We start from the raw sequence: 115343 nt of genomic DNA on the forward strand, positions 1-115343 counted from the left end.
TCCTCGCCCTTGCGCACGTGCCCGCCGTGCACGATCAGGCCCTTCGCGCCCACCTCGGCGGAACCGGCGGCGTGCTGCGCGACGCCCTTGCGGGACGGGATCCGGATGCGGTTGTTCAGCGAAGCGACGTTGATGAGGTACGGCGAATGGATGAAGACCTCGATCTCGTCCGCCACGAGCGCGTCGGCGCTGGGGTGGCGCTTCGGCGCCTTCCAGCCCTGCGGATCCGAGAGGAAGAACTGCACGACCTCGGCGCCCCGCTCTCTGGCCGCGGGCAACGGGTCGTCGTCACGAACGTGGGCACCGATCTGCATGGGAGCACGCTACAGGCGGAAAACTTCCCACTCGAAGCACCGCCGATCACGTTCATGAGCTACCTTGGGCGCGGTGCGTGAACAGGGGAGGCGACGCATGGGCAAGCACGCGAACCGGATCGGCACGGTCGGCTTCATGGTGGCGGTTTCCGCCGCGTACGCCTCGATGGCCCTGCCCGGCACGGCGGGTGCGGCCGAAGGCGCCGACCCGGTGATCGTCGGCAAGTGCGCCGCCACGCTCAAGGGCGAGAACGGCAAGCCGCTCACCGTCGACCTCGGCGCCCTCGCGAACGCACCCGGCCTGCTCGACCTCGGCCTCGGCTCGAAGGCGCCCGGTGGCAACGGCAAGCCCAAGCCGCTGCTCTCGCTCCCGGTGAAGGAAGCACTCGACGGACTGGGCATCAGCAAGACCGGCCTGGTGGTGGACAGCGTCGGCGCCATCTGCGCCACCGTCAAGACCACGATCAACACCGTCGGCGCGACCACGCAGAGCCTGCTCGGCGCGGACGAGACCGAGCCGGACGATCCGACCCCGCCGGGCAACCCCCCTGGCAATCCGCCGGGTGGTGAGGACCCGAACCCGCCGGGCACCACGCCGCCGGAGGACGAAGCGCCGCCGGCCGAAGAAGGCCCGATCCAGACCGATCCCGGTGGTGGTGACGCCATCGGTGGCGACGCCAGCAGCGAGATCGACTCCAGCTTCCTGCCACTCGGCCAGGCGCTGATCGGCCCGGCCGCGATGATCGGCCCGGTCATCCCGCCGGGGGTCACCCCGCCGGCCGCGCCGGATCTCGGCGCGCCGATCCCGCCGCAGGTGCTCGCGGAGAACTCCGGCACCGCCGAAGCCCTGCCAGGGGCCACCCCGCCGCAGCGTGTGCCGCTGTTGATCGCGGTGCTCTCCGTGGTCGTCGTGGCCGCGCTGCTGGCCCGCACCTGGCTCCGCCGCCGCGTCGTCTGACCCTCCGTAACCGCAGGTCCACCCGATCGCGCGGTCTTTTCGGCGCGCGCGCCGTCACCCGTCCCGGTTACCGTCGTTACTCCGGTAAGCAGGGATGAGCAGGGTGAGAGGGCTCGCGATGCAAAGGCGTATCCAGAGAACAGCCGCGGTGGGAGCGGCGAGCTTCCTCCTGGCGGGTTCCGCCGCGATCGCCACACCGGCCACCGCGTCGGCGGCCGACACCAAGAAGGTGCCGTGCGGTAGTTCGATCACCGCCAAGCCCGGTGACACCATCCTCGCCACCACCCCGCTGCTGGGCATCCCGCTGAACCTGGGCGTGGTCGGCCAGGCCACCAAGGTGCTCACCGGTGTGGTCGACGGCCTGCTCGGCGGCTTGTGCAAGGTCACCGTGCAGGTGATCGACACCGTGGTCGCCCCGGTGCCCGGCGTCGGCGCGCCACTGGCGGACGCCACGAAGGGCGTGGTCGACGGCGTGCACAGCGGTACCGTCGGCGCGCTCGGCGGCAGCAGGCAGGACAGCCCGGAGAGCAAACCCGGCAGCCCGCAGACCCCGCCGGGCAGCAGCCCCGGCACCGGTGGCGCCCCGCAGACCGGCCCCGGCGGTGCGGTCACGCCGATCCCGCAGTCGAACAGCGAAGTGCTCGGCGGCAGCGTGCCCGCCTTCGCGAACCTCCCGACGAACTTTTCCACCGGATTCGCGCCGATGCGCGACTACAGCACCATTCCGCTGGCGAGCCCCGGTATTTACCGCCCTTCACCGGGCGTTCGTTACGGCGGGCAAATCCCGGGTTACGCACCGGAATTCGGCATTCTCGGCGCGGACGGCCTGCCGCAGTCGCCGGACGGGGTGCACAACGCCGGTGGCGCGGAGGCATTGGCCAGTGACAGCGGCGGTTTCAGCGAGGGCACCGGTTTGCCGGTGTTGATCGCGGTGCTCGCGCTGTCCGGCGTCACCGCCGCACTGGTGCGGACTTGGGTACTTCGCAAGGTCACCGCGTAAAACACCCGTCGGGGTCAACGCAATTAACCCGGTCGAGTATCTTTTGTGTGCCCGGCTCGTTATCTTGAGTGACTTCTTCACCTGTTTCATTCCCCCGACCCGGAGGACAGCGCTCGTGCAGCACCGACTGACCAGGACCTTCCGCTCGGTACTGACGGCCACCGCCATCGCCGCACTGACCACCGGCGGCCTCGCCCTGTCCACGGGCACGGCGGCCGCGACCACGCTGCAGGCGAACAGCTGCACCGCGGGCGTCACCGGGGTGACCGGCGACGCCGTGGCGATCAGCGGCGCCGCCGTCAAGGAACTGGTCAAGGCGGGCGCGCAGGAAGCGGGCACGCTGGCCGTGGGCGACTGGGCCGGGAACGACATCGCGAAGGTCAGCTCGATCAAGGTCGGCCAGGTGGGCCAGGGCGCCAGCACGCAGGTCTCCGGCTCGGTCATCGGCACCGCGGTGGCGAAGGCGCTGGAGGAGACCGGGTCGTGGGGCCTGGGCATCGACCGCAAGAAGACGCTCGCCAGCGTGGAGAAGAAGGTCGCGGGCAACTGCGGCCTGACCGCCTACGCCAGCGACCACCGCGAGCCCACCAGCGACCAGCAGCCCGCACCCCAGCCCGGTGGGTCCACCGGCAGCCAGCCCGGCGGCACCAACCAGGGCCAGGCGCCCGGCACGCTGCCGCTCGGCACCGGCGGGGCGATGGCGCCGCCGCCGGACTACAGCAACATCCCGGCCGCCACGCCGGGTGTCGCGCTGCCCCCTGGCGCGCGCTACGGCTCCGCCGCCCCCGGCCCGACCTCACCCGAGTTCGGCATCCTCGGCGCGGACCCGGGTGCCACCCAGGCACCCCAGGTGCAGAACGCAGGCAACGCGGACTCGCTGGCCGCCGGGCAGCCCGAGAACGGCGTGCAGCTGCCGATGCTGCTGGCCGTGGTCGCGCTCGCCGGGGTGACCGCCGCGCTGGTCCGGACCTGGGTGCTGCGTAAAGCGTCGTAGCGGCCCGCCCGTCTCCCGCCACCACCCTCAACGAAGCGCCGCACTGCTCTGCCGGTACGCTTCCTCCTGACAAAGCCCTCCTGCCATGGAAATTCCATGGCCGTGAGCCCACAGGAGGTGAGTGGTTGTGTCACGCCATTACGAGGTAATGGTCATCCTGGATCCCACCCTTGACGAGCGCACCGTCGCTCCGACGCTGGACACGTTCCTCAACGTGATCCGCACGTCGGGCGGGGCCGTCGAGAAGGTCGACGTCTGGGGTCGCCGCCGGCTCTCGTTCGAGATCAACAAGCACGCCGAGGGCATCTACGCCATCCTCGACCTGAACTCGACGCCGGAAGCGGTCAAGGAGCTCGACCGGCAGCTGTCGCTGCAGGAGACCGTGCTGCGGACGAAGGTCATGCGCCGCGAGATCAAGCGCGCCGCCAAGCCGGCCGTCAAGGCCTGACGGGGGTAGCGAGCCCATGGCTGGAGACACCGTCATCACGGTGATCGGCAACCTGACCTCCGACCCGGAGCTGCGGTTCACCCCGTCCGGTGCGGCCGTCGCGAACTTCACCGTCGCGTCGACCCCGCGCACCTTCGACCGCCAGAGCGGCGAGTGGAAGGACGGCGAGGCCCTGTTCCTGCGCTGCAACGTCTGGCGCCAGGCGGCGGAGAACGTCGCCGAGTCGCTGACCCGCGGTGCCCGCGTGGTCGTGCAGGGCAGGCTCAAGCAGCGGTCCTTCGAGACCAAAGAGGGCGAGAAGCGCACGGTCGTGGAGCTCGAGGTCGACGAGATCGGCCCCTCGCTGCGCTATGCCACCGCCAAGGTGAACAAGGTCAGCCGCGGTAGCGGCGGCCAGGGCGGCGGTGGCGGCTTCGGCGGTGGCCAGGGCGGCGGGAGCGCCCCGGCCGACGACCCGTGGGGCTCGGCCCCGCCCGCCGGTGGCGGCGGCGGGGGCGGCTTCAACGACGAGCCCCCCTTCTGATCAATCCCTTTCGTTAGCTATTCCAGGAGTCGACAGTGGCCAAGCCACCCATTCGTAAGCCGAAGAAGAAGGTCTGCGTTTTCTGCAAGGCCGAGAAGAAGGGTCGCCCCGAGGCGATCGACTACAAGGACACCAACCTGCTGCGCAAGTACATCTCCGACCGCGGCAAGATCCGTGCCCGCCGGGTGACCGGCAACTGCAGCCAGCACCAGCGTGACGTCGCCATCGCGGTCAAGAACTCCCGCGAGATGGCGCTGCTGCCCTACACCTCGACCGCCCGCTAAGGAGGTTCACACTCATGGCGAAGATCATCCTCACCACTGACGTGGCGAACCTGGGCGGTCCCGGCGACCTCGTGGAGGTCAAGGACGGCTACGCGCGCAACTACCTGCTGCCGCGTGGGTACGCCATTCCCGCCACCAAGGGCGCGGAGAAGAACGTGAGCACGATCCGCCGGGCCCAGGAGTCCCGCCGGATCCGCGACCTCGACCACGCCAAGGAGGTGCGGACCGCGCTGGAGGGCCTCGGCCACATCCAGCTGTCCGCCAAGGCGGCCGAGGGCTCGAAGAAGCTGTTCGGCTCGGTGACCACCGGCGACATCGTCGCCGCGGTCAAGTCGGCCGGTGGCCCGCTGCTGGACAAGCGCGTCATCGAGCTGCGCGAGCACATCAAGACCGTCGGCAAGCACCAGGTCACCGCCCGGCTGCACCCCGACGTGAAGGCCGACCTCCGCCTCGAGGTCGTCGCCAAGTAACGACGCGTCAGCGAAAGGGCCGCCCTCCACCAGGAGCGCGGCCCTTTTGGCGTATACCTGGAACGGCTCCGGCCGCGGGCACGTCAGAGTGTTGACGGTCGGGACCGCACTGTGGGGTACTCGGGGATGGCGAAAGGGGACGAACCGGAATGACTGGCCCAGTCAGCATGTCCGCGCCGGGGGGCGCCGGCGGTGGCTTCACCTTCCAGGCTGACCAGATCGACGCGGTCATCAAGAAGTGGCAGGACCTGCTGGACGACCTGCAGACCGATGCCGAGGACGCCAGGAACATGGCGGCGGTCAAGGCACCCGGCAAGGAGTTCGCCAGCGGTGACTTCGCCAACCTCGCCATCCCGTCGGTCAAGGCCTTCATCGACCAGAACGTGAAGATGCGCGAGTACGTGGAGAATTACATCGAGGCGCTCGAAGCGGCGAAGAAGAGCATGACCACCAACGAGGCCGACACGAAGGCCGCGCTGCAGAAGACGGGTGAGCAGAGCTGATGGGGACCCAGCGTTTTCTCGGCCTCACCGCTGCCGCGCTCGCGGCGGGCGCTCTGCTCGCCGGGTGTGGCGGCGGCAAGGAAGGCAGTGCCGGGAACATCCCGACCGCCACCGTGCCGGGCGGTCAGCCGCCCGCCGAAGCCTCCGACCCGCCCGCTTCCGAAGGCACCGGCGGCTCCGCCGGTTCGGCACCCCAGGTGTCCAGCCCGGTCGACACGGAGAAGGTCACCGGCGACGTGTGCGCCACCCTCTCCTCGGCGAAGGTCTCCGAACTGGGGCTGACCGACCCCACGCCGCGCGATTCCTCGACCGGCCCCACCTGCAACTGGAACTTCACCGAGGGCGCCACCAACCGCCTCGACATCTCCGCCCAGGCCAAGAACCCGAACGGGCTGAGCGACATCTACGACCAGAAGGACGAGTTCGCCTACTTCGAGGAGCTCGAGGTCGGCGGATATCCGGCGGTCTACGCCGACATCACCGACGCGCGCAGCACCGGGGACTGCTCGCTCTACGTCGGGCTGAACGACCAGTTCGCGGTCCGGGTCAGCTCGACGCTGTCCAGCGGGCCGGACGAGTCGCGGCCCTGCCCGGTGGTCGAGAAGGCCGCCGAAGCGATGATCGACACCGTGAAGGGCGGTTGAGCCATGGTTTTGTTCTTAGTCCCGATCGTCGCGGGCGCCGCCGCCTACGGTGCGGCCACGCAGGACGAGTCCGGCAGCTACAGCGCGGGCTCGGGTGATCGCAAGATCGACTGCTACCAGATCTGGCAGCAGATCACCACCGGCGAGGGCCCGCAGTCCCTGGCCGAGGGCCAGGCCGCGGCCGGTCGGCTCAAGGGCAACTACGAGTCCCGCATCACCACCATCAACCAGCTCACCGCCGAGATGGACGCCGCGTGGACCGGCACCTCCGGCGCGGCGGCGAAGTCCGGCGGCCACCCGCTCAAGGTGTGGATGCAGGACTCGAAGGACAAGCTCAACGACAGCGACAAGTACCTCGGTGAGCAGTACAACGCGTTCACCACCGTGCACTCGAAGGTGCAGGAGGTGCCGAAGGAGCCGCCGGACAGCGGGTTCGTCAACGACATCACGCCGTGGGAGACCGACACCGACCGCGCGATCGAGGAGTACAACACCAGGGGCCAGGCGAACGTCGACGCGTTCAACGCCTACTACAAGTCCAGCGGTGACAACGGCCAGGGCATGCCGACGTACAACGCGATCTCGGGCCAGGTGCAGGCGGTCGACGTGAACGGCGACGGCAGCGACGGTGACGGCAAGGACAAGGACGGCAACGGCAGCGCCGACCAGAACGGCCAGGGCAACGACAAGGGCGGGTACACGCCCGGCAACATCCCCGGCGCGAACATGCCCGGGGGTGGCAGCACGCCCGGTGGCGGGTACCAGGCTGGCAACATCCCCGGCGCGGGCACCCCGGGCGGCGGCTACAACCCGGGCAACATCCCCGGGTACAACCCCGGCGACATCCCCGGTGGGCCCGGTGGGTCCGGCGGTCCGGGCAGCCCCGGCTACAAGCCACCGTCCTGGGACAACGGCACCGGCGCGGCCGGGTACACGCCGGGCAAGATCCCGTCGGCCGGTGGCTTCGGCCCCGGTGGGTCCGGCGGGTTCGGGCCGGGCAGCGGGGGCGACATCCCCGGCGCCGACGGCTTCGGGCCCGGTGGCGGCGGCGGCGGCTTCGGCCCGGGCAGCGGCGGGAACATCGGCGTCGGCGGCATCGGTGCCGGTGGCGCGGGTTCCGGCTCCGGGGCCGGTGGTATCGGCGCCGGTGGCCAGTCCGGTGCGGGCGCGGGAGCCGGGGCAGGCAAGGGCATGGGCGGCGCGATGGGCGGTGCGGCGGCGGCCGGTGCCGCGGGCGCCGGTCGTGGCATGGGCGGCGGCATGGGCATGGGCGGCATGGGTGCCGGCGGTGGCCGTGGCGGCCAGGGCGCCGAGGACGAGGAGCGGCAGTCGCGCTTCCTGCTCGGCGACGACCCCAACGAGGTGTTCGGCACCGACGAACTGACCGCTCCGCCGGTGATCGGCGAGTAATATCCCAATCGGATTTTCGCCCGGCCCGCTTCCGGCGGGCCGGGCGACCTTTTCTCGACTACAGGGGGATGGCGAAGTTGCTGGAGAAGCAGGTCACGCTGACCACGGGCACCCTGCTCAACCTGATCCGCCGCCGGGACGGCGAGCCGCACACGGTGCTCTCCAGCACGCCCACCTGGCTCAGCGAGGAAGCGCAGCGCGCGGAGGACGAGAAGACCAACGCCGAGCTGGCCAGGTACGGCCTGGCCGGGCGGCGCGGGCTCGATCCCGGCTTCGTCGCGGTCATCGAGGCGATCGCGCGGCCGCAGCTGGAGTACTTCGCCTGGATCGACGGCGGGTTCGAGGGCAAGCCCCTGAAGTACACCCTGCTCGCCGGTTCGGCGGGCGGTGAGGCCTTCGTGCTCGCGCGGAACCCGGCGGCCGAGGGCACCGTGCTGGCCTCGGTCCGGCCGGACGAGGTGCTGCCCGAATTCCTCGCCCAGATCCCGAACCTGGCCCCCGGCAAGGGCAACCGCCTGGTGGTGCCGAAGAGTGAAGCCACCGGCAAGCGCCGCGGCGGGTTGTCGGACGACGGCTTCTCGGTGATGCGTGACGCGCGGCCGAGCGCGGGCGCGGTCGAGGCCGAGGAACTGCGCCGGGTGCTGAGCCTGCGCCGGCTCGGCGGCGGCAGCCTGTACGTGGCGATGCGTAACCGGGCGGGCCGCAGGCAGCGGATCGACCGGCCGGTGAACTACATCGACACGGTCGAGGGCCGCTGGCTGACCGAGGAGGTGCCGGGCGCGGGTGAGCCCGCGATCGCCTTCACCCCGGCCACCCCGCAGGAGCTGGCGGGCCGGTTGCGGGCCGCCCAGGCGCGGCTGAGTTGACTTCGCTGGGCCTCTGACCTGCGGTTCACCCACATAGCGCAGCCGGTTATCCACAGGGTTTGTCCCCAGTCGGCGGGTGCCCGTGCTCGCGACACGCCGAACGACCGGTTCACCGCGACACGCCGGACGAGTTTTTCCACACTGTGCACACATGCTTTGACCTGCGGTTTTCGCTGAGCGATTCGCAGTTGCCCCCAACCTGTCCACAGCCAGGAGCGCACCTGTGATTGGTTGGCGGCAGCCATCCCCAAGCTGTCCACAGGTTGTCCACGGGGCGATTTGGCTACGGCCATCCGAGCGATCTAGCGTGCGGGGAAACTTGACGTACACTCGAACACGCGTTCGAACGGGGAGGAGGCTTCGGCGGTGGCCATGACCGATGACCGCGGGGCAGGGTACGAGCCGGAAGACCCCGGCCCGCCGGATCACGGTGGCGGCGGCCGCTCGGGGGACTTCGACCGCCAGCCCCCGCAGGACGTGGCGGCCGAACAGTCGGTGCTCGGCGGCATGCTGCTGTCCAAGGACGCCATCGCCGACGTGGTCGAGGCGCTGCGGCCGAACGACTTCTACCGGCCCGCGCACCAGGCGGTCTACGAGGTCATCCTCGACCTCTACGGCCGGGGTGAACCCGCCGACCCGATCACCGTCTCGGCGGAGCTGGAGCGCCGCGGCGAACTCGGCCGGATCGGCGGCGCGCCGTACCTGCACACGCTGATCGCCACCGTGCCCACCGCGGCGAACGCCGGTTACTACGCGGAGATCGTCGCCGAGAAGGCGGTGCTGCGGCGGCTGGTCGAGGCGGGCACCCGGATCGTCCAGTACGGCTACGGCGCCAACCAGGACAACACCGGCGGCGACATCGACGCGGTCGTCGACCGCGCGCAGGCCGCCATCTACGAGGTGACCGAGCGGCGCACCAGCGAGGACTACGTGGCGCTGGAGGAACTGCTCCAGCCGACCATGGACGAGATCGACGCGATCGCCTCGCGCGGTGGTTCGGCGCGGGGCATCCCGACCGGCTTCGCCGACCTCGACGAGGTGACCAACGGCCTGCACCCGGGCCAGATGATCATCGTCGCGGCCCGTCCCGGTGTCGGGAAGTCCACGCTGGGGCTGGACTTCGCCCGGTCCTGCTCGATCAAGCACGGCATGAGCAGCGTCATCTTCTCGCTGGAAATGAGCCGGACCGAGATCGTCATGCGCATGCTCTCGGCCGAGGCCAAGATCCGCCTGGCCGACATGCGTGGTGGCCGCATGTCCGACGACGACTGGACCCGCCTGGCGCGGCGGATGAGCGAGATCAGCGAAGCGCCGCTGTTCATCGACGACTCGCCGAACATGACGATGATGGAGATCCGCGCCAAGGCCCGGCGGCTCAAGCAGCGCAACGACCTCAAGCTCGTGGTGCTGGACTACATGCAGCTGATGAGCTCGGGCAAGCGCGTGGAGTCGCGGCAGCAGGAGGTCTCGGAGTTCTCGCGGCAGCTGAAGCTGCTGGCCAAGGAGATCGAGGTGCCGCTGGTCGCGATCAGCCAGCTGAACCGTGGTCCCGAACAGCGGACCGACAAGCGCCCGATGCTCTCGGACCTGCGTGAGTCGGGCTCACTGGAGCAGGACGCGGACATCGTGCTGCTGATCAACCGCCCCGACGCCTGGGAACGCGACGACCCGCGCGCCGGGGAGGCCGACCTGATCCTGGCCAAGCACCGCGCCGGCCCGACCAGCACCGTGGTGGTCGCCCACCAGCTGCACTACAGCCGCTTCTCCGACCTGGCCCAGAGTTAGGTCGGATTCAGCGGTCCGCGAGGCGGCGCCGGAACCAGTCGGTGAGGCCGGCGTCCACTTCGCGGGTGCGCGGCAGTTGCGGGGCGGGCTCGATGCCGGGCTCCTCGGCCAGTGGGTGGGCCAAGCCGGGGATGGACAGCAGTTCACCGCGCTCGCCCAGTGCGTCGGCGAAGGTGAGCGCGTCCTGCCGCAGGTCGGGGTGGTCCAGTTCGCCGCTCACCACCAGCACCGGCGCGCGTTCGGCCACGACACCCGCCTTGGGCAGGAAGTCCAGGCTGTCGACGGCCTTCTCGGACTCGGCGTCGTACGGGTAGCCGGGGAACAGGGCGACGACGGACCGCATCCGGATGGCGGCGTTCACCAGTGCCCCGGCGAAGATCGGGGTGTCGGTCTCGGCCAGCACCCGCAGCGCGACCGCCCCGCCCAATGACGCGCCGAGCACGCCGACCGGGCCGTCGTCCACCGGCAACTGCTCGCGCAGCGACGCCAGCGCGGCGGGGAATTCCGCGAACGCCTGCCGGGCGAACGGGTACAGGAAGGACATCAGGGGGTCCTTCCGGATCAGCTCCACCACGGCGTCGGGGCGGCCGTCGACCATGCGTGCCCCGCACATCGGCATGCCGAGGTGCACGCGCCACGCGGGCAGGCCGTGCATCGGCAACGCGGCGGCGAACGCGGGATCCGAGCGCGGGGCGTCGAGCATGTGCCAGGTGACGATCAGCGGTGCGGGACCTTCGCCGCCGGAGGGCGGCAACGCGGTGAAGGGCACGCCGGCGGCCGTGCCCGTGATCGGTGAGTTCATGCGGCCACGGTAGGTCCGCGCGCGTGCGCCGTGGCTCGTTTACGCCACCAGCGGAACCCGCGCGGTGGAGCCTGCACCACCACGGGTCCGGGTGCGGACGTCCTGGGCGGGCGTGCCCGGGATTCCTAGCCTCATGGACACGGGTGATCGAGCGGCGGTCGCCGGGTTCGGAGGAGGAAATCCTTTGCGTGCAAGCACTTTGGGGCGGACAGTGCTGGTGGCCGGGGTGGCCGCCGCACTGGCGGGCACGGTGGTGGCCAACCCGGCACCGGCGAGCGCCGGCGGCGGGCTGGAGCGGTTCCACCACCAGCGCGTGGACTGGAAAGCCTGCGACCACAAGGCTTTGGACGAAGCGGGCGCGCAGTGCGCCGACGTCAGGGTGCCGTTGAGCTACGCCGAACCACGCGGGCGCACCATCACCGTGGCGATTTCCCGGTTGAAGGCCACGGATCCCGGGCAGCGGCGCGGGATCATGCTGTCCAATCCCGGTGGGCCCGGCGGTCCCGGGCTGGATCTGATGCTCGTCGTGCGGCAGGCGATGACGCCCGAGGTGACCGCCCGCTACGACCTGATCGGCATGGACCCGCGCGGCATCGGCCGGTCGGCGCCGGTCGACTGCGGCTGGCCGGTGGGCACCATGCTCCGGTCGGCCGGCGTGGATCGTCCCGCGTTCGACCGGTCCGCGAAGTTCGCCGCCGACCTCGCCCGGCAGTGCGAAGGAGGTCCGCGCGCTGACCGAGGGCCTGGTCCAGAAGGCCGCGCGGAAGCCGATCCAGCTCGGTGAGTACCAGGTCGACCAGCACGTGCTGCCGGTCCTGCTGTTCGTCCCGCTGGCCGACGCACGCCGCGATGCCGACGCCGCGAGCACCGTGCGGCAGCTGGCCGACGCCGCCGACGGCAAGCCGGTGCAGCCGAGTCCCGCGCTGGAGGCCGACCTGCGCTTCCTCTTCAAGCCCGACGCGACCACGCAGAACTCCGGGCAGGCGGCGGTGATCTGCGGTGACCAGGCGATGCCGCGCGATCCGGAGTCGTACTGGCGCGACATCCAGCGCAGCCGCGCCGAGCAGCCGTTGTTCGGTGCCTTCGCCAGCAACATCCTGCCGTGCGCGTTCTGGGGTCCGCCCGCCGAACGCCCGACCGAGGTGCACAACTCGGTGCCCGCGCTGATCGTCCAGGCCACCGGGGACACCCGCACCCCGTACGCCAGCGGCGTCGGCCTGCACCGGGTGATGACCGGTTCGAAGCTGGTCACCCTGCAGGACGTCCGGGTGCACGCGGTCTTCGGCAACTACCCGAACACCTGCGCGCAGAACGCCGTCAACACCTACTTCCGCGACGGCACCCTGCCCGCCGAGGACACGACCTGCCGAGCCGATTGAAACGCGGAAGGAAAACCGCCTGGTGCGCCTACCCGGCGGGCTGAGGCAGCGGGCCCAGGAAGAGGCCGCCGCTGACGTCGAGCCAGGTGCCGGTGACCCAGCCGGCGTCCGGTGACGCGAGGAAGGCGACGGCGGCGGCGATGTCCGGTGTCCGGCCGATCCGGCCGAGCGCGGTCATCGCCGCCAACGCGTCACCGGCACCGGGGCTTTCCCGCAGCCAGCTGTTCATGTCGGTGTCGGTGACGCCCGGCGCGACGGTGTTCACCGTGATGCCGCGGTCGCCGAGCTGGTTGGCCAGGTTCCGGCCGAGCGCGTCCAGCGCGCCCTTGCTCATCGCGTAGGCGGTTTCCGGCAGTGCGATCCGGGTGGCGCCGGAGGACACGTTGATCACCCGGCCGTGGTCCGCGAGCAGCGACCGCGCGCGCTGGACGATGAAGTACGGCGCCCGCACGTTCACCGCGAACAGCCGGTCGAACTCGGCGGGCGACACCTCGTCCAGCTTCCCGGAGAAGATCGCCGCGTTGTTCACCAGGATGTCGAGCGGCCGCCCGGCGAGGCCGCGCTCGAGACCGGCGAAGAGCGTGTCGACGTCACCGTCCACCCCCAGTTCAGCTCGGAGGGCGAAGGCCTGCCCACCGGCTTGCTCGATCCCCGCGACCGTCTCCTTGGCCGCTGTTTCGTTGCTCCCGTAGTGCACCGCGACGAGCGCGCCGTCAGCCGCGAGCCGTTCGGCGATGGCCCGGCCGATGCCCCTCGAAGCCCCGGTCACCACTGCGGTTTTCCCGGTGAGTGTCATGCTTCCGATCCTGGGCGCCACCCGGCCACCTGTCCAAGACCTGCGGTGATAGCCATCGGTTATCCGGCTTGGCCGAGGAAGTAGAGGGCCGTGACGGAAGCCGCGCCGACCAAACCCCAGCGCAGCGCCACTCGGGGCGCCGGCCGCGGGAACTCGCGGAAACCCAGCGGGACCAGGGCCACGCACAGCCCGGCCGCCGCGACCACCGAGAGCCATTCGGTGCCCTTCAGCACGCCGACCGGCATCGCGGCCATCAAGCCGAGCGCCACCGCCCCGGGTCGCCCGAGCGCGCGGGACCGCCAGGCGCCGATCGCCAGTACCACCCAGCCGAAGATCATCGGCACGGTGAACACCCGCATCACGTGGTAGGCGCCGTAGGAATCAGCCACCACCTGCGTCGCGGTGTCCAGGCCGAGCACCCGCACCAACTGGAACGCCAGGTGGTCGATCCCGGCGTGGAAGGCACGGGCCACCAGTCCGCAGATGACCAGGATGCCGCCCCACAGCCCGAAACCACCACCGATCCGGCGGGCCAGCAGCAGGATCCCCGGCCACAGCAGGACCGTGCCGAGGAGAAAACAGCTGTACGCGGCGAAGATCCGCGACGGCGACTGTTCGTACGCGGCGAGCTGAGCCGGGAAGAACAGGTCGTGCGGCAGGCGCAGCAGCACCCCGGCCAGCAGCAACGGCGGGGCGAGCAACAGGGAGACCGCCCCGGGCACCAGAGTTCTCATGCCCGGAACCCTCCGGCAACCGGCTCCGGTCCACATCGGACCGAGGTGTCTCAGACCTGGGTCGGAGTCCAGGTGCCCGGCATGCCGAACCCGGACGGGTCCTCACCGGCCATCGTGTGCGCGCCCGCCTTCAGCCGCTCGATCAGGCCGCGCGTCCAGTCCACCCCGCTGCTCGCGTTGTGCACCCACAGGTCGAACAGCTCCTGCACGTGGCCGGGATCGGCCCAGGCGCTGGTCTGTTCGATGATGTCGGCACGCCCGCTTTCCAAGGCGTGCAGCCGTTTTTCCAGCAGCTCGATCGCCTCGGCCCGCGACAGCGCGGGCAGCAGGGCGAGTCCGGCGGTCAGCAGGTCCTGGCGGATTTCGGGCTGACCCACCGCGTCGCGCAGGAGGCGGAAGAACTCGGTGTCCCCGGTTTCGGTGATCTCGTAGTCGACCCGGCCGCCGGAGTCCGGGACCTCGATCGCGCGCAGCAGTCCGTCCTTCGCCAGCTGACGCAGCGCGTGGTAGAGCGAGCCCCATTTGACGTTGGCCCATTCGTCCGCGCCCCAGGTGAGCAGTTCGGTCCGGACCAGGTATCCGTGGGCCCGGCCGAAGCCGCGGACCGCGCCGAGCACCAGCAGCCGCGTCGCCGACATGCACCCTCCCGCGTGATGGTCGGCTCCAGCGTAGAGGCCCCGCCCCGTTCCGCTGGGTGGACCGTCTCAGCCACACCTCCACCGGACCAGGCGTATAGTTGAATTTTCAACGAAGTCTCTCGGGGAGGCCGCCATGTCCGCCGCACCAGTGCTCTACCTCAGTCACGGAGCGCCGCCGCTCGCCGACGACGCCACCTGGACCCGGCAGCTCGCGGACTGGTCGGCCGGGCTGGCGCGGCCGTCGGCGATCCTGATCGTTTCGGCGCACTGGGAGGAGGCGCCGCTGACCATCGGCGCCACCACGACCGTCCCGCTGATCTACGACTTCTGGGGCTTCCCGCAGCGCTACTACCAGGTGGAATACCGGGCACCCGGGGCTCCGGCGCTGGCCGAGAAGGTGCGGAAACTGCTGCGCTCCGTGGAGACCCCGGTGCACGAGGACCCGGCGCGGGGACTCGACCACGGCGCCTACGTGCCGCTGGTGGAGATGTTCCCCGACGCCGATGTGCCCGTGCTGCAGATCTCCATGCCGTCGCTGGACCCGCAGCAGCTGTTCGACCTGGGCCGCCGCCTCGCACCCCTGCGCGACGAGGGCGTGCTGATCATCGGCAGCGGCTTCTTCACGCACAACCTGAGCGGACTGGACATGCACCGCGACGCCGATCACGCGCCGCCGTCGTGGTCCGCCGAATTCGACGACTGGGGTGCCGAGTCGCTGGCGAAGAACGACGTGGACGCGATCCTCGACTTCGCAGGCAAGGCACCGGCGCCCGGCCTCGCGCACCCGCGGATCGAGCACTTCGCGCCGCTGTTCGTCTCGCTCGGCGCCGGGGGCGAAACGCCGAAAACGGTGATCGACGGGTTCTGGTACGGGCTGGCGAAACGGTCCGTGCAACTGGGCTGAACGCGAAAAACCGGGCCCCCGGAGCTGGCTGCTCCGAGGGCCCGGTTTTCGTTCAGGCGTCAGTTCACTTCAGGCCGGTGAACCCGGTCAGGATCCGCTGGAACACGCTCAGCGGGCCGTCGGCCTGGACCAGCGCCGGAATGACCGAGGCACCCGGCACCAGCTCGTCCGACAACGGCAGGGTGGAGACGTTGTTCATCGGCGCGGTGGTGGCCGCGGCCGGGTCGACCGGCAGGCCGCTGCCGAGCAGGCCGGTGGTCAGCGAGTCGGTCGGCAGCACGCCGCCGGTCAGCTCACCGGTGGGCAGGCCGCCCTGGAGCAGCTGCCGGGTCGGCAGGCCACCCTGGAGCAGCTGCTGGGTCGGCAAGCCGTCCTCGGTCAGCTGCTGGGTCGGCAGTCCGCCCTCGGTCAGCGCTTCGGTCGGCAGGCCGCCGCCGAGCAGCGCGTCGGTGGGCAGGCCCAGCTCCAGGTTGTCGGTCGGCAGGTTGCGGTTGGTCGCCGAACCGGTCGGCAGCACGCCACCCAGCGCGCCCGTCGACAGGCCACTGCCGCCGATCAGCCCGTCCGTCAGGCCACCGCCGAGCAGCCCGTCCGTCGGCAGGCCACCACCGAGCAGCGCGTCCGTCGGCAGGCCGCCGCCGAGCAGCGCGTCCGTCGGCAGGCCCAGCTCCAGGTTGTCGACCGGCCCGGTGCGCTCGGCCACCGCACCCGTCGGCAGCACGCCACCCAGCGCGTCCGTCGACAGGCCGCTGCCGCCGAGCAGTACGTCGGTGGGCAGGCCACCGTCCAGCGCGTCGCTGGAGATCCCGCCCGAAGCCGGCAGGCTCCGGCTGTCCGCGGCACCCGCCGCACCCATGATCACGCCGGCGAGCAGCGCGTCCGTCGGCAGCACGTCGGTCGGCAGGATGCCACCGTCGAGCACGTCGGTGGAGATGCCACCCGAAGCCGGCGAGCCGACCGGCAGGTTGCGGCTCTCCTCCGCGTCACCCGCGAGCAGCGCGTCGGTCGGCAGGCCGCCGGCCAGCAGCCCGGTCACCGCGTCGGTGGGCAGGCCGCCACCGAGCACGTCCACCGAAGCCAGGTCCTGGCTCGACAGTTCGAGCGGCAGGTCACCGGTCGAGGGCAGGTCGGTCACCGAACCCCCCGGCACGTACGGCACCGGAGTGTCGGAGCGCTGCTGGGCACCCGCACCCGGCAGGCCCGGCAGCCCGGGGACCGAGGACAGGCCCGGCACCGGCAGGCCGGAGGTGGGCAGGTCCAGGCCGCGGCCGAGACCCGGCGTGCCCGGCAGGGCGGGCAGCGACGGCCAGCTCAGCTTGGGCAGCGCGTCGACCGGCAGTTCCTTGCCGTCGAAGCTGTGGATGAACTGCGCCTCGTTCTCGCCGGCCAGGACGTCGGTGGCGTTGGTGGCCTGGGCGTAGGCCGCGCCGAGCACCGCCACCGGGATGTCGTAGACCTGGCCCACGACGCCGACCGGCAGCTGCCCGTCGAGGCCGGACACCTTGTCCATGACGCCCGCGGTGGTGGTCTCGCCACCGACCTTGCCGTTGGTCACGTTCTCCGCGGTGGCGTCGGCCGCCCCGGCGACCGCGACCGCGTCGCCGAAGCCCTGCGCGACCGCGGCGGCGGGCACGTCGAGGATGTTGCCCGAGAAGGCACCGTCGACACCCGAGGTGGTGATGTCACCGCCCGAGGTGGCGTCGGTGCTGTTCACCGCCTCGCCCGAGGACTTGGCGACCACGGCCACGGCGTCCCCGAAGACCTGCGCGACGGGCAGGCCCTGCGCGCTGACCACGTTGCCGGCGAAGGCAGCCGCGTCACCGTTGGTCTCGGAGTCGCCCCCGGCCTCGGCGACCACGTCGTTCTCGGCGGTGTCCCCGCCGACCAGCGCGGCCAGCCCGGCCGAGGAGCCGAACACGGTGGCGGCACCGGCGAACGGCGCCTGGACGATGTTGCCCGCGAGCGCGCCTTCTTCACCGCCGGTGGTGGCGTCGCCGCCCGCGGTCGCGTCGGTCTGGTTCTCGCTGGTGCCGAAGCCGGACCCGATCACGGACCCGCCGAGCCCGTGCGCCTGCACCGGCAGGGCGACCGGCACGAAGCCGATGTTGCCCGAAGCGGCCGCCTTGTCCCCGGTCGCCTTGACCGCGTGACCCGCGGTGACCTGCGTGTCGGTGGTGGCTTCCCCGGTGCCGCGGCCGAGGTGCGATGCACCGATGCCGAACACCTGCGCCGGCACGGCCAGCGGGGTGGAGACCAGGTTCGAGCTGCCGAACCCGTTGTCGTCGTCGGTGTTGCCACCACCGGCGCCGTTGATCTTCTTGACCTCGGACGCGGTGCCTTCGCCCTGCCCGATGTAGGAGGCGCCGATGCCGAAGACCTCGGCCGGGATGGCCAGCGGCACCTGCACGACGTTGCCCGAGGCCGAGCTGTCGTTGCCGGTGCTGCCGTTGTACCCACCGGCCTGCACGGACTTGGTCTCGTGCGAGGTGCCCGAGGCGTTGCCGATGTGCGAGGCGCCGACGCCGAACACCTCGCCGGTCAGCGCGGGCTGCCCGGTGACCGTGTTGGCGCCGAGGAACGAGCCGTCCCCGGTGGTGAAGGTGCCTTCGCCCGCCTTGGCGCCGGTCTCGTTGTCGTGCGCGGCGTGCGCGTTGCCGATGTAGGTGCCGCCGATGCCGAACGCCTCGACCGGCACCGCGACCGGCAGGTCGACGATGTTGCCGTTGGCCGAGCCGTCCAGGCCCGAGGTGCTGGAGAAGCCACCGGCCTCGACCTCGCTGGAGGACGAGCCGCCGTCGGCGTGGTCGTCGTCCAGCGCGTTGCCGGTGGTGGCGTTGCCGATCCACGAAGCCGCGTTGCCCGCGACGTTGGCGATGAGCGCGCCCTGCGGCTGGACCACGGTCCCGGCCAGGAACGCGTCGTCGCCTTCGGTGGTGATGTACGCGGGAATGTTGTTCAGCCCCGGCGTGGTGTCACCGGCGGTGGCGTCGGCTTCGGAGTACGACACCGAGTCCGCGTCGGAGAGCCAGGCACCCGCGGCGTTGCCGTTGACCTTCGTCGGGAGCGCGATCGGCACGCCGACCACGTTGCCGGTGCCCGCACCGCCGTCGCCGTTGCTCTTGATCCAGCCGCCCGACTCGGCCTCGGTCTCGGCGTCGAACTCGCTGTAGGCGTTGCCGAGGATCCACGAGGCCGCGTTGCCGGTGACCTGCACCGGGGTGGCGAACTGGCCGGCCACCACGTTGCCGGAGGCGCCGGAGCCGGTGCCGTCCGTGCTGATGTCGCCGGTCTCGGCGACCTCCTGCCCGGCGCTGCCTGAGGTGTAGCCGGAACCGCCGGCGAAACCGCCCGCGTTGCCCGCGACCTGGACGGGCAGCGCCCAGTCCAGCACGACCGCGTTCCCGGCGATGCCGGAGTGCTTGCCGTCGGTGGTGGTGTCCTGGTCGTTCTCATACGACTGCGTGCCGCAGTCCGCGTCGTCGATGGCGGCGTCGCCGACGACCCCGACCGCGTTGCCGCAGATCTGGATCGGCGCCGTCACATCGAGGTCGACCTTGTTGCCCTTGACCGGGTCCGCGGTGGGCTCGAAGCCGACACCGGAGACCTCCTGGCGCTCGGCGCCGGCCGCGGAGAGCGCGCTGGTGGCCTTGTCCGTCACGCCCGCGAGCGGGGCGGTCGCCTTACCGGCGGGAGCGGAAGCCTTCTGCAGCGCGGGGACGTTCTTCACCGGCGAGGTGACCGTGTCGGTGCTGATGTCGCCCCGGTAACCCGGGAAGTTGACCTGACCGCCCGGGGTGCCGAGTGCGTTCTTCTCGAACTGGACGGGGATGTTCAGGTTCGCGTCGAGCGGACCGGCGGGGCTGTCGGGGTTGACGTTCTCGTCGGCAGAAGCGATGCCGGTGCCCAGCATCAGCAAACCACCCGTGACCAACGCGGTCTGGAATCCGCGCTTCGCCCAGGTCTGCATGGGGTGTTCTCCTTTTTCCTTGGGTTCCCTTGCGGGCTCGTGGCTCCCTGGCAACCTGCGTTCTGCAGCGTGCGTTCGGGAGGAGGGCAGCGATCGATCGAGCGATCGCGGGAAGCCGCGGGGTGGAATCAGGAGGGAACGCGCATTACCGGCACGAACGGTGACCGGCGGGGGACGCGATCGTCCTGCCCCGCGCGGTGATCAGTCAGGCGTGACGCCGGGCTGCGCGCCCGGGTCCACCATGAGGTGGCGCACACCGGATCGGACCGAGCCGATCGTCGCGGTGTCGAAAGCGGCGGCCGCACCGGCGGGAACGCCGGCCAGCAGTCCGTCGAAGTGCCCACCGGCGGAGTTGCCGCCGCCGGGCAGGGTGGGTGCCGTGAGCGGCGCCAGCGGCGCGCGCACGGGAGAAGGCAGCTCGCGGTCGCCCGCGTCGCCTTCGTCAGAGGGGCCGTCGGCGCGCGCGGCGCCGAAGCCGTCGAACCAGGAGCCGGAGTCGTCCATCGCCCCGGCGGGCACGGCCACGGTGTACACCTCGGCGGTGCGGGCGTCCGGCGCGACGGTCAGCGGCTGCTCGGGGATTTCCGGGTCGCCGTTGCCGACCGGCAGCGGGCTGTCGGCCGTCGGCTGCAGGAGGACCCAGAAGTCCCGGCCGAAGTCGACTCCGTGCTGGGCCGGGGTCAGCGTCTGCTCGATGACCTTCGGCGCGTCCTGGGGCTGGCGCACGATGTGCTCGAAGGCACCGAGGGTGCGCTCGACCGGGCGGACGACCGCGTCGCCGGTGAACTCGTTCACCGCGGCGGCGACGTCCTCGTCGATCTCGTCCGCGGATTGCTGCTGCCGCGGGAAAGTCGGCACCGAGGTGGCGTGCGCTGCCGCGCCGGCGACGTCGCCGGTCAGCTCGGACACCCCGCCGGTGGTGTCGTTCAGGCCCGCGACGGTCGCGTCGGTGACCGGGGTGAGGTCGGCGGTGCCGGGTTCGGTGGCGTCCGGGACCTCGGTGGCCGAAGCGCCGGTGGCGAAGGCCCACGCGGCGGCGGTGCCGGCGAGCACGCCACCGGCGACCACGAGGGCGCGCGAAGCCCAGCGACCGGCGCGCTGCGCGCCTCGCTGGTCCGCCGCCACTTCCGCCACTACTGCGTGCTCCTCGCCTGAGTTCGATCTGTACTGGGGCGCCGGGTATCCCATCTCGGATACGCAGGGTGTGAATCGCTCACGTTCTGTCGGCGCGATCCCGAGACTGTCCTACCGGGACCCGCCGACGCGACTTCGACGCGACTTGATGGCCCGATCGTGTGAAGTGCACAGGGTGTCGCGAGCCGTCACCACACGTGGTCGACGGGCGTGTTTCTGCCCGTCGACCTGCTGGCGCTACCCGGCGCCGACTAGGTTGTCGGATGTGCCGGAGCAGGAGAACAAGCCCGTCCACGTGCCCGCCCCCGATTACCCCGGACTGCCGGTCGAGCTCGACGTGACCACCGTCGTGCCGCGCGGTCTGCGGATCGGCGCCGCGCTCGCCTGGCGGTTCCTCGTGGTGATCGCCGCGTTGTACGTGATCGTCTGGCTGGTCGGCTACATGTCGGTGGTGGTCATCCCGCTGTCCATCGCGCTGCTGCTGGCCGCGCTGATGGCGCCGGGCGTGGCCTCGCTGGTCAAGGTGGGCGTGCCTCGGGGACTGGCCGCGGGCATCGTGCTGATCGGCGGCCTCGGCCTGCTCGGCGGCCTGCTCACCTTCGTCGTGGTGCAGTTCACCAGCGGCCTGCCCGCCTTGCAGCAGCAGCTCACCGAGAGCTTGGACCAGATCGAGAACTGGCTGGTCAACGGCCCGATACACCTGCGCCAGACGCAGATCCAGGACTTCATCAACCAGGCCATCGAGTTCCTCAAGAAGAACCAGGCGACCATCACCGACAGCGCGCTGACCACCGCGACCACGGTCGGCGAGGTGCTCACCGGGTTCGTGCTGACGCTGTTCATCCTGATCTTCTTCCTGGCAGGCGGCGAGCAGATCTGGACCTTCCTCACCCGCGGCGTGCCGCGCCAGGTGCGCACCCGGGTGGACGTGGCCGGGCGCCGCGGCTTCGCCTCGCTGGTCAGCTACGTGCGCGCGACCGCGGCGGTGGCCGTGGTGGACGCCGTCGGCATCGGCATCGGGCTGTGGATCCTCGGGGTGCCGCTGGTGATCCCGCTGTCCACGCTGGTGTTCCTCAGCGCGTTCGTGCCGATCATCGGCGCGGTGCTGGCCGGTGCGGTGGCGGTGCTGGTGGCGCTGGTGACCAACGGGATCGTCACCGCGTTGATCGTGCTCGGCGTGGTGGTGCTGGTGATGCAGCTGGAAAGCCACATCCTGCAGCCGCTGCTGCTGGGCCGGGCGGTCAAGCTGCACCCGCTGGCCGTGGTGCTGGCGATCACCGCCGGTCTGGTCGCCGCGGGCATCGCCGGCGCGCTGCTCGCGGTCCCGCTGCTGGCCGTGCTCAACTCCGGCATCAAGTCGCTGCTGCACGAACGCGACCCCGATCCGGCCGACGTGGACGTGCTGCACGACCAGAGCGCCGAGCCGAACACGACGGTCCAGGACGACAGCGTCGAATCCGGGGATCCCGGGAAGAAGTGAGCACGCGCTTCGGGCCCACCGCACGCGATCTCGCCTCGCCGCTGTGGTGGGGCGCGATCGGGCTGCGCGTGCTGACCCTGGTGTTCGCCGCGGGCATCGTGGTGGTGCACCAGGACGAGTACCGCCGTGCCTGGCTCGCCTGGGCGGTCCTCGGCGTGATGACCGTCTGGACCGGCCTGACCAGCGTGGTCTACGCCCGTGAGGCGCAGCGGTGGCACTGGCGCTGGCTGGTGGTCGCCGACGTGGTGGTCACCGCCGGGCTGATGCTCACCTCGCCCTGGATCCTCGCCGACGCGCAGTTCGACGCGGCCGATCCGCTGATCACCACCGTCTGGGCGGCGGTGCCGCAACTGGTGGCGGGGGCGCGGTTCGGCGCGACCGGCGGCCTGCTCGGCGGCCTGGTGATCGCGCTGGCCACCGGGTTCGCCCGCGGGGAGTTCACCGTCGATGTGGCGCGTGACGGGGTGTTGCTGCTGGCCAGCGGCCTGTTGATCGGCATGACCGCGACCACCGCGCGCCGGTCCGGTTCGGCGCTGGCGCAGGCGTTGCGCACCGAGGCGGCGACCACCGAACGCGAGCGGCTGGCGCGGTCGATCCACGACAGCGTGCTGCAGGTGCTCGCCCGCGTCCGCAAACGCGGTGCCGAACTGGGCGGGGAAGCCGCCGAACTCGCGGAACTGGCCGGTGAGCAGGAGATCGCCCTGCGCGCGCTGGTCACCACCGAGCCGACGCGGCCGACCGACGAGACCACCGACCTGCGCGCGGCCCTGCAGTTGCTGGGCACGCCGACCGTGCACATCTCCGCTCCGGCCGGGCCGGTGTCGCTGCCCGCGGCGGTCACCGCCGAACTGGTCGACGCGGTGCGCGAAGCACTGGCCAACGTGGCGAAGCACGCCGAAGGCGCCCAGGCGTGGGTGCTGCTGGAGGACCTCGGCAGCGAGGTCATCGTGTCCGTTCGCGACGACGGTCCCGGAATTCCCGCGGGACGACTGGAACGGGCACGGGCCGAGGGACGTCTAGGGGTGGCCAACTCCATTCGGGGCCGGGTGGCCGGGCTGGGTGGCACGATCAGCCTGGACACCGCGCCCGGAGCGGGGACGGAATGGGAGATCCGCGTGCCGAAGGGAGCCTCGGGATGAGCGCGATTTCGGTGATGGTGGTCGACGACCACCCGATCTGGCGTGACGGCGTGGCCAGGGATCTCGGCGTGCACGGGTTCGAGGTGCTCGCCACCGCGCCCGACGGCGACGCGGCGATCCGGATCGCCAAGACCGTGCGCCCGGACGTGGTGCTGATGGACATGAACCTCGGCGAGACCTCCGGGGTGACCGCGACCAGGGCGATCACCGGCGCGCTGCCGGAGACCAAGGTGCTCGTGCTGTCCGCGAGCGGGGAGCACGAGGACGTGCTGGAAGCGGTGAAGGCGGGCGCCTCCGGTTACCTGGTGAAGTCGGCGTCGTCGACCGAACTGGCCGAGGCCGTGCGCCGGACCGCGGCGGGCGACACGGTGTTCACCGCCGGACTCGCGGGCCTGGTGCTCGGGGAGTACCGGCGGATGGCCGATTCGCCGACGGTCGCCGGAGAACCGCCGCGGCTGACCGAGCGCGAGACCGACGTGCTGCGGCAGGTCGCGAAAGGACTGACCGCGCGGCAGATCGCCGAGAAGCTGGTGATCTCCCACCGCACAGTGGAAAACCACGTGCAGTCCACGCTGCGGAAGCTTCAGCTGCACAACCGCGTCGAACTGGCCAGGTACGCCATCGAGCACGGCCTGGACACGGACTAGACCCCGGGGGTCCAGTCAGGGAAAATCCCGGATCCGCTGCGCCCGTCCCCGATTTAGCATGGTTCGCATGGGTGAGCCGCAGACCGACCAGCTTCCGGTACCGGCCGAGTCGAACGACGAGGGGGAGGCCGAGAAGGCCGCCCCCGAGCAGCCGAAGGAATTCAGCCCGCGCGACCTGCGCGTCTCCGACGCGGAACGCGAGCACGTGGTGGGGGTGCTGCAGAAGGCGATCGGCCGGGGAATGCTCGATCTCGACGAGTTCACCGAACGCACCGACAAGGCGCTGGCGTCCCGCACCCGCGGTGAGCTCAACTCCGTGCTCGCGGACCTGCCGGGGCTGGTGCACCGGGACGCCGCTCCGGTCTTGGCCACCGGAGCGGCCCCGGCGCCGTCGGCCGCCCACAGCTACCCGTACACGCCGCCGTCCGGCAAGCCGCTCGAACTGCGGGCGCACGCCTCGAACCTCAAGCGCAGCGGGCAGTGGCAGGTGCCGTCGCACCTGCGGGTCCGCAACAAGTACGCGAGCACCAAGCTCGACTTCACCGAGGCGGTGCTCACCTCGCCGGTGGTCTACATCGAGCTGGACACCAAGTGGGGCGGGGTCGAACTGGTCGTCCCGGACGAGGCCGGGGTGGACCTCAACGCCATCACCGAGATCAAGTGGGGCTCGGTGGAGGACAAGCGCAAGCGGCAGCCCGCCTCCGGCTCGCCGACCATCATCGTGACCGGCCGGGTGCACGGCGGCCCGCTGGTGATCCGCAACGGTCGTCGCCACCGCTGGTGAGCGATCGCGAACTGCGCGTCTCCGACGCCGAACGGGACCACGTCGCGGTGCTGCTGCAGAAGGCGGTCGGGCAGGGCCTGCTCGACCTGGAGGAGTTCACCGCACGCACCGACCTGGCGCTGGCCGCGCGCACCCGCGGTGAGCTGAACCGCGTGCTCACCGATCTGCCGGGGCTGGTCCACCACGGCGCGAACGGCACGGTGCCCGCCCGGCGCGACCGGCTGGTGCTCAAGACCACGCTGGGCAGCTCGAAGCGGTCGGGGCAGTGGCGGGTGCCGCACGAAATCCTGGTGCAGAACCAGATGGGTTCGACCGAACTGGACTTCAGCGAAGCGGCGATCAGCCACACCGAGGTGCGGATCGAACTGAACGTGGCGGCCGGTTCGGTGGAACTGCTGCTGCCGCCGCACGCCTCACTGTCCACATCGGACGTCCGGGTGCGGGCGGGCAGCCTGACCGACCGGACCGAGTTCGACCGCGCGTCCGGCCGCCCGCGCTTCGTGCTGAGCGGTTCGGTGTACGCGGGATCCGTACAGATCCGGACCCCGCGCTACTACCGGTTCGGGCGGCTCCAGGTGCGCACGCCGTGGCGGGTCACCTGGACTTGACGGCCTGACGGGCTTGGGCCGGATCGGCGGCCGCGAGTGCCGCCGCTGCCGCGGATTCGCATTCTTCGCGGGTGACCGCCGCCAGGCTCGCGCCGACCGCGCGCACCGCCGCGGCGTTCATCGACAAGCTGGTCAGCCCGAGTCCGGTGAGCACGCGCGCCAGGTGCGGATCGGCCGCCGCTTCGCCGCAGACGCCGGCGGGCTTACCGGTTTCCGCGGCCGCCTTGCCGATCAACGCGATCAGCCGCAGCAACGCGGGCTGCCACGGGTCGTTGAGCGCGGCGACCGCGCCGAGCTGGCGATCGGCGGCGAAGGTGTACTGGGCGAGGTCGTTGGTGCCGATCGACACGAAGTCGACGGCGTCGAGGATTTCACGCGCGGCCAGTGCGGCGGCGGGGATCTCGATCATCACGCCCGCCCTGGCGATCCCGGCGGCGTGCACGCGCTCGGCGAACCAGGCGGCCTCGGCCGCGGTGGCCACCATCGGCGCCATCACCGACACCTCGGCACCGGAATCCCGCGCGGCGAGCGCGATGGCTTCCAGCTGGCGGTCGAGGATTTCGGGCCGGTCGAAGGCGATGCGCAAGCCGCGCACGCCCAGCGCCGGGTTCGGCTCGGTGTCGGGGGAGAGGAAGGCGAGTGGCTTGTCAGCACCGGCGTCGAGGGTGCGGACGATGACCGGCTTGCCCTCGAACGGGGCGAGCACCGCGGTGTAGGCCGCGCGCTGGGCTTCGACCGTGGGCTCGGTGCTGGCGTCGAGGTAGCAGAACTCGGTGCGGAACAGGCCGACTCCCTCGGCGCCCGCGTCCGCCGCGGCCTGGGCGTCGGCCGCGGAACCGACGTTGCCGAGCACCTTCACCCGGTGCCCGTCGGCGGTGACGCCGGTGCCGTTCCACTCGGCCGGACCGCCGGTGGTCGCCGCGAGGATCGGCGCGTCGGCGTCGGCCAGGCCGACCTCGCCGGTGTCACCGTCGACGACCAGCGCTTCGGCGTCGAAGGCCAGCAAGCCGCGGACGGCGACCACGGCGGGAATGCCGAGCGCGCGAGCCAGGATCGCGGTGTGACTGGTGGGGCCGCCCTCCTCGGTGACCAGGGCGAGCACCTTTGCCGGATCGAGTCCGGCGGTGTCGGCGGGCGCGAGGTCGCGGGCGACCAGCACGCTCGGCCCGGCCAGCTCGGGCACGCCGGGCGGGGCGAGGCCGAGCAGCTCGGCGATGATTCGGTCCCGGATGTCGTGGATGTCGCGGACGCGCTCAGCCATGTAGCCACCGGCCGCGGCGAGCATCTCGGCGAAGCCCTCGGCGGCCTGGTGCACCGCGCGGGCGGCGGGCAGGCGCTCGGTCCTGACCAGGTTCTCGGCCTGGCTGACCAGCGTCGGGTCGGCGGCCATCGCGGCGGTCGTCTGCAGGATCGTCGCGGCCTCACCGGTCACGGCCTCGGCCTGCTTCTCCAGGCGGGCGGCGACCAGCTGGGCGGCGGGCTCGATGCGCGCGGCCTCAGCGGCCGGATCCGGCGGGGCGGGCGTGCTCGGCGGCGCCCCGAGCGGCTCGGCCACCCGCACCACCGGACCGCTCGCGCGCCCCGGACTCACCGCCACCCCGGAAAGCGGACCCTGCTCCTGCGTCACCTGCGACATGGTCTAGACCATACCGTGCCACGGCGGACCAGTGTAGTCCCCGATCAGTCGCTGTCGGATGTTCGCGACCAGCACCTCGTCGAAGCACTCCGCGCCCAGCATCTCCTTCTCGCGCAGCGCCCGGTGGTAGGCGCGGACGTCGTACGGCTCGATGCCGCGCAACGCGAGCCCGGCGACCACCGGACGGACCTCCTGGTCCCACCATGCCTCGGCGAGGCGGACGCGGTCACGCAGGCAGTGGCGGAAACCCCAGGCCTCGGCGGACTCGGCGAGGCGCAGCCAGTCGGCGGGGTGGTCGAGCCACAACCCCCAGCGCACGTCGTCAGGCAGGGGCACGCGCTCGAGGAACACCCGCTCGGCCGCCTTGACCGGCAGATCGGCGACGGTCAGGCAGCGGGTGGCGCAGGAGATCGTGCAGATCTTGCGGACCGCCGCGTCGAGGTGGCGGACCCCGCGGGCCCTGGCGATCGCGACGCGGTGGTGACCGTCCTCGACGAAGTACATCTGTCCCAGGCGCACCAACCGGACCGGCTCGGTGTTCGTGGCGTCGGCCAGCGAATCCCACCGCGGGCGAAGCGCCCGATTACGAGGACGGAACAGCCGATCGAAGTCACCCGCCCGCGCGATCGTGCCGACGATGTCCGCCACCGGCACCCGCTGCCGCCCGAGATCGGTCTCGCCCTGGTGCCCGAGCGCCGACAACGTGTCCGCGAGCGGCATCAGCTCCAACTCCCCAGGCCGCCGCGCCGCCACCACAGCCCTCAACCGGGCCACATACCCACGACGCCACACCACGTCGAACCGATCCGACCCCACCCCGACGCCAACACCGAACGCCCCACCCGAATTCCTTACCCGACCCCCACCGCTCCCTGGGGGCGTCCCCACGAACATCATATCCGCTGGTGGCGGGGGTGATAGGGGGTCAGCGGAGCTGTCCACAGACCGGCTGGATTGGGGACAGCGTCAGTCGATTTCGCCGGCTCGCGGGTAAGATGGCTGGGCTCCGGAGCGGGTCACCGAGATGGCCGCGACCTTCACCGCCAGGCGGGCCGCGTCGACCAGCGTGGCGCCTTCGGCCAGCGAGGCGGCGAGCGCACCGGTGAAGGCGTCGCCCGCGCCGGTGGTGTCCACGGCCTCGACCTCCGGCGACGGCACCTCGGTCGTCCCGTCCTCGGTGATCACCAGTGCGCCTCGCGCGCCTCGGGTGAGGACCGCCGAGAACGGCCCCAGCTCGAGCAAGCCCCGCGGATCGGCGTCGGCGTCGCCGAGCAGCCAGGCCGCCTCGTGCTCGTTGACCAGCAGCACGTCCACCGCGGCCAGCGCCCGCTCGCTCACCTTCGCCACCGGCGACAGGTTCAGCAGCACCCGCACCCCGGCCTCCGAAGCGGCGATCACCGCGTGCTCCACGGTCGGCAGCGGGATCTCCATCGACACCGCGAGCACCCGCGCGTCGTCGAAGGCGCCATCCAGGGCCGACGGCTCCAGCGCGCTGTTCGCACCAGGCGAGACCAGGATCGAGTTCTCCCCGTCGGGGGTCACCACGATGTAGGCGGCGCCGGTCGGCCGGTCCGCCGTCCGCACCAGGTCCACCCGCACCCCGGCTTCGCGCAGCGCGCCGAGCAGCAGCCTGCCGTTCGCGTCGTCACCGATGGCGCCGACCATCGCGACCTGGGCCCCGAGCAGCGACGCGGCCACCGCCGTGTTCGCGCCCTTGCCCCCGGGCAGCAACTCGGTGTCGCCCCCGAGCACGGTCTCGCCCGCACCCGGCCGTCGATCGGCGGGAACCACCAGGTCGGCGTTGATCGACCCGGCGACCAGAACTTCAGCGGTCATGCCCCCAGCCTGCCAGGACCGCCCGTCACCCAATCGTCACGGTGGTTTGAGTAGAGCTACGGATCCGCCCGCGCGTCCGTTCGCCGACCCTGTACGCATGGGCAACCCAAGCGGCACCATCGACACCCTGCCGCGGATCGCCGACGCACTCGGCGAGATCGCCGGCCGACTCACGACCCTGGGCGCCGAACTGCGCGCCCTGCCATCGACGCAGGTCAGCCCGGCGGAGGCGCCCGCAGCGCTGGCAGCCACGCCGCCACCCGCGCAGACGGGCACGGCGCAGCACACGGAGGCGGCCCCTCCATCACAGGCGACGGAGCCCGACGCAGGCACCTCGCCGCACACCGGAACTTCGCCGAAGGCAGGCACCTCGGCGCAGACGGATGCGGCGCAGCAAGGAGGCATGTCGCCGCAGGCAGGCACGCGGGCGCAGGAAGGCATGGCGCAGCAGGCGGGAGCGCAGTCGCAGGGAGGCGGCTTGGCGCTGGGGGCGACGCCGCTTGGTGGGCAGGTGCCGCCGCAGGGGCAGCAGGCCTCGGGACAAGGGCCGCAGGGGCTGGAGCAGCAGGCCTCTGAGCTGGGGCAGCACGGGCCGGGCACACCGGGGCAGCAGGGGCTGGAGCCGGAGGCACCGGAACTTGGGGTGCCGGGGCAGCAGGGGCCAGGAACCCAGGCGCCGGGGCTGGGGCTGGGGCTGGGGGCGCAGGCACCGGGGCAGCCGGGGCTGGGGGTGCAGGCATCGGCGCCGGCGCCGGGGCAGCCGGGGCTGGGGGCGCGGGGCCAGCAAGGGCAGGCGCCGGGGGCGGGGGCGTATGGGTGGCAGCCGTATGGGGCGGTGCCGCCGTTTCCCCGGGGGCCTTGGCAGCCTCCGGCGCCCAAGCCTTCTTTGGCGGAGAAGTTGGCCAGGGACGGGGCCGGGAGCAAGGTGCTGGCCTGGATCGGTGGGGCGGTCACGTTGCTCGGCGTCGTGTTGTTGCTGGTGTTGGCGATCCAGCGCGGCTGGGTGGGGCCGGTGCCGCGGGTGGTGCTCGGCGCCGTGCTCGGGGGGACGTTGGCTGGGCTCGGGAGCTGGCTGCACCGCAACCCCACGGCTCGGACCGGGGCCGTCGCGTTGGCGGCGACCGGCGTCGCGGTGCTTTATGCGGACATCGTCGCGGCGACCACGCTGCTCGGGTTGATCCCGTCCTGGGCCGGGATGGTGCTGGGACTGCTCGTCGCCGGGGGTGGGCTGGCGCTGGCCGGGTATTGGAAGGCGCAGGGCTTCGCCGTGTTCGTGCTGCTCGGGTGCGCGGTCTGCGCGCCGGTGCTCACCGCGGGCTTCACCGCGTTGCTGATGACCTTCCTGCTCCTGCTGTCGGTCGCCGCCGCGCCGATCCAGTTGACCCGCCAGTGGCCGGGCGTGGTGCTGGCCGCCGGGCTGCCGCCGATCGCGGGTGGCGCGCTGACCGTTTCCTTCGCCAGCGGCTCGTGGTTCGACACCGGCAGTGATGTGGCCGTCGCCGTGCTCACGGTGCTCACCTCGCTGCTCGTCCTCGCCACGTCCACCGCGACGGTCGCCGTGCACCGCGAGGACGTCACCCCGATCGCGCTGCTCGCGGTCGCGCCGCTGCCGGTCATGCTGCTCCCGTTCCTACTGGACCGGCTGCCTGCCGCGGCGATCACCGGTGGCCTCACCGCGGTTCTCATCGGCCTCTGGGTGGTGGGTCGCAAGCGTTTGCCTTCAGGCGTTTCGATGGTCGCCGGGGTGCTGGCGTCGATGCTGGCCTTCGAGACGACGGCGGTCGCGCTGACCGGCCAGTCGCGGGTGCTCGTGGTGCTCGCCGAGGCGATCGCGCTGGCCGCGGTGGCGATCCGGCTCAGGAGCAAGGGCATGGTCGCCGCCGGTGCCGCGTTCGGCGTGGCCGGGCTGCTGGCCGCGATGGGCGGCGTCGCGTCGCCGGTCATGTTGCTGCGCGCACCCCGCACCGGCCCGGCCACCGACGTGCTGCTCACCGCGGCCGTGGTGTCTCCGCTCATCGCGCTCGCCGGCGTGCTGCTGGCCATCGCCGCCTTCCGCACGGAAGCCGCCAAGTCCGTGACGCCGCTGGTGGCGGTCGCCGCCGGGATGGCGGTGCTCTACGGCGCGGCCGGCACCGTGCTCTACCCGGCACAACTGCTGGTCAAGGGCGAACTCGGCTTCGTGACCGGCCACGCGCTGATCACCGTCTCGTGGACGGTCGCCGCGCTGGTCCTGCTGCTGCGCGGTATCCGGCGCAAGGCGTTCCGGCTCACCGGGCTGGTGCTGGTGGCCGCCGCGCTGGCGAAGCTGGTGCTCTTCGACCTCGCCTCGCTCGACGGCATGGCGCGCGTCGGCGCCTTCCTCGGTGCCGGATTGGTGCTGCTGGCGGCGGGTGCGCGGTACGCGAGGCTGGTCAGCGCGACCCGTTCAGCCGAAGACACCGAACCTGCTCCTATGCGAATGTGAAGGACTTTGTAACTTATTCGCTCCGGAATGCGACAATCAGGCGAGTACTAGCCGAGCGTCACCCGTTCGGAGTGATTTCCGCTCGCGGGCGTCACTTCGGGGTGGGGTTCAGCTCTACAGACACGCCAGCGCATTTCGTGCGGTGGCGTTGCCCGACCAGCGGCCTCGGCCGGCGGAACGGCATCGGGTCGCCGGCACCGATCACGTAGCCCCCCGAGTGATCGGTGCCGGCGGCGCCCCGGGTTTTCCCCCGCCGAAGCCGGGGGCCCACCGGGTTCTCGCGGGTCATCCCCGTGCATAGCGTGAAGAACGCCAGCACGAGGGAAGGGGATCCCATGACCGCCGCGACCAGCGCCCGCCATCCGCTCAAACTTCTGCTCGCCGGGCTGTGCACCGTGCTCCAGGTGCTCCTGCTCGGCCTGACCGGCTACCTGATCGTCCGCGTCACGACCTACGGCGTGTTCTGGGACCCCGACGCCGACCACAGCGGCGCCTGGGGTGGTCCGTCGCTGTTCGGCGCCTGGGTGGTGCACGCGCTGATCGGGCTGCCCGGTGCCGCGCTGACCGCCTGGCTGGCCAACCGGCTCAGTCGCGCCTCGGCGTGGCTGCGGCGGCAATGAGGCGGACCGGGGGGCGCGGGTTCCTAGAATGCCGGGGACGCGTAGTCACCCCGACCCATCGGAGCCAGCCGTATGAGCAACCCCAACCGGCGGGGCCGTGCACGCTCGGCGACGGATCACGAGATCCGGCAGGCCGCGCGCGCCCTTCTGGTGGCGGACGGCCCCGAAGCGGTGACGCTGCGGGCCATCGCCAGGGAGCTGGGCATCACCGCGCCCGCGCTCTACCGGTACTACGGCTCCCGTGACGACCTGCTCGCGCACCTGCGCCTGGACATCGTCGGCGATCTGGGTGACGAACTGGCGGCCGAGGTCGCCGAACTCGCCGAGAACGACGGCGCGGTGCAGCTCTTCGCCTTGTGCCGCGGCTTCCGGCACTGGGCACTGACGCACACCCGCGAGTTCACGCTGGTCTTCGCGTCGCCGACCGGCCAGGTCGGTTCGGCGCCGAGCAGCGCCGCCACGCTGAGCCGCGCGGACGAGCCGTTCGGCCGCATCTTCCTGACCACGGCCGGGCACCTGCTCGCCACCCACGAGCTGGACACGCCCGCCGACGAGCTCGTGCCCGCGGAACTGCGTGACGACCTGGCGGCCTACCGCGGCGACCTGCTCTGCGTGCTGGGCGAGTCGGGTCTCGACTTCCCCGCCGACAAGCTGGACCTCGGCACCACGTACCTGATGATCCAGTTCTGGGCGCGGATCTACGGCCACGTCACGCTCGAGGTGTTCGGCAACTACCCGATCCCGGTGAGCAAACCGGACGTGCTGTTCGACGCCATGCTCGCCGACCTGGCCAGGGAGATCGGGCTGCTGCCCCGGTGACCGGCCGGTCACCGGGGCGGGTGCTCAAGCCGCGTGGCCGCCGTCGACCGAGACCGCCGTGCCGGTGACGTACCGACTGTCGTCCCCGGCCAGGAAGGCGACCGTCGCGGCCACCTCGCCGGCTGTGCCGTAACGGCCGAGCGCGGTGAGCGCGCGCTGGTCGGCGGCGTACGGGCCGTCGGCCGGGTTCATGTCGGTGTCGGTCGGGCCCGGCTGCACCAGGTTGACCGTCACGCCGTTCGCGCCCAGTTCACGGGCCAGCGCCTTGGTCAGCCCGACCATCGCCGTCTTGCTCAGCGCGTACAGCGACATGCCCGGCCCTGGCACGCGTTCGCTGACGCAGCTGCCGATGGTGATCAGCCGTCCGCCTTCGCCCAGGTGCGAGGCCGCCGCCTTCGCCGCGAGGAACGGCCCGCGCACGTTGACCGCGAGCACGCGGTCAACGTCCTCGAGCGCGATCTCACCGATCGGCGCGACCATGCCGACCCCGGCGTTGTTGACCAGGACGTCGAGCCTGCCGAACTCGGCGACGGTCTCCTCGACCGCGCGGACGCAGTCGGCGGCGTCCGCGCTGTCCGCGCGGATCACCAGCGCCCGGCGCCCGGCCGCCTTGACCTGCTCGGCCACCTCGGTCGCGGCATCGGCGTTGTCGCGGTAGGTCAGCGCCACGTCGGCGCCGTCGGCCGCGAGCCGCAGCGCGACCGCCGCGCCGATCCCGCGGCTGCCGCCGGTCACCAGTGCCACCTTGCCGTCGAGCGACATTCTGTTCTCCTCCGGTACTTCGATGGGTGTTCGTACGACACCCATCGAACCGGCGGAAGCCCGGTGGAGCTGGCGGCTTTCCGTCGCGGCGCTAGACGACCACGTTGACCAGGCGGCCCGGCACCACGATCACCTTGCGCGGCTCGCCACCGGCCAGCAGCGCGACCACCTTTTCGTCGGCCAGCGCGGCTTCCTGCACCGCGTCCTTGCCCGCGTCGGCGGCCACCGTGATCCGGGTGCGCACCTTGCCGTTGACCTGCACCGGGTATTCGACGGTGTCGTCGACCAGGTACTTCTCGTCGACCGCGGGGAACGGGCCGTGCGCCAGCGAACCGGTGTGCCCCAGGCGCTGCCACAGCTCCTCGGCCACGTGCGGGCACAGCGGCGCCAGCATCAGCACCAGCGGCTCGGCCAGCTCGCGCGGCGTGGCCTCGGCCGCGCCGTAGGCCTTGGTCAGGTGGTTGTTCAGCTCGATCAGCTTGGCGCCGGCGGTGTTGAACCGCATCTGCGCGTAGTCCTCGCGGACCCCGGCGATGGTCTTGTGCAGCTGCCGCCGGTCGGCCTCGGTCGCGTCCACATCGGACACCCGGGGGGTGCCGGTGGTCTCGTCCACCACCAGGCGCCACAGCCGCTGCAGGAAGCGCTGGGAACCGACCACGTCCTTGGTCGCCCACGGCCGCGACAGCTCCAGCGGGCCCATGGACATCTCGTAGAACCGGAAGGTGTCGGCGCCGTAGTCGGCCGACATCTGGTCGGGCGTGACCACGTTCTTCAGGCTCTTGCCCATCTTCCCGTACTCCTGCTTGACCTCTTGGTCGCCGAAGAAGTACTTGCCGTCCCGCTCGACGACCTGCTCGGCCTCGACCGGAACACCCCGCGCGTCACGGTAGGCGTAGGCCTGGATGTAGCCCTGGTTGAACAGCTTCCGGTACGGCTCGTCCGAGGACACGTGGCCCAGGTCGAACAGCACCTTCTGCCAGAACCGCGAGTACAGCAGGTGCAGCACGGCGTGCTCGACGCCGCCGATGTACAGGTCGACCCCGCCCGGGTCACCGACGCCGTGCTCGGCCTGGCGCGGCCCGGTCCAATAGCGCTCGTTCTCCGGGTCGACGAAGGCGTCGTGGTTCTCCGGGTCGATGTAGCGCAGCTGGTACCAGCACGAACCGGCCCAGTTGGGCATGGTGTTGGTGTCGCGGCGGTAGGTCTTCACGCCATCGCCCAGGTCCAGCTCGACGCTCACCCAGTCCTCCGCGCGCGACAGCGGCGGCGAAGGCTCGGTGTTCGGGTCGTCCGGCTCGAAGGTCCGCGGCGAGTAGTCGTCGACCTCGGGCAGCTCGACCGGCAGCATGCTCTCCGGCAGCGCGTGCACGCGGCCGTCCTCGTCGTAGACCACCGGGAACGGTTCGCCCCAGTACCGCTGGCGCGAGAACAGCCAGTCGCGCAGCTTGTACTGCACGGTGCCGCGGCCGTGGCCGTGCTCTTCCAGCCAGGTGATGGTGGTCTTCTTGGCTTCGTCGACGCCCAGACCATCCAAGAAGCCAGAGTTGACAGCCGGGCCGTCGCCGGTGAACGCCTTGCCGTCGAAGCCGTCGGACGGCTGCACGGTCCGGATGATCTCCAGGCCGAACTTCTCCGCGAAGTCCCAGTCGCGCTGGTCCTGGCCGGGCACGGCCATGATGGCGCCGGTGCCGTAGCCCATCAGCACGTAGTCGGCGACGAAGATCGGGATCCGCTTGTCGTTGACCGGGTTCACCGCGTACGTGCCGGTGAACACGCCGGTCTTGTCCTTGTTCTCCTGCCGGTCCAGCTCGGACTTGCGGGAGGCGGCCAGCCGGTAGGCGGCCACCGCCTCGGCCGGGGTGGCGGCGTCGGCGGTCCAGGACTTGTCCACGCCCTCGGGCCACGCCTCGGTGGTCAGCTCGTCGACCAGCGGGTGCTCGGGGGCCAGCACCAGGTAGGTGGCGCCGAACAGGGTGTCGGGGCGGGTGGTGAAGACCTCGATCTTGGCCTCACCCGCGGCGAAGGCGACCCTGGCGCCGTTCGACCGGCCGATCCAGTTGCGCTGCATGGCCTTGACCTTGTCCGGCCAGTCCAGCCGGTCCAGGTCGTCGACCAGGCGGTCGGCGTAGGCGGTGATGCGCATCATCCACTGGCGCAGGTTGCGGCGGAAAACCGGGAAGTTGCCGCGTTCGCTGCGGCCGTCCGGCGTGACCTCTTCGTTCGACAGCACCGTGCCCAGGCCGGGGCACCAGTTCACCGGCGCCTCGGAGATGTAGACCAGCCGGTGCGAATCGATGATGTCGCGCTGCTCGGCACGGGTCAGCTCGCACCAGCCGCGGCCGTCGGGCGTCCGGCGCTTGTCCTGCGCGTACTCGGTTTCCAGCTCGACGATCGGGCGGGCCTTGCCCAGCTTCTCGTCGTAGAAGGAGTTGAAGATCTGCAGGAAGATCCACTGGGTCCAGCGGTAGTACTCCGGGTCGATGGTCGACACCCGGCGGCGCTCGTCGTGGCCAAGGCCCAGCCTGCGGATCTGGCGCAGGTAGGTCTCGATGTTCTCTTCGGTGGTCTTGCGCGGGTGCGCGCCGGTCTGCACGGCGTACTGCTCGGCGGGCAGCCCGAAGGCGTCGAAGCCCATCGTGTGCAGCACGTTCCGGCCGATCATCCGGTGGTACCGGGCGAAGACGTCGGTGGCGATGAAGCCCAGCGGGTGGCCGACGTGCAGGCCCGCGCCGGACGGGTAGGGGAACATGTCCTGCACGAACAGCTTGTCCGAGGGCAGGTCGGACTCCGGATCGGCGAGCGCCCCGACCGGGTTCGGCGCGTGGTAGGTGCCGTGGTCGGCCCAGTAGTCCTGCCAGCGCTGCTCGATCTTCCCGGCCAGCGCCGCGGTGTAGCGGTGCTGGGGGGTGTCCGGGGTCGCCTCGGTCATGGCCGTTGTCCTCCGTGTCGAACTCCAGAAACAACTCGACCCCTCCGCCAAAGGCGTGAGGGGTCGCCGCGCTCAACCGTCCGTCGGTTCAGCGCGGCAGGCCAAGAAGCAGCCGAGCCGTGTTCATGCCCTCCATGATAGCCGCCATGGCCAGGCGGTTTTCGCCCGCCCGTCAGCGCACGGCGAGCGCGATCACCTGGGTGACCTGGGTCGCGGCGAAGTTGTTGTCGCTGACCAGCAGCAGGGTGCGCTCGCCGGAGGGCAGCCGCGGTCCCCAGGTCATCCCCTCGACGTTGTCCACTGTGGACAGGCCGAGCGTGGACAGGTCCGTGACGAGCTTCTTCTTGCCCGGCTTGGTCAGATCGATCTCGAAGACGCGCACCTTGTTGCCGACACCGGTGACGAACGAGCGCTCCATGATCAGGAAGCGGTTGTGCTCGGCGTGCAGGATCGAGGTCACGCCGTTGTTGGCGAAGGCGCCCGGCGGATTGGCCTCCGCGAAGATCGGCTCCTGCTGGTAGCGGTACTGCGCGAACACCGGCCCGACACGCCCCTGCACCAGGATGCGCGAAACCGCGCCGCGCTCGGTGGTGGCCTCGGGGCCGTCCTGCAGCAGCGGGCCTTCGAACGCGGTCACCACCAGGGCGCCGTGCGCGGCGAAGGTCATGCCCTCCGGACCGTAGTTCTGCCGCGGCCCGGACTCCGGGCGCATCTTCACGTCCTGCGGCAACGGCAGGTCGCGGACGTAACCGCCGTCGCGCCGCGCTTCGCGGACCGACGGGTCCAGCAACACGGTCGGCGTGCGATCGCCTTCCTGCGACCAGTAGTAACCGCCCAGCCACGGGTCGACGCGCAGTTCTTCCGGGTCGACGCCCTGCGGCGGGTAGTTCGTGCCGTCGGGCTGCTTGAGGTGGTGGACGCCGGTGAACCGGATCGCGCCGGTGAGGTCGATGTCGGCGGTGTAGAAGCGGGCGTTCGTGCGGTCGTCGCTGATCAGCACGTACTGCCCGGTGCGCGGATCGCGGTCGATGCCGGACAACCCGCCGACGGTGGTGCCGCCGAAGGTCAGGCCGTGCGGCACGATCTGCTCGCCGAGCAGGCGAACGTGCTGGCCGGCGTGCGCGGCCGGGGTGAGCAGGGCGAGCGAGACCACCGCGGTCAGCGCGGTGCCGAACAGGCGCTTGAGCATGGCGTGCAGCACAGCGGATCAGGGTGTCCAGCAGGTTGCCGCACCATCACGCTTATGCTCGGTGGTGTGCTGGTAGTCGCGCTGATCCCCATCGTCTTCGGTGTCCTGGTCGGCTGGGGCGGAGTCCTCGGCTGGCGTGAGCGGCTGCCCAGGGAGCGCGGCGCCGGCGTGCGCACCGCCGCGACCCAGCGCAGTGACGAGGCCTTCCGCGTCGGCAACAAGGTCGCCGGCCTGCCGACCATGGTCGGCGGCGCGATCGGCGTGCTCTCGGGCGTGGCCGCGCTGGTCATGCCGACCGTCGGTGGCGTGATCATCGCCGCGGTGGTCGGGGTGCTCGGCACGCTCGTCCTGCTCGCCGCGGGCGGTGTGCTCGGCAACCGGGCGGCGCTGGCCGTGCCGGAACCGGCGCCCGCGCCGTCGGGCTGCTCGGGCTGCGCCTGCGGTGCCGGTGGTTGCGGAGCGTTCAGTTCCGCTGCAAGTCCCCAGGGTGCGTAGCCAGTAGCGCCGTCGGCACCCCCTGGCGCCGCAGCACCTGACCCCACAGGTCCCGGTTCGGCGTGGCCAGCACGTCGCTGGGCAGCGCGGGCACGATGAGCCAGTCACCGCGGCCGATCTCGCCCGCCAGCTGACCGGAATCCCAGCCCGCGTACCCGGCGAACACCCGCAGCCCTCGCACCTTCGGCACCAGCGTGTCCGGATCGGCGTCCAGATCGACCAGCGCCACCGGCCCGCGCACCGCGATCACGCCCGGCACGCTCGCCGCGTCCTGACCGGTCCGCAGCGCGGCCAGGCACAACGCGGTCTTCTTCTCCACCGGCCCGCCCACGAAGACCGACTGCGGCTCGACCACGTGCCTGCCCCAGACCGGCAGCACGTCGTCCACCGGGACCTCGCTCGGCCGGTTCAGCACCACGCCCAGCGTGCCCTCGTCGCGGTGGTCGATGACGAACACCACGGTCCGCCGGAAATTGGGGTCGAACATGGTGGGGGCAGCGACCAGCAACGATCCCGGTTCCACCTCGGCGTCCGCTCGCACGCCGTCCATGATCCCACTCCCGCTCCGGAGAAGGTGGGCCGACGCGGGAACAAGAGCGGCCGCTGACCCGTTGAGCCCAGTGGTCGGCGCACTTCCGTGTCCCCCGGGCTCACTGAAGAACCGCCTTTGTGGAATACCGTCCGGCTGGAGCCACACTGCGCCTAGCCGCCGAGAGGCGACCAAAGTGCGCCGGCCACCTAATTCCTGGCTCCACTGTATTCCTGGCTCCACTGTGGACCCGCATTCGCACAAGCGAATGATCGGTCTCCGTTGGCTGGAACCCCCCGTGCCCCTCCAGTGCAACCACTAGGGTGGCGCCAGCACAACTTTTCGCTTGATTTCGGGGGCACTGTGACCACGCCAGGGGACGATCGAGCCCGGCTCGAGGCGCGAAACGCCGCCATGAAGGACCGGGTCGACGGCCTACTGGAGCAGTTCAACCGGCAGACCGAACAGCTGCGGGACGCGCAGGCCGCCGCCGCCGAGGCCTCGGCCACGGTCACCTCCAAGGACGGCCTGGTCCGCGCCACCATCGACGCCAACGGCGTGCTCAGCAAACTCGACTTCGCGCCGACCGCCTTCGAGCGCAGCGGCGGGCCCGCCGCGCTCGCCGCCTCGGTGCTGGAAGTGGTCCGCACCGGCGGGTTGCAGGTCAAGCAGCAGGTCGCGGAGCTGATGTCGCCGCTGACCGAGGGCATGCCGGACCTGACCGAGCTGTTCGAGGACGCGCCTTCGCTGGCCGGGCTGGTGCCGTCCATCCCGGACTTCACACCGCCGGAGCCGGAACCGCCGAAGCGGGCGGAGTCCTTCGAAGAAGAGGGCTCGATCCTCGCGCACCGCCGCCAGCCGCCACCGCCCGCCGCGACACCCCCGCCACCACCACCTCCGCCGCCACCGCCACCGTCGGCCATGCCGCAGCCGAAGCCGACCACGCGCCGGGCACGGCCCACGCCGGTCGAGGATGAGGAAGAGCCGCCGGACAGCTGGCTCACCCGAGGGAACCGCTGATGTCCGCCGGGGGTGCGGGAGGTCAGGGCTTCACGCTCGACCCGGACGCCGCGACCACCGCCGCGTCCAAGCTGAACATCGCCGCCGACCAGCTCGAGGACGCCGGCAAGGCGCTCGCCGACGCGCTGGCCGCCGAGGGCGCCTGCTGGGGTGACGACGAGTCGGGGCAGGAGTTCGCCAAGGACTACGTGCCCGGTGCCGAGGGCGCGGTGAAAGCGTTCACATCCATCGTCGAAGGGATCCGCGCGCTGCGGACCAACGTCGAAACGGCCGTGCAGAGCATGGAAGGCGCCGACGAGACGGTGCGTGGGGTGCTGAAAGAGGGCGGAGGCGTCTGACCCGTGGGGATGGAGATGCCCGACGAGGTCAAGTGGCTGTTGCCCATCGTCGTCGGCGAGAGCTGGCCGGAAGGCGACGAGGACAAGCTGCGGAACCTCCGGGACGCCTGGCACACCGCCGCGAAGGCGATCAACCCGGCAGCCGACATCGGCACCAAGGGCGCCGACGAGGTGCTCAGCGCGTGGACCGGTGAAGGCGCCGACAAGTTCGCCGAGGCGTGGAAGAAGTTCGTCGAGGGCGACGAAGCCTACTTCAAGTCGCTGGCCGAGGCCTGCCAGGCGCTCGGCGACTCGGCGGACGCGACGGCGCTGGACGTCGAGTACACGAAGTACATGATCATCGCCTCGCTGATCATGCTGGCGATCTCCATTGCGGCCATGATCGCGGCGGCGGCGGTCACCTTCGGCGGGTCGACCGCGGGCATCGTGCCCGCGCAGATCGCCACCCGGATGACCGTGCAGATGATCTTCCGGCAGCTGCTGCAGAAGCTGATGCAGCAGGGGTTCAAGAAGATCGCGCAGGAAGTGCTGAAGCGGGTCCTCAAAGAGGTCCTGATCAATGTGGCCACCGGGGTGGCGCTGGACGCCGGGATCCAGGGGATCCAGATGGCCAGCGGGGACCGGAAGTCGTGGGACTGGGGCAAGACCTCGGACGCGGCGATCGGCGGTGCCGTCGAAGGCGTGGTCGGCGCGGCGAGCGAGGCGATCCCGAAGGGGGCCACGCGCGGGGTCTCGGACAGCGTCGGCGGCCAGATCGCCGACGGCGCCATCCGCGGCGCGGCGCGGGGGGCGGCCGAAGGCGTCGCCACCACCGTCGGCGAGGCGGCGGTCACCGGGGAACTGGGGAACCTGAGCGCTTCGGACGTCCTGATGGGCGCCTCGGGCGGGGCGACCGAGGGTGCCACGGGCGGGGCGAAGGGGAACATCGACGGGATCCGGGGTGCGAACGCTCCGAATGTGAACACCCCGGACGTAGACACCTCAGGCTCAGGCGGCTCCTCCGGCGGCTCGTCGTCCTCTTCGGGCGGCTCATCGGGAAGCTCCTCACCGGGCGGCTCTTCCTCCTCTTCCGGCGGCTCGTCACCGGGGAACTCCTCATCGGGCGGTTCTTCCGGCGGTTCTGCGTCAGGCGGCTCTTCGGGAGACTCTTCCTCGGGCGGTTCTTCCGGAAGCTCCACGTCGGGCGGCTCCTCCGGCAGCTCTTCATCGGGGAATTCCTCAGGAGGCTCTTCCGGCGGCTCATCCTCGGAGGGTTCTTCGGGGGGCAGCTCCGCCGGTAGCCAGTCTTCGGGCGGCTCCTCTTCGGGCGGGCCCGCTGGTGGCTCCTCCGGCGGTTCTTCGCCGGGCTCGACTTCCGGCGATTCATCCTCGGGTGGCTCGCCATCCGATGGCTCGCCATCGGCTTACTCGTCTTCCAGCGGCTCGCCTTCCGACGGCCCATCCTCCAGCGGCGCGCCTTCGGGAGGCTCTCCCTCGAATGGTTCGTCCTCGGGCGGCCCATCCTCCGGCGATTCATCCCCAGGCGGCTCATCTTCGAGTGGCTCGTCACCGGGTGGCTCGCCCTCGGCTTCCTCGTCTTCCGGCGATTCATCCCCGGGCGGCAACTCCTCGGGCGGCTCCCCGTCGAGCAGCCCTTCCCCTGCCGGCTCAAGCCATGTCGGCCAGTCCTCCGCCGCGACGATGGAACGCTCCGACTCCGGCGCGGGCCAGCAGTCCTCCTCACCCGCCCCCGCCGCGGCGCAGCACACGCCATCCACCGCCAACGACGGTGGCGCCCAACAGCAACAGTCATCCGGCTCGCAGCAGCAAGCCCCCCAACAAGCCGCCCCCGCAGGCGGCTCACCCGGCGGCTCCCCGTCCCCGGGCGGCGGCTCCCCATCTTCCTCGGGTGGTTCCCCGTCTCCCTCGGGCGGCTCCCCAGCCACCTCAGGTGGTTCCCCATCTCCCTCGGGCGGTTCGCCGTCCTCCTCGGGCGGTTCACCAGCGTCTTCAGGCGGTTTTTCGTCATCAGGCGGATCGCCGTCTTCATCCGGTGGTTCGTCGGGTGGCGGCTATGGCATGGCGCCGCAGCAGGGCGGCAACTCCGGCGGCGGTGGCTACGGCATGGCCCCGCAGCAAGGCGGGGGCAACAACCCGCCTTCTCAGCAGGGTGGCGGATTCGGCCCGCAGCGCCCGCAGGACTCGGTAGCCGCCGCGGGCTTCACCGGTGGCGGCTTTCCGCCGCCGGGTGGGCCTCGCCAGGACGGACCGCCGCAGGGTGGTCCCGGCATGGCGCCACCTCCGCCGATGTCACCGCAGCAACAGGGCGGAGGCGGCTTCCCGCCGCCGATGCAGCAGGGCGGCGGCCAACCGGGCGGCAACCGTCCGAACGGCCAGAGCCCGCGGCAAGGCCCGCCGCCCCCAGGTCCCGGCGTGCCCCAGGGCTCGCGGCCGGGACCCCGACCAGGACAGCAGGCGCCCGGCCAACCAGGCCCGGGACCGCGAGGTCCAGGCCAGCACGCGCCCGGTCAACGCCCAGGCCCGCAGGGACCCGGACAGCCGACCTCAGGACAGCAAGGCCCCGGCCCGAAGGCACCCGGGCAGCAAGGCCCAGGGCCACAGGGTCCGGGCCAGCAGAGTCCGGGCCAGCAGGGCCCTATGCAGCAGGGACCCGGACAGCAAGGTTCAGGCCAGCAAGCACCGGGTCCGCATGGGTCTGGCCCACAGGGGCCTGGGCAGCAGAGTCCTGGGCAGCAGAGTCCTGGGCAGCAAGGGCCAGGGCAACAGGGCTCGGGACAACAGAGCCTTGGACAGCAGGGGCCTGGTCCGCAGGGTTCGGGCCAGCAGGCACCGGGTCCGCAAGGTCCTGGTCCGCAGGGGCCTGGGCAGCAAGGCCCGGGACAGCAGGGGCTGGGTCCGCAGGGGGCTGGACAGCAGGGTCCTGGGCAGCAGGGACCCGGTCAGCAAAGGCCTGGGCAGCAGGGTCCCGGGCAGCAAGGGCCCGGGTCGCCGGGTCCGGCGCGGCAGGGGCCGCCGCCGGGGCAGCGGCCGTTTCAGCCGATGCGTGGCAATTTGGACCAGCCGCCGCCTGGGCGGAGTGGACCGCCTCGGCCGCCGGGGTATCCGCCGCAGGGGCCTCGGCCGCCGCAGGCTGGGTATCAGCAGGGGCCGCCGCAGCGTGGGCCGCAGCAGCCGGGGCCGGGTGGGCGTCCGCCGATGCCGCCGCCGGGGCCGCGACCGCAGGGTGGGATCCCGCAGCAGGGTCCGCCGCCTGGGCGGCAGGGGCCGCCGCAGCCGTTCAACGCGTGGCAGAAGCCGCCGCTTGATCCGAATCCGACGGCCACGCGGCCGGACATCCCGCAGCAGCCGGGGGCTCCGCGCACGCCTGAACAGCGAGCACCGGAGCGCCAGGCTCCCGCCCAGCGCACGCCTGAGCAGACAACACCGGAACGGCAGGGGACGACCGAACAACCCACGCCGGAGCGGAAGGCGGCTGAGCAAGGGGCGCCGGAGCAGGGCAAGGCTGAGCAAGGCACGCCGGAACAGGGCAGGCCTGACCAGGGTGCGCCGGAGAAGGACGCGCTGGAGCCGTCCGACGAGAAGGCGGCTGAGCGCGACGGCTCGGAGCAGAAGGAGAAGGACGGGCAGAAGGCGGACGACGAGGCGTCGGATCGGGACGGGCGTGAGGAAGAGGCGTCCAGGCGTGACGACGGGGATCGTGTCGCTGAGGACTATGTGACGGACCCGGGGTTCCGGACCGATCGACCCGAGGACTTCCGGGCGTTGGCCGACGCCCAGATGGACACGTTCCGTTCCGACGGGGTCGACAACAACGCCGAGTTGCCCCACGAGTTGTCCCGCCGGGACGCGTATGCGCGTCGCGCCGAGAATCCGCGGTTCCAGGACATGTCGGACGACGGGGTGTACGCGGTCCACACCTACACCCGGCCTGACGTGTTCGAGCAGTTGAACCAGTCGCTGCGCACGCAGGACGAGAACTTCGCGAACTCCGTGCAGCAGGCCAGGGCCATCTCCTCCGGGCTCAACGAGCTCCCGCCGCACGAGGGGCTGGTGTCCCGCCGGGTCGGGGTGATGGGGCGCGCCGCGGAGTTGCTGGCGGCGCAGTACAGGGTCGGCGAGATCGCGGTCGAGACGCAGTTCAACAGCTCGAGCAAGGTCACCGAGAAGAATCCGTCGAGCAAGTTCGGCGGCCAGGTCGAGTTGCGCATCACCTCGAAGACCGGGCGCGACATCGATCAGCTCGGCATGAAGCGCGAGGGCGAGGTGCTGTTCAAGCCCGGCACCCAGCTGCTCGTCACCCGCAACGAGAAGGTCGGCGACACCTGGATCATCGAGGCCGAGGAGATCGGCCCCGACGACCCGCGTTACCTCAAAGACGACGCCGTGCGCGACAAGATGGACGAGCGGCGGCAGCTCAGTGCCGAGCAGGCTCGTGAACTGGCCGAAGCGCCTGCCAGGGACCAGAGCATCGCCGACAAGCTCGGCGGCGGGCAGCCCCAACCCGACACGACGCCCCCGGCACCCGAACCCGAACCCGCGCCGCTCGAGCACCGCGGCGAGCCCGCCGACGGCTGGGGCAGCCTCGCCCAGGCGACCAACCCGCCGAGCGAGCCCGCCATCCACGCGGGTACGGCGAACTCGCCGGAGCAGCAGGTCCGCTTCCTGATGGACAACCTGCCCGAGACGCAGGCGGTCAACGCGCACAACTTCCACGGCTGGGACGCGCTCGAAGAGGGCTACCGCACCAACTCCAGCCGTTCGGTGGTCGCGTTCGAAGAGCGCATGCAGGGCCAGGACAGCACCGCGGACCCGGTGCCGCCGGACCAGGTCAGCCACGACGCGAACCTCGACTACGTCCAGGACAAGCTGGGCGGCGACTGGCAGCAACACGGCGACTTCGACACCGCACTGCGCGACCTGGCCGAGCGCCCGGTCGGCTCGCGGTCGGTGCTGGCCTTCGAGTCCGAGGTGCCGAGCGATCCCGCCGACCCGAGTTCGCCGAAGCGCGTGGTCAGCCACCTGGTCACCGCGGTCAACACCGAGCACGGCCTCGCGCTGGTGGACCTGCAGAACAACCGCCTCGCGGACCTGCCGGACCAGCCGTCGAGCGTGGCCACGCTGCCCTACCACCAGGGCGACGGGCCGGTGCTGGACCACGACACCAGCCACGACACCGGCCAAAACCCAGACCCAGACACAGACACGCCGCAGCCGGAGAGTCCGCTCGGCGACCTGGTGGAGCCGGACAACGGGCGGCCCGACGAGGGTTACCTCTTCGACGACGGTTTCCAGGCCACACCCGAGGACCACCGCGCCGTCGCCGACGCGTTCCAGGGTGAGGGCAGGCACGAAGCCGTCACCGCCGACGCGGTCAAGGCCCGCGACGCGGACCCGCGCTACGCCAGGCTGTCCGACGAGGACGCCACGGTCATCCGCGGCTACACCGGCCACGACTTCTACTCGACCGCCAACGCCGCGCACCGCGAAGGACCGGGCCACCCGGACTTCGACCGGTCGCAGCAGCAGGTCCGGGCGCTGGTCGGCGCGCTGAACAAGATCGAGCCGACGCCGGGCGAGCTGCTCCGCGGGTTGAACTTCGGCGGCGACCCGGTCCGGATCCAGCAGTTCCGCGACCAGTACCCGGTCGGCCGGACCGCGGTCGAGACGACGCCGGTGAGCGCGAGCAAGAAGCTCTCGCCGGACCAGGACAGCAAGTTCGGCCCTGACGTCGAGATGCACATCGACTCGAAGACGTTCCGCGACGTGGAGAAGCTGTCGCAGAACCACAGCGAGGGCGAGTCGCTCGGCAAGCCGGCCACCCAGCTCTTCGTCCACGAGAACGAAATGGTCGTGGACCCGGTGACCGGCCGGGAGAAGCTGGTCATCCGGGCCGAGGAGATCGTCGAGGGCGATCCGCGCTGGGTCGACAAGGACGCCGCCGAGCAGCAGATGGCGGAGCGGCGCGAGCAGACCGCGGCGAACGAGCGGGAGAACGCGGCCAGGGCGAAGACGGCCCCGTCGCCGTTCGACAGCCTCACCACGCTCAACCCGGCACCCGAAGGCACCGCGACCCCGCAACCGCAGCGGGACATCGCCGACGCGCTCGGCGGCAACGACAACGGCGGGTACGCGGGCGCCGACCAGGGGCCCGACGGTCCGGCGATGGACGCCGGCCAGGTCGGCGACCACGACTGGTCCCCGCTGGCGAGGGCGACCAACCCGCCGAGCGAGCCGGCGATCCACGCCGACACCGCGAACCCGAACCAGCAGGCGAAGTACCTCGCCGAGCGGCACCCGGAGATGGCCGGGGTCAACCCGAACTTCCATTCGCCGGACGCCTTCGCCAACGGTTACCAGACCAACTGCACGCGCGGCATGGTGGCGCACGCGCTGCGCCTGAACGGGATCGACGCGGAAGCCGGGCGGCTGCTGCCCGAGGACATGGCGTCCATGGGCACGCTCGACTACGTCCGCGAGAACCTCGGCGGCGGCGACTGGCAGGGGCACAGCGACTACGACGACGTCATCCGCACCATGCGCGACCAGCCGATCGGCTCGCGCGCGGTGATCGCGGTGCAGTACGTCGGCGACGACGGGAACACCTACGGGCACGTGGCGGAAGTGGTGCACACCAAGGAGGGTGTGGCCTTCATCGACCCGCAGAGCAACTCGCTGATGAGCCTGCCGCATCCGCCGGTGGACCTGAAGACGATGCCGTTCGACCCCGCGAAGGCGGCCGAGCTGCACAACGAGAAGCAGCAGGCAAAACCCGACACCGACAGCACAGACAGCACAGACACCACCGACACCGCGGCCAGTGCGGAGACCACCCAGCCGGTGCCCAAGCCGGACGCGCCGGTGGACCCGCGCATCGCGTTCCAGAAGCCGGACGCTCCGGTGGACCCGCGGATCGCGTGGCAGCAGAACAACCCGCCCGCGGGTTCGGGACTGCCGCCGCGCTCGGGGTACGAGGTGCGGCCGTCGCGGATCGGGCCGGATGGGCGGCCGGTGCCGTCGGTGTCGCACACCGTGCCGGACCGAACCCCGGCGGCCGACCGTGGTGGCTACGGCATGTCCGAGCCGCCGCGCCAGGACCCGACGCCGGAGCCGGACGACCGGCAAAGCCAGGACCAGAACCAGAACGAAAACCAGAACCGGGACCAGGACTCGCCGACGCCGGACGAGCGGCCGCTGCCGACCCGCGAGGAGATCGAGGCGTACCTGGACAGCGACCGGGTGCGCGACGCGATCCGGGAAGGCAACGAGATCACCGCGCGCGACCCGGAAGCCACCGTCAAGGTCGGCGACCAGCGCCTGCCGATCGGTGACGCGATCCGGGCGATGATGCTCGACTCGGACACCGGACCCGCCGTGGCCCGGGTCCTGCGCGACACCCCGTTCCTGGAGAACTCGCTGCTCGCCCGGCCGCAGACGCTCTGCAACGTGCTGAAGTACCCGGGCGCGGTCGACGTGCTGGAGTCCTGCGTGCGGGAGGTCCGCGACTACGGCGGCGGTCCCGGCGACCTCGCCGATTCGTACAAGGCGGACCCGAAGCCCGCGCCCAGCGACCTCACCCCGGAGCAGGCCGAGCTTTCGGCGGCAGCCTTCCGGGAGATCGAGCGGGCCGAGCCCGAGGACCTGCGGCAGCCGGGCTTCGACAAGGACCGCAAGGACGACCTCGACTACCGGCGCGAGTACCTCGAGTACCTGTACCAGGACTGGGACGCGAAGAACGCCATGCTGCGTGACTTCGCCCAGCTGATCGCCGGGGACGCCGAGGGCGTCAAGGTCAAGTCGCGGGAAGTGCCCAAGAGCAAGGTGCGCGCCGCGGACAAGATCGACGGGTACAAGGGCCACGCCGACAAGCTGAACGACCTGGTCGGCTCGATCGTCCAGTACCGGACGGTGGACCAGGCGTACCAGGGGCTGGCCAAGGTGCTCGAAGAAAGCCGCCGCCCGGGGTCGAAGATCCAGGTGGTCGACTTCTCCGACCGGTTCCTCGACCCGCAGAAGAGCGGTTACCGGGACCTGCAGATGAACGTCAAGCTGGACCTGGGTGACGGGCAGTACCACGTCGCCGAGCTGCGGCTGCACGTCAAGTCCATCGACGACGTGGCCGACTACGAGCACGCGCTCTACGAGGTCCGGCGGGACTTCCAGGCGGTGGCGAACGAGGACGAGAGCCGGCCGAAGGGCGAGGACGGCGACCGGCCGCTGACCGCCCAGGAGCGGGCGATGATCGGCTCGATCCTCAACGAGGAGCGGATCCGGTTCGGCGAAGCCTTCCGGCTCGCGGGTGGCCGGGAGACCGAGCCGCGGGACTACACCAGAAGGACAGAGCGATGACCATCGAAACTCCGTCGTACTTCCTGTACTTCGGGCGCACCTTCGTCATCGACTCCACCCCGGACGGCGGGCTCGCCGGGTCCCTGCTCAACTGGGACACCGGCGAGTTCGAGCCGGACCACGAGCCCATCCAGAAGGTGCTCTTCGCGACCTCCGACAGCGACATCAGCGCACTGAGCCGGGAGCGGTTCGTCCAGCGGACCGAGCGGATCCGCCGGGGGCTGACCGGTGACGGGCCGATCTTCGCGCTCTACGAGACGATCGACTCGATCCACGCGCAGGCGAAGGCGGAGAACCGGCGGGTCACCGACGAGGAACTCGACCTCATCGAGTCGATCCAGCGGCGGACCTTCGCCATGTGGGAGGACGAGCTCGCTCGGCGGGCGGCGGGTGAGCCGCCCAGTTTCACGGTCCGACGCAAGGACTGAGGACCGCCCATGACCCAGCCACACGAGTTGCACCAGGGCCTGGCGGGCCGGTCCTGGCTGCAGGCGTTCGCCACCTACAAGGACGAGGAGTTCCAGGTGGCGGGCTACACCGCCCCGCACTTCCTGCTGTCGTGGAGCAAGGACGACGCCGAGCGCGCGGCGGAACTGGGCATCCCGGAGGGCGAGTCGGGTGGATACGTCGACAAGGCGACCCCGGACCAGCTGACCGCGCTCTGGCAGGTACGGATCGACGTCAACCTCGCGCCGCCGGCGCAGCCGCTGTCCGAAGAGGAACGCGCCAAGCTGCTGATCGGCATCGGCCGCGCGCTGGTGCCGTTGCGGCCGGAGAACGGCTCGGTGACCGTCGACTTCCGCCAGCTCGGCGGGTACACCGAGGTCGAGGTCAGCTCGACCGGCGCGAACGGCACGCTCTTCTGGTCCGCGCCGCCCGAGGTGGGCGAGCTGCTGACCGAGTTGCGCGCGGGCATGTACGAAAAGGGCGTCGGCGCGTGGCTCCAGGCGCGCTACACCCTGCGCGGCAGCCAGTTCGACTTCGACTTCGACCTGCTCGACCCGCCGGACTGGAAGCGCCCGCCGGACCGGCCGGGGCTGCCCACGCGCCTGGCCTTCGCCAGGGAGATCGAGGAGTTCCCGCGCGACGACAAGCACATTCCCCAGTGGCTGCGTGAGAAAGCGGGCCTGCCGCTCGCCGTGTCCTTCAAGCACGCGCGGATCGTCGACGCCTACACCCCGGGTGAGCTGCCGGTGGTCGACCGGCCGAAGGTGCCCGAGGACGAGGTGCCCGCGCTGCTGCACTACCTCGAGCGCTCGCCGGTGGTGCTGATCGGCGACCAGCCGGGCCCGGACATCTTCGCCCCGGAGGACGCGCCGGACGTGCCGGAGCGCTACCACACCGACGGCGTCTGGATCTGGCACGCGTCGGCCGCCCACTACCTGCGCAAGCACGGCACCCCACCGGATCAGGAGCTGGCCGCGCACATCCGCGCGCAGCGGTACCAGCCCCCGCACGTGGATCGGCTGCACCGGCTGACCGCGGCCGCCGACCTGCTCGGCGAACCGCGGCCGAAACCGGATCCCGAGCAGTTCGAGCCGAGCACCGGCGATCTCGCCGCCGAGCTGGAGACCCAGGTCGGACCGGAGCTGGACGGCGCGGAAACGCTGGCCACGCTGCGGGCCCGGCTCGACGAGGCCGGCGTGTGGCCGAACGCCTACCGCCTGGGTGGGTCCGCGGACAACGCGTGGAGCCTGCTGCACACCGAGCGCGGCTGGGAAGTCGCGCGCTACCAGGACGGCGAGCCGGTCGACCCGTGTTACTTCACCCGGGTGGAAGACGCCGCGCAACAGCTGCTCGGCGCGGTCCTGCTGCACCCGGCCCGCATCACCGCGGGCGCGGAGAGCCCGCTGGAGACCGCCCGCGAACTCGCCGACTGGCCCATCCAGCCGGTCGACGGCGAGCCGCCGCTGACGTTGTTGCGGAACAAGCGCCTGATCCGGCTCACCGCCGGTACGGTGGTCGTGCGCTTCGGGGACGACCACGGCAACCTGGTCCACCACACCGGGGTGCGCTTTCCCACCACCTCCCTGCCGCTGGAGCGGGAAAGCGCCGAGCGCCGGTACCGGCTGGCCCGCCCGCTGTACGTGATCACCGGGATCACCGTGCCCTGGGCGAACCTGCCCGGGGGAGCGATCGCCTACGTTCTCCCCAGGACGATCACCGAGCACACCAGTGACGGAAGTCTGGAAGGAACGGTCTGAGCGTGGAAGCGGCTGAAGCGGTAGCCAGGGTCGAAGACTGGCTGCGTGCCGTGCACGGGCCGGACCAGCGCACGGTCCGGGTGGACACGGCCAAGGTGCGCCGGGTGCCCGAGGGCTGGTCGGTGCCCTACAACGCGGTGGCCTTCCTGGACGGCGGTGACGCGGGCAAGGAGATCTTCCCGCCGCCGAACATGGTGGTGCGCGAGCCGGACGGGCAGCTGCGCCAGGCGGCGCCGCACCCCGGCGGGCTGAGCATCCCGGCGCGGTACCCGGGCCGGGAGCACTGGAAGGAAATCGTCGACCAGGAGTTCCGCGAGTCCGGGCTCGGCCACCTCGGCGTGCCCGAGGCGGCGATCGGCGGCTGGCAGAAGATCCTGCCCGACGGCAGCGACACCGACGAGGAACGCGAGAACCCGGACTACCGGCCGGGCCCGATCCGGCTGGGCCGCGACCGCCCGCGCAACGCGCTCGAGTACCTGCTCGCCTTCCACGACGCCGGCTGGCTGGACCGCGAGCGCTTCCTGATCGGCCTGGTCAGCACCGAGGTCTACATCCCGATCGCGGACAACGACCGGGTGCCGCGCACGGCCTACGACCAGCAGGCGCACCGGCTGCTCACCTACAGCGACCCCCGCCACCTGCCGGAGCACACGCACCGCTGGTGGCACGTCGACCTGGCCACCCTGATGAAGCTGGACCCGCCGCCGAACCTGAACCTCGACGGCGGCCCGCAGTACCGCCAGCAGGTCAGCGGGACCGAGCTGACCGGGATCCTGGGCCGCTTCCCGCGCTTCAAGCAGACCGTGGACAAGAAGATCACCGGACTGGCCGCCGGCGAGGAGATCAAGACCTTCGCCGAGGAAGCCGCCGCGAAGATCGTGCTGCCGACACCGGTCTCGCCGCCGACGCACGCGGTCGACTGGGCCCGGCACAACGGTTTCGAGCTGACCGACGAGGAAATCCGGCTGACCGTGCTCGGGCGCACCTGGCGTGAGCGGGTCCGGCTCGACGACGGTGGCCGCTGGCCGGTGGACCTCGCGTCGAACGGGCTGCAGCCCGGCTACGGCGACAACGGCGAGGCCGTGCCGCGGCTGAACACCTTCGGCAAGTACTTCGAGCAGGGCAATCCGGGGTTCAAGCACGGCTGGCACCGGGTGACCGGCGCGTACCTCGGCTTCGCGCTCGGTGAGGCGCTGGGCATCCACGGCAAGCTGGACCGCGAGGTGCCGCTGGGGCCGCTGACCCAGCAGCTGCTGTTCCTGACCGAAGGCACCATCCGCAGCCCGCACCGCGAGGACTCCGCGCAGGTCGGCCTGCTCCCGGCCACGGCGGCACGCGGCCTGCTGCGCTGGCTGCACACCCAGGGCGAGCAGGTGCCGGGTGCGGTCGACGGCTGGCTGGTCCAGGTGCCCGAGTTGCGGGAGCGGGCCGATCCGGACCCCGGTGAGCTGGCCGCGATCCGCGAACTCGCCCAGGAACGGCCGGGCACCGCCAGCGGTCCCGGCGCGTTGCTGACCGCGCTGCCTGCCGCGCTCACCAACGGTTACGCGGGCTCCGGCGGCGTCGACCAGATCGCGCGCGTGCTCGCCGGGCTGACCCACGGTGGCGAAGAGGACGCCGAGGCGGCCGCGTTCCTGGCGTCGCTGTTCGACCTGCTGCTGACCAGCGGCGAGGACACCGTGTGCCCGCCGATCGCCACCGCGCGCTCCTTCTTCCGCGACGGCTCCTGGCCCGGCCTGCAGGACACGGTCGACCAGTCGCTCATGCGGATGAGCCCCGATTCGAAGATCCCGGTGCTGCCGCGCCCGTCCGACTTCGGGGCCGGGCACGACACCAAGACCGTGCTGGCCCAGGTGCTCAGCGCGGTCAGCGGCTACGAGAACTACCCGGAGATGGCGCTGCGGCGCTCGGTCACCCACGACGGCAGGCGCCCGCTCACCGGTGCGCTCGCCGGTGCCCTGCTCGGCGCGCGGCTCGGCGTCCCCGGGCTGCCGTGGACCACCCGGGTGCGCTCGCGGTACCTCGTGCAGCAGCTGGCGAGCGACGCGTTCTGGCACTTCGACCAGTACAGCCCGGTTTTCGAGAGCACTTCAGGATGGGCGAGGCGGTACCCGCGATCGTGAGCACCAACGAGATCACCGAGAACTCCCGGGAGCAGGCGATCGGGCGCGTCGAGGCGTGGCTGCGCGAGCACCCCGCCGAGACCGACCTCCGAGTGCGTACGGAGTTCGTCGCCCGCAACGGTGACGGCTGGAACGTGCCGTACAACGCGGCCGCCTTCCTCGACGGCACGGACATCGGCAAGGGCCTGTTCCCGACCCCGGTGTTGTTCGTGCCCGACAACGGGGACGAGCCCCGGCACCTGGCCGCCGCGATGGCCGTGCCGAACCCGCCGACGCCGGTGGCCGCGGAAAGCGACGCCACCTGGCCCGCCGTGGTCGACTCGGATTTCGACGCCACCGCCTTCCCGAAGCTCGCCCCGCCCGAGCGCGCGATCCTGCGCTGGGAGTCCGCCGACGGCGCGGTCAAGCCGAACCCGAAGTACACGCGCGGCCCGCTGAAGATGGGCTACCCCTTCCCGCGGTCCGACGCGGAGAAGCTGTGGCAGTACCGCTCGATCGGCTGGATCGACGACCGGACCTACTTCCGGCACCTCACCGAGTGCGAGGTGCTCGACGTCGGGAACCAGACCACCTACACCTCCCCGGACCGCGTGCCGGCTTCGGTGCGGTCGTGGACGCGCACCACGATCCGGCGGTTGTTCCAAGAGCAGGGCGGCGGCTCGATCCTGCTCGACCCCGAGTCGTACAGCGCCGAGGTGGTGCGCAGCCACGTGCTGCCGGACCTGGGTGACGACTTCGGCCCCGAGCCCGTTCCGGGTACGCCCGCGGAGTACAGCGAGCTCGTGCTCAAGACGGTCGACGCGCTGGTCGAGGAGTTCGGCATCGATCCGCCGCGCTACCTGACCGGGCACCTGCCGTTCGCCGCCGAGCAGGCCAAGCGGTACGGCTACGTGCTCACCGAGCAGGAATGCCTCCAGTACGCGCGGGCGTACGCGCTGTGGTTCCGCAACCTCCGCGCGCCCGCCACCGGGGCGACCGTGAGCTGGCCGGAAGACCTGTGGGCGGCCGGGTTCGTGGAGCACCGCCGGACCGACGGCACCTCGTTCCCGTCCCCGTGGCACTTCGGCAAGTTCTTCAGGAAGCTCACCACTCAGCAGGGCAGCAACTTCCGCTGGAACCGCGTGGCCGGGGCCTACATCGGCTTCGCGCTGGGTGATTCGATCGGCGCACAGGCCGAAAAGCACGGCAGCTGGGACGGCGGCACGCTGGATCGCGGCGGGCTCACCCGGCAGCTGCTGTTCCAGACCGAAGCCGTGATCCGCGGGCTGCCGCCGGTGAACGACACCGCCGAGGTCCCGGCGTCGCTGCCGCGCGTGGGCAGGCCCGAGAGCTGGCTGAACAACGCGACCGCGGGCACCGGACCGGCACCGGCCGAGTTCTCCGCCCTGCTCGCGCCCGCGCTGGCGGCGACCATCGCGGGCGGAACCCCGATCGACGGCATCGACGTCGCTTATTCGCAGGCCATCGCGCACGAGCTGATCGGCGCGGCGGCGGGCCCGGAGCTCACCGAAAGCGCCGATCTGCTGGTCCGCGTGTTGTGGGGCCTGCTCAGCCCGGCCGACGGCCTGCCGGACCAGATGGCCATGCCGGTCTACAACCACCTCGTCTCGGTCCGGCAGTCGCTGGACGCGGAGGACCCGCTGCGGGCGGAGCTCAGCCAGGTGATCGAGCTGCGCGACGACTGGAACGGGGACGCGGCCGCGCAGATCGAGCGGATCGGCGACGGCCGGTCGCCGCGTTCGGTGCTGCTGCGCGCGTTGTTCGCCGCGGCCAAGCGCGGGGACGACCCGAGCGGCGCGATCCTGCTGGCAGCGCACCAGTCCGGCAGCTCGGTGGTCACCGCGGCGCTGACCGGGGCGCTGGTCGGCGCGCAACGCGGCATTCCCGGGCTGCCCCAGGACTGGGTGGCGCGGCTGCCGCAGCTGGGCCTGATCGACAACGTCGCCGGGGACGCCTTCTACCACTTCCACCGCTTCGGCGTGGCCCGCGAGCCGTCGGAGCAGGCGGCGTGGGAAGCCAGATATCCGCGGGGGTAGTGCATGGACGAGCTCAGCGAAGACGAGTTGGCGGTGCTGGCGCGCCTGGTGCGACGCCAGCGCGCGGCGAAGGCCACCCCGGACGCGGTCCGCGTCGAACGGGTGGAGCTGTTCCTCGGCACCGACGCCGGCGGCCGCCGCTTCCTGACCGCCGATCCGGTGGCGGACTTCGAGCCCCGGGATCAGCCGGTGCTGTCCAGGGAGGAACGGTTCCGCGGCAGCATCCTCGCCGGAGCCGTCGGTGACGCACTGGGCGCGGCCCGCGAATTCGACCCGATGGAGCGCATCCGCGAACTGCACGGTCCCGCCGGGATCACCGACCTGGTGCCCGCGTTCGGCGGCCCCGGGCGGATCACCGACGACACGCAGATGACCCTGTTCACCCTCGAAGGCCTGATCCGGGCGCACGCGCACCAGCGCGCGGGCGGGCAGCGCGGCCGCGAGCACTTCCTGCAGGACGCCTACCAGCGCTGGCTGCACACCCAGGGCGTCTCGTGGGTCAAAGCCCGCGGGCCGGAGGACCGGACGGACGGGCCGGACGGCTGGCTCATCACCCACCAGGACTTGTTCGACCGCCGGGCCCCGGGCGCGACCTGCTTCACCGCGTTGAAGGAGTTCGGCACCACCGGGCAGATGGGCACGCTGTCCCACACCCTGAACGACTCGAAGGGCTGCGGCGGCGTGATGCGCGCGGCCCCGGCGGCGCTGTGGCCGGACGTCTTCGAGACCGGCGTGTTCAGCGCGATGCTCACCCACAGCCATCCCACCGGCTACTACTCGGCGGGCGCGCTGGCGGTGATCGTGGCGCACCTCCTCGACGGCGGCTCGCTGCCGGACGCGGTGGACCAGGCGATCCAGCACCTCCGGCGCACCGACGACCGTGAGACCCAGGCCGCGCTGGACGTGGCGATCCAGCTTTCCCGGCAGGGACCGGTGACGCCGGAGAAGATCGCCACCATCGACGGCGGCGGCTGGATCGGCGAAAGCGCGCTGGCGATCGCCGTCTACGTCGCCCTGGCCACCGACAACCTCGACGACGCCCTGCTCGCGGCGGTCAACCACGACGGCGACAGCGACTCGACGGGCGCGGTCTGCGGCAACATCGCCGGGGCGATGTACGGCCCGGACGCGCTCCGCGCGAGCTGGCTGGAGCAGCTGGAACTACGGGACGCGATCGAGGAACTCATCGCCGACGCACTCGCCGAATTCGGGCCCGAGCCGCCCGAGTGGGGCGATCGCTACCCGACCGGCCTGCGCCCGGCCGCGACCGTCGGCCGGCCTCGCGCGTTGCCCGACCGGGACGAGCGGTTCCGCGGCAGCATCCTCGCCGGGGCGATCGGGGACGCGCTGGGCGCGGCCGACGAGTTCGAGCCGATCGACGTCATCCGGCACCTGCGCGGCCCGGCCGGGATCACCGACCTGGTGCCCGCGTTCGGCGGCCTCGGCAAGATCACCGACGACACGCAGATGACGCTGTTCACCCTCGAAGGCCTGATCCGCGGGCACGCCCAGCTCCGGCGCGGCGGGCAGACCGGGCTGGAGCACTTCGTCCAGAGCGCCTACCAGCGCTGGCTGCACACCCAGGACCTCGCGTGGGAGGACTGCCGCGGGCCGCGCAACCCCAGCACCGAACCCGACGGCTGGCTGATCTCGCACCGCGAGCTGTTCAGCAGGCGCGCCCCCGGCAAGACCTGCCTGACCGCGTTGATGTCCTACGGCCACAACGGGCAGATGGGCACGTTCCACCACCGGCTCAACACGTCGAAGGGCTGCGGTGGCGTGATGCGGACGGCACCGGCCGCGCTGTGGCCGGGTGACGCGCGGGCGGTGTTCAGCGTGGGCGCGATGAGCGCGGCGCTGACCCACAGCCACCCCACCGGCTACCTGTCCGCGGGCGCGCTGTCGGTGATCGTGCGGCACCTGATCGACGGCGGCGCGCTGCCGTCCGCGATCGAGGAGGCGTTCCGGCAGCTGTCGCACTGGCAGCACCACGAGGAGACCACCGCCGCGCTGCGGGCCGGGGTGCAACTCGCCGAGCAGGGACCGCCGACGCCGGAGAAGATCGCCACCATCGACGGCGGCGGCTGGATCGGCGAAAGCGCGCTGGCGATCGCCGTCTACGTCGCCCTGGCCACCGACAACCTCGACGACGCCCTGCTCGCAGCGGTCAACCACAGCGGGGACAGCGATTCGACCGGGGCGATCTGCGGCAACATCGCCGGCGCGATGTACGGCGCCGGGGCGTTGCGCCCGAGCTGGCTGGAGCGACTGGAACTACGGGATGCGATCGAGGAACTCATCGCCGACGCACTCGCCGAGTTCGGCCAGGAGCCGCCGTCGCACTCGCTCTGGGAGCTGAAGTACCCGAACTCCTGATCATGGTTCCACGTGGAACACCGATCGGCCGGGCGACTAGATTTGACTCGGATCTCACCGAGGGGCATACAAGGGGGACAGAGGCGTGCGCTACCGGATAGACGCGGCTGAGCGACCGGATTCGCTCTACGCGGCCTGGCAGGGTGAGGTGTTCCGCGCCCAGCGCTCGACCGCCGACGGCACCGTGCTGCTGGTGGCGCTTCCGGGGGAGGAAGCGCCCGCCGACTTCGACACCGAGTGGAACGGCAGCCCCGCGAAGGTGGTGCCCGAGGCCGAGGCCGCGAGCACCTTCAGCGTGCAGACGCACTGCCTGTTCGCCGACGAGATCTACCGCGTCGCCCCGCAGAACGGCGAGGCGCTGACGCTGCGGTGGACCGGGCAGGACGAGGTCCGCGCCCGCGAACTCGGCCTGACCGACTTCACCACCACCGCGGAACCCGAGGAGATCGAGGCGCTCTGGCAGGAGCGGCACGACTTCATCCCGGCGGACGCCCCCCGGGCCGAACGCGGCACCGGTGACGCGAACGCGCTGCTGCGCGCGATCGGCCGCACCATGCTCAAAGTGCTGCCGGACGGCTGGGAACGGGTCGGCGCGCAGCTGCGGCAGGTCGGCGGGTACTCCGAGCTGGAGGTCCGCGCGATCGCCGGTGACCTGGTGGTCTCGCTGTCGCCGCCGGCGCAGCTGGGGCAGTTGTTCAGCCAGCTGCGCGCGGCGATGTACGAGCCGTCCACCGGCACCTGGTTCGAGGGCACCTTCACGCTGGACTCCGGCTCGAACTTCGATTTCGACTTCGACGTGGACGCCGAGCCGCACTGGCGCTTGTCACCGGGGGAGGGCGGGCGCCCGACCGCGAAGGCCTACGAAGCCGAACTGCAGCTGTACCCGCGCGACCGCAAGCACGTGCCGAACTGGCTCGCGGCGAAGGCGGGCCTGCCGCTGGACGTGACCTTCCGGCACGCGAAGGTGGTGGACAGCCACGCCGAGGGTGAGCAGCCGGTGGTGAACCGGCCGCCGCTGCCGCCGGACGAGGTGCGCCGCGTGCTGGACTACCTGTACCGCTCGCCGGTGGCCTCGGGCCGCCCGGTGCCGCTGCCCGACCTGTTCTCCCCGCACGGCCGCCCCGACGTGCCGGACGCCTTCCACACCGACGGCCGGTGGATCTGGCCCGCCGCCGTGCCGCACTACCTGCGCAAGTACGGGGTGCCGCCGGAGCCGGAGCTGGTCGACCACATCCGGGCGAGCCTGCACCGGCCGCCGTACGTGCCGGACAAGCTGCGGCACACCGCCGAAGCCGAGGTGCTGGGCAAGCCGTACCCGCCGCAGTCCGAAGAGGACCTGCCGGGGCCGGACAAGCACACCCGCGGTGAGCGCGACGGCGACGGCCTGCCGAAACTGCGGGCCGCCGAGGTGTTCGAGGTGCTGCACCGCAGGCTGGCCGAACTGGGCGTGGCGCCTTCGCTCTACCGGGTCGGCGAGCCCGCCGACGGCGCCTGGTGCCTGCGCCGGGTGGGCGGGCACTGGGAGGTCGCGCGGTTCGAGAACGGCGAGCCGGTGGACCCGGTGCCCTTCGACCACGTGCAGGACGCGGCCCGGCACCTGATCGGCACGATGGTGCTGTACCCGGCGCTGGCCCGCGAGCCGGAGGAGGCCGAGGCCGGGCACCCGACGGACTGGCCGATCCTGCCGCTGCGGGGTGAGCCGCCGCTGAACTTCTTCCGCGCCAAGCGGATGATCGTGCTGCCCGCGGGCACCGTGGTGCAGCGCTTCGGCGGTGAGGGCGGCAACCTGGTGCACCCGGAACACGTGCGGTTCCCGGAGACCTCGCTCGCCTTCGAACGCGAGCGCGAGCAGCACACCTACGTGCTGCACCGGCCGTTGCGCGTGCTCACCGGCATCACCGTGCCGTGGGGCGCGCTGCCCGGCGGCGCGGTCGCGTACCTGCTGCCGCGGCCACTCGGCCAGCACGTGGAGACCGGCGCGATGGAGAAGGTCAGCGCGTAGTCGCGCGGATCAACACGGCGGGGGACCACCAGTAGTCGGCCAGCGACGTCACCTCGACGTCGTCGAACCCGGCTTCGGTCAGCTGTTTCACCCAGTCCCCGGCGGGCTGCTCCCAGTTGTTGCGGACGCCGCCCGGAGACACCAGGCCGAGCAGCATCGGCATCAGGAAACCCTGCGCGACCAGGTCGTCGTCGTATTCGGCGACCCCGCGCTCGTACCGGGCGGCGAGCGACGCCAGGTGTTCCGGGCTGCCCTCGGTGACGTCCGGGACGTCGAACTCGGCGAGCACCAGTTCACCGGTGCGTCCGTGCAGCGCGCGGAACACCTCCAGCCGGTCGTCCGGCTCCAGCGACTGCAGCGCGAACGTCGACTGCACGAGGTCCCAGTCCGCTCCGGTGCCGGCCAGGAACTCCTGGGCGGTGGTCTGCTCGGCGTGCACCCCGTCGCCGGTGACCCGCTCGCGCGCGGTCTCCAGCAACGCGGCCGACGGCTCCACCAGGTCGATCCGCGACGGCCGGTGGGCCGCCAGGTCCAGCGCGGGCACCAGGGCGAGCCCGTCACCGCAGCCGAGGTCGAGCAGCGAAGCCGGGCGGCGGTCGTCGTACACCGCGGCGAGCCGCCGCGCGAGCTGGTCGTAGAGGTGGACGTTGCCGCCGCCGCGGATGAACGCGGTGAACGCGGCGGGCTGGTCGTAGACGTGACCGCCGGTGGCCGAACCGAGGTGGCGGGCCAGTGCGGCACCCAGCCGTGAACCGGAACCCGCGGCTTGCCCGGCCAGCACGGCGGCTTTCGGCCGGTCCTCGTCACGCAACGCGGTCAGGCAGGCGACCAAGGTCTCGAAGGTGGAGTCCGTCAGCACGGCACCCACAATGTCACGCGGGTGCCGTTGCCCGGCGTGGATTCGACGGTCGCCTTCCCGCCGACCTCGGCCAGCCTCGCGGTGATCGACTCGCTGATGCCGAACCCGGGCGGGCGGGTGTCCGAACTGAAGCCGGTGCCGTGGTCGCGGGTGATCACCGCGATGCCGCCGTCGCGCTCCTCGACCCGCACCAGCACCTTGTCCGTGCCGGAGTGCTTCATCGTGTTGCGCATGGCCTCGCGCACGGCGTCCCGGATGGCGATCTGACGCACCTCGGACAGCGTGTCCTCGTCCAGCTCGGCGATCACCACCTGCGCGCGCAGCCCGTCACGCGCCATCTCCGCGGCGAGCGACGCGAGCTTTTCCCCGAGTGGGCGGGCACCTTCGTTCGCCGCCGCCTCGATGTACTCGCGCACCTCGACGGCCTCCGCGCGCGCCAGCCGGCGCACCTCCGCGAGCTGCTCTTCGGCCGTGCCCTGTCCCGGCAGTGCCAGCGCCTCCAGGGTCTGGAGCACGGTGTCGTGCATCAGCCGGTGCTGCCGCGCGCGTTCGGCCTGGCGGCCGTTGCGGATGCCGTAGGCCAGCGCGAGCCGGGTGCCGAGGCCGATCAGCACCAGCGCACCCGACGCGGTGAGCAGCACCCCGGCCATCGTGCCCAGCCCGGCGAACGCCCGGCCGGGGCTGAAGGTGCCGGTGTTCGCCCAGCTCATCAGCAGGTGCAGGGGAATGCTGCCGGCCAGCAGGCCGATCCCGTACGGCAGCCCGAGCGCGAGGGTGAACAACGCGACCGTGCCGAGCAGGTGCTTGCCCGGCACGGCGATCGCGTCGACGAAGACCTCCGGCGGCACCAGCGCGGCGACCACCAGGTTCGCCAGCGCGGTGAACACCGCGTCGGCGGTCAGCAGCACCGCGGCCCGGTCGCTGCGGAACGGCGCCGAGCGCAGCATCCACCGCACGCCGTACGCGTTGAGCAGCACCGACAGGATCGCCACGGTGAGCACCGGTGCCGCACCGGTGCCGCCGTGCCTGCCGAGGTAGGCGATGAGCGCACCCGGCACCGCGATCAGCCGGTAGACCATCGGCACGAAGGCGACATAGCGACCCGCGCGCAGGAGCAGCCCGTCGCTGGCGCGCGGGTCCACCGGCGCGGCCATCGCCGAGATCCGGCGCAGCGCTCTGACCGGGGTCGGGTCCGCGACCTCGTCCGACAGCTCGCTGCTGGCGGTCGCGATCGCCGGCGCACCCCGCCGGAGCAGGGTGACGAGGAAGCTGGCCTGCTGGGGCGGTCCCTGGCGGCGCATGACTCTCCATCTCACCTGTGGGGGAAGTGAGTATCGTTCATCCGATCGGCATTCGGATCAACAGTCGGAGAAGATCGGCCGAACGTTCTAGTTATCCCGGCGTGGTCTGGTCCGGTCCGGTGAGCCCCTGTTCGGCCGCCCAGCGGCGCAGCTCGGCGACGGCTTCGTCGTGCTCCAGCGGACCGCGGTCCAGCCGCAGCTCCTTGAGGAACTTCCACGCCTGGCCGACCAGTGGCCCCGGCGGCAGGCCGAGCAGCTTCATGATCTCGTTGCCGTCGAGGTCGGGGCGCACCTTGGCGAGGTCCTCGGCGGCGGCGATCCGGGCGATCCTGGCTTCCAGGTCGTCGTAGGTGCGCTGCAACGCGGCGGCCTTGCGCTTGTTGCGCGTGGTGCAGTCGGCGCGGACCAGCTTGTGCAGCCGGGACAGCAGGGGACCGGCGTCGGTGACGTACCGGCGCACCGCCGAGTCGGTCCACTCGCCCTTGCCGTAGCCGTGGAACCGCAGGTGCAGGAAGACCAGCTGGGAGACCTGCTCGACGATCTCCTTGCTGTACTTCAGCTCGCGCAAACGTTTGCGCGTCATCTTCGCGCCGACCACCTCGTGGTGGTGGAAGCTGACCCCGCCGCCGTCTTCGAACTTGCGCGTGGCCGGCTTGCCGATGTCGTGCAGCAGCGCGGCCAGGCGCAGCACCAGGTCCGGCTCGGCGTCCGGGTCCTCCTGGCGCTCCAGCCCGATCGCCTGGTCCAGCACGGTCAGCGAGTGCTGGTAGACGTCCTTGTGCTGGTGGTGCTCGTCGATGGCCAGGCGCATGCCGGGCACCTCGGGCAGCACGTGGTCGGCCAGCCCGGTGTCCACCAGCAGTTCCAGGCCGAGGCGGGGGTGCGCGCCGGTGAGCAGCTTCGACAGCTCGGCCTGCACCCGCTCGGCGGTGATCCGCCTGATCTCCCCCGCCATCGAGGTCATCGCCTCGACCACGCGCGGCGCGGGCTCGAAGCCGAGCTGCGAGACGAACCGCGCGGCCCGCAGCATGCGCAGCGGGTCGTCGGAGAACGACTCCTGCGGGGTGGCGGGGGTGTCGAGCACCTTCATCCGGACCGCGTCCAGGCCGCCGTGGGGGTCGACGAAGGACTTCGACGGCAACTCGATCGCCATCGCGTTGCAGGTGAAGTCACGCCGGAGCAGGTCACCGTCGATGCTGTCGCCGAAGGTGACCTCCGGGTTGCGGCTGACCTGGTCGTAGCTGTCCGCCCGGAAGGTGGTGATCTCCAGCTGCGAGCCGTCCTTGGTCACCCCCACCGTGCCGAAGGCGATGCCGACGTCCCACACCGCGTCGGCCCACCCCGCGACCACGGCCAGTACCTGGTCCGGCCGGGCGTCGGTGGTGAAGTCGAGGTCGGGCGACAGCCTGCCGAGCAGGGCGTCGCGGACGCTGCCACCCACCAGGTACAGGCGGTGGCCGGCGGCGGCGAAGCGGGCGGCGAGCTGATCGGCCACCGGTGAGATGCGCATCAGCTCGATCACCGCGTTCCGCTGGACGGCGAGTTCGTTCACTGGGATCCCACCACGTAGGCGGTGCACTTACTACACACACAGATCAACACGGACACGAGAAGCCAGCGTACCGGCGCACGCTGTTGCTCTAGCATCGCAGCATGCCTGGATCGGCCGGTCGCTCCGGTGGCGCCAAACCGGGACGCCGATCCCGGCGCCGCCGCGGGAGAAGGCTGACCACGGTGGACGAGACCTCGGCCGGTGGGCTGGTGGTCGACGCCGAGCGGGAGAACGCGGTGCTGATCGGCAGGCTCGACCGGCGCGGGAAACTGCTCTGGTCGCTCCCCAAAGGGCATATCGAAGACGGTGAGACCACCGAGCAGACCGCGGTGCGCGAGGTGAAGGAGGAGACCGGCATTTCCGCGCACGTGCTCCAGCCACTGGGCACCATCGACTACTGGTTCGTCGCCGAGCGGCGGCGGGTGCACAAGACCGTGCACCACTTCCTGCTCGAAGCCTTCGGCGGCGAGCTGTCCGACGAGGACGTCGAGGTGACCGAGGTCGCGTGGGTGCCGGTGGCCGAACTGGAGGCCAAGCTCGCCTACGCCGACGAGCGCACCCTGGTCCGCAAGGCCCGCGAACTGTTCGCGGAACAAGCTTCCCGCTCCTCCGCAGAGGGAGTCCCCGAGTGAAAAGGCTGGCCTCGGCCACGCTGACCGCGTTCCTCCTGGTGGTGCAGGCGTTCATCGGTGTTCCGGCGAACGCTGCCCAGGCCCAGCCGGTGCCGGAGGCGCCGAGCAGGCTCCGGCTGGACATCGACGAGATGAACCCGCGCCTGCTGGTGTCGACCTCGTCCACGCTGACCGTGTCCGGCACGGTGACCAACACCGGTGACCGCCGGATCACCGGTGTGCGGGTGCGCCTGCAGCTCGGCGAGCGCCAGACCACCTCCCGCCAGCTCGGCGAGGCACTGGCCGAAGCGCCGCCGACGGACGCCTCGATCACCGACTACACCGACGTCGCACGCGTGGTGGAGCCCGGTCAGACGGTTCCGCTCCAGATCACCGTGCCCCTCGGCGGGGACGCGAAGGCGCTGGTCAGCAAGCCGGGTGTGTACCCGCTGCTGGTCAACGTGAACGGCACGCCCGACCGCGGCGGCCAGGCCAGGCTGGCCGCGTTCAGCATGCTGCTGCCGGTGCTCGGCGTGCCGGGGCAGAGCGCGCCGCCGCGGCCGGAGCGCCCCACCGAGCTGTCCGTGCTGTGGCCGATCGCGGACACCCGCCCGCGCGTGGTGGCCGCGCCGTTCGGCGGCACGCTGGTGCTCTCCGACGACCAGCTCGCCATCGACCTGGCTCCCGGTGGCCGCCTCGACAACCTGATCACCGCGGCGAAGAACGTCCAGAGCGACTCTCGCCTGTTCGACTCGCTGTGCTTCGCGATCGACCCCGACCTGCTCGAAACCGTCGAGAAGATGACCGGCGGCTACCTGGTGCGCACCACCGACGGCGGGCAGGCGCCCGGCCGCGGCAACGAGACCGCGACCCGCTGGCTCGGCGCCCTGCGTCAGCTGCTCCAGGGCGCGTGCGTGCTGCAACTGCCCTACGCCGATGCCGACCTCCCCGCGCTGGGCCAGGTCACCGACGGCGACTCCGCGCTGACCAAGACCGCGGTCGACAACACCTCCCTCTACGAGCGCCTGCTCGGGGTCAAACCGCTGCCCGGCGTGCTGTGGCCGAACGGCGGGCTCGACTCGGCCACCCTCGGCACGCTCGCCGACGCCAGGGTGACCACGGTGATCGCCGAGTCCGACCAGCTGGTCTCCACCCGGCCGCTGACCGCGCCCGCCACCATCGAAGGCACCAACCTGCGCGGGGTGGCCATCGACCCGCTGCTCACCCGGTCGATGGCGGTGACCCGCCCGGCCGACGGCACCGCGGCCAACCTGACCCCGGCCGACGACCCGGACGTCACCGCGCAGAACGCGCTCGCCGTGCTCGCCTTCCAGACCGGCGCGCAGTCCGACACCAGCGGCGCGCCGCTGCTGCTGGCCCCGCCGCGCCGCTGGACCGCGCCGGTCGACGAGCTGACCCTGCTGCTGCGCACCGTCGGCGACTACGCCGGCCTCGGCATGGTCTCGCCGAAACCGGTGCTGGAGGAGCTGGCGGCGCCGGTCAAGGGCACCGCGAAGATGGACTACTCGGCCAAGGACGCCCCCGCCGAGCTGCCGCAGCCGGTGATCAACTCCCTGCACGAGACCGAGCAGGACACCGCCGACTTCGGCGGCTCGCTGACCGAGGACCCGACCACCCAGGTGGAGCCGGAGGACCTGGTCAAGCCGGTGCGCGCCGGGCTGATGCGGGCTTCCTCGACGGCCTGGCGCGCCGACACCGCGGGCGCGCTGGCCGCCGCCGGGGACGCGCGCAGCCAGCTCGACGGGCTCCGCGGCCAGATCACCGTCGAGACCCCGCGCCAGCAGATCTCGCTGGCTTCGGACACCTCGCCGCTGCCGGTGACGCTGAAGAACTCGCTGCCGGTCGGCGTGACCGTGCGGGTGAACCTGAGCAACTTCACCGGCCTGCGGCCCGAGCAGATCCCGGACCGCCCGCTGCCCGCCCGCGGCTCGGTGCCGCACCTGATCCAGGCGGAGGCGCTGCGCACCGGGCACTTCAGCGTGGACGTCTCGCTGAGCACCCCCGGGGGCACGCCGCTGGGCGCACCGGCGCGGATGGAGCTGAACTCCACCCAGTTCGGGTTGATCACGCTGATCGTGACGATCGTGGCTGGCGCGGCCCTGCTGCTGCTGTCCGGTCGCCGGATCTACCGGCGGATCCGCGGGAAGGACCAGGCCCAGGCCTCCTGAGCCGGTGTGTTCGTAATTTACCCTCAGTAACTCCTTGACGCCGATGGGTGGACTGGACCATTCTTCGGTCCATTCCCACTAAACCGTGAATCGGTTTCATGAATGGTGAGGGGCTACGCGAACCATGGCAGCGTCAAGAACCCGCAGGATGCTCGTGCTCACCTGCGCCATCGCCACCCTGAGCACGGCGGCCGCCTGCTCTTCCGAACCCGGCGCGCTGCCGGGTGCACCCGGCTCGACCGGCCAGGGGATCATCGACCGCGCGCCGGTCGCGACCGCGGAGGCCATCGCCGCCAGCCCGACCGCCATGGCGATCAAGCAGCGCGGTCAGCTGCTCATCGGCGGCTCGCTGGACGCGCCCCTGCTCTCGCAGCAGAACCCCGCCACCGGGGAGACCGAGGGCTTCGACGCCACCCTGGGCAAGCTGCTGGCCAAGTACATCATCGGCTCGCCCGACGCGAAGGTCGTCAACTCCAGTTCCGAAACGCGTGAGGCGCTGCTGCAGAACAGCACCGTCGACGTGGTCTTCCAGACCTACACGATCACCCCGCAGCGCGCGCAGAAGGTGGCCTTCGCCGGCCCGTACCTGATGTCCGGCCAGGCGATCGCCACGATGAAGGACAAGACGGCGATCAAGAAGCCGTCCGACCTCAACGGCAAGAAGGTCATCGCGGGCGCGAACACCCCCGGCATCGAGGCGATCAAGCAGCAGGCCCCGAACGCGGACATCGTCAGCTTCGCCACCGACCCGGAGTGCGTGCAGGCGCTGGAGCAGAACCGCGGTGAGGCCTACGTGCAGGACCTGACCCTGCTCGCGGCTTCGGCCAGGCTCAACGACAAGCTCCAGATCGTCGGCGAGCCGTTCACCAGCGACCCGTACGGCATCGGCCTCAAGCTCGGCGACGACGCGTTCAAGCGGTTCGTCAACGACTGGCTGGTCCAGTTGCAGCAGGCGGGCATCTGGCAGCAGGTGTGGAAGGACTCGCTGGGCACCGTGGTGTCCGGTGAAGCGCCGGCGCCCCCCGCCATCGGTTCCGTGCCGGGCTCCTGACGTTGGACGTACTGCTCGACAACCTCGGCACCTTCGCCGAGGGGGTGGCGACGACGGTTGAGCTGACAACGCTGTCATTCCTCGGTGCCCTCGCCATCTCGCTGGTCATCGTCACGTTCCGGGTTTCGCCGGTGCGGCCGCTGCGCCTGTTCGGCACGGCCTACGTCGAGGTCTTCCAGAACGTGCCGCTGCTGCTCTGGATCCTGTTCTTCGTCTTCGGCCTGCCGAAGCTGGGGATCCGGTTCGAGCTGTTCACCACCGCGGTGCTGGCCGTGGCGATGTACTCGGCGGCCTACTACGCCGAGGCGCTGCGGACCGGCATCAACACCGTGGCGGCCGGTCAGGCCGAGGCCGCGCGAGCGCTCGGCCTCGGCTTCGGCCAGTCGCTGCGGTGGGTGGTGCTGCCGCAGGCGCTGCGCTCGGTGGTGCAGCCGCTCGGCAACCTCACGGTGATGCTGCTGATGAACACCGCGCTGGCCGCCGGGGCCGGGCTGGTCGAACTGAGCACCGCGGCCAACCGCGTCAACCTGGTCGAGGCCGAGCCGATCCTGATCTTCTCCGGCGCGGCGGTGGTCTACGCCCTGCTCGCGCTGCTGATCACCACCGCCACCCGGTTGCTCGAGCGGAGGCTGGTGATCCACCGGTGAACGTGCTGTTCGACGAGCCGGGCCCGCGGGCCCGGCGCCGGATCCGGGTCGCCACCGCGGTCAGCGTGCTGGCGGGCGCGCTGCTGTTCGCGCTGGCCGTCCGGCAGTTCGCGATCAACGGCGAGCTGGACTGGAAGAAGTGGGCGCCCTACACGCAGTGGCCGAACTGGCGCTACCTGCTGACCGCGCTCGGCCAGACCCTGCTCGCCGCCGGGTTGTCCGCGGGCCTCGGCGGCCTGGCGGGACTGCTGCTCGCCGTCGCCCGGGTGTCACGGAACGTGGTCGTCAGCGGATTCGCGCGGGCGTACATGGAGACGGTCCGGGTCATCCCCGCGGTACTGCTCATCTACGTCGTGCTGTTCGTGCTGCCGAGCCTCGGACTGGACCTGCCGCTGCTGTGGAAGCTCGTGGTGCCGCTGGCGGTGTCGAGTTCGGCGCAGTTCGGCGAGATCTTCCGGGCGGGCATCCTCTCGCTGGACCGGGGGCAGGGCGAGGCCGCGGCCGCGCTCGGGTTGAACAACGGTCAGGCGATGCGGCTGGTCATCCTGCCGCAAGCGCTGCGACGAGTGGTGCCGTCGCTGGTCAGCCAGACCGGCGGCGTGCTGAAGGACACCTCGCTGGGCTTCTTCGTCAGCTACGCCGAGCTGCTCTTCAGCGGCAAGGTGCTGATCGGCTACTACCAGAACCAGCTGCTCATCCAGACCTACCTCGTCATCGGGGCCATCTACTTCACCGCCAACTACGCTCTGTCGCGCTTCGCCCGATGGCTCGAACGACGCGGTAATTCGAACCGCCCACCCCGCGGCCATTACCCTGGGCATCGTTGAGTAGGCAGCCGATGGATTGGGCACGTGTTGGACAGAGAGCCGGGCTCGCCACCGGAGCGACCCGGGCGACAGCGGTCTGACCGGCCACCCCAGGCCACGCCGCCTCGACCCGAACGCTCGGAGCGACAGCAACCGCCCGACCGGACCCCGCCGGCCAGGGCGCAACGGCCCACGCCCGCGGACGGCCGCCCCCGCCAGGTACCCGTGCGGAAAACTCCGCCCCCCACCCGCGCGATGCCGGTCCCTCCACCCCCACCCCGCCCGGACGGCCGCCCGATCCCGGATGGCCGCCCAATTCCGGACGGTCGGCCAGGCCCCGACGGTCGCCCCCCGCTGGATGGCCGTCCTGGTCCCGACGGCCGTGGCCCCGATGGTCGCCCGGCCCCCGACAGCCGCCTGGGCACCGATGGGCGCCCGGGCACCGGCGGCTGGCCGGGAATCGACGGCTGGCCCGATGCCCGCCCGGGCCCGGATGGCCGCCCGGCCCCCGATCGCTTCGACGGCCCTCCGGTTCGCGACGGCCGCCCGGCGCCGGACGGCCGGTCCGGTCGCGACGGCCGCCCCGGTCCGGACGGTCGTCCCGGTCCGCCCGTGGATCGCCGTCCCGGACCGCCACCGCCGCCGCCGAACAGCAGGCCGGGGGCACCGCCGGTGCATCCCGATCAGCCCGGCCGCCCGCAGGTCAGCGGCCCCCACGCCCAACCGGGCCAGCCCCGCGGCCCGCTGCGCCCGCCGCCGCCGATCCCGCAGCGGCCCCCGCGACCCGAGCCGCCGGTCCGCCCGTGGAACCGCGATCGCCCCGACGGTCCGCCACCCCAGCGGCCCCGGGTCGAATACACCCAGCTCATCCCGGTCGACCGCGGCCTGCCGCCCGGCGCGCGCTGGCCCACCGCCGACCCGGACATGCACCGGCCGTACGACGAGTACGCCACCCGCTTCATCCCGCGCATCTCCGACGGCGTCACGCCGACCGAGGCCCAGCCCAGCGGTGGCGCGAGCGGCACCCCGTCGCTGGCCAAGTCCAGCGGCCGGATGGCGATCGCCACGCTGACCAGCCGGATCACCGGGTTCGCCTGGAAGGTGATGCTCGGCGCGGTGGCCTCGCTCGGGGTGATCTACGACTCCTTCACGGTGGCCAACACGCTGCCGCTGATCATCAACGAACTGCTGCTCGGCGGCGTGCTGACCAGTGTCGTGGTGCCGTTGCTCGTCCGCTCGCAGGACGACGAGGACGGCGGCGAGGCCTACACCCAGCGCTTGCTCACCATGGCGACCACGGTGCTGCTGCTCGGCACCGTGCTCTCGGTCGCCTTCGCCCCCCAGGTCACCGGCCTGCTGATGGCCGAGGGCGGCGGGGGCAACTCGGAGGTGGCCACCTGGTTCGCCTACCTGCTGCTGCCCGGCCTGCTGTTCTACGGGTTGTTCGCGGTGCTCTCGGCGATCCTGAACGCCAAACAGATCTTCGGGCCCGCCCAGTGGGCCCCGGTGATCAACAACCTGGTCATCTTCGTGACCATCGGCCTCTACGCCATCCTGCCCGGTGACCCGACGCTGGTGCCGTCGAAGATGAGCGAGCCGAAGGTGCTGGTACTCGGCCTCGGCGTGCTGACCGCGATGACCGTGCAGGCACTGTTCCTGCTGCCCGCCCTCAAGCGGTCCGGCTTCAAGTTCAAGTGGCGCTGGGGCCTGGACTCGCGGCTGAAGGAGTTCGGCGGCCTGGCGATGTGGATCTTCGCCTACGTGGCGATCAGCCAGATCGGCATGATCATCAACACCAACGTGCTGACCAGCGGGCAGGCCGGTGGTGTGTCGATCTACTCGAACGCCTGGCTGCTGTTCCAACTGCCGTACGGGATCATCGGCGTCTCGCTGCTGACCGCGATCATGCCGCGGATGAGCCGTGCGGCCGCCGACGGCGAGACCAAGAAGCTCGTCGCCGACATGTCCTACGCCTCGCGCATCTCCACGGTGATGCTGGTGCCGATCTCCGCGGTGATGACCGTGGCGGGCACGTCGATCGGCGTCGCGCTGTTCGCCTGGGGCAAGGGCGAACTGGCCGACGCCGAGCGACTGGGCCAGGCGCTGGCCGTGTCGGCCTTCGGCCTGCTGCCGTACGCGCTGGTCATGCTGCAGATGCGGGTGTTCTACGCGATGAAGGACTCCCGCACGCCGACGCTGATCATGGTGGTGATGACCGGGGTCAAGATCCCGCTGCTCTACCTGTCCTCGGCGCTGCTCGCGCCGCAGCACATCGTGCTCGGCGTGATGATGGTGAACTCGCTCGTCTTCGTCATCGGCGCGATGCTCGGGCAGGTTTGGCTCTGGGTCCGCCTGGGCAACCTGCGCAGCAAACGGGTACTGGGGGTGATCCTGTTCACCATCGTCGCCAGCGCCGCCGGAGTCGGTGCCGCGCTGGTCGTCGGCATGATCGTGCCCGACGCGCTGGGCGCCACCCTGCAGGCCTGGGTGCGGCTCGTGCTCCAGGGCGTGGTCGGGATCGGGGTCTCCTTCGGTGTGCTGATGGCTTTGAAGGTCGAGGAGCTGAAACCGGCGACCTCGAGAATCACCCGGTTGATCAAGCGGGGGTAACGATTTCGGCGTGGAACGGCATAGTGCTCGTGTCACATTCACGTACCCTCGGTTGGAGAAATGCAGGAGAGTGCGGTGGACACGAGCCGAAAAGAAGGGGGTGCGGGGAAGGTGGGAGCCCGTGCCCGGAGTGGACCGCTGGCGCCCGGGGCCGTGGTCGGCGACGGCCGCTACCGCCTGCTGGCGCAGTTCGGCATCGACGAACGCGCCGACGCGCACCTCTGGCGCGCTCGTGACGGCCAGCTCCGGCGCGATGTCGCACTGACCCTGCTCGTCGGCGACCCGGCCGACGCGGACGCCGCCCGCTCGGCCCGCCGCACCCTCGAACGCGCCGCGCACGCCGCCAAGTTCAACCATGACGGGGTAGCCCGCGTCCTCGATGTGCTGAACCTCGGCAACGGCATCACCTCCAGTGAGGGCCTGCTCGGCATCGTGGTCGCCGAATGGACCAAGGGCAGCGACCTGGTCGACCTGGTCGCGGACAAGCCGGTCGAGCCCGCCGCCGCCGCACGCATGGTCGGCGCGCTGGCGCAGGCCGTGGAGCAGGCCCACCAGTCCGGTCTGGTGCTCGGCCTCGACCACCCGCAGCGCCTGCGCCTCACCCCGGACGGCGCGCTGCGCCTCGCCTTCCCCGGTCCGCTGCCCGACGCCACCCTGCGCGACGACGTCAAGGCCATCGGCGGCGTGCTGTACCTCCTGCTCACCGGCCGCTGGGCGCTGCCGGGCGGGCCGCCCGCCATTCCGAGCGCGCCCCACGCGCCGAACGGCCGGATCGTGCCGCCGCGGTCGCTGCAGTCCCGCGTGCCGCAGACGCTTTCGTCGCTGGCCGTGCGCACCATCGAGGACGGCGGGCACGGGGGCATCCGCACCAGCTCGGCCATCCTCGCGGTGCTCGGCCAGGCCGCCGAGGAAGAGGAACGCACCCAGCTGATCAACCAGGTCGGCGCCCCGCCGGAGGAAGAGGCCGACCCCGACGGCGCGATCTGGACCACGAAGAAGCCGGTCAAGGACTCGGCGCGGCGGCGGAAGCTGGCGCTGGGCGTGACCGTGCTGGTGGTGACCGCGGTCGGCATCCTGGCCTGGCTCGGCATGCTGGCGATCTCGTTCTTCCAGGAAAGCCCCGAAGCCGGTGGCCCGACGGTGAACGTCGCCGAGCCGACGCCCACCGCGGCACCCGATCCCGGCGGCAACCCGGCTCCGCCGCCTGGGGAGCAGCCCGCCGGCGGTCCGCCGGTGAAGCCGGGGAGCGTCAACGTCTACAACCCCAGCGGCGAGGGTGATGCCCCGGCGCGGGCGAAGAACGTGCTCGACGGCAAGCGCGACACGTTCTGGCGCACCGACGAGTACCGCCAGCAGTTCCCGGACCTCAAGCCCGGCGTCGGCCTGCTCCACAGCTTCGACCAGCCGGTGAAGCTGAGCGCGGTGAAGATCGCCGCGGACAGCCCCGGCACCACGGTGGAGATCAGGACAGCGGACAAGAAGAACCCCAAGTTCGCCGAAACGCGCCTGGTCGGAGCGGGTGAGCTGACCGGACCCGACACCGAGATCAAGATGCAGGGGCCCGCCGAAGGCCGGTACGTCATCGTGTGGATCACGAAGCTGGGTACCGACGGCGACAAGCACGTCACGCAGATCAACGATTTGGAGTTTTTGTCGGCTGCCTAGTGTCCCTCGTGTGGGGGAAGGGGTAGTCGATAGGCTCTCAGGAGTGACCGCTGCAACTCCCACGGACGCCGCGCTCATCGCGGCGCACGCCGCGGGCGATCCACATGCCTTCAGTGAGCTGGTCCGCCGACATCGAGACCGGATGTGGGCCGTCGCCCTGCGCACCCTGCGAGATCCCGAGGAAGCGGCCGACGCCCTGCAGGACGCCTTCATCTCGGCGTTCCGCGCGGCCGGCAACTTCCGGGCCGAGTCGCAGGTGACCACCTGGCTGCACCGCATCGTGGTGAACGCCTGCCTCGACCGGGTCCGCCGCCGTCAGGCGCGGCCCACCGTCCCCCTGCCCGAGACCAGCCACAACGAACCGGCCACGCCCCGCGATTCGATGTCCGAGCGGGAAACCCGCCTGGTCATCAAGGAGGCGCTGGACCACCTGCCCGAGGACCAGCGCGCCCCGATCGTGCTGGTCGACGTGGAGGGGTACTCGGTGGCCGAGACCGCGGCGATGCTCGGAATCGCCCAGGGCACGGTGAAAAGCCGGTGTGCCAGGGGCCGCGCCAAGCTCGCCAAGGTTCTCGGACATCTGCGGAACCCCGACGCGGAACCCGGCGTCCCAACTAACGAAAGCAAACATGACCGCACCGAGCGGCGTGTGACGCGTCCGCTCGGGACGCAGGGTCAGAGGGAGGGACGATGACGGACGAGAGTCGGGGGATTGGCGGGGCCGTGGGCCCGCCTTGGTCTGTCGACGTGCTCGCCGACCTGCATGCGGGAGTGCTCGATGAGCGGGAGGCGGCCGAGCTGTGGCCGCTCGTCCGCGCGGACGCCGAAGCTTCGGCGATCATCGAGGCGCTGGAGTCCACCACGGCCGATCTCGCCGCCCTCGGTGACGCCGACGTGGACCCCATGCCGGCGGAGTTCGCGGCGCGGCTGGACGCCGCGCTGGCCGAAGAGATGGCGCGGTCGGCGGGAAACGCCGGTCCGGCGGTGGCGGAGCCGATGGCACCGCCGGTCGCGCCCGTGGTCGGCATCGACGTCGCCCGCCGCAAGCGCCGGGCGAAGATCGCCGGCTGGGGCGCCGGCGTGGTCGGCATCGCGGCGGCGGCCATCGCGGCGATCGCCATCGCGGTCCCGGGAGGTAGCGGCGACAGCACCGGTCAGCCACCGGCTGCGCAGCCGCCACCCGGCCTCGGCTCGAACGAGCCACCGCTGGCGCTGCAGCAGGACAACATCCCGATCGGCGAGATCATCGGCTCCACCGGGAAGACCGACTACGGCCCGCTGGGCACCCAGGACCGCGTCGACCAGTGCCTGACCGAGCAGGGTTTCGACCCCGCGGTGAAGCCCGCTGGCATCCGCGGCGTCACCGTGGACGGGCAACCGGCGACGATGGTGATCCTCACGCCCGGCGTCATCGGCCAGTTCCAGCTGGTCGCACTGACCCCGGACTGCCAGAAGCTGATGGACAAGACGGTCGGCGGAAAATAGGCGCCTGAGCAGGGGCGGCACCTTCGAGGTGCCGCCCCTTTCTCGTGAGCTGCGGTGTGCGTCACCCCTCGGGAACACCGCGACCTACGATCGTGTTAGGCCAGGTACACGGCTACTACGAGCGGAGGCAAAGGGTGGCTGCAGAGGACGTTCGGAACCTGATCATCGTCGGATCGGGTCCCGCCGGCTACACCGCGGCGGTGTATGCGGCGCGCGCGCAGCTGGACCCGCTGGTGTTCGAGGGGTCCCAGTTCGGCGGGGCGCTGATGACCACCACCGAGGTGGAGAACTACCCCGGTTTCCGCGATGGCATCCAGGGCCCGGCGCTGATGGAGGAGATGCGCGAGCAGGCCAAGCACTTCGGTGCCGACCTGCGTGCCGAGGACGTCGAGGCGCTGGACCTGACCGGCGAGGTCAAGTACGTCACGGTCAACGGCAAGCGGTACGCCGCGCGGGCCGTCGTGCTGGCCATGGGGGCCGCCGCGCGCTACCTGCACGTGCCGGGGGAGCAGGAGCTGCTCGGCCGCGGGGTCTCGTCCTGCGCCACCTGTGACGGCTTCTTCTTCCGCGACCACGACATCGCCGTGGTCGGCGGCGGCGACTCCGCGATGGAGGAAGCCACCTTCCTGACCAAGTTCGCGAAGTCGGTGACCATCGTGCACCGCCGCGAGGAGTTCCGCGCCTCGAAGATCATGCTCGAGCGCGCCCGCGCCAACGACAAGATCAAGTGGGCGCTGAACAAGGCGATCACCGGTGTCGCCGGCGAGGACAAGGTCAGCGGGCTGAAGCTCGAGGACACCCGCACGGGTGAAACCTCGACCCTCGACGTGACCGGCTTCTTCGTCGCGATCGGGCACGACCCCCGCAGCGAACTGGTCCGCGGACAGGTGGATCTGGACGACAACGGGTACGTGGTGACCCAGGGGCGCAGCTCCTACACGAACGTGGACGGCGTGTTCGCCGCCGGCGACCTGGTCGACCACACCTACCGGCAGGCGATCACCGCGGCGGGCTCGGGCTGCGCGGCGGCGATCGACGCGGAACGCTGGCTCGCGGAGCACGCCGTGACCGAGCAGGCGCAGGAAGCGCCGGAGCTGGTCGGCGGGGGCTACGGCCCCGGCGCCAACTGAAACTTTCCGGTCCACCGATGAAGGAGAGATGATGGCCGACACGGTCAAGGTGACTGACAAGAGCTTCACCGACGATGTCCTGACCAGCGAAAAGCCGGTCCTGGTGGACTTCTGGGCGACCTGGTGCGGCCCGTGCCGCATGGTGGCCCCGGTGCTGGAGGAGATCGCGGCGGAGCACGGCGACAAGCTGACCATCGCCAAGCTCGACATCGACGAGAACCCCAACACCGCGCGTGACTACCAGGTCATGTCGATCCCGACGCTCATCCTGTTCCAGGGTGGCAAGCCGGTGAAGCAGATCGTCGGCGCGAAGCCGAAGGCCGCGCTGCTCTCGGACCTGTCCGAGGTGCTGTGACGCGGGGTTGAACCAACCCGCCCGGGTGAACCGTATCGAATGGTGCGGGGCACCCGGGCTTTTTCGCGTACCCGCGCCGGTCAGGCCGTCACACCAGCGGGGTTCGCGGCGATGAACCGGTTACCCGGTCCGATGACCGGGAGCACGCTAGGCAACCCTGCGCGCTCACCGAGAGTTCGCAGGGCACAATAGAACTCCAGGGCTTTGCTGCCCAGTGAGAATTCGCCCAGCGCCGATTCGGCGCCCAAGGAAGAGCGAGGAGTGCATGCGGGTACTCCGCCGCGGTGACGCCGGCCCCGATGTCGCCGAGATCAGGTCGATGCTGGCCGCGCTGGATCTGCTGCCCCCGGTGAACGGTTCGCCCGGCTCCTTCGACATGGCGGTGGAACAAGCCGTGCGGGCGTTCCAGCAGCGCCGGGGCCTGATCACCGACGGGATCGTCGGCCCGGCCACCTACCGGGCCCTGCGTGGCGCCAGCTACCACCTGGGCAGCCGCCCGCTGGCCTACCTGATCTCCGCGCCGGTGCACGGTGACGACGTGTTCGCGCTGCAGGAGCGGCTGACCGAGCTCGGCTTCGACGCCGGCCGCCCGGACGGCGTCTTCGGCCCGCAGACCGAGCAGGCGCTGCGGACCTTTCAGCGCGACTACGGCCTGGTCGTGGACGGCATCTGCGGTGGCGGCACGGTCCGCGCGCTGCGGCAGCTGTCCCCGCGCGCCCGCGGTGGCCGCCCGGTGTTCCTGCGCGAGCAGGAGCAGGTCCGGCGCTCCGGCCCGCGGCTGCGTGGCAAGCGCATCGTGATCGACCCCGGCCACGGCGGTCAGGACGGCGGTGTGGTCGTCGGCAACCTGCGCGAGGCCGACATCGCCTGGGACCTGGCCCGGCGGCTCGAAGGCCGGATGAAGGCCACCGGCATGGAAGCCCTGATCTCCCGGGGCCCGGACCACAGCCCGGCCGAAGCCGACCGCGCCGCCTTCGCCAACGAGGCCGGGGCGGACCTGTTCCTTTCGCTGCACAGCGACCAGAACCACTCGCCGTACGCCCAGGGCGTGGCGAGCTTCCACTACGGCACCGGCAACGGCACCAGCTCCACGGTCGGCGAACTGCTCGCGGGCTTCATCCAGCGCGAGCTGGCCGCGCGCACGGGTCTGCTCGACTGCCGCGCGCACCCGAAGACCTGGGAAATCCTGCGCATGACCCGCTGCCCCGCGGTGCGCGTGGAGATCGGCTACCTGACCAACCCGGACGACCGGCGGCGCATGTCGGACCCGGCCTTCCGGGACGTGGTCGCCGAAGGCATCCTGATCGCGGTGAAGCGCCTGTACCTGCTGGGCGAGGGCGACCAGCCCACCGGCACCTTCACCTTCGCCGACGTCCTCGCCTACGAACTGGCCAAGGCCGACTAACCCCCGGTCAACTCGAGAAACCCCCCGATCCCCCGCGGCGGCGGCCCGACCACCACAGTCGGGCCGTAATCCGCGCCGTCCGCGGCGAACGGGAACTCCGCGAACCGAACGGCACGCACCACCTCGGCTCCGCGCTTGAACACCACGATGCCGCCGTGCTCACCGCCGTCGATCTCGGACAGGTCCAACCGCCCACCGGCACCTCGTCGCTTCTTCTCAGGCGCCCGTCCGCGCTGATCACCACCGCGTCCCCGTCGCGGACCGCCTGTTCGAGCAGTTCGTCGCCTCCCCGCTCTACGCGGCGATCTGCACCGGCATCGTTGCCCTCCCCGGCACGACGGCATGGCGAACAGCACACCGATCTCAGAAAGTGCTGTGGCGAGAACCGACTGTAACCGAGCCGAGATGGCCGGTTAAGCACCTTTCGCGGACGGTCTTGAACACCAATCAGCCGGAGCAGTACCAGAGGACACAGCAGCACCTGGGGACAACTGGGCACAAATCTGTGGACAACTCGTCACACTGTTCACAAACTGTGGATAACCCAGTCAGGAGCGGGCGATGCTCGGCTCGGCGGTGGTGATGGTCACCTGACCGAGCAGGCGCTCGAGCGCCGCTTCGACGTCTTCCTTCCAGGAGATCGCCGACCGCAGTTCCAACCGCAGGCGCGGGAACTGCGGGTGCGGGCGCACGGTCTTGAAGCCCACCGCCTGCAGGAACTCGGCGGGCAGCACGCAGGCGTGCTCCGAATTCGGCATGGGCTCCGTGGCGCCGAAGGCCTCGATCGCCTTCACGCCACGCCTGGTCAGATCCTTCGCGACGGACTGCACGAGCATCCGCCCCAGCCCGCTACCGCGGAACTCCGGCGCGATGTGGAAAGCGGTGAGCAGCACGGCGTCCGGTCCGGGCGGTGAAGTGGGGAAGGCGTTCGCCCTCGGCACGGCGTTCGGCGGGGCGTAGAGCACGAACCCGATCGGCAGCGTGTCGCTGTAGACGATGCGCCCGCAGGAACCCCATTCCAGCAGCACGCTGGACACCCAGGCTTCCTTCTCGACCTCGGTCTCGCCGAACTCCTCCGCCTGCGCCTTCAGGTGCGGCGCGACTTCCCAGTACACGCACCGCCGGCAGTGCAGGGGTACCTGGTCCAGGTTGTCCAGCGTGACGCCCACGACGCGTCGCGACACCCGACGACCTCCCCTGAGTTGCGAACCCCTTGCGGGAGCACGGTTCACCGCAAGAGCAAACCGGCCCGGGATCACAGGATAGGGGGATGTGATGAGCACCGGAAGAGCCGAGGACCGGAAGAGGGGATGGTTACACTCGATGGATCTACGTATGAGTAGCACCGACCATGCCGGCCGACAGCGTTTGCGAAGTGCCCGATGAGCGAAAAGCGCCCAGCAAGACAGCCGCAGAGCGGCCACCACAACCTCGACCCGCACCTGCCGCGGTACGCCGCGCGCACCGCGGGCATGACGGCGTCGGAGATCCGAGCGCTCTTCGCGGTCGCCAGCCGCCCCGAGGTGGTATCGCTGGCCGGCGGCATGCCGAACCTGGCCGCGCTCCCGCTGGACTCGCTGTCCTCCCAGATGGCCGAGCTGATCGCGAACGACGGCCTGGTCGCGCTGCAGTACGGCTCGGCGCACGGGGTGCCCGCGCTGCGTGAGCAGATCTGCGAGGTGATGGCGCTCGAGGACATCAGCGCGCACCCGGACGACGTCGTGGTCACCGTCGGCTCCCAGATGGGCCTGGACATGGTGACCCGGCTGTTCTGCGACCCGGGTGACGTGGTGATCGCCGAAGGCCCGTCCTACGTCGGCGCGCTCGGCTCCTTCGCCGCCTACCAAGCCGAAGTCGTGCACGTCGCGATGGACGGCCAGGGGCTGGTGCCCGAGGGGCTGCGCGAGGCGCTCGACCAGTGCCGCAAGCACGGCAAGCGCGTCAAGTTCCTCTACACCATCCCGAACTTCCACAACCCCGCCGGCGTGACGCTCGCCGTCGAGCGGCGCGCGGAAATCCTGGAGATCTGCCGCGAACACGACGTGCTGGTGGTCGAGGACAACCCGTACGGCCTGCTCGGTTTCGACGGTCAGACGTACCCGGCGCTGCGGTCGATGGACCCGGACAACGTGGTCTACCTCGGCTCGTTCTCCAAGACCTTCGCCTCCGGCTTGCGCGTCGGCTGGGTGCTCGCGCCGCACGCCGTGCGCGAGAAGCTGGTGCTCGCGGCGGAGTCCGCGACGCTGTGCCCGCCGACGCTCAACCAGCTGGTCGTCTCGCGCTACCTGGCCACGCACGACTGGAAGGGCCAGATCAAGACCTTCGGCGAGAACTACCGCGAACGCCGTGACGCCATCCTGTCCGCGCTGGAGCAGCACATGCCGCCCGGCTGCTCGTGGACGCACCCCGACGGCGGGTTCTACGTGTGGGTCACCGTGCCGGAAGGCGTCGACACCAAGGCTATGCTGCCGCGCGCGGTGACCGCCCGCGTCGCCTACGCCTCGGGCACCGGGTTCTACGCCGACGGGTTCGGCAGCAGGCAGATGCGCCTGTCGTACTGCTACCCGACGCCGGAGCGCATCAAGGAAGGCGTGCGCAGGCTCGCCGCCGTGCTCGAATCCGAAATGGACCTCATGCGCACCTTCGGTAGCGTGAACCCCCGCGTGGTGTCCGGGCCGGAAAACCCGTCGCCCGACACCGCCTGACGACCACGAATCCAAGGAGTTCCCCGGTGGCCGAACGCACCGTTGCCGTGCTCGCTGGCGGTTTGTCCCACGAACGCGACGTTTCCCTGCGCTCCGGCAGGCGGCTTTCCGCCGCGCTGCGGTCCCAGGGGCTGGGCGTGGAGGAGTGGGACACCGACGCCGGTCTGCTCGAACGGCTGCGCACCCAGCGGCCGGACGCCGCCGTTGTCGCGCTGCACGGCGGCCAGGGGGAGAACGGCTCGGTGCAGACCGTGCTGGAAATGCTGGGCGTGCCGTTCGTCGGCACCAGCTCACAGGGCTGTCGCCGCGCCTGGGACAAGCCGACCGCGAAGGCGGTGCTCGCCAAGGCGGACTTCGCCACGCCGGACTGGGTCGTACTGCCGCACAGCACTTTTCGCGAACTGGGCGCGCAGGCCGTGCTCGACGCGATGGTCGAGCGGCTCGGCCTGCCGCTGATCCTGAAGCCGGATCAGGGTGGCTCGGCGCTCGGTACCCAGGTGGTCCGCGACGCCGCCGAACTCCCGGCGGCGATGGTCGGCTGCTTCGCGTACGGCGACACGGTGCTCGCCGAGCGGTTCGTGGACGGCGTCGAGGTGGCGGTCGCGGTCATCGAAACCGAAACCGGTCCGACCGCGCTGCCCGCGGTGGAGATCGTGCCGGAGAGCGGGGTGTACGACTACACCGCTCGCTACACCGCCGGCCTGACCGACTTCTTCGCGCCGGCCCGGCTCACCGAGCAGTCGGCGAAGGCGGTCGGCGAACTCGCGGTCGCGGCGCACCAGTTGCTCGGGCTTCGCGATATTTCGCGGACCGACGCGGTGGTCGGCGCCGACGGGACCGTGCACTTCCTCGAAGTGAACCTGTCGCCCGGTCTCACCGAGACCTCGACCGTGCCGATGGCGATCGAAGCCGGCGGCGGCTCGCTCGGCACGGTGTTCGCCGAACTGATCGACCGCGCGATCTCGCGCTGACGCCAACGCCGGATCGGACCGATCCGGCGACGCGATCTTCGATGCCGCTGCGTGCTCGTGGATCAACGCTGAGAAATCATCACCGTGACGAAACGACCCGGGGTGATCCCTAATCGGTTTTCTATGTCCGATTTGTCTTGTTCGGATCCATCAAGGCCACGATCCGTTCGAGGTCGTCGACCGACCCGAACTCGACCACGATCCGGCCCTTCCGGCGGCCGAGGTCGACCTTGACGCGGGTGTCGAACGTGTCGGAGAGCCGCACGGCGAGATCCTGCAACCCTGGCGCCTGCATCGGCTTGCGGGGAGCGGGCTTCGCCTTGCGCGGCGACTCGCTCTTTTTGAGCGTCACCGCCTCCTCGGTCGCGCGGACCGACATGCCTTCGGCGACGATCCGAGTCGCGAGGTCCTCCTGGTCCTCCGCGCTCTCCAGCGACAGCAGGGCACGCGCGTGACCGGCTGACAGCACGCCGGCGGCGACCCGGCGCTGCACCGGCAGCGGCAGCTTCAACAGGCGGATGGTGTTGGTGATGACCGGCCGGCTGCGGCCGATGCGGCCCGCGAGTTCCTCGTGGGTCACCTCGAACTCGTCGAGCAGCTGCTGGTAGGCGGCGGCTTCTTCGAGCGGGTTGAGCTGAACCCGGTGGATGTTCTCGAGCAGCGCGTCACGCAGCATCGCCTCGTCGGCGGTCTGCCGGACGATGGCCGGGATCTTCTCCAGATCGGCCTGCTGCGACGCCCGGAGGCGCCGCTCGCCCATGACGAGCTCGTACTCGTCGCCCGGCAGCTGGCGCACCACGACGGGCTGCATGAGCCCGAACTCGCGGATCGAGTGCTCCAGCTCGGCCAGCGCGTCCTCGTCGAAGACGTGCCGGGGCTGCTTCGGGTTCGGCTTGATCGCACTGATCGGCACCTCGCGGTAGACCGCTCCGGCGACCTCACCGGCCGACGCGGGCGCCGACCCGTTCTGCCCGTTCTCAACCGCGGGGGCCGACTTCAGCTCGACCGGCTTGCCCTCGGCGTTGACCGGACCGGTGGGGATCAGGGCGGCAAGGCCACGTCCGAGCCCACCCCTGCGTTCGGCACTCATCGCTTCTCACCGTTCTTCACACCGCGCTCGGCGATCTCACGCGCCGCGTCCAAGTAGCTCAGCGCCCCGCGAGAACCGGGGTCGTAGGCGAGGATCGTCTGGCCGTAGCCAGGCGCCTCGGAGACCTTCACGCTGCGGGGAATGACCGTCCTCAGCACGACCTCGCCGAAGTGGTTGCGGACCTCCTGGGTCACCTGGTCGGCGAGCTTGGTGCGCCCGTCGTACATGGTGAGCAGGATGGTGGACACGATCAGCTCGCGGTTCAGGTGCTGCTGGACGAGCTCGATGTTGCTGAGCAGCTGCCCGAGTCCTTCCAGGGCGTAGTACTCGCACTGGATCGGGATGAGCACCTCCTGCGCGGCGACCATCGCGTTGACCGTCAGCAGGCCGAGCGACGGCGGGCAGTCGATGAACACGTAGTCGACGCCGAGCTGGTCGATCGCTTCGCTCGTCAGCGCCTCCTTGAGACGCGTCTCGCGGGACGCCATCGAGACGAGTTCGATCTCGGCGCCCGCGAGGTCGATCGTGGCGGGCACGCAGTAGAGGTGGGGGGACTGCTCGCTGATCGCCGCGGCGTCCGCCAGGGTGACCTCGCCGAGCAGCACCTCGTAGACCGAGGGGGTGCCCGAGCGGTGTTCCACGTTGAGCGCGGTGCTGGCGTTGCCCTGTGGGTCGAGGTCGACGACGAGCGTCTTGAGCCCGTGGACAGCGAGGGCGGCGGCGAGGTTGACCGCGCTGGTGGTCTTGCCGACCCCGCCCTTCTGGTTGGCGACCGTGAGGACGCGGCGGTGATCCGGCCTGGGGAGTCGGTAGGACTCCGGGTGCAGGACCCGCGCGGCGCGCATGGCTTCTTCCGCGATCGGAGTCCACCCCACGTCATGTCCGGTGTTTGCTGACGACGGTGGGTTCACCGGCCGAAGCACCTCCTCGATAGGGACGAGCTGTTCTGGATTCGTTTCACGTGGAACATCTCCTCAACGACGGCGCTTCGTCTTCTCGGGTGAGACGCGGGGGATCAGCACCACGGTGGTCGGCACATCGAGCAGGCCGCCACCGCATTCCGCCACCGTCGCTTCACCACCACCGGCCTTGCGCACCGCGAGCCGGTCTCGCGTTATCTCCTCCGCGGCGCTCGATCCCTTCAAGGCGAGCAGCGTGCCGCCGGTGCGCACCAACGGCAGGCACCAACCGGCGAGCTTCGCCAGGGGAGCGACCGCCCGCGCGGTCACTACGTCACGCTCGGCCGCCACGGCCCGGACGGCTTTCTCCTCCGCTCGCCCACGCACCACGGTGACGGACGACGACAGATCCAGCTCGTCCACGACTTCGGCGAGCCAGTCGACGCGCCGCGCCATCGGCTCGATGAGCACGATATCGAGGTCCGGTCGAGCGATCGCCAGCGGAACCCCCGGAAGCCCAGCCCCGGACCCCACGTCGGCGACGCGAGCAGCGGTGCTGATCTTCTCGCCGATCACCGCGGAGTTCAAGATGTGGCGCCCCCACAACCGCTCGACCTCACGGGGTCCGATCAGTCCGCGATCGACTCCGTGCTCGGCCAGCATTGCCGCGAACCGCTCAGCCACGGGAAGACGCTCCCCAAACACCTGTTCTGCCGCCGCCGGCGTACCGATGACGTCTTCCACACCCACTCAGAACTCCTCTTCGACCGCCGTTTCACGTGAAACGACGTGCCCCCGATTGTCCCCGATCCCCACCCCAAACCCGCGCGACGCACCCACAGATGTGCACCATCCCACGCACAGTTCCACGTGAAACACACTCAGCCGCGCACCCACCCCAGCCGCGCCGCCGGACGACTCACCCCAGCGCTCCACGCCACACCCACACCGGCCCACGCAGGCAACCCACGATCTACAACCCCCGCCACTCCCAGGGGGGCGTCCCCAAACTCACTCTACCGCCGCACCACTCTCACAACGGCGGCCGGAGCCGATCTGTGGATGACCGCCTCCCTTGTGGACAGGCCGCCTCAGTTTCACGTGAAACGCGCCGAGCGCGACGTGTCGGCGTCCCGGGAGAGCACCTCGTCCTTGTCGATGCCAAGGTGCGCAGCGAGCTCGCACGACGCCGGCCGGGGCGCTGCGCCAGTTCGGTGCTGGCGATGCTGATGGTCAGGTGCAGTTCCTTGAGCCGACGCGACACCGGATCACCCAGCCGGTGTACGTCTGCCGATGCTGACGCCCCGTTTCACGTGAAACGCGAGGGTCGATCAAGGGGACGCTCGACGTCAGGGGAAGCGGGGGCCCACCGGGACCGGTCTCAGGGAGCATCACGCCGCCGACCTGAATCCGGCAGGGAAGCGGCTGCACGACGCGCCGCTGCCCAACACCGAGCCCAAGCTGCGGGCGATGTTCGACAAGCTCGCCACTCATGGACCGGTCCTGGTCGTCGTCGATCAGCCCGCGACCATCGGTGCTCTGCCGGTGGCGGTGGCCCGCGCCTACGGTCACGAAGTTGCCTACCTGCCGAGGCCGCCGATGCGCCGGATCGCCGACCCCGGCAACGCCAAGACCGATGCCCGCGACGCCTACATCATCATCGCCGACGCTGCGCGCACCTTGCCGCACACGCCGCGCCAGCTCGGCGTCGATGACGACGCGCTTGCCGAGCTGAATGTGCTCATCGGCTACGACGATGATCTCGCTGCCGAGGCGACCCGGATCAACAACCGCATCCGCGGACTGCTCACCGGTATTCACCTCGCCCTCGAACGCGTCCTCGGCCCATCGCGACGCTGGAGATCCGGAAACCTCGCTGTCTACGCCGGGACCGCCCCGGCTACCCCGACGCTCCGGCATGCTCCGCAGCAAGACGTACTACCGGGCGCCCACAACAGCCGCGGCGGCATAGCATTGGTTGGAACTCACATGGCGGGCTGGTTCATCATCTGGGCCAGTGGCGAAGCCGAACTCGAGGTCGAAGACTTCGACATCAGCGTTGTCGACCGCGTTCATTACGACCTCGCCAACACAGAAGAACTCAGCGCCCGCCTGGACGATCTCATCCGCAGGCTGACCGAGTAGACCTGAGGAACCCTCCCGGTTGACAAACCGTAGGGACCCCTACCTGTGCGGCGAGCGAACCAGTCGGCTCGTGATCAACGCGGCAAACTGCTGCGAGACGGAGGATGGATCTGGAGGCGGTCGGATCAAGTGGATGGCGTGCACGCAGCGCGCGCAGGCATCTGCCAAGCACGGCTCGCGGCTCTGAACCAATAAGTCTCAGCAGGAAGGCCGGGCGCGGCAACCGGGGAGTAGCACTCGGCTGGAAAACGAAGCGGCCCGCCGGAAGGTGTCCGGCGGGCCGCGTCAGGTGGTGCGATTTCAGGAGGGGAAGACCACCACTCGGCGCTTCGGGTCCTCGCCTTCGCTTTCGCTCCGCACGCCGTCGATGGCGGCGACGGCATCGTGGACCACCTTGCGTTCGAAGGGGCTCATCGGCTGCAGCCGGACTCGCTCGCCGCTGGCCAGCACGGTCTCCGCGGTGGAGCGGCCCAGCTCGCGCAGTTCCTCCCGGCGGTCCGCCCGCCAGCCTGCGATGTCCAGCATGAGCCGGCTTCGCGAGCCCGTCTCCTGCTGGACCGCCAGGCGCGTCAGCTCCTGCAGGGCTTCGAGGACGTTGCCCCGCGAGCCGACCAGCTTCTCCAGGTCTTCACCGCCGTCGATGCTGACGATGGCCCGGCCGGCTTCGACATCCAGGTCGATGTCACCGTCGTAGTCCAGCAGATCCAGCAGGCGCTCCAGGTAGTCGCCCGCGATGTCGCCTTCCTTCACCAGGAGGTCGTCATCCACACCGTTCTTCGCCGGAGCCGCAGGAGCTTCAGTCGCCTCGGCGACCTCGGTCTCCTCGCTCTCGGTGTCGACCGCTTCGGCCGTTTCCGCCATGCCTTGTCTCCTCTCCAGCCCGCGCTCAGCGGCGCTTCCGGCCAGACTTCTTCGTTGAGTCGCTGATCAGGCCGGGCACGCCCGTGCCGTTCTCGTTGGAGTTCGAGTTCGTGTTCGAGGGGGAGTCCGAATTCGGCGCCGAGGCGGAGTTCGGCTTCTTCGCCGCGCCGGACCCCTTCTTGCCGGCGGCGGTGCTGCCCTGGGCGAAACCGTGCGGGGAGCCGGGCTTCTTCTTCGCCTGCGACTGGCCCGGCTTGTCCGCGCCGGTCTGGGCCGCCGGGTTCTTCTTCTGCACCGGCTTCTGCCCGACCTTGGGCTTCTGGCCGACCTTCGGCGCGATGGTGTTGCGCTTCTCGATCGCCTCGGTCTTCTTCTTCTCCTCTTCCTTGTCGATCTTCGTGTAGACCAGGCGCTGCTGCATGAGGGTCCAGCCGTTGTTCGCCAGCCAGTAGATCAGCAGGCCGATCGGGAAGAGCGCGCCGAAGACGAGCACACCGAGCGGGAAGATGTAGAGGGTCAGCTTGTTCATCATCGCGGTCTGCTGGGTCGCCGACGCCGGGTTCTGGCGGGCGACCGAGTGCCGCGCGGTCAGGTGGGTCGCGATGGCCGCGACGATCATCAGCGGGATCGCGACCGGCGCCACGTACCAGTGCCAGCCACTCGACGCCGATTCGCCCGCGAGGATCTGCGTGTTGTGGATCGCGTCGCCGAGGTTGACGCCGAACAGCTTCGCGTTGACGTAGGACTCGACGCCGCCCTTGTCGAAGAAGTAGTTCTCGGTCTTCTCCCCGCCGTTCGGGTTGACCGTGAACATCCGCAGCACGTGGTTCAGGCCGATGAACACCGGGATCTGCAGCAGCATCGGCAGGCAGCTGCCGAGCGGGTTGACGCCGTGCTCCTTCTGGAGCTTCTGCATCTCCAGCGCCTGGCGCTGCTTGTCGTTGGCGTACTTCTTCTGGACCTTCTTGATCTCCGGCGCGAAGTCCTGCATCTTCTTCATCGACCGGACCTGGTTCACGAACGGCTTGAACATGATGCCGCGGACGGTGAAGGTCAGGAAGATGATCGCCAGGACCCAGGCCACGGCGCTGGCCTCGCCGAACACCAGCCCGAATACCTTGTGCCAACACCACAGGATGAAGGACACGGGGTAGTAGATGAAGTCGAGCACTGAACTACTCCTCGGTAGATGTACCAGGTCGGTGGTGGCGCCAGGTGAAGACCTCGGGTACCGGGTCCCGGCCGGGAGGGGTCCACGGCCCGCAGCGCAGCAGCCGGCGCACCGCGAGATAACTCCCGCGGGCAGCGCCGTGCCGGGTCAGTGCTTCCTGCGCATAGGCACTGCAGCTGGGGTAGAACCGGCAGCTGGGCGGCAGGAAGGGAGAGATCGCTTTGCGGTAGAAGCGCACCGGGAGCAGAAGAACCCACGCGACCGGGCCCGGCCGCGGCACGGGTGCCGGGCTGCCCTCATCACTTCGTGTTTCGCTCACACCGATGGCCCGTCTACGCGCGAGGGTGGATCCTTGCGTGCCCCGCCGGCGGAACCGGGCACGAGGCCGAGCCGGCGCAACGCCGAGTCGAGATCCGAACCGAGTTCCGCGCTGGTGGCGGTGGCAGCGGCAGGCAGGGCCCGAACGACCAACGAGCTACCACCCGGAAGCGTTCCAAGCCGCGCGGATACGAGATGACGCAACCGCCGGGCCACCCGGTGGCGCACCACCGAGTTCCCGACGGCCTTGCTCACGACGAAGCCCGCCCTGCTGCCACTGGCACCTTCCGCGTCGCCCGGGATCGCGTGGACCACCAGGCGTTTGCGTCCGGCCCGGACGCCACCGCGCATGACCGAACGGAAGTCTTCGCTCCGCCGCAGTCGAGCGGTGGCCGGCAACATGGCGGGCCGCCGGGATCAGGCGGACAGTTCTTGACGGCCCTTGCGACGACGGGCCGCCAAGATGGCCCGGCCGGCACGGGTCCGCATGCGCAGCCGGAACCCGTGGGTCCGCGCGCGTCGGCGGTTGTTCGGCTGGAAGGTGCGCTTACCCTTTGCCACGGTCGACTTCTCCTGCTCTCTGACTCGCCGACGCCTGCGGGCAGACGTGAAACCGGGCGAGCGCGTACGTGTGTGTTCGTCTCCTGCTCCGGCCGCGACCCCACCTCGGTGGCGGGAAAGAACACGGGCACGCGAAACGAACCCGCTGCCTGCGGGAGACCTTACGAGGGTACGCACCCGGCCCGGTGACACTGAAACCGGCCCCTCGATAACACACGGCGACCGCGTCGGCCGGGGCGGGCGGGCCACGGTGGAGGGTCGGCTGGCGACACGCCGTGCACCGTGAAAAGCTGGCCCACGACCACGTCTTGTGGCATCGGGCGAGGCTTGTTAGCGTGCCTCTCCTCGGTCACGAGCCCCGGTCACCGGGGCAGGTCCTCGCCGGTCGGGAGCGGGTGGGAAGCTCGCCGCCGGTAGATCACCGAGCCGCCGGGTGAGGCGGCTGGGCATCGCCGTACATTAGTACACAGTTGTGGACAACTTGTGGATACCTGCTGCGCGGGTTCGGCTTGGGGATAGGGTAGACCGCTCCGTGTGAGTGAACCGCGGATGGACGAGGGGAGGGGAACAGCACAGGTGTCCGACCACCAGTTGAACCTGGGTGTGGTCTGGGAGCAGGTCGTCCGCGAACTGTCCGACAGCACGCTCTCCCCCCAGCAACGCGCCTGGATGCGCGTGACCAGGCCGATCGGCCTGCTGGACGGCACCGCGCTGCTCGCCGCCCCGAGCGACTTCGCCAAGGAAGCCATCGAACGCGCCCTGCGCGAACCGATCACCGACGCGCTCTCGCGCCGCCTCGGCCGCGCGGTCTCGCTCGCGGTCAAGGTCGAGACGAACGACGGCGCGATGGGTGGTCCGCCCGTGCCGCCACCACCCAGCCGGTACGCGCCATCACCCCAGCGGGTGGACAACGGTTCCGCGCCGCGTTCGCCGATGCCCGGCCCGCGTCCCCAGACCCCGCGGCCGATGCCCGGTCCGCCGCCGGCGCCCCCGCTCGAAGGCTCGGCGATGCCCCCCGGCATGCCGCCCACCCGCACCCCCCGGCCGGACCCCGGCGGGCTCTCCCGTTCACACGATCAGTCGGATTCCCTCGACGACGGTGACGAAGAGATAGACGAAGAGGGCGAGGCGCTCGCCACGGTGCACGAGATCTGGCCGACCTTCTCCGGCCAGCCGGTGGCCGGGCAGCCGTACACCGCGCCCGCGCAACCGCAGACCTCGAAGACGCGCCTCAACGAGAAGTACACCTTCGACACCTTCGTCATCGGTGCTTCGAACCGGTTCGCGCACGCGGCCTCGGTCGCCGTCGCCGAAGCGCCGGCCCGCGCGTACAACCCGCTGTTCATCTGGGGCGAGTCCGGCCTCGGGAAGACGCACCTGCTGCACGCCGTCGGGCACTACGCCCAGCGCCTGTTCCCCGGCATGCGCGTGCGCTACGTCTCCACCGAAGAGTTCACCAACGACTTCATCAACTCCCTGCGCGACGACCGCAAGGTGGCCTTCCAGCGCCGCTACCGCGACATCGACATCCTGCTCGTCGACGACATCCAGTTCCTCGAGGGCAAGGAAGGCACGCAGGAGGAGTTCTTCCACACCTTCAACACCCTGCACAACCAGAACAAGCAGATCGTGGTCTCCTCCGACCGGCCGCCCAAGCGGCTGGAAACCCTGGAGGACCGGCTGCGCACGCGGTTCGAGTGGGGCCTGATCACCGACATCCAGCCGCCCGAGCTCGAGACCCGCATCGCGATCCTGCGGAAGAAGGCCGCGCAGGACCGGCTCGCGGTGCCCGGTGAGGTGCTGGAGTTCATCGCGGCCAGGGTCGAGGCGAACATCCGCGAACTCGAGGGCGCGCTCATCCGCGTCACCGCGTTCGCCTCGCTGAACCAGCAGCCGGTCGACGTCGGCCTCGCCGAGATCGTCCTGCGCGACCTGATCCCCGATTCGCACGCACCGGAGATCAGCGCGCCGACCATCATGGGCGTCACCGCGGAGTTCTTCGACGTCTCGCTCGACGAGCTCTGCGGCCCCGGCAAGACGAAAGCGCTCGCCACCGCCCGGCAGATCGCCATGTACCTGTGCCGCGAGCTGACCGACATGTCGCTGCCGCGGATCGGGCAGACCTTCGGCGGCCGCGACCACACCACGGTGATGCACGCGGCGAAGAAGATCCGCAAGGAGATGGCCGAGCGCCGGCGGATCTACGACCAGGTGCAGGAACTGACCTCGCGCATCAAGCAGCGCGCGCGGCAGTAGCGGCCATCCGTCAGTCCTGGGCCTGCCGTTCGCGGTAGGCCTTCACCTTGTTGCGGTTGCCGCAGCGCTGCATCGAGCACCACCGCCGGTTGCCCGGCCGCGAGGTGTCGAGGAAGAGCAGCCCGCAGTCCTCCGCTTCGCACTCACGCAGCCGGTCGATCCGGTCACCGCCGATGACGTCGATCGCTTCGCGCGCCGCGGTGCCGAGCACCTGGGTACCGGTGATCGGCGTGGCCCATTCGCACACGCCGGTGTCGAGCGCGACCCGCGGCCGCAGGGACGACTCGGCTGCCGCGTTGATGGTTTCCAGTTCGTCTTCGTTCGGTTCCTCGCCGGCGGCGATCACGTGCGCCACGGTCCAGAGCGTGTCCCGCAGGTGCTTGATGGCGCGGAGCTCGGCCGGGCGGATGCGCACGTCCTCCGCCTCGATCGGCGCGGTGAGCGCGAGGCGTGAGTCGACCAGCCAGCTCGCGAGGTCGGACGTGCCGCGCAGCAACTCCCACTGCTCGCCTTCGGGCCCGCCGGTGAGGAGCAGCTCGAGGAAGAACGCACCCGGGTCGAACGGGAACGGCTGCCCGTCCTCGCCGGTGATCAACCTGGTGCCCAGATCCATGTAACCACTATATGGGGTTTCCCACACCGGTTCAGCCGGTTACCAGCGCGTAGGCCGCGTACGCGCGCGAAGCGCTTGTATAGCAAGGAAAGCCGCGAGGCGCGCGAAGGGCGCTTCGCGCGCCTCGCGTCATGAAGGAGCGTACGCGACGCTTCGCGAAACCGCTTGGCCCACAAGGGAAAAGTAGTCCCCAGGCAGCCGACCTGGCGATCTTCCGTTTCTCCACAGGAAAAACACAGGCAAACCGGCAACCATGCACAGGAGATGCACAAAACTGTCCACATCACCCTGCAGGGCGATCTCGGAGACGAGTTCGGCGGCCGGCGCCGGTGCATTGCCTGGGTACAAAGCAGCGCACAGGTGGGGACAGCTGTGTGGACAACTGTGGACAGATGTGGATGGAACCTGTGGGTGGCTGAAGTTGTCCACCGGTCGCCGAAGCTGTCCACCGATCCGCTCCACCGGTGTCCACAGCTCGCCGCGCCGTACACGCTGGGGCAACAGGCTCTATCCACACAATCCACAGCCCCTATTACTGTCACTGTTAATTCTTCTTCTTAGAGAACTGATTAAAAACAGGGGCAGGTCGAAATTGGGGACAAGTCCCGCCTGGCTGTCGCTTCATCGCTTTGTCGACAGAGGAGGCCGGATGACGGGGGAGCCGGTCACGCTCTAACGTGAGTACCCACACCAGGTCCGCCTGTCGGCGCTCGTCGCTGCCACCCGACCTGGGCGGACGCCAGAGGCGTTTGTCGATCTTCTCGGGCCGGAGGGGCCCGGCTACCGCGAAAGGATGAGCGCATGAAGATCCGCGTCGAGCGCGACGGGCTGGCAGACGCCGTCGCCTGGGTGGCGAGAAGCCTGCCGTCGCGGCCTCCCGTCCCGGTACTGGGCGGAGTGCTCCTGGAGGCCTCCGACACCGCCGAAAGCGACGCGCTCACCGTTTCCGGTTTCGACTACGAGGTCTCGGCCACCGTGGGCGTCCCGGCGACCATCGCCGACGGCGGCCGCATGCTCGTCTCCGGCCGCCTCCTCGCCGACATCACCAAGGCGCTGCCCGCGCAGCCGGTGGAGATCTCGGTTGACGGCGCCCGCGCGTCCATCACCTGCGGGAACGCCAAGTTCAGCCTGCCGACCATGCCGGTCGAGGACTACCCGCAGCTCCCGTCCCAGCCCGCTTTCGCCGGTGAACTGGCCGGAGAGGTCTTCGGCCAGGCGGTGTCCCAGGTCGCGGTCGCCTCCGGCAAGGACGACACGCTCCCGATGCTCACCGGTATGCGGCTGGAGATCTCCGGCGACACGGTCACCCTCGTCGCCACCGACCGCTTCCGCCTGGCCATGCGCGAGTTCACCTGGAAGCCGGCCGAGGGGCTGGCCGACGCCGCGGTGCTCGTGCCCGCGCGCACGCTCGCCGAGGCCGCGAAGTCGATGGGCGGCAGCGGCGCGACGGTCAAGCTCGCGCTCGCCAGCGGTGAGGGCCTGCTCGGTCTTTCCGGCTCCGGCCGCTACGCGACCACCCGGCTCCTCGACGCCGAGTTCCCGCCGTACCGCCAGTTGCTGCCCGCGAACCACACCTCGCGCGCGGTGATCGGCGTCGGCGCGCTCGCCGAAGCGATCAAGCGTGTGTCACTGGTCGCCGAGCGTGGTACCCAGGTGCGGCTCGAGTTCTCGGAGGGACTGCTGCGGCTGTCCGCCGGGGGCGATGACGAAGGCAGCGCCGAAGAGGAGCTGCCGGTGGACTACGAGGGGGAGGCGGTGACCATCGCCTTCAACCCGGGCTACCTGGTCGACGGGCTCGGTGCGCTGCACGCCGACCGCGCCGAGCTGACCTTCACCACGCCCAACCGCCCCGCGCTGATCAAGCCAGCGGACGAGGAGGGCAACGTGGTGCCCGGGTACCTCTACCTGCTGATGCCGGTCCGCCTGCCGGGCTGAGCACCGGCGTCAACTGTCGGCGACTGATCGGGAGCAAGGGGAGTTTTCACATGGTGCAGATGGGGTTGGTCGGGCTCGGCAAGATGGGCTTCAACATGCGCGAGCGGCTGCGTGCCGCCGGGCACGAAGTCGTCGGCTACGACCGCAACGCCGAAGTCAGCGACACGGCTTCGCTCGAAGAGCTGGTCTCGAAGCTGGCCGCGCCGCGCATCGTCTGGGTGATGGTGCCCGCGGGGGACCCGACCAGGGAGACCGTGGTCGCGTTCGGCAACCTGCTCGAAGAGGGCGACATCCTCATCGACGGCGGCAACTCCAAGTTCACCGACGACAAGCTGAACGCCGAGCTGCTCGCCGCCAAGGGCGTGGGCTACCTCGACGTCGGCGTCTCCGGTGGCATCTGGGGCAAGGAGAACGGGTACGGCCTGATGGTCGGCGGTGCGGCCGCCGACGTCGAGCGCGCGATGCCGATCTTCGACGCCCTCCGGCCGGAAGGCCCGCGCGAGGAAGGCTTCTCGCACGCGGGCTCGGTCGGCGCCGGGCACTACGCGAAGATGGTGCACAACGGCATCGAGTACGGCCTGATGCAGGCGTTCGCCGAGGGCTTCGAGCTGCTCGAGGCCTCGCACGTGGTCGAGGACGTGCCGTCGGTGATCAAGGGCTGGCAGCGCGGGACCGTGGTCCGCTCCTGGCTCCTCGACCTGCTGGTCCGCGCGCTGGACGAGGACCCGGAGCTGGACGACCTCGAGGGTTACGTCGAGGACTCCGGCGAAGGCCGGTGGACCCTCGAAGAGGCGATCAACAACGCCGTGCCCGCGCCGGTCATCTCGGCCGCCCTGTTCGCCAGGTTCGCCTCGCGTCAGGAGCACTCCGCCGCGATGCGCGCGGTGGCCGCGCTGCGCCAGCAGTTCGGCGGCCACGCGGTGAAGAAGGCCGGCGGCTGAGCCGGTCCCGGTGTACCTCCGTCATCTGCAGGTCACGGACTTCCGCTCGTGGGAGCACGCCGACCTGCCGCTCGAACCCGGCCCGACCGTGCTGATCGGGCAGAACGGGCGTGGCAAGACGAACCTGATCGAGGCGATCGGGTACGCCGCCACGCTCGGTTCGCACCGGGTCGCCACCGACGCGCCCCTGGTCCGGCACGGCCAGGAGCGCGCGCTGGTGCGGGTGGCCGTGGTCAACGACGACCGCGAGCTGACCGTGGAACTGGAAATCACGCCCGGCCGGGCGAACCGCGCCAGGGTGAATCGCGGCGCGGTCGGCAAGCCGCGCGACGTGCTCGGGATCCTGCGCACGGTGTTGTTCTGCCCGGAGGACCTGGCGCTGGTGCGCGGCGATCCCGGGGAGCGCCGCAAGTTCCTCGACGAGCTGCTGGTGCAGCGCGCGCCGCGGTACGCCGGGGTGCGCGCGGACTACGAGCGGGTGCTGCGCCAGCGCAACGCCCTGCTCAAGACCACCGGCAAGAAGCGGGGCAGCGCGCGGGAGGACCCGTACGCGCTGAGCACGCTCGAGGTGTGGGACAACCACCTGGCCGCAGCCGGGGCGCAGCTGCTCGCCGGGCGGCTCGACCTGGTCGCGGACCTGGCCCCGCACACCTCGGCCGCCTACCAGGGGGTGGCGCCGGATTCACGACCGGCGCTGATCTCCTACCGGTCGAGCCTGGGCGACGCGTTGCCGGCGGGCTACGGCGTTCCCGCAGGTGAGAAGGCCGATATCGGCAAGCTGACGGAGATCCTCGTGGCCGCGCTCGGCGAGTCGCGGCCCCAGGAGCTCGAACGCGGGGTAAGCCTGGTCGGGCCACACCGGGACGAGCTGGACCTCGTGCTCGGTGAGGCACCGGCGAAGGGCTACGCCAGCCACGGCGAGTCCTGGTCGTTCGCGCTCGCGCTGCGGCTCGGCTCCTACGAACTGCTGCGAGCGGAAGCCGGTGAGCCGGTGCTGCTGCTCGACGACGTCTTCGCCGAGCTGGACCGGCGGCGCCGCGCGCGCCTGGCGGAGGTCGCGGCCGGTGCCGAGCAGGTGCTGGTGACCGCGGCGGTGGCGGAGGACGTGCCCGAGGAACTCACCGGACGGCGCTTCACCGTCGCGGAGGGAGAGGTCCGGCCGGCCTGAGCCGGACCGGCACGACGAACACGGAAGAGCAAGGCGGAAGATCGAATCGGCGACCCGGGGTGACCGCGACCAGAGCGGTTGCCCACCTATCTGGGGACAAACCTGTGGATAGTGTGGATAACACCGTGAATCAGTTATCGCGAGGAGTGACCGCGCGGCCGAATGGGCGATCCTCGGGGTCGCAGGCAGCCGCACCCCCGGGTTCGACCACGGAGCGTGAGAATTCCGCTAGGCCGAGCGAGCAGAATCCTCCACAGTCCGGGAGGGACCTCGCCAAGGCCGCGTTGGAGGCAGCTCGCGCCAAGGCTCAGTCGCGGAAGACCCCGCTCGGCAAGCGGCCGGCCACCGGCACCCGCCAGGACCCGCGCCGCCGCCGGTGGTCCGGGCCCGGCGCGGATTCGCGCGATCCACAGCCCTTCGGCCGGATCGTCTCCCGGATCGCGGTCGAGCGCGGGTGGAACGGGCGGCTGGCCTCGGGCCAGGTGTTCGGCCACTGGGCTCGCCTGGTCGGGGAAGAGGTGGCCGAGCACGCGCAGCCGGTCGCGCTGAAAGACGGTGAACTGACCGTGCGCGCGAGCTCCACGGCGTGGGCCACGCAGCTGCGCCTGCTGCAGGGTCAGCTGCTCGGCAAGATCGCCGCCGGGGTGGGGAACGGCGTGGTCAAGCGCATGCGCATCCAAGGTCCGACGGCGCCGAGCTGGCGAAAGGGACCACGCCACGTCTCCGGTCGCGGCCCCCGCGACACATACGGGTGAGCAGGGCTTGACTCCGAGCTGACTCATTGCCCCGAGAGCGCGCGGAGCCACGCGGAACCATTGCCCGAGTCGACTTGACTCGAGTTCGTGGCTCTGTGACGAAATCAGGGGTGTCCTTGCCGCATGTGAGCGAACGTGGCCAAGTACCATGTTCGTAGCGGGATGACCGCGCTGCTCGAGACGAGGAGAAAACACGCCGGTGACAGCGAACAAGAACGACTACAACGCATCGTCCATCACCGTGCTCGAGGGTCTTGAAGCGGTCCGCAAGCGCCCTGGCATGTACATCGGCTCGACCGGCGAACGCGGCCTGCACCACCTGGTCCAGGAAGTTGTGGACAACTCCGTCGACGAGGCGATGGCCGGGCACGCGACCAAGGTCGACGTCATTCTACTGGCAGACGGCGGCGTCCGCGTGATCGACGACGGCCGCGGCATCCCGGTGGAGATGCACCCCAAGGAGAAGAAGCCGACCGTCGAGGTCGTGCTCACCGTGCTGCACGCGGGCGGCAAGTTCGACAGCGACTCGTACGCGGTCTCCGGCGGGCTGCACGGCGTCGGCGTCTCCGTGGTGAACGCGCTGTCCTCCGCCCTCGACGTGGAGATCCACCTCGACGGCAAGATCTGGACCCAGCACTACGACCGATCGGTCCCCGGCCCGCTGATCGAGGCGGGCGAGACCGACCGCACCGGCACCACGGTCACCTTCTGGGCCGACCCGGACATCTTCGAGACCACCACCTACAGCGCCGAGACCATCGCCCGGCGGCTGCAGGAGATGGCGTTCCTGAACAAGGGCCTCACGCTGAGCCTGCGCGACGAGCGCGTGGCCGAGGAGGAGACCGAGGAGGACGCCTCCGGGCAGCGGGCCAGGGTCAAGGAGCGCGTCTACTGCTACCCGGGCGGGCTCGAGGACTTCGTCAAGCACATCAACGGCAGCAAGGAACCGATCCACAACAGCGTCATCTCCTTCGACGCCAAGGGCGACGGCCTCGAGGTCGAGGTGGCGATGCAGTGGAACACCGGCTTCACGCCGTCGGTCTACACCTTCGCCAACACGATCAACACGCACGAGGGCGGCACCCACGAAGAGGGCTTCCGCGCCGCGCTGACCCGCATCGTCAACGCGTACGCGCGCGACAAGAAGCTGCTCAAGGAGAAGGACACGAACCTCACCGGTGACGACGTGCGCGAGGGCCTCGCCGCGATCGTCTCGGTGAAGCTGGCCGAACCGCAGTTCGAGGGCCAGACCAAGACCAAGCTGGGCAACAGCGAGGCCAAGTCGTTCGTGCAGACCAAGACGAACGAGTGGCTGGCCGACTGGTTCGAGCGCAACCCGGCCGAGGCCAAGACGGTCATCAACAAGTCGATCTCCTCGGCGCAGGCGCGCATGGCCGCCCGCAAGGCACGCGACCTGGTCCGCCGCAAGGGCGCGCTGGAGATCGGCGGCCTGCCCGGCAAGCTGAAGGACTGCCGCTCCACCAACCCGGAGGAGTGCGAGCTCTACATCGTCGAGGGTGACTCGGCAGGCGGCTCGGCCAAGGAGGGCCGGGACTCGATGTACCAGGCGATCCTGCCGATCCGCGGCAAGATCATCAACGTCGAGAAGGCCCGCATCGACCGCGTGCTGAAGAACACCGAGGTCCAGTCGCTGATCACCGCGCTGGGCACCGGCATCCACGACGAGTTCGACCTGGCCAAGCTGCGCTACCACAAGATCGTGCTGATGGCCGACGCCGACGTCGACGGCCAGCACATCACCACGCTGCTGCTCACCCTGCTGTTCCGCTTCATGCGGCCGCTGGTCGAGCACGGCCACGTCTTCCTCTCACGGCCGCCGCTGTACAAGATCAAGTGGCCGCGGCAGGAACCCGAGTACGCCTACTCCGACCGCGAGCGCGACGGCCTGATCGCCGAGGGTGTCGCGGCGGGCAAGAAGCTCCCCAAGGACGACGCGATCCAGCGCTACAAGGGTCTCGGCGAGATGAACGCCGAAGAGCTGTGGGAGACCACGATGGACCCGGCCAACCGGCTGCTGGGCCAGGTCACCCTGGACGACGCGGCCACCGCGGACGAGCTGTTCTCGGTGCTGATGGGCGAGGACGTGGAGGCCCGCCGCTCGTTCATCACCCGCAACGCCAAGGACGTCCGCTTCCTCGACGTGTGAGTCCCCGCCACGGACTTTTCCTGAACCATAGAAGGACCAGATGACGGAAACCTTGCCGCCGGAGAACGACCGCGTCGAACCGGTCGACATCCAGCAGGAGATGCAGCGCTCCTACATCGACTACGCGATGAGCGTGATCGTGTCGCGGGCGCTGCCGGACGTGCGTGACGGGCTCAAGCCGGTGGCCCGCCGGATCCTGTACTCGATGTACGACTCCGGGTTCCGGCCCGAACGCGGGTACAACAAGTGCTCGCGCGTGGTCGGCGACGTGATGGGCAACTACCACCCCCACGGTGACTCGGCGATCTACGACGCGCTGGTCCGGCTCGCGCAGCCGTGGTCCATGCGCAACCCGCTGATCGACGGCCAGGGCAACTTCGGCTCCTCGGGCAACGACCCGGCCGCCGCCATGCGGTACTGCGTGGTCGGCGACACCCGGGTCAAGCTGGCCGACGGCTCGACCGTCCGGATCGGCGACATCGTGCCGGACGCCGCGCCGAACAGCGACAACCCGATCGACCTCAAGGTGCTCGACCGCAACGGTGATCCGGTGCGGGCCGAGATGCTGTTCCACTCCGGTGACCACGCCACGCTCAAGCTCGCCACCCGCGAGGGTTTCGAGCTGACCGGCACCCACAACCACCCGGTGCTCTGCCTGGTGAACGTGCTCGGGGTGCCGACCCTGCTGTGGAAGCTCCTCGAAGAGGTCAGGCCGGGCGACCGCGTGGTCATGCAGCGCGTCGAAGCGGCCGAGGACCACATGTCCGAGGTCCGCCGGTGGGTCGAGGGCCTGCTGGCCGGCGCGTTCGTCGCCGAAGGCTTCGTCTCGGAAGGCCGCGCCGGTTTCAACAACATCGACGAGGACTTCTTCCGGTACGTCGTCGACAGCTACGACCACGTGGTCGGTGGCCCTCGCTACGTTTCCCAGCGCCGGATCGCCTCCGGTTCGCTGCTGCACGAACTCGACATCCACAACATGAGCGCGTTGCGGGCGAGCTCGCTCGGCGAGATGGTCGGCCAGCGCAGCGCCGACAAGCGGGTGCCCGAGTTCGTCTGGCAGTCCGGGAAGACGGTCAAGCGGGCGTTCCTCATCGGGCTGTTCACCGGGGACGGCTCGTGCTCGGCGCTGCCGAGGGACTCCGTGCAGATCTCCTACTCCACCCGGAGCGACCGGCTGGCCCGCGAGGTCCAGCAGCTGCTCCTGGAGTTCGGGGTGGTCGCCAAGCTGGTGCGGTACGAGCACGGCGAGCGGAAGGTGGTCGTCACCAACCGCCGGGACGCCCGGCTGTTCGCCACCAGGGTGAGCTTCCACGGGGCCAAGCAGGCCAAGCTCGAGCGCATCCTCGACGCGCTCCCGGTCGACTCCCGGTCGATGTCCTCGGACCACGTGCCCCACGTCGGCGAGTTCCTGCGTGCGCACGGGGCCACCAGCCGGGCCGACCGCGACTGGCTGCGCCGGCACAACGTCGACCGCGTGGAGCGGTGGGAGAATCGGCGCGAAGAAATCAGCGCGCACATCACCGACGCGGCCGCGCTGTCGGTGGTCGAGCCGCTGGTCGACGGGCGGTTCTACTACGCGGAAGTCGCTTCGGTCACCGAAGCCGGGGCCCAGCCCGTCTACAGCCTGCGGGTGGACACGGACGACCACGCCTTCGTCACCGACGGCTTCGTCAGCCACAACACCGAGGCCCGTCTCGCGCCGTTGGCGATGGAGATGCTCCGGGACATCGACGAGGACACCGTCGACTTCTCGGACAACTACGACGGCCGTACCCGTGAACCGGACGTGCTGCCGGCGCGGTTCCCGAACCTGCTGGTCAACGGTGGTTCCGGGATCGCGGTCGGGATGGCGACGAACATCCCGCCGCACAACCTGCGCGAGGTGGCCGACGGGGTGATCTGGGCGCTGGAGCACCCGGACGCCACCGAGGACGAGCTGCTCGCCGCGTTGCTGCAGCGGATCAAGGGCCCGGACTTCCCGACCAAGGGCCTCATCCTCGGCCACGCCGGTATCGAGGACGCCTACCGCACCGGCCGCGGTTCGATCCGCATGCGCTCTGTGGTCGAGGTCGAAGAGGACACCAAGGGCCGCACCATCCTGGTGGTCACCGAGCTGCCCTACCAGGTCAACCCGGACAACCTGGTGGAGAACATCGCCAACCTGGTTCGCGACGGCAAGCTCACCGGTATCGCGGACATCGCCGACGAGTCGAACAGCCGACGCGGCATGCGCATCGTGGTCACGCTCAAGCGCGACGCGGTGGCCAAGGTCGTGCTGAACAACCTCTACAAGCACACCCAGCTGCAGTACAACTTCGGCGTCAACATGCTGGCGCTGGTCGACGGCGTGCCGCGCACGCTGCGGCTCGACCAGATCATCCGGCACTACGTCAAGCACCAGGTCGAGGTCATCGTCCGCCGGACCAAGTTCCGGCTTCGCAAGGCCGAGGAACGCGCGCACATCCTGCGGGGTCTGGTCAAGGCGCTGGACATGCTCGACGAGGTGATCGCGCTGATCCGCCGGTCGCCGTCGGCCGAGGAGGCGCGGGCCGGGCTGATCGAGCTGCTCGAAGTCGACGAGGTGCAGGCCGTCGCCATCCTCGACATGCAGCTGCGCCGGCTGGCCGCGCTGGAGCGCCAGAAGATCGTCGACGAGCTGGCCAAGATCGAGACCGAGATCGCGGACCTGAAGGACATCCTCGATCGCCCGGAGCGCCAGCGGCAGATCATCTCGGACGAGCTGACCGAGGTCGTCGACAAGCACGGCAACGACCGGCGCACCCAGATCATCCCGTTCGACGGCGATGTCTCCATCGAGGACCTCATCGCGGTCGAGGACGTGGTGGTCACCATCACCCGGACCGGGTACGCGAAGCGGACGAAGACCGACCTGTACCGCTCGCAGCGGCGCGGCGGCAAGGGCGTGCAGGGCGCCACGCTCAAGCAGGACGACATCGTCCAGCACTTCTTCGTCTGCTCCACGCACGACTGGATCCTGTTCTTCACGAACAAGGGCCGGGTCTACCGCGCGAAGGCCTACGAACTGCCCGAGGCCAACCGCAACGCGCGCGGGCAGCACGTGGCGAACCTGCTGGCCTTCCAGCCGGACGAGAAGATCGCCAGTGTCATCCAGATCAAGGACTACCAGGTCGCGCCGTACCTGGTGCTGGCGACGAGGAAGGGCCTGGTCAAGAAGACCAAGCTGGCCGACTTCGACTCGAACCGCTCCGGCGGGCTGATCGGCGTCAACCTCCGCGAGGGCGACGAGCTGGTCGGCGCGGTGCTGGTCTCCGCGGAGGACGACCTGCTCCTGGTCTCCTCGGACGGCCAGTCCATCCGCTTCCACGCCACCGACGAGGCGCTGCGGCCGATGGGCCGCGCCACCTCCGGTGTGCTGGGCATGCGGTTCAACGACGGCGACGAGCTGCTCGGCATCAACGTGGTCACCCAGGACAAGTTCCTGCTGGTCGCGACGGACGGCGGGTACGCGAAGCGGACGCCGATCGAGGACTACCCGATCCAGGGACGCGGCGGCAAGGGCGTTCTGACCATCCAGCACGACCAGCGCCGTGGCAGGCTGGTGGCAGCACTCATCGTCGACGTCGACGACGAGCTGTACGCCATCACGTCGAGCGGTGGGGTCATCCGGACCCCGGCCGAGCAGGTGCGCAAGGCCGGGCGGCAGACGAAGGGCGTCAGGCTGATGAATCTCGGCGAAGGCACTACCCTTCTCGCCGTCGCGCGCAACGCGGACGAGCCGTCGGACGTCAACGGTGCAGCCGGAGGAGACGACACGCAGGAGCCACAGGAGTAGTGGTTCCGGACTCGGTAAGGACTGACGCTTCGTGACACCATCGGACAAGCCCGAGAACCACGGATCCAACGGCACGGCGGCAGGGCCGGCGACGCCGCCGTGGCAGCGCGTGGCGAAGGACGAGGGCAACGGTTCGGCTCCGGCTGCCCCGGAGCCCGCCGTCGCCGCCCCCTCGGCCGCGACGCCGTCGGCCACGCCTCCGGCTTCGACACCGGTTCAGGCTCAGCCGTCGGCCCCGGCTTCGGCGGAGTCCGGCAGCGAGGCGACGGTCCAGCAGCAGTGGCCCGGCGGGGGCGAGGCCACCCAGGCCCAGCCCGCGGCCGCACCCCCGCCGGTGCAGTACGACCACACCCCGCCCGAGCAGCCGCAGGCGACCGGTTCGGCCACCTCGCGGCTGTTCGGCGGCAGCGACTCCGGCCAGCAGCGGTCGAGCGGCTCGGGCAAGCGCCCCACGCCGACCGCCCTGCGGCGCCCCGGCCGCGGTCCGCGGCGGGCGAGCCTGCAGATCAAGCGGTTCGACCCGTGGTCGGTGCTGAAGCTGTCGCTGGTGCTCGGCGTGGCGATGTTCTTCGTCTGGCTGGTCGCGGTCGGCGTGCTCTACACCGTGCTCGACGGCATGGGCGTGTGGGAGAAGCTGAACGGCACCTACACCTCGCTGGTCCAGGGTGAGGGCACCGCCACCGCGGCGGAACCGCTGATCAGCGCCGGTCGCGTGTTCGGCATCGCGGCCATCGTCGGCGCGATCAACATCGTGCTGCTGTCCGCGCTGGCCACGGTCAGCGCGTTCATCTACAACGTCTCCGCCGACCTCGCCGGCGGGCTGGAGGTGACCCTCTCCGAGAGGGAGTGACCCCGTGCGAAGGGGCGAGAAGGCGTCAGGTAGGCTTCTTCTCGTTCCCAGGGCCCATAGCTCAGGCGGTTAGAGCGCTTCGCTGATAACGAAGAGGTCCCAGGTTCAAGTCCTGGTGGGCCCACCCTGGTGAACAGGCCGGTTCGCGGTATCCGCGAACCGGCCTTTTGCTGTCTGCGTGACTAATTGGGTGACTACGCCACTTCGTGGCCTTCCTCGCTGGCGAAGATCCGATCCATTGCCTCCGCCCCGTGCTGGACTACCGGCCGGAGCTGGTGACGGTAGACCAGCTCCGTCACCGTGGTCCCGTTGTGGCCCATGAGCTGAGAGATCTGCTCGATCGGCATCCCGTTGTCGGACAGCAGGGAGACGAAGCTGTGCCGTAGCTCACGCGGTGTCCACTCCTTAGGGTTGAGCCCCGCCGCCTTCACCACCTTCCGGAATTCCCGCCGGACATTCGCCGCGTCCAGCTCGGTGCCGACCGCCGACGCGAACACCAGATCGTTTTCCTGCCAGTCGTCTCCGGCGAGCGTGCGAGCGAATGCCTGCTTCCGTTCCTGAATCCGCAGCACCTCCACACAGCGGGCAGGCAGCGCGAGGGACCGCCGGGATTTCCGCGTCTTCGTGTCCCCGTGCACTCGCACCGACCGCCACACCATGACGTGCGGCGGAATTGGCGGGTCCGCGTCGGGTTTCCCCGTCAGGTCCACGTGTGACCACGTGAGCGGTCGCAGTTCCTCGGTACGCGCGCCAATCAGCAGGGACAGCACGATGTACGCGCGAAGTGCCGACTTGTCCGCCGCCGCGAGCACGGCCTTCGCCTGCTGGAAATTCAGCGCCTTCGATTTCCGTCCCTCCTGGCCCACCGGCACGTCACAGAGCAGCACCACGTTCCGCCGCACCTTCTCGCGTGCCTGTGCCCGGTGGACTGCCCGCCGAAGGATCGATCGAATGTCGCGGAGGGTCCGCGTCGAAAGCGTCTTCGCCTTCTCCGCGAGCCACTTGTCTACGTCCTCCGCAGTGAGCTTCCGGAGTTGCCGGGCACCCAGGGCGGAAATCACGTGACCGTTGGCCAGGATGGTCAACGTCTCCACGGTCTTCGCGCTCCGGCCGTGCAGCCCGTGAGCAAGCCAGTCATTCACCGCGTCGGCAACGGTGAAGTTCCGCGCTTCCGCCGGGGTTTCGTCCTGACGCTCACGGACCAGTTCCCGAAGTTTGTCCATGGCTTCGGTCTTCGTCTTGCCGCTGGCCTTGCGCACGATCCGTTTCCCGGCCGGGCTGTACCCCGTGGTCACGGAGGCGATCCACCGTTGCCGGTTGTCATCCCAGTGAAGTCCGCCGTCGCCCCGGCTACGCCGCTTCGCCATAGCTGCCCCCTGACTCCCTCATCAGCAGTTCCACGTACTGGTTGATTGCGATCGCCGGAACGAGCCGCGTGCGCCCCTGCTTGACCGTGGTCAGTCGCCCGGCGCGGATTTGCTCGTAGATGACCGACCGGCTCATGGAGAGCAGGCGCATGGCTTCCGGGATGCGGTAGAGATGCCGTTCCGGCACGGTGGCCGGTGTGGTGCGGGTGTCCATCGGTTCCCCTTGGGGTCGTGCTGTCCGGTGGCGGTGATGTGCATGGGGGCTCCTTCTGCCGGTGGTGGTCTGGTTGTTGCCGCGACATCCGCGACAAGCGCGACATTGCTGGTCAGGGCGTCGCGGATGGGTTTTCGGGTGCCGCGACGTGCCGCGACATATCCGGGTCAGCCGGACGGGCCGGGCGGGTTGTCGCGGGTTGTCGCGGCAGCGGTTTCGGTATCCGCGACGGGGTTGACCTGCGGTGTCGCGGATGTCGCGGATGTCGCGGCACCATCCGGGGTGCTCGGCTTGGGCAGGTACCGGTTCCAGGCGTCGGCCAGCCCGCCGGGGCCGTCGACGCGGTAGCCCTTGACCGGCGCGGTGAAACCGGGAAGGCGGACGTCTTTGGACCTCACGCCGTAGGGCCGGAGTTCAGTCGACAGGCGCCGGGCGTCGAGTGGCTTGCCGTTGAGATCACCCCACGGCGCCTCTTCGAGGCTGGTCAGCGTGGCCAGGATCTCGGAGGTGGCCAGCCGGTTAGCCTGCCGGTGCTGGAACAGGTCGCGCAGGTCGGACAGGAGCTGGGTGCGGGTGCCCCGGCTGGTGTTGGTGCTAGCACTGGTGACGAAGTGCGAGCAAGCCGCGCGGGCGGTGTCGGGCCAGTGATCTCCGGCAGCGTCGGCGATCGCGATGAGCGGGCGCCAGATCTCGGCGGAGCGGTCGCGGACCCCAGCGGGCATCGGCGGGCGTCCCTGGCTGACCTTCGCGGTGACGGTGGAGATCCAGGCGGCCAGCGCTTCCCGCAGGGGCGCGGCTTCGCGCTCCACGTCCTCCTCCCAGAACTCGGCAACCTCCTCGTCTTCGGTGCGGCGTTGCATGTGGACGGTGATGGCGCGGGTGGTGATGGTGTCGGGCATCCCTCCGGCGATCCCGGCCAGTGCCACGGGGGCGTAGACGGGGAACCGCTGGACCTTCATGGCCTTGGCGTCCCCGACGCACCGGGCGACGGTGGCGGAGCGCTTGTACCCGGCGTTGAGCAGACCGCGCAGGTCCTCGTTGTTGCCGCCGGTCTTGGCGTTGAAGATGGCGTCCACTTCGTCGAACAGGATCGTGATCGGGCCGTCGTTGACCATCCGGAACAGCGCGGCGGTGGTCGCGGACATGGTCATTTCCGGTGCGCGCACGAGGAACTGGGCGACTTCGAGCACGCGGGTTTTGCCGCTGCCCGGTTCCACGGAGGACAGGATCAGCCGCGGGGTGACGTAGAAGTGGTCAGCGGCGTGGGTGTGGGCGTACCAGAGCGCGAGCATGGGAGCGCAGTGCGCGGACGGGAAGGCGTTGAACCGCGCCACGAAGTCGCGCACCCGGTCCAGGACCTCGTGACCGGGCAGCACGGCGGCGTTCTCCGTGCGCCACAGGCTCTGGCAATTCTCCGAGCAGAAGTCATCCGACGGGGAGTCGCCGCACGGGCGCCCGCACTTCGCGCACAGCCTCTCCCCGGCCCGATGCGGGTCACCGATCACCGCGTCGATCGCGGCCACTGCGTCGGTGTCCGGGCTTATGCCGGCGTGGGCGTCGGTGGTGGTCATCAGGCCACCGCCCCGAGTCGGGTCGCCGGTCCGGTGTGGCCGGTGGCGGCGGTGTAGCGGTCCCACAGGGCGTCGAGGTGGGCGGTGTCCTGGCACCGGTCCCGCACGATCTCGGCCGGGCTCTCGGCGGCGGCCTGCGTCAGCCGCGCGGCGTGCTCGGCCACGGCCCGGCGCCACGCGTCGGCCAGCACCACGGTTTTGAGGTAGTCGGCCAGCACCGCCGGGGGTGCGTCGCTGTAGGCGTCGGCAATCCAGCGGCCGACCAACCGGCGCCGGGTGTCTCCGCTGGCGCGGCCGGTGGCGACCGCGTGGGCGAACAGTGCGGCCGGGGCCGGGGGCCGGTCGGCGGCCACGGTCTCGATCGCGAGCTGGAGCACCACGGCGGGCAGCGGGGTGGCCATGTCGTCGGCGCGCATCCCGGCGAGCAGGCGCCGGGCCGGACGGGTGGGGAGCTGCATCAGGCAGCCGAGGAACTGGCGTTGCGGGTCGAGCAGAGCGGGTGCGGTGTCCATGGGAGACCTTCCACGTGCGATAACACTGTGTGATTTCTTGCGGGCGCGTTGAGGGAGGCCCTAGGTGCTGCCCGGACGGGTCGAAACCCTGGCTGCGCGGGGATTCCGCAGGTCAGCAGTAGGGCTACCTAGGCGCCTAGGGTGCTGGTCACGACTGGTTTGGTGTCTAGAGCGGGGGTCTAGGTCTAGGGGCGGCCGGTTCTAGATCGCGGGCCGCCCCTAGCCCCGAGTTTCGGTTACGCTCCGTTGTCTTTGGCGGTGGTGAGGGCGTCGCGGGTGTAGCCGTTGCGGTTGCTGCCCTTGCCCGTCACGGGGTCGGTAGCCCAGACCTGCCGGGGCTTAACGCCGTGCGGCTTGAGCGCGGTGGCGAGGTTGGCCGGGGTCCAGTCCCGATAGGACTGCGGGCGGAGTTCGGCCAGCCGGGTCACGATGATCTCCGACCACAACTTGTCTTCGCCGCGCTGGAACACCGAGAGAGCGTCGGCCAGCGGATCGAGCCGTGCGGCTTCGACGTCGACCGATTCCCCGGCGGCGTGGCCGGTGATGTTGCCGAGTGCTTCGCGGCGTGCGCGCGCCCCGGCGGCGATCTTCTTGGAGTCGGTGGCGTCCTTGTAGACGCTCTTGACGATCTGGGCGTCGTCGCCTTCGCCGGTCAGGTAGCCGATCCCGAGGTCGGAGCGGGCGAACATGGTGGCGCGGATACCGGACTTGTACTGCGAGGTACCGAGCACCATGTCGTTGGCCTGCTGGCCCATGACCTTGAGGCAGTACCGCAGGATGGCGTTCGCGGAAATGCCGGTGGGCAGGGACTTCGCGTCCGGGCGCTGGGTAGCCAGGATCAGCGAGATCCCCAGGGCGGGGCCGCGCTTGACCAGGTCGGTGCAGATCTCTTCCAGCTCTTCGCCGAACTTGGGGTGCTCGAACCACACCTGGCACTCGTCGACACCGACCACGATCGGCGCGAGCCGCAAGTCCTTGCGCCCGGCCAGTTCCGGGGTGACCTTGTTATCCGGGCACACCGACTCCGGAAGCGACCGGATGACCTTGGTACGGCGGCGCATCTCGTCCCGGAGTTCGCGCATCTCGACCACCATGCGTTCCAGGTCTTCCGCGTCGTCACCGACGCCGTAGGCGTGCGCGCACGGCCCGAGCGGGGACAGGTCGCCGGTGCCTTTGAGGTCGTAGGCGTAGAGGATCGCGCGCGGGTCGAGCGCGGCGATGAGCAGCAGTTCCCGCAGCGTGACGGTCTTGCCCATGCGCGGGATCGCGCCGATCACCACGGAGGCGAACATCAGGGTCACGGTGACCCAGCGGCCACGCTGATCGGTGCCGAACGGCTGGGGCTTGAACAGATCCACGGTCGCGCCCGGCTTGCCCAGCGGCCACACGGGCTGCTTGGACTTGGACATGTCCTTGTCCCCAACCCAGAGGACCAGCCGTCCTTCGTGGACCTTCGCGTCCCCTTCCGGCCACACGCAGCCGATCTGGCGGCGCAGGGCGGAGGACAGCTCTTCGCGCTTGGCGATGATGTCCCCGGCCGTCACGCCCAGCGGGAGATCAATGTCTGCACGCCAGCCGTCCCCATCGCGCTGGATTGGGGAGGGGAACTCGATCCGCTTGCCCTTGCTGTACGCCTGGTTCAGCCCACCGATCCCGAGCGAGCACAGGGCATCCTCGATCATCGTGGACGTGAGCTTCGGCGTCTTCGTCGAGTCGATCGCGCGCCCGGCGACCGGCTTGTCGGCGGGAGCACCCCACCAGCCGATCAGCGCGAGCGCCGAGAGCAGCAGCGTCCAGTTCCAGAACGTCGGCAGGTAGGACAGGCACAGGAACACGATCGCGGTCAGCACGACCAGCCCGAGGATGACCGGCCCCATGCGGCGGCGAACGGTCTCCGCGCGGGCTTCGCGCAGCCGCATGTACTCGTTCACGTCGGCGCGGTCGCGGGCGGCCAGGCGCACCGACTTGGACTCGGCGTCGAACACCCACGCCCGCAGCCGGGCCACCAGGCGCCCGATCGCGCCGAAGCTGCGCAGGATCGCGGTCGGCACGTAGACCGGCACACGCAGCGCGTGAAACGCGGTGGCGTGCGCGGCATACCTCACCAGGAACTTCACGCGGGACTTGAACTCCTCGGCGGAGGTCAGCCACTTGGCGACCAGCGGCCGGGCAGTCGCGTCCCCGGCGGTCTCCCACCACGTCCGCTTGACCTCCGGACCGTCGACCAGCACCGGCCGGGCCGGGGTGTCGTCGACGATCTCGGCGTCGATGACGTCGGCCTGTGCCGGGATGTCGGCGGGGGTGCGGGCGGCGTCCGGGCGGATCGGCACCACGTTCCCCGAACGCGTGTAGGCGACATCGGTCGCGTCTGGGGTGGTGTTCACTGGGCCGTTCGCGGCCGGGTCGGTGGTGGTGTTCTGGTCGGCGTTCACGGCCGGGGTGTTGGGGTGTTCGGCGGGGGTGTTCACGGAGTGGTCTCCCTGGTGGTTCTGGTCGTCGGCCGGGAACGGGTGGCTGTGGTCTGCGGTGGTGGACATCAGGCGGCCGTCCTCTCGTCGGTCAGCCCGGCCGGGCCGGTGGGGGTGGTGGTCACGGTGGTGGCCGTCTCCGCCTCGATCTGGGTGCGGAGTTGGGCAGCGACGGTGGAGGAAGTGCCCCGGCCGCAGTCGGTGACCTCACGAATCCACGCGGGGGTGATCTCGATCCCCGGTGCCCATGCCGCGCGGGCCTCGTTCACGTAGTCGGCGGCGAGCTTGCGCCCGGCCGTCTTCCGCTTGGCCGGAGCCTTGCGCTTCGCGGGCGCCCGCCGGACGGGCTTGTCCTGCTCGGCCGGGGCCGGTTCGGGAACGGTCGGTGCCGTGTCCGTGCCCTGGTCGGCGGGGGGCGGGGAAGACGCCGGCATAACCTCCGGGGTGGTTCCGGTCTGGGCTGCCTGCCCGGCCTTGATCACTGCTTCGGTCAGCCGGTCGCGGAGCACCGGCGCGGTCTCGGCGGCGAGGAAGACCAGTACCGGCGGCACGGAGTGCAGCACCACCCCGGCCACGTCGAGCGCCACCCAGGACTTCCAGGTGTTCATGACGTAGGTGGCCAGGAACGCGAACCACTTCGTCCGGTGCGCCCACACCCCGGTGCCGACCTGGTAGCGGGCGGTGACCTGCTCGGCCCGCAGCACGGCGACCAGGACCAGGGACACCATCGGGTCGAGCAGCCACGCGGACAGCCACGGCAGTGACCACGCGGCGGCTCCGGCGGCGGCGAAGGTCTGGACGTTGACCATCGTGAAGGCGAGTCCGAGGAAGATGCCGATCCAGATGGCGGCGTCGACCTGGGTGCGGACCTTCTCGGTGCGCAGGGCGATCACGTCGGGGTGGTTGGTCAGTGCCCGGACCTGGGCGGCGGACTCGGCGTCCTGGCGGAGCTTGTCCGCTTCGGTGAGCGGCTTGTGCTGTGCGTCGGTGCTCATGCTGCGTTCCTCGCTTCCTGGGCCACGACGTCGGCGCACACGTCGGCGCAGGCGAAGACCTGCGAGTCGGTGGCGTCGGCCCGGCCGACCGGGACCCGGCGCACCGGGGCGGTCAGGTAGTGGCGTCCACACGCGACACACGCCAGCCCATCGGCCTCGATCGCGGGGAGCCCGATCCAGCGCAGTCCGAGCGGTTTCCCGGTGGCGGGCTCGAGGTAGAAGGTGCTGATAGTGGTGCTCATCGGTGCCCTCCCCGGGTGGTCGCAACGATCTCGGTCACGGCGAGCAGCCGCGCCACCGCCGCACCGGCCAGCAGCGCGGGCACGATCAGCGCGATCGCGGTCACGGTCGGGTTGCCGATCCAGACGGCGCCGTACTGGACACCGACGATCACGGCGGCGGTGACCAGGGTGCGCAGCGCGTTGCCGGTCATCCGGGTCACCTCCCGCACGCCCTTGTGGGCCTTGCGCCCGGCCTTGCGTCCGGAGCGCCACACCGCGAGCAGCCCGACCAGGGCCAGCCCGCCCAGGACGTAGAGGGTGGTCGGTTCCATGTCAGGCCACCTCCCCGGTGAGGTTGAACAGGTCGGCCTGTCCGGCGGGCTGCCAACTCCCGTTGGCCCACACCGCGTCGGCGGCGATGCCCAGTTCCGCGCGGATCTGCGGCTCCTGCTCGGCGAACCAGCTCCGCCGCTCCGCCAGTGGCACCTGCCGCCAGTCCTTGCCTGTCGCGGCGCGGTGGCGGCGTCGCATCATCAGCTCAATCCCGGACGGGGACACGTCCTTGCTCATCACGCACCCGCCTTTCCGGCCACGTCGTCGACCAGCTCAGCGAGCAGCCGACGCGCGGACAGGTAGGCGGTTTCGGCGAGCTTGGGCATGCCCGCCGCCGCGAGCTGGTCGGCCATGGCCCACAGCCACTCGATCCGGTCGGCGGGCGGCGCCTCCTGCGCTGGGGTCTCCTGCATGAGGTCGACGAGCACGGCCTTGGGGGTGCGGGTGTCGGTGGCCATCACGCCACCGCCTTCCCGGCCGGGGCGATGCCGGCCAACTCGTCGGCGGCGAGCAGTTCGAGCTGATGGGCGATGCGCCAGTAGGTGAGCGACAGCGTTTCCCAGTAGGCGCGCGGCAGGAACGGCGCGGCGTAGTGGGCGATGTCCAGCCGCATCGCGTTCGCGGCGAACAGGTCGGCGACCTCGTTCAGCCGTCCGGCGATCTCGCGGGAGATCAGGCGGTTGAGCTCCGCCGGGGTGTAGGTGACCGGCTCATCGGCGGTACCGGTGACCGGGGTGGTGGTGGCTACCATCGGGAACCTCTCTGCATGGTCATTCACGTGGCTGGCGGTGAGACCCGGCGCGGTCGGCGCGTTCTTGGCGGGATGAGCCGCCGCGTCGGGGCTGAACTGGGTGGGGTGGCTGGTGTCGCTGCTCATGTGAGCCCCCCGAGGACCAGGGCGACGGCGAGCACGGACAGCCCGACCATCAGCAGCGACACCGCCCGGGAGATCCGGCGGAACTTCTCCACCGCGAGCGCCCCGAGGTTGGCGGTGTCGGCGGCGATGTTGTGAGCCGCCGCGCTGGACTGGGCTTCCAGCAGCACCGCCGGGCCGTTGAATGTCGCGTCCAGCCAGGTGCCCGGGGTGGGGAACTGGGTGATGCGCGGCCGGATCGCGGCGAGCAGGGTCAGCACCGCGAGCAGGATCGGCGCGGCGGCCGTCCACAACGCGGCCATCGTGGCCGCCGACGTCTGCCGGGTGGTCAGCGCGACCACCCCGGCCAGTCCGAGACTGACCACAGACAGCAGCGCGGTGGCCTTCGTGTCCGCGCGGCGCAACTCGTCACGGGCCTGCTCGTGAGCGGTCTGCACGGCCGGGTACTCGGTGCCCATCAGGCGGCCTCCCCCGACTCGGAGGTCAGCCGCACCGGCAGCGACCGCAGCACCTCACGGCCCGACCGCCGCGCCGCACGGGCCGCCCGGCGGGCGTCGGTGAACGAGCGGTCCACCCGCACCAGCGCGGTCCGCTCCTCGGCGTCCAGCTCCGCGTCGACCTCGCAGATCAGCGCGTCGATCGCGTCCTCGGTCAGCCCGTCCGGCCACATGCCGGTATCGGCCTCACTGACCCCGGAAACCTCGTTGACCAGCTCGAACGCCCGTCGGGCCTCGGTGCTGGCGAACTTCGCGTGCCTCATTTGGAGCCCTTCTCGGTAGGTCTGCGGGGCCTTGTGACCCCGACCACCAAGAAGCTAACAACTGAACGGTCTCCAGGTCAACTGTTAGGGGCCGAAAAGTTGACAGATCGCTTCTGACCTGGGCTTTCGCTCGGCCGACTCTGATAGGTTCTGATATGGTTGCCATTCAACTGATCGCGACGGCTAGGAGTTCGCATGTCTCGCCCACGGGCCTCTGTGGCGCGCTCTGAGGCGCTTCACCAGCAGGTCGCCCGCAACATCCGGAACGACATCGCGGCGGGCGTGCTCCGCCACGGGCAGCGACTGCCGTCAACGCGCGACCTGGCCAGCAGATTCGACGTCAGCGTCTTCACGATCAACGAGGCGATGGACCTGCTCGGCAAGGAAGGGCTGATCGTGAGCAAGGCGCGTTCCGCTCGCACGGTCAACGCGCCTGACCAGGCAGCGCACCAGGAGATCCGGCCGGTGGCGCCCCGGGTGGTGATGGTCGGCGGATACCCGGGCAGCGGCAAGAGCGAGTTGGGGCGCATCCTCGCGCGCCAGACCGGCTGGCCGATCCTGGACAAGGACACCCTGACCCGGTTCGTGGTCGAGGCAGCTCTTGAGCTGCAAGGGCTCTCGCGGAATGACCGCGAGTCGGACACCTACGTGAACATCCTTCGCCCGGGGGAGTACGAGTCGCTGAATGAGGCGATGCTCGAAAACCTCCAGTGCGGCAACAGCGCGATCGTGACAGCGCCTTTCGTACGCGAGTTCGGCGATGAGGAGTGGGTGAAGAACACGCAGGCGCAGTGCAAGAAGCTTGGCGCGGTCCTGACCTTCGTGTGGGTGTACTGCGACATCGAAACCATGCGGACCTACATCCGCCACCGTGGCGCAGCGCGCGATTCGGCCAAGCTTGCCGACTGGGATTCGTACGTCGCCGGGCTGAACATGGACCTCCGCCCGGCCGCGCCCCACGTCGTGGTCGACAACTCCACGTCGGGCGAACCGCTGGACGAGCAGGCTCGCCGGTTGCTGGCCGATGTGGTCGAGGCAGAGGAAGGTAAGTGACAGGCCGCGTGAACCTGAAAGTACTGGTCAGCAACGAGCAGGATGACCTTGTGGGGCACGAGATCCTGGGTGCCTTGCCAGGTGTCTCGATCCTGCCTTACGACCCCAACGAGAAGGATCTCAGCGCGGAGCAGCGCACGGCCAACGTCCTGTTGCCGCCTTATCGGAGCAGTCACCGGCCGATCCCGCTTCTCCGCCTGTTGCCTGAGCTCCGCATGGTGCAACTACTGTCGGCCGGGGCCGACGAGTGGGCCGGTGACGTGCCGGAAGATGTCGCTCTAGCCACGGCAAGGGGCGGGCACTCGGGGCCAGTGGGGGAGTGGGTTCTGTCGGCCATCCTGACGCAGCTCCGGCAGTGGCCAGCGCTCGTGCGGTTCCAGGACTCGGCAGTCTGGGCGCATCGGAAATTCGACGCTGACACGCTGGCGGGCAAGCGGGTTCTGATCGTCGGGGCGGGGGGAATCGGAACCGCGGTTGCCCGGATGCTCGAACCATTCGGCGCTACGGCAACGCTGGTCGCCAGCACGGCACGCGGCGGCGTGCACGGGGCGGACGAGCTGCCGGGCCTGATCGGTGGTCACCAAATCGTCGTGATCACGGCACCGCTGACCGACGCGACACGCGGCCTGGTGGACGCGGCTTTCTTGGCTGCAATGGACGACGGCGCTCTACTGGTCAACGCGGGGCGTGGGCAGATCGTCGACACGGATGCGCTGGTGGCTGAGCTGGACAAGCAGCGACTGCGGGCAGCTCTCGATGTCACGGACCCGGAGCCCCTGCCGTCCGATCACCCCTTGTGGGCGTGCCCGGGCGTCATCATCAGCCCGCACTCTGCCCGGACCGTGCCCGGTACGAACGCACTTTGCTACTCGGTGGCAGCCGAGCAGATTCGGGCTTTCGTCGACGGGCGCACCCCGGAAAATCTCGTCTCGGGGCGCGGAGCCTGAGTGACAACCTGGGTGACACTCAGGCGGGATGATCACGTACAACGGTGGACATTGGCGGACGCCGGATCGCCGCTCGTAATGCCTCTCTACCTGCACTAATGCGGCTGGAGCCTGCCTGATAACGAAGAGGTCCCAGGTTCAAGTCCTGGTGGGCCCACCCTGAGAACGAACCCCCGTCACCCGTGGCGGGGGTTGTTTCGTTTCCGGGTCCGCGGGGCACTTCCTGGCGTAGCTGACCACCACCGGCTCGCTTTGGAGGACCCCGATGTCCGATGACGTCGTCGAACTGATCCTGAACGACCACCGCAAGTTCGAAGAGCTGATGCGCGGACTGCGGGATTCGACCTCCGACCGGGCTGGGCTGCGTGACGAACTGGCGCAGCTGCTCGTGGCGCACGGGGAGGCGGAGGAGCGCGAGGTCTACCCGCAGCTGGAGAAGAAGGCCTCCGACGACGAGGACGTGGAGCACAGCGAGGAGGAGCACGCCGAGATCAACAAGGCGCTGCTCGAATTCCTGGAGGTCGAGGACCTCAACGGGGACGACTACGACGAGAAGCTCGAAGAACTCGCCGAGGTGCTGAACCACCACGTCAACGAAGAGGAGCAGACGCTGCTCAACGACGCACGCGAAGAGGTGCCGTCGGACGAGCGGGCGAAGCTGGGTGCGGCGTTCCTGGTTGCCAGGGACACGCTGCTGAAGACCAACTGCGGGCGCATCGAGAACGTGCGCCTGGTCGTGGAGAAGACCAAGGACCGGATCGACTGAGGTTCCACGTGGAACAAGGGCGGGGAGAGTTCCCCGCCCTTGTTCGTGTCCGTGTGGGGAGCTACTGCTCGGCGCGCTGCCTGGCCTCGTCGACCTTGGCCTTCTCCTTGGCGCGGCGCAGCTCGTCCTCCTTGTCGGCGACCTCCTGCTGCGACTGGCCCTTGTCCCGCTGGGCCTGGCCTTCGCGCTGCATGTCGTCATTGCCGAGCACGGTGCCCGCGGTCTCCTTGACCCGGCCCTTGACGTCCTCGACGGCCCCCTTGACGCCTTCCTGCTGTTCGTCCCGGTTGCTCATCTCGTCCCTCCTGTCGGCGAACGTGCTCCCCTTCGGCTACCCGGTAGTGGACCGCGCAAACGCCACCCCCGCCGGGTGCAGTAGCATCGACCGGGCAAGCGGGACGGTTTTCTGTTCGTGGAGAGGGGTCCAGGGTGAAGAAGCTGTTGGCGCTCGCGGTTGTCGCGGCCGGCGTTCTTTTCGTCGTGAAGCGGAACAAGGACGCGAAGGCCGAAGCCGACCTCTGGCGCGAGGCCACCGCCCCGACCGGCAAGCCGCTCGGCGCCGTCTCGCCGAACGGCAGCGCTCCGACCAAGACCTCGGACGCGGCGAACAACTGAACTTCCCGCGAGCGGCCGGTTCGGCCGCTCGCTCCGGGGCTGTAGCTCAATTGGTAGAGCACCGCCTTTGCAAGGCGGGGGTCAGGGGTTCGATTCCCCTCAGCTCCACACGTGCTGGAACCCGAATGGGGCCAGGCCGGAGGGTGATTCCTCGGGCCTGGCCCCATTCGCTTCTTCGCCGGGCCTGATCCGTCCGTGTCGAAGACAAGGACGATCTTCCGTACCTTGCTGGATGACCGCGGGTCATCCAGCCCCCTTTTCGCGCGGGTCAGCCTGGTGTCGCAGGACGTCGCAGGTGTGCTGGGCTTCGTCGAGCAGGCGGGTGGCTTCGGCCAGCAGGATTCCGTAGGGGAGCGACGGGTCGCTGACGGGCAGGTCGCTGTGGGCGGCGTAGTCGGCCAGGCGCCGGTGTCGCCGTCGCGCTTCGTCGGCGGTGGCGCACAGGTGTCGTGCTTGTTCGGCCAGCCGATCTTCGTCGAGTTCGGTGAAGGTGTGCATGGTTTCTCCGATGGCGGCGAGGAAATCGCCGTAGTGGAGCCGGAAGTCGCCGGGATTTTCGTTGCTGTGCCACTGGTCCAAGCTTCGCGTCATCGAGCCGACCTGGTAGGTGACGCGTTCGAGTGCGTCGATGATCGCCTGGTAGCCGGAGAATTCGGTGTGGTGCGAGTGGCGGCGGAACAGCCGGCGCGGGTTCAGGTACACGCTTTCCTGCGCGGTGCGCACCGCTGACTGTGCCTGCGCCGACAGCGGACCCAGCTGCGCCGCGCGCCGGCGCCACTGGCTGGTGCGTTCCTCGTCCAGCAGTCCTTCCCGCAGCGCGGGGTGC

At 70.5% G+C, this 115343-nt stretch carries 103 protein-coding genes, 2 tRNA genes and 2 pseudogenes (2 of these 107 running past the window's edge); 63 read left to right on the plus strand and 44 right to left on the minus strand.

Annotation, left to right across the window (positions count from 1 at the left end):
• Positions 1 to 314 carry the 5' portion of a deoxyribonuclease IV gene (locus L3Q67_RS10480; protein WP_499189331.1) on the minus strand. Its footprint begins 463 nt before the window's first position, so only the first 314 of its 777 coding nucleotides appear in the window; it begins with the start codon at positions 312 to 314; the stop codon falls past the left edge of the window.
• Positions 315 to 411: 97 nt separating this feature from the next.
• On the opposite strand from L3Q67_RS10480, the gene L3Q67_RS10485 reads away from it, so the two are divergent.
• The 12 genes from L3Q67_RS10485 (at position 412) to dnaB (ending at position 10199) form a co-directional block, all read left to right on the plus strand.
• Positions 412 to 1272: a hypothetical protein gene (locus L3Q67_RS10485; RefSeq protein ID WP_499189332.1), complete on the plus strand. Its 861-nt coding sequence runs from the start codon at positions 412 to 414 to the stop codon at positions 1270 to 1272.
• A gap of 118 nt (positions 1273 to 1390) precedes the next feature.
• Positions 1391 to 2272 carry a hypothetical protein gene (locus L3Q67_RS10490; protein WP_499189333.1) on the plus strand — a complete coding sequence of 294 codons (882 nt, stop codon included), beginning with the start codon at positions 1391 to 1393 and terminating at the stop codon, positions 2270 to 2272.
• Positions 2273 to 2387: 115 nt separating this feature from the next.
• On the plus strand, positions 2388 to 3266 hold the full coding sequence (locus L3Q67_RS10495) for a hypothetical protein (protein WP_499189334.1): 879 nt from the start codon (positions 2388 to 2390) through the stop codon (positions 3264 to 3266).
• 127 nt (positions 3267 to 3393) lie between these two features.
• Positions 3394 to 3714 (plus strand): 30S ribosomal protein S6, encoded by a 321-nt coding sequence (gene rpsF, locus L3Q67_RS10500; RefSeq protein WP_209663477.1) that lies wholly within the window; start codon positions 3394 to 3396, stop codon positions 3712 to 3714.
• Positions 3715 to 3730: 16 nt separating this feature from the next.
• The gene (locus tag L3Q67_RS10505) at positions 3731 to 4237 is read left to right on the plus strand and encodes a single-stranded DNA-binding protein (RefSeq protein WP_499189335.1); all 507 of its coding nucleotides are present in this window, start codon (positions 3731 to 3733) and stop codon (positions 4235 to 4237) included.
• A 35-nt stretch (positions 4238 to 4272) separates the two neighbouring features.
• Positions 4273 to 4521, plus strand: coding sequence for a 30S ribosomal protein S18 (gene rpsR, locus L3Q67_RS10510; RefSeq protein ID WP_113695352.1), 249 nt, complete (start codon positions 4273 to 4275; stop codon positions 4519 to 4521).
• A 14-nt stretch (positions 4522 to 4535) separates the two neighbouring features.
• Positions 4536 to 4991 (plus strand): 50S ribosomal protein L9, encoded by a 456-nt coding sequence (gene rplI / locus L3Q67_RS10515; protein ID WP_209663475.1) that lies wholly within the window; start codon positions 4536 to 4538, stop codon positions 4989 to 4991.
• A 149-nt stretch (positions 4992 to 5140) separates the two neighbouring features.
• On the plus strand, positions 5141 to 5494 hold the full coding sequence (locus L3Q67_RS10520; RefSeq protein ID WP_209663474.1) for a hypothetical protein: 354 nt from the start codon (positions 5141 to 5143) through the stop codon (positions 5492 to 5494).
• Positions 5494 to 6138 (plus strand): DUF3558 domain-containing protein, encoded by a 645-nt coding sequence (locus tag L3Q67_RS10525; RefSeq protein ID WP_499189336.1) that lies wholly within the window; start codon positions 5494 to 5496, stop codon positions 6136 to 6138. The genes L3Q67_RS10520 and L3Q67_RS10525 overlap by 1 nt, the downstream gene beginning before the upstream one ends.
• Positions 6139 to 6147: 9 nt before the next feature.
• The gene (locus L3Q67_RS10530) at positions 6148 to 7548 is read left to right on the plus strand and encodes a hypothetical protein (RefSeq protein ID WP_499191491.1); all 1401 of its coding nucleotides are present in this window, start codon (positions 6148 to 6150) and stop codon (positions 7546 to 7548) included.
• 77 nt (positions 7549 to 7625) lie between these two features.
• Complete coding sequence (locus L3Q67_RS10535; protein ID WP_499191492.1) at positions 7626 to 8414, plus strand: ESX secretion-associated protein EspG; 789 nt, start codon at positions 7626 to 7628, stop codon at positions 8412 to 8414.
• Between the two features lie 366 nt (positions 8415 to 8780).
• Positions 8781 to 10199: a replicative DNA helicase gene (gene dnaB, locus L3Q67_RS10540; RefSeq protein ID WP_499189337.1), complete on the plus strand. Its 1419-nt coding sequence runs from the start codon at positions 8781 to 8783 to the stop codon at positions 10197 to 10199.
• A 7-nt stretch (positions 10200 to 10206) separates the two neighbouring features.
• Here dnaB and L3Q67_RS10545 read toward each other — a convergent pair whose 3' ends face one another.
• Positions 10207 to 11001 (minus strand): alpha/beta hydrolase family protein, encoded by a 795-nt coding sequence (locus L3Q67_RS10545; RefSeq protein WP_499189338.1) that lies wholly within the window; start codon positions 10999 to 11001, stop codon positions 10207 to 10209.
• Between the two features lie 199 nt (positions 11002 to 11200).
• On the opposite strand from L3Q67_RS10545, the gene L3Q67_RS10550 reads away from it, so the two are divergent.
• On the plus strand, positions 11201 to 11785 hold the full coding sequence (locus L3Q67_RS10550) for a hypothetical protein (protein ID WP_499189339.1): 585 nt from the start codon (positions 11201 to 11203) through the stop codon (positions 11783 to 11785).
• A gap of 19 nt (positions 11786 to 11804) precedes the next feature.
• Entirely contained in the window at positions 11805 to 12380 is a 576-nt protein-coding gene (locus tag L3Q67_RS10555) for an alpha/beta hydrolase (RefSeq protein ID WP_499189340.1), read from the plus strand.
• A 28-nt stretch (positions 12381 to 12408) separates the two neighbouring features.
• Here the strand turns inward: L3Q67_RS10555 and L3Q67_RS10560 are convergent, their stop codons facing one another.
• The 3 genes from L3Q67_RS10560 to L3Q67_RS10570 are packed head-to-tail and all read right to left on the minus strand — an operon-like array spanning position 12409 to position 14548.
• Positions 12409 to 13176, minus strand: coding sequence for a Rossmann-fold NAD(P)-binding domain-containing protein (locus tag L3Q67_RS10560; protein ID WP_499189341.1), 768 nt, complete (start codon positions 13174 to 13176; stop codon positions 12409 to 12411).
• A gap of 59 nt (positions 13177 to 13235) precedes the next feature.
• Positions 13236 to 13910, minus strand: coding sequence for a hypothetical protein (locus L3Q67_RS10565; RefSeq protein WP_499189342.1), 675 nt, complete (start codon positions 13908 to 13910; stop codon positions 13236 to 13238).
• A gap of 50 nt (positions 13911 to 13960) precedes the next feature.
• Positions 13961 to 14548, minus strand: a complete 588-nt coding sequence (locus L3Q67_RS10570; RefSeq protein ID WP_499189343.1) for a PadR family transcriptional regulator — start codon at positions 14546 to 14548, stop codon at positions 13961 to 13963.
• Positions 14549 to 14681: 133 nt separating this feature from the next.
• Here L3Q67_RS10570 and L3Q67_RS10575 point away from each other — a divergent pair, with 133 nt between their 5' ends.
• The gene (locus tag L3Q67_RS10575) at positions 14682 to 15452 is read left to right on the plus strand and encodes a dioxygenase family protein (protein WP_499189344.1); all 771 of its coding nucleotides are present in this window, start codon (positions 14682 to 14684) and stop codon (positions 15450 to 15452) included.
• A 64-nt stretch (positions 15453 to 15516) separates the two neighbouring features.
• Here L3Q67_RS10575 and L3Q67_RS10580 read toward each other — a convergent pair whose 3' ends face one another.
• A complete protein-coding gene (locus tag L3Q67_RS10580; protein ID WP_499189345.1) occupies positions 15517 to 19419 on the minus strand; it encodes a beta strand repeat-containing protein in 3903 nt (1300 codons plus the stop codon).
• A gap of 201 nt (positions 19420 to 19620) precedes the next feature.
• Positions 19621 to 20553: a hypothetical protein gene (locus L3Q67_RS10585; RefSeq protein WP_499189346.1), complete on the minus strand. Its 933-nt coding sequence runs from the start codon at positions 20551 to 20553 to the stop codon at positions 19621 to 19623.
• A 295-nt stretch (positions 20554 to 20848) separates the two neighbouring features.
• On the opposite strand from L3Q67_RS10585, the gene L3Q67_RS10590 reads away from it, so the two are divergent.
• The 5 genes from L3Q67_RS10590 (at position 20849) to L3Q67_RS10610 (ending at position 25211) form a co-directional block, all read left to right on the plus strand.
• Positions 20849 to 22033 (plus strand): AI-2E family transporter, encoded by a 1185-nt coding sequence (locus tag L3Q67_RS10590; RefSeq protein ID WP_499191493.1) that lies wholly within the window; start codon positions 20849 to 20851, stop codon positions 22031 to 22033.
• Positions 22030 to 23172, plus strand: coding sequence for an ATP-binding protein (gene macS, locus L3Q67_RS10595; protein WP_499189347.1), 1143 nt, complete (start codon positions 22030 to 22032; stop codon positions 23170 to 23172). The genes L3Q67_RS10590 and macS overlap by 4 nt, the downstream gene beginning before the upstream one ends.
• The gene (locus tag L3Q67_RS10600) at positions 23169 to 23819 is read left to right on the plus strand and encodes a transcriptional regulator (RefSeq protein ID WP_499189348.1); all 651 of its coding nucleotides are present in this window, start codon (positions 23169 to 23171) and stop codon (positions 23817 to 23819) included. Before macS ends, L3Q67_RS10600 begins: the two co-directional genes overlap by 4 nt.
• A gap of 67 nt (positions 23820 to 23886) precedes the next feature.
• Complete coding sequence (locus L3Q67_RS10605) at positions 23887 to 24603, plus strand: DUF1707 SHOCT-like domain-containing protein (RefSeq protein ID WP_499189349.1); 717 nt, start codon at positions 23887 to 23889, stop codon at positions 24601 to 24603.
• Complete coding sequence (locus L3Q67_RS10610) at positions 24600 to 25211, plus strand: DUF1707 SHOCT-like domain-containing protein (protein WP_499189350.1); 612 nt, start codon at positions 24600 to 24602, stop codon at positions 25209 to 25211. Before L3Q67_RS10605 ends, L3Q67_RS10610 begins: the two co-directional genes overlap by 4 nt.
• Here L3Q67_RS10610 and ptsP read toward each other — a convergent pair.
• From ptsP to L3Q67_RS10625, 3 genes are all read right to left on the minus strand, one after another.
• Entirely contained in the window at positions 25198 to 26847 is a 1650-nt protein-coding gene (ptsP, locus tag L3Q67_RS10615) for a phosphoenolpyruvate--protein phosphotransferase (RefSeq protein WP_499189351.1), read from the minus strand. The two genes, L3Q67_RS10610 and ptsP, sit on opposite strands and share 14 nt — an antisense overlap.
• Before the next feature lie 3 nt (positions 26848 to 26850).
• Positions 26851 to 27567 carry a hypothetical protein gene (locus L3Q67_RS10620; RefSeq protein ID WP_499189352.1) on the minus strand — a complete coding sequence of 239 codons (717 nt, stop codon included), beginning with the start codon at positions 27565 to 27567 and terminating at the stop codon, positions 26851 to 26853.
• A 246-nt stretch (positions 27568 to 27813) separates the two neighbouring features.
• Entirely contained in the window at positions 27814 to 28683 is an 870-nt protein-coding gene (locus L3Q67_RS10625; protein ID WP_282773083.1) for a ribokinase, read from the minus strand.
• A gap of 97 nt (positions 28684 to 28780) precedes the next feature.
• On the opposite strand from L3Q67_RS10625, the gene L3Q67_RS10630 reads away from it, so the two are divergent.
• The 3 genes from L3Q67_RS10630 to L3Q67_RS10640 all read left to right on the plus strand — a co-directional run bounded on the left by L3Q67_RS10630 (position 28781) and on the right by L3Q67_RS10640 (position 32586).
• A complete protein-coding gene (locus tag L3Q67_RS10630) occupies positions 28781 to 31147 on the plus strand; it encodes a DUF2339 domain-containing protein (RefSeq protein WP_499189353.1) in 2367 nt (788 codons plus the stop codon).
• A 335-nt stretch (positions 31148 to 31482) separates the two neighbouring features.
• Positions 31483 to 31767: a hypothetical protein gene (locus L3Q67_RS10635; protein WP_499189354.1), complete on the plus strand. Its 285-nt coding sequence runs from the start codon at positions 31483 to 31485 to the stop codon at positions 31765 to 31767.
• Positions 31768 to 31839: 72 nt separating this feature from the next.
• Positions 31840 to 32586, plus strand: a complete 747-nt coding sequence (locus tag L3Q67_RS10640) for a TetR/AcrR family transcriptional regulator (protein WP_499189355.1) — start codon at positions 31840 to 31842, stop codon at positions 32584 to 32586.
• A 24-nt stretch (positions 32587 to 32610) separates the two neighbouring features.
• Here the strand turns inward: L3Q67_RS10640 and L3Q67_RS10645 are convergent, their stop codons facing one another.
• From L3Q67_RS10645 to L3Q67_RS10655, 3 genes are all read right to left on the minus strand, one after another.
• Complete coding sequence (locus L3Q67_RS10645; protein ID WP_499189356.1) at positions 32611 to 33348, minus strand: 3-oxoacyl-ACP reductase family protein; 738 nt, start codon at positions 33346 to 33348, stop codon at positions 32611 to 32613.
• A gap of 91 nt (positions 33349 to 33439) precedes the next feature.
• On the minus strand, positions 33440 to 36277 hold the full coding sequence (gene leuS / locus L3Q67_RS10650; protein ID WP_499189357.1) for a leucine--tRNA ligase: 2838 nt from the start codon (positions 36275 to 36277) through the stop codon (positions 33440 to 33442).
• 172 nt (positions 36278 to 36449) lie between these two features.
• The gene (locus L3Q67_RS10655; RefSeq protein ID WP_499189358.1) at positions 36450 to 37466 is read right to left on the minus strand and encodes an esterase-like activity of phytase family protein; all 1017 of its coding nucleotides are present in this window, start codon (positions 37464 to 37466) and stop codon (positions 36450 to 36452) included.
• Between the two features lie 66 nt (positions 37467 to 37532).
• Here L3Q67_RS10655 and L3Q67_RS10660 point away from each other — a divergent pair, with 66 nt between their 5' ends.
• Positions 37533 to 37961: an SdpI family protein gene (locus L3Q67_RS10660; protein WP_499189359.1), complete on the plus strand. Its 429-nt coding sequence runs from the start codon at positions 37533 to 37535 to the stop codon at positions 37959 to 37961.
• On the opposite strand, the gene L3Q67_RS10665 is transcribed toward L3Q67_RS10660, so the two are convergent.
• On the minus strand, positions 37930 to 38511 hold the full coding sequence (locus tag L3Q67_RS10665) for a YqgE/AlgH family protein (RefSeq protein WP_499189360.1): 582 nt from the start codon (positions 38509 to 38511) through the stop codon (positions 37930 to 37932). The genes L3Q67_RS10660 and L3Q67_RS10665 overlap by 32 nt on opposite strands.
• A 393-nt stretch (positions 38512 to 38904) precedes the next feature.
• Between L3Q67_RS10665 and L3Q67_RS10670 the strand changes: the two genes are divergently transcribed.
• From L3Q67_RS10670 to L3Q67_RS10680, 3 genes and pseudogenes are all read left to right on the plus strand, one after another.
• Positions 38905 to 39510, plus strand: a complete 606-nt coding sequence (locus tag L3Q67_RS10670; protein WP_499189361.1) for a YbaB/EbfC family nucleoid-associated protein — start codon at positions 38905 to 38907, stop codon at positions 39508 to 39510.
• A complete protein-coding gene (locus L3Q67_RS10675; protein WP_209663447.1) occupies positions 39510 to 39848 on the plus strand; it encodes a WXG100 family type VII secretion target in 339 nt (112 codons plus the stop codon). The genes L3Q67_RS10670 and L3Q67_RS10675 overlap by 1 nt, the downstream gene beginning before the upstream one ends.
• A 15-nt stretch (positions 39849 to 39863) precedes the next feature.
• Positions 39864 to 40241: pseudogene (locus L3Q67_RS10680) on the plus strand (WXG100 family type VII secretion target); the annotation flags it as partial.
• A 1010-nt stretch (positions 40242 to 41251) separates the two neighbouring features.
• Here L3Q67_RS10680 and L3Q67_RS10685 read toward each other — a convergent pair.
• Complete coding sequence (locus L3Q67_RS10685; protein WP_499191813.1) at positions 41252 to 41605, minus strand: hypothetical protein; 354 nt, start codon at positions 41603 to 41605, stop codon at positions 41252 to 41254.
• Positions 41606 to 43043: 1438 nt separating this feature from the next.
• On the opposite strand from L3Q67_RS10685, the gene L3Q67_RS10690 reads away from it, so the two are divergent.
• From L3Q67_RS10690 to L3Q67_RS10720, 7 genes are all read left to right on the plus strand, one after another.
• Complete coding sequence (locus L3Q67_RS10690) at positions 43044 to 48194, plus strand: toxin glutamine deamidase domain-containing protein (protein ID WP_499191494.1); 5151 nt, start codon at positions 43044 to 43046, stop codon at positions 48192 to 48194.
• The gene (locus L3Q67_RS10695) at positions 48191 to 48622 is read left to right on the plus strand and encodes a hypothetical protein (RefSeq protein ID WP_499189362.1); all 432 of its coding nucleotides are present in this window, start codon (positions 48191 to 48193) and stop codon (positions 48620 to 48622) included. Before L3Q67_RS10690 ends, L3Q67_RS10695 begins: the two co-directional genes overlap by 4 nt.
• A 9-nt stretch (positions 48623 to 48631) precedes the next feature.
• Entirely contained in the window at positions 48632 to 50398 is a 1767-nt protein-coding gene (locus L3Q67_RS10700; protein ID WP_499189363.1) for a TNT domain-containing protein, read from the plus strand.
• Between the two features lie 2 nt (positions 50399 to 50400).
• Positions 50401 to 52521, plus strand: a complete 2121-nt coding sequence (locus L3Q67_RS10705) for an ADP-ribosylglycohydrolase family protein (protein ID WP_499189364.1) — start codon at positions 50401 to 50403, stop codon at positions 52519 to 52521.
• Positions 52494 to 54557, plus strand: a complete 2064-nt coding sequence (locus L3Q67_RS10710) for an ADP-ribosylglycohydrolase family protein (RefSeq protein ID WP_499189365.1) — start codon at positions 52494 to 52496, stop codon at positions 54555 to 54557. Before L3Q67_RS10705 ends, L3Q67_RS10710 begins: the two co-directional genes overlap by 28 nt.
• 3 nt (positions 54558 to 54560) lie before the next feature.
• Entirely contained in the window at positions 54561 to 56933 is a 2373-nt protein-coding gene (locus L3Q67_RS10715; RefSeq protein WP_499189366.1) for an ADP-ribosylglycohydrolase family protein, read from the plus strand.
• 85 nt (positions 56934 to 57018) lie between these two features.
• The gene (locus tag L3Q67_RS10720; RefSeq protein WP_499189367.1) at positions 57019 to 58935 is read left to right on the plus strand and encodes a TNT domain-containing protein; all 1917 of its coding nucleotides are present in this window, start codon (positions 57019 to 57021) and stop codon (positions 58933 to 58935) included.
• On the opposite strand, the gene L3Q67_RS10725 is transcribed toward L3Q67_RS10720, so the two are convergent.
• The 3 genes from L3Q67_RS10725 to L3Q67_RS10735 form a co-directional block, all read right to left on the minus strand.
• On the minus strand, positions 58925 to 59794 hold the full coding sequence (locus L3Q67_RS10725) for a class I SAM-dependent methyltransferase (RefSeq protein WP_499189368.1): 870 nt from the start codon (positions 59792 to 59794) through the stop codon (positions 58925 to 58927). The two genes, L3Q67_RS10720 and L3Q67_RS10725, sit on opposite strands and share 11 nt — an antisense overlap.
• Positions 59788 to 61095, minus strand: coding sequence for a sensor histidine kinase (locus tag L3Q67_RS10730; protein ID WP_499189369.1), 1308 nt, complete (start codon positions 61093 to 61095; stop codon positions 59788 to 59790). The genes L3Q67_RS10725 and L3Q67_RS10730 overlap by 7 nt, the downstream gene beginning before the upstream one ends.
• A 91-nt stretch (positions 61096 to 61186) precedes the next feature.
• A complete protein-coding gene (locus L3Q67_RS10735; protein ID WP_499191495.1) occupies positions 61187 to 62605 on the minus strand; it encodes a CCA tRNA nucleotidyltransferase in 1419 nt (472 codons plus the stop codon).
• Between the two features lie 143 nt (positions 62606 to 62748).
• On the opposite strand from L3Q67_RS10735, the gene L3Q67_RS10740 reads away from it, so the two are divergent.
• The 12 genes from L3Q67_RS10740 (at position 62749) to L3Q67_RS10795 (ending at position 76601) form a co-directional block, all read left to right on the plus strand.
• The gene (locus L3Q67_RS10740; RefSeq protein ID WP_209663437.1) at positions 62749 to 63279 is read left to right on the plus strand and encodes an NUDIX hydrolase; all 531 of its coding nucleotides are present in this window, start codon (positions 62749 to 62751) and stop codon (positions 63277 to 63279) included.
• A complete protein-coding gene (locus L3Q67_RS10745; protein WP_499189370.1) occupies positions 63276 to 65447 on the plus strand; it encodes a DUF6049 family protein in 2172 nt (723 codons plus the stop codon). The genes L3Q67_RS10740 and L3Q67_RS10745 overlap by 4 nt, the downstream gene beginning before the upstream one ends.
• A 124-nt stretch (positions 65448 to 65571) precedes the next feature.
• Positions 65572 to 66498 (plus strand): glutamate ABC transporter substrate-binding protein, encoded by a 927-nt coding sequence (locus L3Q67_RS10750; protein ID WP_499189371.1) that lies wholly within the window; start codon positions 65572 to 65574, stop codon positions 66496 to 66498.
• Between the two features lie 2 nt (positions 66499 to 66500).
• The gene (locus L3Q67_RS10755) at positions 66501 to 67145 is read left to right on the plus strand and encodes an amino acid ABC transporter permease (protein ID WP_209663434.1); all 645 of its coding nucleotides are present in this window, start codon (positions 66501 to 66503) and stop codon (positions 67143 to 67145) included.
• On the plus strand, positions 67142 to 67972 hold the full coding sequence (locus L3Q67_RS10760) for an amino acid ABC transporter permease (RefSeq protein WP_499189372.1): 831 nt from the start codon (positions 67142 to 67144) through the stop codon (positions 67970 to 67972). The genes L3Q67_RS10755 and L3Q67_RS10760 overlap by 4 nt, the downstream gene beginning before the upstream one ends.
• A 903-nt stretch (positions 67973 to 68875) precedes the next feature.
• Positions 68876 to 70561 carry a murein biosynthesis integral membrane protein MurJ gene (gene murJ / locus L3Q67_RS10765; protein ID WP_499191496.1) on the plus strand — a complete coding sequence of 562 codons (1686 nt, stop codon included), beginning with the start codon at positions 68876 to 68878 and terminating at the stop codon, positions 70559 to 70561.
• Positions 70562 to 70672: 111 nt separating this feature from the next.
• Positions 70673 to 72226: a protein kinase family protein gene (locus L3Q67_RS10770; RefSeq protein WP_499189373.1), complete on the plus strand. Its 1554-nt coding sequence runs from the start codon at positions 70673 to 70675 to the stop codon at positions 72224 to 72226.
• 43 nt (positions 72227 to 72269) lie between these two features.
• Positions 72270 to 72920, plus strand: coding sequence for an RNA polymerase sigma factor SigM (gene sigM / locus L3Q67_RS10775; RefSeq protein ID WP_499189374.1), 651 nt, complete (start codon positions 72270 to 72272; stop codon positions 72918 to 72920).
• Entirely contained in the window at positions 72917 to 73711 is a 795-nt protein-coding gene (locus L3Q67_RS10780; RefSeq protein WP_499189375.1) for an RsmA family anti-sigma factor, read from the plus strand. The genes sigM and L3Q67_RS10780 overlap by 4 nt, the downstream gene beginning before the upstream one ends.
• Positions 73712 to 73845: 134 nt before the next feature.
• Entirely contained in the window at positions 73846 to 74841 is a 996-nt protein-coding gene (gene trxB, locus L3Q67_RS10785; protein ID WP_499189376.1) for an NAD(P)/FAD-dependent oxidoreductase, read from the plus strand.
• A 31-nt stretch (positions 74842 to 74872) separates the two neighbouring features.
• On the plus strand, positions 74873 to 75196 hold the full coding sequence (gene trxA / locus L3Q67_RS10790) for a thioredoxin family protein (protein WP_499189377.1): 324 nt from the start codon (positions 74873 to 74875) through the stop codon (positions 75194 to 75196).
• A gap of 265 nt (positions 75197 to 75461) precedes the next feature.
• Positions 75462 to 76601, plus strand: a complete 1140-nt coding sequence (locus tag L3Q67_RS10795) for an N-acetylmuramoyl-L-alanine amidase (protein ID WP_209663426.1) — start codon at positions 75462 to 75464, stop codon at positions 76599 to 76601.
• Here the strand turns inward: L3Q67_RS10795 and L3Q67_RS10800 are convergent.
• Together L3Q67_RS10800 and L3Q67_RS10805 are read right to left on the minus strand one after the other, a co-directional pair.
• Positions 76598 to 76789, minus strand: coding sequence for a hypothetical protein (locus L3Q67_RS10800; RefSeq protein WP_499189378.1), 192 nt, complete (start codon positions 76787 to 76789; stop codon positions 76598 to 76600). The genes L3Q67_RS10795 and L3Q67_RS10800 overlap by 4 nt on opposite strands.
• Before the next feature lie 360 nt (positions 76790 to 77149).
• On the minus strand, positions 77150 to 77785 hold the full coding sequence (locus L3Q67_RS10805; RefSeq protein WP_499189379.1) for a GNAT family N-acetyltransferase: 636 nt from the start codon (positions 77783 to 77785) through the stop codon (positions 77150 to 77152).
• A 198-nt stretch (positions 77786 to 77983) separates the two neighbouring features.
• On the opposite strand from L3Q67_RS10805, the gene L3Q67_RS10810 reads away from it, so the two are divergent.
• Together L3Q67_RS10810 and L3Q67_RS10815 are read left to right on the plus strand one after the other, a co-directional pair.
• Positions 77984 to 79306 carry an aminotransferase-like domain-containing protein gene (locus L3Q67_RS10810; protein WP_499189380.1) on the plus strand — a complete coding sequence of 441 codons (1323 nt, stop codon included), beginning with the start codon at positions 77984 to 77986 and terminating at the stop codon, positions 79304 to 79306.
• A gap of 26 nt (positions 79307 to 79332) precedes the next feature.
• Entirely contained in the window at positions 79333 to 80277 is a 945-nt protein-coding gene (locus L3Q67_RS10815; RefSeq protein WP_499189381.1) for a D-alanine--D-alanine ligase family protein, read from the plus strand.
• 121 nt (positions 80278 to 80398) lie between these two features.
• Here L3Q67_RS10815 and L3Q67_RS10820 read toward each other — a convergent pair whose 3' ends face one another.
• The 3 genes from L3Q67_RS10820 to rsmG form a co-directional block, all read right to left on the minus strand.
• Complete coding sequence (locus L3Q67_RS10820) at positions 80399 to 81367, minus strand: ParB/RepB/Spo0J family partition protein (RefSeq protein WP_499189382.1); 969 nt, start codon at positions 81365 to 81367, stop codon at positions 80399 to 80401.
• Positions 81364 to 82278, minus strand: coding sequence for a ParA family protein (locus L3Q67_RS10825; RefSeq protein WP_499189383.1), 915 nt, complete (start codon positions 82276 to 82278; stop codon positions 81364 to 81366). Before L3Q67_RS10825 ends, L3Q67_RS10820 begins: the two co-directional genes overlap by 4 nt.
• Positions 82279 to 82341: 63 nt before the next feature.
• Complete coding sequence (gene rsmG, locus L3Q67_RS10830; RefSeq protein WP_499189384.1) at positions 82342 to 83016, minus strand: 16S rRNA (guanine(527)-N(7))-methyltransferase RsmG; 675 nt, start codon at positions 83014 to 83016, stop codon at positions 82342 to 82344.
• A 627-nt stretch (positions 83017 to 83643) separates the two neighbouring features.
• On the opposite strand from rsmG, the pseudogene L3Q67_RS10835 reads away from it, so the two are divergent.
• Positions 83644 to 84114, plus strand: a pseudogene (locus tag L3Q67_RS10835) (IS110 family transposase); the annotation flags it as partial.
• A gap of 597 nt (positions 84115 to 84711) precedes the next feature.
• Here L3Q67_RS10835 and L3Q67_RS10840 read toward each other — a convergent pair.
• From L3Q67_RS10840 to rpmH, 5 genes are read right to left on the minus strand one after another with little or no spacing between them, the layout of a single operon-like run.
• The gene (locus L3Q67_RS10840) at positions 84712 to 85272 is read right to left on the minus strand and encodes a Jag family protein (protein WP_209663419.1); all 561 of its coding nucleotides are present in this window, start codon (positions 85270 to 85272) and stop codon (positions 84712 to 84714) included.
• 25 nt (positions 85273 to 85297) lie between these two features.
• A complete protein-coding gene (gene yidC, locus L3Q67_RS10845; RefSeq protein ID WP_499189385.1) occupies positions 85298 to 86443 on the minus strand; it encodes a membrane protein insertase YidC in 1146 nt (381 codons plus the stop codon).
• Between the two features lie 4 nt (positions 86444 to 86447).
• Positions 86448 to 86768, minus strand: coding sequence for a membrane protein insertion efficiency factor YidD (yidD, locus tag L3Q67_RS10850; protein WP_499191497.1), 321 nt, complete (start codon positions 86766 to 86768; stop codon positions 86448 to 86450).
• Positions 86759 to 87163 carry a ribonuclease P protein component gene (rnpA, locus tag L3Q67_RS10855; RefSeq protein ID WP_499189386.1) on the minus strand — a complete coding sequence of 135 codons (405 nt, stop codon included), beginning with the start codon at positions 87161 to 87163 and terminating at the stop codon, positions 86759 to 86761. The genes yidD and rnpA overlap by 10 nt, the downstream gene beginning before the upstream one ends.
• A gap of 15 nt (positions 87164 to 87178) precedes the next feature.
• On the minus strand, positions 87179 to 87322 hold the full coding sequence (rpmH, locus tag L3Q67_RS10860) for a 50S ribosomal protein L34 (protein WP_113695296.1): 144 nt from the start codon (positions 87320 to 87322) through the stop codon (positions 87179 to 87181).
• A gap of 576 nt (positions 87323 to 87898) precedes the next feature.
• On the opposite strand from rpmH, the gene dnaA reads away from it, so the two are divergent.
• Positions 87899 to 89578, plus strand: coding sequence for a chromosomal replication initiator protein DnaA (gene dnaA, locus L3Q67_RS10865; RefSeq protein ID WP_499189387.1), 1680 nt, complete (start codon positions 87899 to 87901; stop codon positions 89576 to 89578).
• Positions 89579 to 89588: 10 nt separating this feature from the next.
• On the opposite strand, the gene L3Q67_RS10870 is transcribed toward dnaA, so the two are convergent.
• Complete coding sequence (locus L3Q67_RS10870; RefSeq protein WP_499189388.1) at positions 89589 to 90191, minus strand: CGNR zinc finger domain-containing protein; 603 nt, start codon at positions 90189 to 90191, stop codon at positions 89589 to 89591.
• An 801-nt stretch (positions 90192 to 90992) separates the two neighbouring features.
• Between L3Q67_RS10870 and dnaN the strand changes: the two genes are divergently transcribed.
• From dnaN to L3Q67_RS10910, 8 genes are all read left to right on the plus strand, one after another.
• The gene (gene dnaN, locus L3Q67_RS10875; RefSeq protein WP_499189389.1) at positions 90993 to 92126 is read left to right on the plus strand and encodes a DNA polymerase III subunit beta; all 1134 of its coding nucleotides are present in this window, start codon (positions 90993 to 90995) and stop codon (positions 92124 to 92126) included.
• Positions 92127 to 92176: 50 nt separating this feature from the next.
• On the plus strand, positions 92177 to 93067 hold the full coding sequence (gene gnd / locus L3Q67_RS10880; RefSeq protein ID WP_499189390.1) for an NADP(+)-dependent, decarboxylating phosphogluconate dehydrogenase: 891 nt from the start codon (positions 92177 to 92179) through the stop codon (positions 93065 to 93067).
• Between the two features lie 10 nt (positions 93068 to 93077).
• A complete protein-coding gene (gene recF / locus L3Q67_RS10885) occupies positions 93078 to 94235 on the plus strand; it encodes a DNA replication/repair protein RecF (RefSeq protein ID WP_499189391.1) in 1158 nt (385 codons plus the stop codon).
• Positions 94236 to 94381: 146 nt separating this feature from the next.
• Positions 94382 to 94990: a DciA family protein gene (locus L3Q67_RS10890; protein WP_499191498.1), complete on the plus strand. Its 609-nt coding sequence runs from the start codon at positions 94382 to 94384 to the stop codon at positions 94988 to 94990.
• 199 nt (positions 94991 to 95189) lie between these two features.
• A complete protein-coding gene (gene gyrB / locus L3Q67_RS10895; RefSeq protein ID WP_499189392.1) occupies positions 95190 to 97157 on the plus strand; it encodes a DNA topoisomerase subunit B in 1968 nt (655 codons plus the stop codon).
• Positions 97158 to 97197: 40 nt separating this feature from the next.
• A complete protein-coding gene (gene gyrA / locus L3Q67_RS10900) occupies positions 97198 to 100971 on the plus strand; it encodes an intein-containing DNA gyrase subunit A (protein WP_499189393.1) in 3774 nt (1257 codons plus the stop codon).
• 31 nt (positions 100972 to 101002) lie between these two features.
• Entirely contained in the window at positions 101003 to 101821 is an 819-nt protein-coding gene (locus L3Q67_RS10905; protein WP_499189394.1) for a DUF3566 domain-containing protein, read from the plus strand.
• A gap of 50 nt (positions 101822 to 101871) precedes the next feature.
• Positions 101872 to 101945, plus strand: a tRNA-Ile gene (locus tag L3Q67_RS10910).
• A 70-nt stretch (positions 101946 to 102015) separates the two neighbouring features.
• On the opposite strand, the gene L3Q67_RS10915 is transcribed toward L3Q67_RS10910, so the two are convergent.
• The 13 genes from L3Q67_RS10915 to L3Q67_RS10975 form a co-directional block, all read right to left on the minus strand.
• The gene (locus L3Q67_RS10915; RefSeq protein WP_499189395.1) at positions 102016 to 102906 is read right to left on the minus strand and encodes a site-specific integrase; all 891 of its coding nucleotides are present in this window, start codon (positions 102904 to 102906) and stop codon (positions 102016 to 102018) included.
• 265 nt (positions 102907 to 103171) lie between these two features.
• Positions 103172 to 103402, minus strand: a complete 231-nt coding sequence (locus L3Q67_RS10920; RefSeq protein ID WP_499189396.1) for a helix-turn-helix domain-containing protein — start codon at positions 103400 to 103402, stop codon at positions 103172 to 103174.
• A gap of 167 nt (positions 103403 to 103569) precedes the next feature.
• The gene (locus L3Q67_RS10925; RefSeq protein WP_499189397.1) at positions 103570 to 104973 is read right to left on the minus strand and encodes a DUF3631 domain-containing protein; all 1404 of its coding nucleotides are present in this window, start codon (positions 104971 to 104973) and stop codon (positions 103570 to 103572) included.
• Positions 104973 to 105485 (minus strand): hypothetical protein, encoded by a 513-nt coding sequence (locus L3Q67_RS10930; protein ID WP_499189398.1) that lies wholly within the window; start codon positions 105483 to 105485, stop codon positions 104973 to 104975. The genes L3Q67_RS10925 and L3Q67_RS10930 overlap by 1 nt, the downstream gene beginning before the upstream one ends.
• Positions 105486 to 105721: 236 nt before the next feature.
• Complete coding sequence (locus L3Q67_RS10935; protein ID WP_499189399.1) at positions 105722 to 108022, minus strand: ABC transporter family protein; 2301 nt, start codon at positions 108020 to 108022, stop codon at positions 105722 to 105724.
• The gene (locus tag L3Q67_RS10940; protein ID WP_499189400.1) at positions 108022 to 108948 is read right to left on the minus strand and encodes a hypothetical protein; all 927 of its coding nucleotides are present in this window, start codon (positions 108946 to 108948) and stop codon (positions 108022 to 108024) included. Before L3Q67_RS10940 ends, L3Q67_RS10935 begins: the two co-directional genes overlap by 1 nt.
• A complete protein-coding gene (locus L3Q67_RS10945) occupies positions 108945 to 109190 on the minus strand; it encodes a hypothetical protein (RefSeq protein WP_499189401.1) in 246 nt (81 codons plus the stop codon). The genes L3Q67_RS10940 and L3Q67_RS10945 overlap by 4 nt, the downstream gene beginning before the upstream one ends.
• Positions 109187 to 109501 (minus strand): hypothetical protein, encoded by a 315-nt coding sequence (locus L3Q67_RS10950; protein ID WP_499189402.1) that lies wholly within the window; start codon positions 109499 to 109501, stop codon positions 109187 to 109189. The genes L3Q67_RS10945 and L3Q67_RS10950 overlap by 4 nt, the downstream gene beginning before the upstream one ends.
• A 1-nt stretch (position 109502) precedes the next feature.
• Positions 109503 to 109739, minus strand: a complete 237-nt coding sequence (locus L3Q67_RS10955) for a hypothetical protein (RefSeq protein WP_499189403.1) — start codon at positions 109737 to 109739, stop codon at positions 109503 to 109505.
• The gene (locus L3Q67_RS10960; protein WP_499189404.1) at positions 109739 to 109960 is read right to left on the minus strand and encodes a hypothetical protein; all 222 of its coding nucleotides are present in this window, start codon (positions 109958 to 109960) and stop codon (positions 109739 to 109741) included. The genes L3Q67_RS10955 and L3Q67_RS10960 overlap by 1 nt, the downstream gene beginning before the upstream one ends.
• Positions 109960 to 110253, minus strand: coding sequence for a hypothetical protein (locus L3Q67_RS10965; RefSeq protein ID WP_499189405.1), 294 nt, complete (start codon positions 110251 to 110253; stop codon positions 109960 to 109962). The genes L3Q67_RS10960 and L3Q67_RS10965 overlap by 1 nt, the downstream gene beginning before the upstream one ends.
• Before the next feature lie 122 nt (positions 110254 to 110375).
• Positions 110376 to 110834, minus strand: a complete 459-nt coding sequence (locus L3Q67_RS10970) for a Pycsar system effector family protein (RefSeq protein ID WP_499189406.1) — start codon at positions 110832 to 110834, stop codon at positions 110376 to 110378.
• Positions 110834 to 111136, minus strand: a complete 303-nt coding sequence (locus tag L3Q67_RS10975) for a hypothetical protein (protein ID WP_499189407.1) — start codon at positions 111134 to 111136, stop codon at positions 110834 to 110836. The genes L3Q67_RS10970 and L3Q67_RS10975 overlap by 1 nt, the downstream gene beginning before the upstream one ends.
• Positions 111137 to 111331: 195 nt before the next feature.
• Here L3Q67_RS10975 and L3Q67_RS10980 point away from each other — a divergent pair, with 195 nt between their 5' ends.
• The 3 genes from L3Q67_RS10980 (at position 111332) to L3Q67_RS10990 (ending at position 113902) form a co-directional block, all read left to right on the plus strand.
• Positions 111332 to 112189: a P-loop nucleotide/nucleoside kinase family protein gene (locus L3Q67_RS10980; RefSeq protein ID WP_499189408.1), complete on the plus strand. Its 858-nt coding sequence runs from the start codon at positions 111332 to 111334 to the stop codon at positions 112187 to 112189.
• The gene (locus L3Q67_RS10985) at positions 112186 to 113136 is read left to right on the plus strand and encodes a Rossmann-fold NAD(P)-binding domain-containing protein (RefSeq protein WP_499189409.1); all 951 of its coding nucleotides are present in this window, start codon (positions 112186 to 112188) and stop codon (positions 113134 to 113136) included. Before L3Q67_RS10980 ends, L3Q67_RS10985 begins: the two co-directional genes overlap by 4 nt.
• A gap of 265 nt (positions 113137 to 113401) precedes the next feature.
• Positions 113402 to 113902, plus strand: a complete 501-nt coding sequence (locus L3Q67_RS10990) for a hemerythrin domain-containing protein (RefSeq protein WP_499189410.1) — start codon at positions 113402 to 113404, stop codon at positions 113900 to 113902.
• Between the two features lie 61 nt (positions 113903 to 113963).
• Here L3Q67_RS10990 and mbp1 read toward each other — a convergent pair whose 3' ends face one another.
• On the minus strand, positions 113964 to 114197 hold the full coding sequence (gene mbp1 / locus L3Q67_RS10995) for a CsbD family protein (RefSeq protein ID WP_499189411.1): 234 nt from the start codon (positions 114195 to 114197) through the stop codon (positions 113964 to 113966).
• Between the two features lie 134 nt (positions 114198 to 114331).
• On the opposite strand from mbp1, the gene L3Q67_RS11000 reads away from it, so the two are divergent.
• Both L3Q67_RS11000 and L3Q67_RS11005 read left to right on the plus strand, forming a co-directional pair.
• A complete protein-coding gene (locus L3Q67_RS11000) occupies positions 114332 to 114517 on the plus strand; it encodes a DLW-39 family protein (protein ID WP_499189412.1) in 186 nt (61 codons plus the stop codon).
• A 35-nt stretch (positions 114518 to 114552) separates the two neighbouring features.
• Positions 114553 to 114625 (plus strand) — tRNA-Ala (locus L3Q67_RS11005).
• 135 nt (positions 114626 to 114760) lie between these two features.
• Here L3Q67_RS11005 and L3Q67_RS11010 read toward each other — a convergent pair.
• On the minus strand, positions 114761 to 115343 hold the final stretch of the coding sequence (locus L3Q67_RS11010) for an FUSC family protein (protein WP_499189413.1). It continues 611 nt past the right edge of the window; only the last 583 of its 1194 coding nucleotides appear in the window; its start codon lies beyond the right edge, outside the window — the gene reads right to left on this strand; its stop codon occupies positions 114761 to 114763.

Source organism: Saccharothrix sp. AJ9571 (genome assembly GCF_021725495.1).
Classification (GTDB): Bacteria; Actinomycetota; Actinomycetes; order Mycobacteriales; family Pseudonocardiaceae; genus Amycolatopsis; species Amycolatopsis magusensis.

Coding starts and splice junctions, on each gene's coding strand:
- L3Q67_RS10565 (WP_499189342.1), bottom strand. CDS start 13,910: ATGAGAACTCTGGTGCCCGGGGCGGTCTCCCTGTTGCTCGCCCCGCCG.
- L3Q67_RS10715 (WP_499189366.1), top strand. CDS start 54,561: ATGGACGAGCTCAGCGAAGACGAGTTGGCGGTGCTGGCGCGCCTGGTG.
- L3Q67_RS10575 (WP_499189344.1), top strand. CDS start 14,682: ATGTCCGCCGCACCAGTGCTCTACCTCAGTCACGGAGCGCCGCCGCTC.
- L3Q67_RS10560 (WP_499189341.1), bottom strand. CDS start 13,176: ATGACACTCACCGGGAAAACCGCAGTGGTGACCGGGGCTTCGAGGGGC.
- L3Q67_RS10930 (WP_499189398.1), bottom strand. CDS start 105,485: ATGGACACCGCACCCGCTCTGCTCGACCCGCAACGCCAGTTCCTCGGC.
- L3Q67_RS10655 (WP_499189358.1), bottom strand. CDS start 37,466: ATGCTCAAGCGCCTGTTCGGCACCGCGCTGACCGCGGTGGTCTCGCTC.
- ptsP (WP_499189351.1), bottom strand. CDS start 26,847: ATGTCGCAGGTGACGCAGGAGCAGGGTCCGCTTTCCGGGGTGGCGGTG.
- L3Q67_RS10990 (WP_499189410.1), top strand. CDS start 113,402: ATGTCCGATGACGTCGTCGAACTGATCCTGAACGACCACCGCAAGTTC.
- murJ (WP_499191496.1), top strand. CDS start 68,876: ATGCACCGGCCGTACGACGAGTACGCCACCCGCTTCATCCCGCGCATC.
- L3Q67_RS10920 (WP_499189396.1), bottom strand. CDS start 103,402: ATGGACACCCGCACCACACCGGCCACCGTGCCGGAACGGCATCTCTAC.
- L3Q67_RS10795 (WP_209663426.1), top strand. CDS start 75,462: ATGCGGGTACTCCGCCGCGGTGACGCCGGCCCCGATGTCGCCGAGATC.
- L3Q67_RS10735 (WP_499191495.1), bottom strand. CDS start 62,605: ATGCGCATCTCACCGGTGGCCGATCAGCTCGCCGCCCGCTTCGCCGCC.
- rnpA (WP_499189386.1), bottom strand. CDS start 87,163: ATGTTGCCGGCCACCGCTCGACTGCGGCGGAGCGAAGACTTCCGTTCG.
- L3Q67_RS10625 (WP_282773083.1), bottom strand. CDS start 28,683: ATGACCGCTGAAGTTCTGGTCGCCGGGTCGATCAACGCCGACCTGGTG.
- L3Q67_RS10665 (WP_499189360.1), bottom strand. CDS start 38,511: ATGGACGGCGTGCGAGCGGACGCCGAGGTGGAACCGGGATCGTTGCTG.
- L3Q67_RS10635 (WP_499189354.1), top strand. CDS start 31,483: ATGACCGCCGCGACCAGCGCCCGCCATCCGCTCAAACTTCTGCTCGCC.
- L3Q67_RS10730 (WP_499189369.1), bottom strand. CDS start 61,095: ATGCGCCGCCAGGGACCGCCCCAGCAGGCCAGCTTCCTCGTCACCCTG.
- L3Q67_RS10940 (WP_499189400.1), bottom strand. CDS start 108,948: ATGAGCACCGACGCACAGCACAAGCCGCTCACCGAAGCGGACAAGCTC.
- L3Q67_RS10670 (WP_499189361.1), top strand. CDS start 38,905: ATGAAGGACCGGGTCGACGGCCTACTGGAGCAGTTCAACCGGCAGACC.
- L3Q67_RS10505 (WP_499189335.1), top strand. CDS start 3,731: ATGGCTGGAGACACCGTCATCACGGTGATCGGCAACCTGACCTCCGAC.
- L3Q67_RS10485 (WP_499189332.1), top strand. CDS start 412: ATGGGCAAGCACGCGAACCGGATCGGCACGGTCGGCTTCATGGTGGCG.
- L3Q67_RS10935 (WP_499189399.1), bottom strand. CDS start 108,022: ATGTCCACCACCGCAGACCACAGCCACCCGTTCCCGGCCGACGACCAG.
- L3Q67_RS10630 (WP_499189353.1), top strand. CDS start 28,781: ATGGGCAACCCAAGCGGCACCATCGACACCCTGCCGCGGATCGCCGAC.
- leuS (WP_499189357.1), bottom strand. CDS start 36,277: ATGACCGAGGCGACCCCGGACACCCCCCAGCACCGCTACACCGCGGCG.
- L3Q67_RS10695 (WP_499189362.1), top strand. CDS start 48,191: ATGACCATCGAAACTCCGTCGTACTTCCTGTACTTCGGGCGCACCTTC.
- L3Q67_RS10710 (WP_499189365.1), top strand. CDS start 52,494: ATGGGCGAGGCGGTACCCGCGATCGTGAGCACCAACGAGATCACCGAG.
- L3Q67_RS10975 (WP_499189407.1), bottom strand. CDS start 111,136: ATGAGGCACGCGAAGTTCGCCAGCACCGAGGCCCGACGGGCGTTCGAG.
- L3Q67_RS10750 (WP_499189371.1), top strand. CDS start 65,572: ATGGCAGCGTCAAGAACCCGCAGGATGCTCGTGCTCACCTGCGCCATC.
- L3Q67_RS10970 (WP_499189406.1), bottom strand. CDS start 110,834: ATGGGCACCGAGTACCCGGCCGTGCAGACCGCTCACGAGCAGGCCCGT.
- rplI (WP_209663475.1), top strand. CDS start 4,536: ATGGCGAAGATCATCCTCACCACTGACGTGGCGAACCTGGGCGGTCCC.
- mbp1 (WP_499189411.1), bottom strand. CDS start 114,197: ATGAGCAACCGGGACGAACAGCAGGAAGGCGTCAAGGGGGCCGTCGAG.
- L3Q67_RS10780 (WP_499189375.1), top strand. CDS start 72,917: ATGACGGACGAGAGTCGGGGGATTGGCGGGGCCGTGGGCCCGCCTTGG.
- L3Q67_RS10810 (WP_499189380.1), top strand. CDS start 77,984: ATGAGCGAAAAGCGCCCAGCAAGACAGCCGCAGAGCGGCCACCACAAC.
- L3Q67_RS10545 (WP_499189338.1), bottom strand. CDS start 11,001: ATGAACTCACCGATCACGGGCACGGCCGCCGGCGTGCCCTTCACCGCG.
- L3Q67_RS10645 (WP_499189356.1), bottom strand. CDS start 33,348: ATGTCGCTCGACGGCAAGGTGGCACTGGTGACCGGCGGCAGCCGCGGG.
- gnd (WP_499189390.1), top strand. CDS start 92,177: ATGGTGCAGATGGGGTTGGTCGGGCTCGGCAAGATGGGCTTCAACATG.
- L3Q67_RS10525 (WP_499189336.1), top strand. CDS start 5,494: ATGGGGACCCAGCGTTTTCTCGGCCTCACCGCTGCCGCGCTCGCGGCG.
- L3Q67_RS10580 (WP_499189345.1), bottom strand. CDS start 19,419: ATGCAGACCTGGGCGAAGCGCGGATTCCAGACCGCGTTGGTCACGGGT.
- L3Q67_RS10840 (WP_209663419.1), bottom strand. CDS start 85,272: ATGGCGGAAACGGCCGAAGCGGTCGACACCGAGAGCGAGGAGACCGAG.
- dnaN (WP_499189389.1), top strand. CDS start 90,993: ATGAAGATCCGCGTCGAGCGCGACGGGCTGGCAGACGCCGTCGCCTGG.
- L3Q67_RS10490 (WP_499189333.1), top strand. CDS start 1,391: ATGCAAAGGCGTATCCAGAGAACAGCCGCGGTGGGAGCGGCGAGCTTC.
- trxA (WP_499189377.1), top strand. CDS start 74,873: ATGGCCGACACGGTCAAGGTGACTGACAAGAGCTTCACCGACGATGTC.
- L3Q67_RS10960 (WP_499189404.1), bottom strand. CDS start 109,960: ATGGCCACCGACACCCGCACCCCCAAGGCCGTGCTCGTCGACCTCATG.
- L3Q67_RS10870 (WP_499189388.1), bottom strand. CDS start 90,191: ATGGATCTGGGCACCAGGTTGATCACCGGCGAGGACGGGCAGCCGTTC.
- L3Q67_RS10640 (WP_499189355.1), top strand. CDS start 31,840: ATGAGCAACCCCAACCGGCGGGGCCGTGCACGCTCGGCGACGGATCAC.
- L3Q67_RS10955 (WP_499189403.1), bottom strand. CDS start 109,739: ATGAGCAAGGACGTGTCCCCGTCCGGGATTGAGCTGATGATGCGACGC.
- L3Q67_RS10950 (WP_499189402.1), bottom strand. CDS start 109,501: ATGGAACCGACCACCCTCTACGTCCTGGGCGGGCTGGCCCTGGTCGGG.
- L3Q67_RS10520 (WP_209663474.1), top strand. CDS start 5,141: ATGACTGGCCCAGTCAGCATGTCCGCGCCGGGGGGCGCCGGCGGTGGC.
- L3Q67_RS10965 (WP_499189405.1), bottom strand. CDS start 110,253: ATGGTAGCCACCACCACCCCGGTCACCGGTACCGCCGATGAGCCGGTC.
- L3Q67_RS10925 (WP_499189397.1), bottom strand. CDS start 104,973: ATGACCACCACCGACGCCCACGCCGGCATAAGCCCGGACACCGACGCA.
- L3Q67_RS10700 (WP_499189363.1), top strand. CDS start 48,632: ATGACCCAGCCACACGAGTTGCACCAGGGCCTGGCGGGCCGGTCCTGG.
- L3Q67_RS10675 (WP_209663447.1), top strand. CDS start 39,510: ATGTCCGCCGGGGGTGCGGGAGGTCAGGGCTTCACGCTCGACCCGGAC.
- L3Q67_RS10605 (WP_499189349.1), top strand. CDS start 23,887: ATGGGTGAGCCGCAGACCGACCAGCTTCCGGTACCGGCCGAGTCGAAC.
- L3Q67_RS10980 (WP_499189408.1), top strand. CDS start 111,332: ATGTCTCGCCCACGGGCCTCTGTGGCGCGCTCTGAGGCGCTTCACCAG.
- L3Q67_RS10820 (WP_499189382.1), bottom strand. CDS start 81,367: ATGAGTGCCGAACGCAGGGGTGGGCTCGGACGTGGCCTTGCCGCCCTG.
- L3Q67_RS10600 (WP_499189348.1), top strand. CDS start 23,169: ATGAGCGCGATTTCGGTGATGGTGGTCGACGACCACCCGATCTGGCGT.
- L3Q67_RS10690 (WP_499191494.1), top strand. CDS start 43,044: ATGCCGCCGCCGGGGCCGCGACCGCAGGGTGGGATCCCGCAGCAGGGT.
- L3Q67_RS10945 (WP_499189401.1), bottom strand. CDS start 109,190: ATGAGCACCACTATCAGCACCTTCTACCTCGAGCCCGCCACCGGGAAA.
- gyrA (WP_499189393.1), top strand. CDS start 97,198: ATGACGGAAACCTTGCCGCCGGAGAACGACCGCGTCGAACCGGTCGAC.
- L3Q67_RS10570 (WP_499189343.1), bottom strand. CDS start 14,548: ATGTCGGCGACGCGGCTGCTGGTGCTCGGCGCGGTCCGCGGCTTCGGC.
- L3Q67_RS10620 (WP_499189352.1), bottom strand. CDS start 27,567: ATGCCGCTCGCGGACACGTTGTCGGCGCTCGGGCACCAGGGCGAGACC.
- L3Q67_RS10740 (WP_209663437.1), top strand. CDS start 62,749: ATGCCTGGATCGGCCGGTCGCTCCGGTGGCGCCAAACCGGGACGCCGA.